At 69.2% G+C, this 113,970-nt stretch carries 100 protein-coding genes (1 of these 100 only partly in view); 47 read left to right on the forward strand and 53 right to left on the reverse strand.

The annotated features are described in order from the left end of the window. Nucleotides 1-117: 117 nt before the first annotated feature. The 4 genes from DFR72_RS07940 (at nucleotide 118) to DFR72_RS07955 (ending at nucleotide 3,913) form a co-directional block, all read left to right on the forward strand. Nucleotides 118-1,041 (forward strand): hypothetical protein, encoded by a 924-nt coding sequence (locus DFR72_RS07940; protein ID WP_090066689.1) that lies wholly within the window; start codon nucleotides 118-120, stop codon nucleotides 1,039-1,041. A gap of 61 nt (nucleotides 1,042-1,102) precedes the next feature. Then, the gene (locus DFR72_RS07945; RefSeq protein ID WP_090066690.1) at nucleotides 1,103-1,618 is read left to right on the forward strand and encodes a TetR/AcrR family transcriptional regulator; all 516 of its coding nucleotides are present in this window, start codon (nucleotides 1,103-1,105) and stop codon (nucleotides 1,616-1,618) included. 51 nt (nucleotides 1,619-1,669) lie between these two features. Next, a complete protein-coding gene (locus tag DFR72_RS07950) occupies nucleotides 1,670-2,746 on the forward strand; it encodes a nucleotide disphospho-sugar-binding domain-containing protein (protein WP_090066691.1) in 1,077 nt (358 codons plus the stop codon). Nucleotides 2,747-2,767: 21 nt separating this feature from the next. Then, a complete protein-coding gene (locus tag DFR72_RS07955) occupies nucleotides 2,768-3,913 on the forward strand; it encodes a glycosyltransferase (protein ID WP_090066692.1) in 1,146 nt (381 codons plus the stop codon). Nucleotides 3,914-3,932: 19 nt separating this feature from the next. Here DFR72_RS07955 and DFR72_RS07960 read toward each other — a convergent pair whose 3' ends face one another. The 6 genes from DFR72_RS07960 to DFR72_RS07985 form a co-directional block, all read right to left on the reverse strand. Then, the gene (locus tag DFR72_RS07960) at nucleotides 3,933-4,316 is read right to left on the reverse strand and encodes an STAS domain-containing protein (protein WP_170176173.1); all 384 of its coding nucleotides are present in this window, start codon (nucleotides 4,314-4,316) and stop codon (nucleotides 3,933-3,935) included. A gap of 102 nt (nucleotides 4,317-4,418) precedes the next feature. Beyond that, on the reverse strand, nucleotides 4,419-4,787 hold the full coding sequence (locus DFR72_RS07965) for a response regulator (protein ID WP_090066694.1): 369 nt from the start codon (nucleotides 4,785-4,787) through the stop codon (nucleotides 4,419-4,421). Then, nucleotides 4,784-5,809 carry a PAS domain-containing sensor histidine kinase gene (locus DFR72_RS07970; RefSeq protein ID WP_090066695.1) on the reverse strand — a complete coding sequence of 342 codons (1,026 nt, stop codon included), beginning with the start codon at nucleotides 5,807-5,809 and terminating at the stop codon, nucleotides 4,784-4,786. Before DFR72_RS07970 ends, DFR72_RS07965 begins: the two co-directional genes overlap by 4 nt. A gap of 16 nt (nucleotides 5,810-5,825) precedes the next feature. Then, nucleotides 5,826-6,194, reverse strand: a complete 369-nt coding sequence (locus DFR72_RS07975; protein ID WP_090066696.1) for an ATP-binding protein — start codon at nucleotides 6,192-6,194, stop codon at nucleotides 5,826-5,828. A 70-nt stretch (nucleotides 6,195-6,264) separates the two neighbouring features. Further along, nucleotides 6,265-6,885, reverse strand: a complete 621-nt coding sequence (locus tag DFR72_RS07980) for a response regulator transcription factor (RefSeq protein ID WP_090066697.1) — start codon at nucleotides 6,883-6,885, stop codon at nucleotides 6,265-6,267. Between the two features lie 5 nt (nucleotides 6,886-6,890). Continuing rightward, complete coding sequence (locus DFR72_RS07985; protein WP_170176174.1) at nucleotides 6,891-7,886, reverse strand: FAD-binding oxidoreductase; 996 nt, start codon at nucleotides 7,884-7,886, stop codon at nucleotides 6,891-6,893. A 70-nt stretch (nucleotides 7,887-7,956) separates the two neighbouring features. Here DFR72_RS07985 and DFR72_RS07990 point away from each other — a divergent pair, with 70 nt between their 5' ends. Beyond that, the gene (locus tag DFR72_RS07990) at nucleotides 7,957-8,826 is read left to right on the forward strand and encodes a LysR family transcriptional regulator (RefSeq protein ID WP_090066699.1); all 870 of its coding nucleotides are present in this window, start codon (nucleotides 7,957-7,959) and stop codon (nucleotides 8,824-8,826) included. 210 nt (nucleotides 8,827-9,036) lie between these two features. After that, nucleotides 9,037-10,218, forward strand: a complete 1,182-nt coding sequence (gene tuf, locus DFR72_RS07995) for an elongation factor Tu (RefSeq protein WP_090066700.1) — start codon at nucleotides 9,037-9,039, stop codon at nucleotides 10,216-10,218. Between the two features lie 288 nt (nucleotides 10,219-10,506). Here tuf and DFR72_RS08000 read toward each other — a convergent pair whose 3' ends face one another. Genes DFR72_RS08000 through DFR72_RS08025 form a run of 6 tightly spaced genes read right to left on the reverse strand, consistent with a single transcriptional unit; the run spans nucleotide 10,507 to nucleotide 15,265 of the window. Beyond that, nucleotides 10,507-11,457 carry a TIGR03557 family F420-dependent LLM class oxidoreductase gene (locus DFR72_RS08000; RefSeq protein WP_090066702.1) on the reverse strand — a complete coding sequence of 317 codons (951 nt, stop codon included), beginning with the start codon at nucleotides 11,455-11,457 and terminating at the stop codon, nucleotides 10,507-10,509. Further along, nucleotides 11,454-13,214: a thiamine pyrophosphate-requiring protein gene (locus DFR72_RS08005; protein WP_090066703.1), complete on the reverse strand. Its 1,761-nt coding sequence runs from the start codon at nucleotides 13,212-13,214 to the stop codon at nucleotides 11,454-11,456. Before DFR72_RS08005 ends, DFR72_RS08000 begins: the two co-directional genes overlap by 4 nt. Continuing rightward, nucleotides 13,211-13,930: a metallophosphoesterase family protein gene (locus tag DFR72_RS08010; RefSeq protein WP_090066704.1), complete on the reverse strand. Its 720-nt coding sequence runs from the start codon at nucleotides 13,928-13,930 to the stop codon at nucleotides 13,211-13,213. Before DFR72_RS08010 ends, DFR72_RS08005 begins: the two co-directional genes overlap by 4 nt. Then, entirely contained in the window at nucleotides 13,927-14,175 is a 249-nt protein-coding gene (locus tag DFR72_RS08015) for a BON domain-containing protein (RefSeq protein WP_090066705.1), read from the reverse strand. Before DFR72_RS08015 ends, DFR72_RS08010 begins: the two co-directional genes overlap by 4 nt. Then, entirely contained in the window at nucleotides 14,138-14,728 is a 591-nt protein-coding gene (locus DFR72_RS08020; protein ID WP_090066706.1) for a nucleotidyltransferase family protein, read from the reverse strand. The genes DFR72_RS08015 and DFR72_RS08020 overlap by 38 nt, the downstream gene beginning before the upstream one ends. Nucleotides 14,729-14,764: 36 nt before the next feature. After that, on the reverse strand, nucleotides 14,765-15,265 hold the full coding sequence (locus tag DFR72_RS08025) for a GNAT family N-acetyltransferase (RefSeq protein WP_211335356.1): 501 nt from the start codon (nucleotides 15,263-15,265) through the stop codon (nucleotides 14,765-14,767). Between the two features lie 85 nt (nucleotides 15,266-15,350). Here DFR72_RS08025 and DFR72_RS08030 point away from each other — a divergent pair, with 85 nt between their 5' ends. After that, entirely contained in the window at nucleotides 15,351-15,575 is a 225-nt protein-coding gene (locus tag DFR72_RS08030; protein WP_090066790.1) for a zinc-ribbon domain-containing protein, read from the forward strand. A 58-nt stretch (nucleotides 15,576-15,633) separates the two neighbouring features. On the opposite strand, the gene DFR72_RS08035 is transcribed toward DFR72_RS08030, so the two are convergent. Beyond that, nucleotides 15,634-16,218, reverse strand: a complete 585-nt coding sequence (locus tag DFR72_RS08035; RefSeq protein WP_090066708.1) for a DUF998 domain-containing protein — start codon at nucleotides 16,216-16,218, stop codon at nucleotides 15,634-15,636. Nucleotides 16,219-16,354: 136 nt separating this feature from the next. Between DFR72_RS08035 and DFR72_RS08040 the strand changes: the two genes are divergently transcribed. Together DFR72_RS08040 and DFR72_RS08045 are read left to right on the forward strand one after the other, a co-directional pair. Beyond that, entirely contained in the window at nucleotides 16,355-17,038 is a 684-nt protein-coding gene (locus DFR72_RS08040) for an SRPBCC family protein (protein ID WP_090066709.1), read from the forward strand. Next, a complete protein-coding gene (locus tag DFR72_RS08045; protein WP_090066710.1) occupies nucleotides 17,035-17,862 on the forward strand; it encodes an alpha/beta fold hydrolase in 828 nt (275 codons plus the stop codon). Before DFR72_RS08040 ends, DFR72_RS08045 begins: the two co-directional genes overlap by 4 nt. On the opposite strand, the gene DFR72_RS08050 is transcribed toward DFR72_RS08045, so the two are convergent. Genes DFR72_RS08050 through DFR72_RS08060 form a run of 3 tightly spaced genes read right to left on the reverse strand, consistent with a single transcriptional unit; the run spans nucleotide 17,772 to nucleotide 20,006 of the window. Next, entirely contained in the window at nucleotides 17,772-18,977 is a 1,206-nt protein-coding gene (locus DFR72_RS08050; protein ID WP_090066711.1) for an MFS transporter, read from the reverse strand. The two genes, DFR72_RS08045 and DFR72_RS08050, sit on opposite strands and share 91 nt — an antisense overlap. 28 nt (nucleotides 18,978-19,005) lie before the next feature. After that, nucleotides 19,006-19,584, reverse strand: coding sequence for a Pr6Pr family membrane protein (locus tag DFR72_RS08055; protein ID WP_090066712.1), 579 nt, complete (start codon nucleotides 19,582-19,584; stop codon nucleotides 19,006-19,008). 23 nt (nucleotides 19,585-19,607) lie between these two features. Beyond that, nucleotides 19,608-20,006: a DUF2000 domain-containing protein gene (locus DFR72_RS08060; RefSeq protein WP_090066713.1), complete on the reverse strand. Its 399-nt coding sequence runs from the start codon at nucleotides 20,004-20,006 to the stop codon at nucleotides 19,608-19,610. A 99-nt stretch (nucleotides 20,007-20,105) separates the two neighbouring features. Here DFR72_RS08060 and DFR72_RS08065 point away from each other — a divergent pair, with 99 nt between their 5' ends. Together DFR72_RS08065 and DFR72_RS08070 are read left to right on the forward strand one after the other, a co-directional pair. After that, nucleotides 20,106-20,876, forward strand: coding sequence for an AraC family transcriptional regulator (locus DFR72_RS08065; protein WP_090066714.1), 771 nt, complete (start codon nucleotides 20,106-20,108; stop codon nucleotides 20,874-20,876). Between the two features lie 4 nt (nucleotides 20,877-20,880). Further along, nucleotides 20,881-23,478 (forward strand): ATP-binding protein, encoded by a 2,598-nt coding sequence (locus tag DFR72_RS08070; protein ID WP_170176175.1) that lies wholly within the window; start codon nucleotides 20,881-20,883, stop codon nucleotides 23,476-23,478. Here the strand turns inward: DFR72_RS08070 and DFR72_RS08075 are convergent. From DFR72_RS08075 to DFR72_RS08085, 3 genes are read right to left on the reverse strand one after another with little or no spacing between them, the layout of a single operon-like run. Continuing rightward, nucleotides 23,447-24,469 carry an FAD-dependent monooxygenase gene (locus DFR72_RS08075; protein WP_090066716.1) on the reverse strand — a complete coding sequence of 341 codons (1,023 nt, stop codon included), beginning with the start codon at nucleotides 24,467-24,469 and terminating at the stop codon, nucleotides 23,447-23,449. The genes DFR72_RS08070 and DFR72_RS08075 overlap by 32 nt on opposite strands. A gap of 50 nt (nucleotides 24,470-24,519) precedes the next feature. Next, nucleotides 24,520-25,116: a DUF305 domain-containing protein gene (locus DFR72_RS08080; protein WP_090066717.1), complete on the reverse strand. Its 597-nt coding sequence runs from the start codon at nucleotides 25,114-25,116 to the stop codon at nucleotides 24,520-24,522. 4 nt (nucleotides 25,117-25,120) lie between these two features. Further along, nucleotides 25,121-25,876, reverse strand: coding sequence for a lytic polysaccharide monooxygenase (locus DFR72_RS08085; RefSeq protein WP_090066718.1), 756 nt, complete (start codon nucleotides 25,874-25,876; stop codon nucleotides 25,121-25,123). Between the two features lie 280 nt (nucleotides 25,877-26,156). Here DFR72_RS08085 and DFR72_RS08090 point away from each other — a divergent pair, with 280 nt between their 5' ends. From DFR72_RS08090 to pip, 3 genes are all read left to right on the forward strand, one after another. Further along, the gene (locus tag DFR72_RS08090; protein WP_090066719.1) at nucleotides 26,157-26,630 is read left to right on the forward strand and encodes a hypothetical protein; all 474 of its coding nucleotides are present in this window, start codon (nucleotides 26,157-26,159) and stop codon (nucleotides 26,628-26,630) included. A gap of 76 nt (nucleotides 26,631-26,706) precedes the next feature. Then, nucleotides 26,707-27,246: a DUF305 domain-containing protein gene (locus DFR72_RS08095; protein WP_090066720.1), complete on the forward strand. Its 540-nt coding sequence runs from the start codon at nucleotides 26,707-26,709 to the stop codon at nucleotides 27,244-27,246. 111 nt (nucleotides 27,247-27,357) lie between these two features. Beyond that, nucleotides 27,358-28,305, forward strand: a complete 948-nt coding sequence (gene pip, locus DFR72_RS08100) for a prolyl aminopeptidase (protein WP_090066721.1) — start codon at nucleotides 27,358-27,360, stop codon at nucleotides 28,303-28,305. On the opposite strand, the gene DFR72_RS08105 is transcribed toward pip, so the two are convergent. Genes DFR72_RS08105 through DFR72_RS08115 form a run of 3 tightly spaced genes read right to left on the reverse strand, consistent with a single transcriptional unit; the run spans nucleotide 28,302 to nucleotide 34,014 of the window. Further along, on the reverse strand, nucleotides 28,302-29,837 hold the full coding sequence (locus DFR72_RS08105; RefSeq protein ID WP_090066722.1) for a tannase/feruloyl esterase family alpha/beta hydrolase: 1,536 nt from the start codon (nucleotides 29,835-29,837) through the stop codon (nucleotides 28,302-28,304). The genes pip and DFR72_RS08105 overlap by 4 nt on opposite strands. Before the next feature lie 46 nt (nucleotides 29,838-29,883). Then, nucleotides 29,884-31,857 (reverse strand): APC family permease, encoded by a 1,974-nt coding sequence (locus DFR72_RS08110; protein WP_090066723.1) that lies wholly within the window; start codon nucleotides 31,855-31,857, stop codon nucleotides 29,884-29,886. A gap of 27 nt (nucleotides 31,858-31,884) precedes the next feature. Beyond that, nucleotides 31,885-34,014 carry a bifunctional diguanylate cyclase/phosphohydrolase gene (locus DFR72_RS08115; protein ID WP_245982641.1) on the reverse strand — a complete coding sequence of 710 codons (2,130 nt, stop codon included), beginning with the start codon at nucleotides 34,012-34,014 and terminating at the stop codon, nucleotides 31,885-31,887. 364 nt (nucleotides 34,015-34,378) lie between these two features. On the opposite strand from DFR72_RS08115, the gene DFR72_RS08120 reads away from it, so the two are divergent. Continuing rightward, entirely contained in the window at nucleotides 34,379-37,051 is a 2,673-nt protein-coding gene (locus tag DFR72_RS08120; RefSeq protein ID WP_090066724.1) for an AfsR/SARP family transcriptional regulator, read from the forward strand. On the opposite strand, the gene DFR72_RS08125 is transcribed toward DFR72_RS08120, so the two are convergent. The 3 genes from DFR72_RS08125 to DFR72_RS08135 form a co-directional block, all read right to left on the reverse strand. Next, nucleotides 37,052-37,906 (reverse strand): M23 family metallopeptidase, encoded by an 855-nt coding sequence (locus tag DFR72_RS08125; RefSeq protein WP_090066725.1) that lies wholly within the window; start codon nucleotides 37,904-37,906, stop codon nucleotides 37,052-37,054. It abuts the gene before it with no gap. A gap of 91 nt (nucleotides 37,907-37,997) precedes the next feature. Continuing rightward, a complete protein-coding gene (locus tag DFR72_RS08130; RefSeq protein WP_090066726.1) occupies nucleotides 37,998-38,426 on the reverse strand; it encodes a hypothetical protein in 429 nt (142 codons plus the stop codon). A 77-nt stretch (nucleotides 38,427-38,503) separates the two neighbouring features. Then, a complete protein-coding gene (locus DFR72_RS08135; RefSeq protein ID WP_090066727.1) occupies nucleotides 38,504-38,923 on the reverse strand; it encodes a DUF2690 domain-containing protein in 420 nt (139 codons plus the stop codon). Nucleotides 38,924-39,053: 130 nt separating this feature from the next. Between DFR72_RS08135 and DFR72_RS08140 the strand changes: the two genes are divergently transcribed. From DFR72_RS08140 to cobF, 7 genes are all read left to right on the forward strand, one after another. Further along, nucleotides 39,054-39,716, forward strand: a complete 663-nt coding sequence (locus DFR72_RS08140; RefSeq protein WP_090066728.1) for a DUF2306 domain-containing protein — start codon at nucleotides 39,054-39,056, stop codon at nucleotides 39,714-39,716. A 33-nt stretch (nucleotides 39,717-39,749) separates the two neighbouring features. Continuing rightward, nucleotides 39,750-40,388, forward strand: a complete 639-nt coding sequence (locus tag DFR72_RS08145) for a peptidylprolyl isomerase (protein WP_090066729.1) — start codon at nucleotides 39,750-39,752, stop codon at nucleotides 40,386-40,388. Between the two features lie 270 nt (nucleotides 40,389-40,658). After that, the gene (locus DFR72_RS08150; RefSeq protein WP_090066730.1) at nucleotides 40,659-41,780 is read left to right on the forward strand and encodes a GNAT family N-acetyltransferase; all 1,122 of its coding nucleotides are present in this window, start codon (nucleotides 40,659-40,661) and stop codon (nucleotides 41,778-41,780) included. Further along, nucleotides 41,777-42,934: a LuxE/PaaK family acyltransferase gene (locus tag DFR72_RS08155; protein WP_090066731.1), complete on the forward strand. Its 1,158-nt coding sequence runs from the start codon at nucleotides 41,777-41,779 to the stop codon at nucleotides 42,932-42,934. The genes DFR72_RS08150 and DFR72_RS08155 overlap by 4 nt, the downstream gene beginning before the upstream one ends. Then, nucleotides 42,931-45,417: an acyl-CoA reductase gene (locus DFR72_RS08160; RefSeq protein WP_090066732.1), complete on the forward strand. Its 2,487-nt coding sequence runs from the start codon at nucleotides 42,931-42,933 to the stop codon at nucleotides 45,415-45,417. Before DFR72_RS08155 ends, DFR72_RS08160 begins: the two co-directional genes overlap by 4 nt. A 3-nt stretch (nucleotides 45,418-45,420) precedes the next feature. After that, nucleotides 45,421-46,641 carry a phenylacetate--CoA ligase family protein gene (locus DFR72_RS08165; RefSeq protein WP_090066733.1) on the forward strand — a complete coding sequence of 407 codons (1,221 nt, stop codon included), beginning with the start codon at nucleotides 45,421-45,423 and terminating at the stop codon, nucleotides 46,639-46,641. A gap of 13 nt (nucleotides 46,642-46,654) precedes the next feature. Beyond that, nucleotides 46,655-47,398 (forward strand): precorrin-6A synthase (deacetylating), encoded by a 744-nt coding sequence (gene cobF, locus DFR72_RS08170; protein WP_090066792.1) that lies wholly within the window; start codon nucleotides 46,655-46,657, stop codon nucleotides 47,396-47,398. Nucleotides 47,399-47,404: 6 nt separating this feature from the next. Here cobF and DFR72_RS08175 read toward each other — a convergent pair whose 3' ends face one another. Then, nucleotides 47,405-47,929 (reverse strand): TetR/AcrR family transcriptional regulator, encoded by a 525-nt coding sequence (locus DFR72_RS08175; RefSeq protein WP_245982644.1) that lies wholly within the window; start codon nucleotides 47,927-47,929, stop codon nucleotides 47,405-47,407. Nucleotides 47,930-48,065: 136 nt separating this feature from the next. On the opposite strand from DFR72_RS08175, the gene DFR72_RS08180 reads away from it, so the two are divergent. From DFR72_RS08180 to DFR72_RS08190, 3 genes are all read left to right on the forward strand, one after another. Beyond that, nucleotides 48,066-48,881 carry an oxidoreductase gene (locus tag DFR72_RS08180; RefSeq protein ID WP_090066735.1) on the forward strand — a complete coding sequence of 272 codons (816 nt, stop codon included), beginning with the start codon at nucleotides 48,066-48,068 and terminating at the stop codon, nucleotides 48,879-48,881. Nucleotides 48,882-48,939: 58 nt separating this feature from the next. Beyond that, complete coding sequence (locus DFR72_RS08185) at nucleotides 48,940-49,830, forward strand: helix-turn-helix transcriptional regulator (protein ID WP_245982647.1); 891 nt, start codon at nucleotides 48,940-48,942, stop codon at nucleotides 49,828-49,830. 176 nt (nucleotides 49,831-50,006) lie between these two features. Continuing rightward, complete coding sequence (locus DFR72_RS08190) at nucleotides 50,007-51,776, forward strand: alpha/beta hydrolase (RefSeq protein WP_245982650.1); 1,770 nt, start codon at nucleotides 50,007-50,009, stop codon at nucleotides 51,774-51,776. Nucleotides 51,777-51,828: 52 nt separating this feature from the next. On the opposite strand, the gene DFR72_RS08195 is transcribed toward DFR72_RS08190, so the two are convergent. Continuing rightward, nucleotides 51,829-52,437: an SMI1/KNR4 family protein gene (locus tag DFR72_RS08195; protein ID WP_090066736.1), complete on the reverse strand. Its 609-nt coding sequence runs from the start codon at nucleotides 52,435-52,437 to the stop codon at nucleotides 51,829-51,831. Nucleotides 52,438-52,459: 22 nt separating this feature from the next. After that, entirely contained in the window at nucleotides 52,460-53,155 is a 696-nt protein-coding gene (locus DFR72_RS08200; protein WP_090066737.1) for a PP2C family protein-serine/threonine phosphatase, read from the reverse strand. Between the two features lie 53 nt (nucleotides 53,156-53,208). On the opposite strand from DFR72_RS08200, the gene DFR72_RS08205 reads away from it, so the two are divergent. Then, nucleotides 53,209-54,591 (forward strand): N-6 DNA methylase, encoded by a 1,383-nt coding sequence (locus DFR72_RS08205; RefSeq protein WP_177224565.1) that lies wholly within the window; start codon nucleotides 53,209-53,211, stop codon nucleotides 54,589-54,591. Between the two features lie 51 nt (nucleotides 54,592-54,642). Next, the gene (locus tag DFR72_RS08210) at nucleotides 54,643-55,590 is read left to right on the forward strand and encodes a serine/threonine-protein kinase (RefSeq protein WP_090066739.1); all 948 of its coding nucleotides are present in this window, start codon (nucleotides 54,643-54,645) and stop codon (nucleotides 55,588-55,590) included. On the opposite strand, the gene DFR72_RS08215 is transcribed toward DFR72_RS08210, so the two are convergent. Next, nucleotides 55,496-56,368 (reverse strand): DNA-3-methyladenine glycosylase family protein, encoded by an 873-nt coding sequence (locus tag DFR72_RS08215; RefSeq protein WP_245982653.1) that lies wholly within the window; start codon nucleotides 56,366-56,368, stop codon nucleotides 55,496-55,498. The two genes, DFR72_RS08210 and DFR72_RS08215, sit on opposite strands and share 95 nt — an antisense overlap. 130 nt (nucleotides 56,369-56,498) lie before the next feature. Next, nucleotides 56,499-57,212, reverse strand: a complete 714-nt coding sequence (locus tag DFR72_RS08220; protein WP_090066795.1) for a response regulator — start codon at nucleotides 57,210-57,212, stop codon at nucleotides 56,499-56,501. A 204-nt stretch (nucleotides 57,213-57,416) separates the two neighbouring features. On the opposite strand from DFR72_RS08220, the gene DFR72_RS08225 reads away from it, so the two are divergent. Further along, nucleotides 57,417-59,825 (forward strand): ATP-binding protein, encoded by a 2,409-nt coding sequence (locus DFR72_RS08225; protein WP_090066741.1) that lies wholly within the window; start codon nucleotides 57,417-57,419, stop codon nucleotides 59,823-59,825. Here the strand turns inward: DFR72_RS08225 and DFR72_RS08230 are convergent. Further along, nucleotides 59,815-60,486 (reverse strand): HAD family hydrolase, encoded by a 672-nt coding sequence (locus DFR72_RS08230; protein WP_090066742.1) that lies wholly within the window; start codon nucleotides 60,484-60,486, stop codon nucleotides 59,815-59,817. The two genes, DFR72_RS08225 and DFR72_RS08230, sit on opposite strands and share 11 nt — an antisense overlap. Before the next feature lie 320 nt (nucleotides 60,487-60,806). Between DFR72_RS08230 and DFR72_RS08235 the strand changes: the two genes are divergently transcribed. Continuing rightward, nucleotides 60,807-62,420, forward strand: coding sequence for a glycosyl hydrolase family 18 protein (locus tag DFR72_RS08235; RefSeq protein WP_090066743.1), 1,614 nt, complete (start codon nucleotides 60,807-60,809; stop codon nucleotides 62,418-62,420). Between the two features lie 62 nt (nucleotides 62,421-62,482). Here DFR72_RS08235 and DFR72_RS08240 read toward each other — a convergent pair whose 3' ends face one another. The 5 genes from DFR72_RS08240 to recD2 all read right to left on the reverse strand — a co-directional run bounded on the left by DFR72_RS08240 (nucleotide 62,483) and on the right by recD2 (nucleotide 69,582). Beyond that, entirely contained in the window at nucleotides 62,483-63,547 is a 1,065-nt protein-coding gene (locus DFR72_RS08240; RefSeq protein WP_245982654.1) for a serine hydrolase domain-containing protein, read from the reverse strand. Between the two features lie 2 nt (nucleotides 63,548-63,549). Next, nucleotides 63,550-64,641 carry a serine hydrolase domain-containing protein gene (locus DFR72_RS08245; RefSeq protein ID WP_090066745.1) on the reverse strand — a complete coding sequence of 364 codons (1,092 nt, stop codon included), beginning with the start codon at nucleotides 64,639-64,641 and terminating at the stop codon, nucleotides 63,550-63,552. A gap of 101 nt (nucleotides 64,642-64,742) precedes the next feature. Beyond that, nucleotides 64,743-65,828, reverse strand: a complete 1,086-nt coding sequence (locus tag DFR72_RS08250; protein WP_090066746.1) for a serine hydrolase domain-containing protein — start codon at nucleotides 65,826-65,828, stop codon at nucleotides 64,743-64,745. Nucleotides 65,829-65,842: 14 nt separating this feature from the next. Then, nucleotides 65,843-67,120, reverse strand: coding sequence for a M14 family zinc carboxypeptidase (locus tag DFR72_RS08255; RefSeq protein ID WP_090066796.1), 1,278 nt, complete (start codon nucleotides 67,118-67,120; stop codon nucleotides 65,843-65,845). A 290-nt stretch (nucleotides 67,121-67,410) separates the two neighbouring features. Further along, on the reverse strand, nucleotides 67,411-69,582 hold the full coding sequence (recD2, locus tag DFR72_RS08260) for an SF1B family DNA helicase RecD2 (protein WP_090066747.1): 2,172 nt from the start codon (nucleotides 69,580-69,582) through the stop codon (nucleotides 67,411-67,413). A gap of 81 nt (nucleotides 69,583-69,663) precedes the next feature. Here recD2 and DFR72_RS08265 point away from each other — a divergent pair, with 81 nt between their 5' ends. From DFR72_RS08265 to DFR72_RS08290, 5 genes are all read left to right on the forward strand, one after another. Next, entirely contained in the window at nucleotides 69,664-70,353 is a 690-nt protein-coding gene (locus DFR72_RS08265; protein WP_177224566.1) for a response regulator transcription factor, read from the forward strand. Then, entirely contained in the window at nucleotides 70,350-71,348 is a 999-nt protein-coding gene (locus tag DFR72_RS08270) for a HAMP domain-containing sensor histidine kinase (protein WP_245982656.1), read from the forward strand. The genes DFR72_RS08265 and DFR72_RS08270 overlap by 4 nt, the downstream gene beginning before the upstream one ends. Nucleotides 71,349-71,992: 644 nt before the next feature. Continuing rightward, nucleotides 71,993-73,441 (forward strand): DUF4153 domain-containing protein, encoded by a 1,449-nt coding sequence (locus DFR72_RS08280; RefSeq protein ID WP_090067446.1) that lies wholly within the window; start codon nucleotides 71,993-71,995, stop codon nucleotides 73,439-73,441. 100 nt (nucleotides 73,442-73,541) lie between these two features. Next, on the forward strand, nucleotides 73,542-77,279 hold the full coding sequence (locus DFR72_RS08285) for a Pls/PosA family non-ribosomal peptide synthetase (protein ID WP_090067445.1): 3,738 nt from the start codon (nucleotides 73,542-73,544) through the stop codon (nucleotides 77,277-77,279). Next, entirely contained in the window at nucleotides 77,276-78,472 is a 1,197-nt protein-coding gene (locus DFR72_RS08290; protein ID WP_090067504.1) for a M1 family metallopeptidase, read from the forward strand. Before DFR72_RS08285 ends, DFR72_RS08290 begins: the two co-directional genes overlap by 4 nt. Here the strand turns inward: DFR72_RS08290 and DFR72_RS08295 are convergent. From DFR72_RS08295 to DFR72_RS08315, 5 genes are all read right to left on the reverse strand, one after another. After that, on the reverse strand, nucleotides 78,450-79,094 hold the full coding sequence (locus DFR72_RS08295) for an NUDIX hydrolase (protein WP_090067444.1): 645 nt from the start codon (nucleotides 79,092-79,094) through the stop codon (nucleotides 78,450-78,452). The two genes, DFR72_RS08290 and DFR72_RS08295, sit on opposite strands and share 23 nt — an antisense overlap. Further along, on the reverse strand, nucleotides 79,045-80,259 hold the full coding sequence (locus DFR72_RS08300) for an adenylosuccinate synthetase (protein ID WP_090067443.1): 1,215 nt from the start codon (nucleotides 80,257-80,259) through the stop codon (nucleotides 79,045-79,047). Before DFR72_RS08300 ends, DFR72_RS08295 begins: the two co-directional genes overlap by 50 nt. Next, nucleotides 80,259-81,239, reverse strand: a complete 981-nt coding sequence (locus DFR72_RS08305; RefSeq protein WP_090067442.1) for a hypothetical protein — start codon at nucleotides 81,237-81,239, stop codon at nucleotides 80,259-80,261. Before DFR72_RS08305 ends, DFR72_RS08300 begins: the two co-directional genes overlap by 1 nt. 2 nt (nucleotides 81,240-81,241) lie before the next feature. Continuing rightward, on the reverse strand, nucleotides 81,242-82,246 hold the full coding sequence (locus DFR72_RS08310) for a protein kinase family protein (RefSeq protein WP_090067441.1): 1,005 nt from the start codon (nucleotides 82,244-82,246) through the stop codon (nucleotides 81,242-81,244). A gap of 63 nt (nucleotides 82,247-82,309) precedes the next feature. Continuing rightward, entirely contained in the window at nucleotides 82,310-82,615 is a 306-nt protein-coding gene (locus tag DFR72_RS08315; RefSeq protein ID WP_143086800.1) for a hypothetical protein, read from the reverse strand. Between the two features lie 105 nt (nucleotides 82,616-82,720). Between DFR72_RS08315 and DFR72_RS08320 the strand changes: the two genes are divergently transcribed. Further along, nucleotides 82,721-83,803 (forward strand): mechanosensitive ion channel family protein, encoded by a 1,083-nt coding sequence (locus DFR72_RS08320; RefSeq protein WP_245982660.1) that lies wholly within the window; start codon nucleotides 82,721-82,723, stop codon nucleotides 83,801-83,803. A 160-nt stretch (nucleotides 83,804-83,963) separates the two neighbouring features. Further along, on the forward strand, nucleotides 83,964-84,239 hold the full coding sequence (locus DFR72_RS08325) for a hypothetical protein (RefSeq protein ID WP_143086799.1): 276 nt from the start codon (nucleotides 83,964-83,966) through the stop codon (nucleotides 84,237-84,239). A gap of 51 nt (nucleotides 84,240-84,290) precedes the next feature. Here the strand turns inward: DFR72_RS08325 and DFR72_RS08330 are convergent, their stop codons facing one another. After that, entirely contained in the window at nucleotides 84,291-87,521 is a 3,231-nt protein-coding gene (locus DFR72_RS08330) for a S8 family serine peptidase (protein WP_090067438.1), read from the reverse strand. 254 nt (nucleotides 87,522-87,775) lie between these two features. Further along, complete coding sequence (locus DFR72_RS08335) at nucleotides 87,776-88,315, reverse strand: hypothetical protein (protein ID WP_090067437.1); 540 nt, start codon at nucleotides 88,313-88,315, stop codon at nucleotides 87,776-87,778. Nucleotides 88,316-88,421: 106 nt separating this feature from the next. Here DFR72_RS08335 and DFR72_RS08340 point away from each other — a divergent pair, with 106 nt between their 5' ends. Further along, nucleotides 88,422-89,108 carry a hypothetical protein gene (locus DFR72_RS08340; protein ID WP_090067436.1) on the forward strand — a complete coding sequence of 229 codons (687 nt, stop codon included), beginning with the start codon at nucleotides 88,422-88,424 and terminating at the stop codon, nucleotides 89,106-89,108. Here the strand turns inward: DFR72_RS08340 and DFR72_RS08345 are convergent. Both DFR72_RS08345 and DFR72_RS08350 read right to left on the reverse strand, forming a co-directional pair. Beyond that, entirely contained in the window at nucleotides 89,092-89,535 is a 444-nt protein-coding gene (locus DFR72_RS08345; RefSeq protein WP_090067435.1) for a DUF6098 family protein, read from the reverse strand. The genes DFR72_RS08340 and DFR72_RS08345 overlap by 17 nt on opposite strands. A 276-nt stretch (nucleotides 89,536-89,811) precedes the next feature. Next, complete coding sequence (locus DFR72_RS08350) at nucleotides 89,812-90,231, reverse strand: cupin domain-containing protein (protein ID WP_090067434.1); 420 nt, start codon at nucleotides 90,229-90,231, stop codon at nucleotides 89,812-89,814. 74 nt (nucleotides 90,232-90,305) lie between these two features. On the opposite strand from DFR72_RS08350, the gene DFR72_RS08355 reads away from it, so the two are divergent. From DFR72_RS08355 to DFR72_RS08365, 3 genes are read left to right on the forward strand one after another with little or no spacing between them, the layout of a single operon-like run. Further along, the gene (locus tag DFR72_RS08355; RefSeq protein WP_090067433.1) at nucleotides 90,306-91,961 is read left to right on the forward strand and encodes an FAD-binding dehydrogenase; all 1,656 of its coding nucleotides are present in this window, start codon (nucleotides 90,306-90,308) and stop codon (nucleotides 91,959-91,961) included. A 57-nt stretch (nucleotides 91,962-92,018) separates the two neighbouring features. Continuing rightward, nucleotides 92,019-92,498: an NADPH-dependent FMN reductase gene (locus tag DFR72_RS08360; RefSeq protein ID WP_143086798.1), complete on the forward strand. Its 480-nt coding sequence runs from the start codon at nucleotides 92,019-92,021 to the stop codon at nucleotides 92,496-92,498. Beyond that, nucleotides 92,495-92,962: a flavin reductase family protein gene (locus DFR72_RS08365; protein WP_090067431.1), complete on the forward strand. Its 468-nt coding sequence runs from the start codon at nucleotides 92,495-92,497 to the stop codon at nucleotides 92,960-92,962. Before DFR72_RS08360 ends, DFR72_RS08365 begins: the two co-directional genes overlap by 4 nt. On the opposite strand, the gene DFR72_RS08370 is transcribed toward DFR72_RS08365, so the two are convergent. Beyond that, nucleotides 92,951-94,645, reverse strand: a complete 1,695-nt coding sequence (locus DFR72_RS08370) for an FAD/NAD(P)-binding protein (protein WP_090067502.1) — start codon at nucleotides 94,643-94,645, stop codon at nucleotides 92,951-92,953. The genes DFR72_RS08365 and DFR72_RS08370 overlap by 12 nt on opposite strands. Before the next feature lie 191 nt (nucleotides 94,646-94,836). Between DFR72_RS08370 and DFR72_RS08375 the strand changes: the two genes are divergently transcribed. The 4 genes from DFR72_RS08375 (at nucleotide 94,837) to DFR72_RS08390 (ending at nucleotide 99,514) form a co-directional block, all read left to right on the forward strand. Further along, nucleotides 94,837-95,937, forward strand: a complete 1,101-nt coding sequence (locus DFR72_RS08375; RefSeq protein ID WP_090067430.1) for an LLM class flavin-dependent oxidoreductase — start codon at nucleotides 94,837-94,839, stop codon at nucleotides 95,935-95,937. Beyond that, nucleotides 95,934-96,401, forward strand: a complete 468-nt coding sequence (locus DFR72_RS08380; protein WP_090067429.1) for a GNAT family N-acetyltransferase — start codon at nucleotides 95,934-95,936, stop codon at nucleotides 96,399-96,401. Before DFR72_RS08375 ends, DFR72_RS08380 begins: the two co-directional genes overlap by 4 nt. Before the next feature lie 182 nt (nucleotides 96,402-96,583). After that, a complete protein-coding gene (locus DFR72_RS08385; RefSeq protein WP_170176176.1) occupies nucleotides 96,584-98,617 on the forward strand; it encodes a putative bifunctional diguanylate cyclase/phosphodiesterase in 2,034 nt (677 codons plus the stop codon). Nucleotides 98,618-98,683: 66 nt separating this feature from the next. Then, nucleotides 98,684-99,514 carry a S1C family serine protease gene (locus tag DFR72_RS08390; protein ID WP_090067427.1) on the forward strand — a complete coding sequence of 277 codons (831 nt, stop codon included), beginning with the start codon at nucleotides 98,684-98,686 and terminating at the stop codon, nucleotides 99,512-99,514. A gap of 49 nt (nucleotides 99,515-99,563) precedes the next feature. On the opposite strand, the gene DFR72_RS08395 is transcribed toward DFR72_RS08390, so the two are convergent. Both DFR72_RS08395 and DFR72_RS08400 read right to left on the reverse strand, forming a co-directional pair. Further along, entirely contained in the window at nucleotides 99,564-100,796 is a 1,233-nt protein-coding gene (locus DFR72_RS08395) for an SAM-dependent methyltransferase (RefSeq protein ID WP_090067426.1), read from the reverse strand. Continuing rightward, on the reverse strand, nucleotides 100,797-102,104 hold the full coding sequence (locus tag DFR72_RS08400) for an FAD-binding oxidoreductase (RefSeq protein ID WP_425459875.1): 1,308 nt from the start codon (nucleotides 102,102-102,104) through the stop codon (nucleotides 100,797-100,799). Nucleotides 102,105-102,216: 112 nt separating this feature from the next. Here DFR72_RS08400 and DFR72_RS08405 point away from each other — a divergent pair, with 112 nt between their 5' ends. Beyond that, the gene (locus DFR72_RS08405) at nucleotides 102,217-103,752 is read left to right on the forward strand and encodes an acyl-CoA dehydrogenase family protein (protein WP_090067424.1); all 1,536 of its coding nucleotides are present in this window, start codon (nucleotides 102,217-102,219) and stop codon (nucleotides 103,750-103,752) included. On the opposite strand, the gene DFR72_RS08410 is transcribed toward DFR72_RS08405, so the two are convergent. The 5 genes from DFR72_RS08410 to DFR72_RS08430 form a co-directional block, all read right to left on the reverse strand. Continuing rightward, nucleotides 103,749-106,265, reverse strand: a complete 2,517-nt coding sequence (locus tag DFR72_RS08410; RefSeq protein ID WP_143086797.1) for a hypothetical protein — start codon at nucleotides 106,263-106,265, stop codon at nucleotides 103,749-103,751. The genes DFR72_RS08405 and DFR72_RS08410 overlap by 4 nt on opposite strands. Nucleotides 106,266-106,601: 336 nt before the next feature. Next, nucleotides 106,602-107,753 (reverse strand): acyl-CoA dehydrogenase family protein, encoded by a 1,152-nt coding sequence (locus DFR72_RS08415; protein WP_090067422.1) that lies wholly within the window; start codon nucleotides 107,751-107,753, stop codon nucleotides 106,602-106,604. A 5-nt stretch (nucleotides 107,754-107,758) separates the two neighbouring features. Beyond that, nucleotides 107,759-109,672: an acetyl/propionyl/methylcrotonyl-CoA carboxylase subunit alpha gene (locus DFR72_RS08420; RefSeq protein ID WP_090067501.1), complete on the reverse strand. Its 1,914-nt coding sequence runs from the start codon at nucleotides 109,670-109,672 to the stop codon at nucleotides 107,759-107,761. 2 nt (nucleotides 109,673-109,674) lie between these two features. Then, on the reverse strand, nucleotides 109,675-111,264 hold the full coding sequence (locus tag DFR72_RS08425; RefSeq protein ID WP_090067421.1) for a carboxyl transferase domain-containing protein: 1,590 nt from the start codon (nucleotides 111,262-111,264) through the stop codon (nucleotides 109,675-109,677). A 138-nt stretch (nucleotides 111,265-111,402) separates the two neighbouring features. After that, a complete protein-coding gene (locus DFR72_RS08430; RefSeq protein WP_090067420.1) occupies nucleotides 111,403-112,188 on the reverse strand; it encodes an SGNH/GDSL hydrolase family protein in 786 nt (261 codons plus the stop codon). A 164-nt stretch (nucleotides 112,189-112,352) separates the two neighbouring features. On the opposite strand from DFR72_RS08430, the gene DFR72_RS08435 reads away from it, so the two are divergent. Together DFR72_RS08435 and DFR72_RS47825 are read left to right on the forward strand one after the other, a co-directional pair. Then, nucleotides 112,353-112,925 (forward strand): SACE_7040 family transcriptional regulator, encoded by a 573-nt coding sequence (locus DFR72_RS08435; protein ID WP_090067419.1) that lies wholly within the window; start codon nucleotides 112,353-112,355, stop codon nucleotides 112,923-112,925. Between the two features lie 126 nt (nucleotides 112,926-113,051). Continuing rightward, nucleotides 113,052-113,970: the start of a phospholipase A2 gene (locus DFR72_RS47825; protein ID WP_090067418.1), read on the forward strand. The gene runs 1,112 nt beyond the window's last position; only the first 919 of its 2,031 coding nucleotides appear in the window; its start codon is at nucleotides 113,052-113,054; its stop codon lies beyond the right edge, outside the window.

A 113,970-nucleotide genomic window follows, 5' to 3' on the forward strand; every position in this document is an offset into this window, starting at 1 on the left:
ATACACCCATCTTTCCGGCTGGAGGGTTGAGGGTTCTCCCCTCATGCCCTTGGGGGTCCGCCTCGGCGAATCTTGTGTCACCGCAGGGGAACACAAGATCTCAAAGGGGAAACCGAAATGATCCGCAACGCTCTGATCGCCGCCGCCGCTCTGACCGCCGTCGTCGCTCCCGCCACCGCGGTGGCCGACCCGATCATCGGCACGCCGCCCCCGTGCGTCGGCGCCTCCGACCTGGCGGGCGCGGACTTCAACGTCAAGAAGTGCGGTGTCAGCGACGTGGATCAGCACCGCGCCGGATTCGAGAACAACGGCGGCGCGTACTGCGGACCCGCGTCCCTCTACAACGTCCTGCACTACTGGGGCCATCAGAAGGACGCCCCGGTCGGCTGGCTGACCACCAAGGTCGGCAACCTCGACCCGAAGGACCCTGCCGACTTCGGCGTCATCACCAACTCCATCGGGCGCATCGGCGTCGACGCGAAGTACACCAGCGACGGCACCAACCTCACCAACCTGCGCAAGGCCTGGGACATCGCCACCAAGCCCGCCCGCGACGCCGGCTGGACCACGTCCACGGGCGTGGTGAGCACCAACGACCACCCGGACTTCGCCGGTGACCTTGCGAAGAAGCTCAACGAGGGCCCGCTGCAGCTCGTGTACGGCCGTTACGGGGCCGGCCCCGCGACGGGTTCGTTGCAGCGCGGCGGTGGCCACATCGTCACCGTCGTGTCCGCGACCGGCTCGTTCGGCGGCAGCACGATGAAGCTGAAGCTGGCCGACCCGGGCCGTGCGGCCGACAGCGGCCAGGGCAACTACCTCTACACCCAGTCCGCCTACGAGTCGCTCGACGTCACTCTGACCAAGCGGACCTTCAAGGAGTACGTCCCGGTCAAGGACGACGAGAACACCCGCGAGGACGAGTCGCTGGAGCCGGGCACCTACCGCTGGGTGACGCGCTGGGAGCTCGACGGCCCGCGCTACGTCAGCGAGACCAACCGTCACATGGTCGAGGGCTTCAACTGGTTCGACATGGCCAAGTAGTCGCCGGTTTCCGGGGCCGCATCCCTTCAGGGGTGCGGCCCCTTCGCCATAGCCTGGTCCCATGCACAGCCGCGATCGGGAACGCACCCGCCGCCGGTTGCTGGACGCCGCGTTCGTCGAGTTCGCCGCCCACGGGATCGCCGGGGCGCGGATGGAACGCATCGCCCGCATCGCCCGGTGCTCCGCGGGCCTCGCCTACAACTACTACGGCGGCAAGGACGAGCTGTTCGACGCCGTGCAGTCGGAGGTGGCGGGCGCGGCCATGGTGGAGTTCGACGCCCGCGACCTGCCGGGGTACGCGGCCCGGTTGTACGACCTGCAGCACCGGCATCCGGAGTTCGCGCGGCTCGCGACCTGGCAGCGGCTGGAACGGCGCGGGTCGGTCAGCCGGGTGGCCGAGGTCGAGGCGATCCGGTCCGCGCAGGAGTCCGGGGTGGTGTCGACGCGGTTCTCGGCGGAGCACGTGTTGCAGCTGGTGCTGGCGGTGGCGTCGATGTGGTCCAACGGCACCGGCTCGGGTCATCTGGAGCGGCGGCGGTCCGTCGAGGAGGCGGTGCGGCGGCTGGTGGAGCCGTAGGCCGGAGTCTGATCTCCGAGGCACCCGCGCGCATGCGGTTAACCTGGACCTATGCGTGTTCTCGTGGTCTCCGCTCCCCTCCTGGGTCACGTCTTCCCGTTGATGCCGCTGGCCCTGGCGTTGCGCGAGACGGGTCACGAGGTCGTGGTCGCGACGGGCGGTGAGGCGCTGCGGGTCCGCGACTCCGGTCTGCGGGTCGAGGACGTCGTGCCGGCCGGTGTCCGGTTCGGACCGATGGCGCTGCGCATCATGCTCAGGCATCCGCTGGTGGCGAAGAGGGAGATGCGGGGCAGTGGCCGGCTCGACTTCGTGTCGCGGTTGTTCGGCAGGGTCGGCGACGCGATGACCGAGCCGTTGCGGGCGTTCGCTCGCGGGTGGCGGCCGGACGTGGTGGTGCACGAACCGCTTGCCGCCGCCGGGTCGGCGCTGGGGGTGCCGTCGGTCGTCCACGACGTGTCGTTGTTCGACGGGCTGGTGCTGACGGACGCGGTCGGTGCGCGGATGAAGGCCGAAGTGCGTTCTCCCGCAACGGTTCTGCGCACCGCGCCGCCTTCGCTCGCGGAGTTCCCCGGTGGGGAGCGGATGCGGTTCGTGCCGTACAGCGGCGACGGTGAGGTGCCGCAGTGGCTCGCTGAGCCGTCCGGCACGCCGCGCATCCTGGTCAGCCGCAGCACCGCGCCCGGTCCTGGTGCCGGGCGGATGATGGCGGCCGTGGTCAGGGTCGCCGGGCAGGTGGACGCCGAGTTCGTGCTGGTCCGGCCCGACCGCACCGACGGCCTGCCGGGCAACGTCCGGACGGTCGGGTGGGTGCCGATGCCGCGGGTGCTGCCGTTCTGCGATGGGATCGTGCACCACGGCGGGGCGGGCACGTTGCTCGGCTCGCTCGCGGCCGGGGTGCCCCAGCTGGTCGAGCCCGGGCCCGGCGACCGGACCGTGCACGCGACGGCCATCACCGGGCGAGGGGCCGGGTTGCGGGCCGAGCCGAGTGAGGTCACGGCGGCGCTGCTCACCCAGTTGATCGAGGACTCGAAGCTGCAGCGGGCCGCCGGCGAGGTGCGCGCGGAGATGGCGGCGATGCCTTCACCCCACGAGGTGGCGCAACGGTGGGAAAGTCTCCCCATTCAATAGAACAACACCTAATCTGGCCGGGTGCGCATTCTCTTCTCGAGCTTAGGCTCGCACGGACACGTTTACCCGATACTTCCGCTCGCGATCGCCGCGCGAGCGCAAGGACATGACGTTCTGTACGCCGTCGACTCAGGATTCCACGCGACCGTGGAAAAGCTCGGGTTCACGGTGGTCGACGCGGGCATCAGCATCTGGGACGCGTTCCGCCAGGCGAACGCGCTGCACGGCACGGCCGAGTTCCGCCGGGACATGCTGCGGCAGACCGCGGTGGACGCCTTCGGGTCCGTGCTGCCCAGGGCCTTCGTGAACGATCTGGAACCCGTGCTCGAGCGGGACAAACCCGACCTGGTCGTCTTCGAGCTCATCAACCCCGGCGCGGGCCTCGCCGCCCTGCGCGCCGGGATTCCGGCCGTCTGCCACGGATTCGGCAAGATGGACGAGAACCTCATTCCGGAGGCGATGAGCAACCTCCTCCTGGAGTACGTCGCCGAGCTCGGTATCACCTTGCCGAATGGGCACCATTACGGACTCGGATCGACTTATCTCGACGTCTTCCCGCCTTCTTTGCAGGATCTTGACCACCTCGCCAGCGTGGATCGAATTCCGATGCGCCCGGTTCCGTTCGCCGAGCCGGGCGATTTGCCCGATTGGGTGGTCGAGCACGAAAGGCCGCTGGTCTACCTGACGTTCGGCACCGCGTTCTCGAACCCGGACGTGCTGCGCACCGCGATCACCGGGCTGTCCGGCGTCGACGCCGAGGTGCTGGTCGCGACCGGTCCGCAGGTCGACCCGTCCGTGCTGACCGACGTGCCGGCCAACGTGCACGTGCTCCCGTGGGTGCCCCAGGCGGATCTGCTCGCGCACGCAGATCTCGTCGTGCACCACGGCGGCGCCGGCACCACGGTCGCCGCGATGACGCGCGGCCTGCCGCAGCTCGTGCTGCCGCAGGGCGCCGACCAGTTCCGCAATGCCGAGATCGTCACGGACACCGGTCTGGGCGCCCAGCTCGTGGGCGAGGACTTCACGGCGGACGCGGTGCAGGAGGTGGCGAAGAAGTTGTTGCAGGACAACGACGTCCGAGCCGCGAACGCCGGTATCGCGGCGGAGATCGCCGCCATGCCGTCCCCGGACGACGTGGTGCCGAAGCTGGTCGAGCTGGCCGGCTGAAGACGTGCGGACCCGGTGCCTACTCGCTGGGCACCGGTTTCAACGCGGAGACCGCCTCCTCGACGGAGTCGTACAGCGAAAGGACGTCGGCGACACCCGTGACCTGGAGCGGCCTGCGGACGGCGCGCTGCGGGGCGACGATGTGGAGCTTCTTGCCGTTCTCCTCGGCCAGCTCGTGGGCCGAGATCAACGTCGAGATGCCGGTGGAGCCGAAGAAGCTGACCAGCGTGAGATCGGCGATCAGAGCGGGACCCGCGGAGACGAACCCGAGGCGCACGGCGTCCAGGACGTCGTCGGCGGTGTCGACGTCGATCTCACCTTCGACCGCGATGACCACCAGCCCGGCCACCTCGGCGGCACGCACTGTCAGCAGCGGTGATTCCTTGAACTGTTCTTCGTTCACCAGCACTCCCCGGTGGCCGAAGCGCATGAGACTCTGACTCCGAGCACGCTGCTGAACCCGGCTACATCCCCGACGTTACGGCCGTTGCTTCCCCACCACAACCTACCCGCCCGCCAACCTCCGGACGGCGGCGACCAGTTCGGTGTTGCGCACCCCCTTGGCCAGGTAGTCGGTGACGCCTGCTCGGCGCATCTCGTCGACGGCGCCCGCGTCGCTGTACGCGGAGAACGCCAGTATCCGCGTTCCGGGCGCACGCTGCAGGATCTCGGCTGCCGCGTGCGAACCACCCCCGAACGGCATCCGCACGTCGAGCACGACCACCGCCGGCGAGTGCCGTCCGGCCAGCTCGACGGCCTCGCGGGCGTCCGCGGCGACCGCCACCACCTCGAGGTCCGGCTCGTCGTCGAGCACGTCGCGCAGGACGTCCCTGATCAGGGGATCGTCGTCGGCGATGAGCACCCGGACGATCATGACCGCACGTCCGGGAGCCAGAACTCGACGACGGTGCCGCCGCTCTCCTGACCGAGCACGGTGCACCAGCCGCCGGCGGACTCCGCCCGTTCCCGCATCTCGATCAGCCCGAAGTGGCCCGCGTCCGGGTCGAGGTCGGGCAGCCCGACGCCGTCGTCCGCCACCCGGACGAGGAAGCCGTGGTCCACCGTGGACAGGTCGAGCAGGACGGATGAGGCACGCGCGTGCTTGCGGACGTTGGTGAGCGCCTCCTGGCAGATGCGGAAGATCGTGATGGCCGCGTCGGCCCCCGGCTCCCGTTCGAGCGAGTAGCGGATCTGAGCCGCCGTGGAGGTGTCAGCGAGGTACGCGGCCAGCGAGTCCCGCAGCCCGTGGCGCTCGATGCCGGGCGGGCGGACGCGGAACACCAGGTTGCGCAGCCTGCTGATGGAGGCGCGGACCGCGGCGTCGAGCTGGTCCACGGTCGCCCGGTGCTCGGCGGGCAGCTTCCCGGCGAGCAGCTGCAGTCGCATGTCGACCGCGACCATGGCCTGGATCGTGTCGTCGTGCACGTCCCACGCGATGCGCTGCCGTTCCCGTTCCTGCGCCTCGACGAGGTGGGCGAGCAGCCGGCGCCGGTCGGTGAGCTGCTGCTCGGCACGCCGCCGTTCGGTCATGTCGCGGGTGACCTTGCCGAACCCGCGCAGCTCACCGCTGTCGTCGTAGAGGGCGGTGATGATCACGTTCGCCCAGAACCGGGTGCCGTCGCTGCGCACCCGCCAGCCCTCGTCCTCGATGGCGCCCTCGGCCCTCGCGGTTCGCAGCTCCCACTCGGGCTTGCCGGACCGGACGTCCTCCGGCGGGTAGAACACCGAGAAGTGCCGCCCGATGATCTCCTCGGCGGCGTAGCCCTTGATGCGCGCGGCTCCGGCGTTCCAGCTCACGATGTGACCGCCGGGGTCGAGCGCGAAGATCGCGTAGTCGCGGACGCCCTGCACGAGCAGCCGGAAGAGGTCGTTGTCGCGCGAGGCGTCCGGGTGCACGGGCTCATCATCGCTGCTACGCCGTCAGCTCACACCAGACGACTTTCCGGCCGGCGCGTTCGGTGACGCCCCAGCTCTCACCGAGGACGGCGACGAGCTGGAGCCCCCTGCTGGGTGCAGGTGGTTCGGCGTGGGCCGCGTCGTCCACCACCTCGACCAGCACCTGCTCCTCGCCGCCGAAGATGTGCACGACGGGGTGGCCGCTGCCGTGGCAGACCGCGTTGGTCGTGAGCTCGTTCACGACCAGGACGACGTCCTCGTGGTGGCCGCGGTAGCCACACCTCTGTGCCGCCCGGCGGGCGAAGTCGCGGGCGAGCGCCACGCCACCGCGCCGGTCGTTCTCCGGCAGGGAGAACACGGCTTGGTTGAGCGAACTCGTGGCCACGGACTCACACTGCACCTGCGGCGGCGTTTCGCGCAGACGCAACCACCCCAGTCCGTCTGGTGCGTCTGCATCAGTCGAGCAGGCCCTCGCGGCGGGCGATGGACACCGCTTCGAGCTTCGAGCTCGCGCCGAGCTTGTCGAGCACGTGCTGCACGTGGTTGCGCGCGGTGTTGCGGGCGACACCGAGCCGCGTCGAGATCTGGTCGGTGCCGGCACCGTCCGCGAGCAGCGCCAACGTCTCCCGCTCGCGCGCGGTGAGCGTGGCGCCGGTGACGCCGACGCGGCCGGTCAGCCGGTCGAGGACACCCGCGAGCAGCTTCGGGTCGAACACGACCTCGCCCGCCGCGACCCTGCGGACGGCCTCGACCAGCTCGTCCAGCCTCGCCGACTTGAGGATCAGACCCGCACCGCCGGCCTCGGCGACGCGTGCGGCGACCGATGCCGTGGCCTCCCCGGTCAACACCAGCACCCTGGCTCCGAGCCCGACGAACTCACCGATCAGCGATGTGCCGTCGCCGTCCGGCAGCCTGCGGTCGAGCAGGACGACGTCGGGCTCGCCGCGGCTCGCCTCAGCGAGTGCGGCCGCGACGGTGGACGCGCGGGCGATGACCTCGATCCCCGCGCGTTCCAGGGCCAGGCCGATCGCCTCGGCGACCATGTCGTGGTCCTCCACGAGAACCACTCGGGTCATGCGGATCAGCCTACGGCGTAACGGAAGTTCCGCGACCTTCCGACCACGAACGGCCGGACCTGGTCGAACACCTCTTCGTGCTGCTCCTCGACGCCCAGCCGCGGGGAGATGAGCTTGATCAGGTGGGTGGCTCCGGCGCCCAGGGCACCGCCGAGCGGCAGCACTCCGAGGAAGATCTCGGCGCTGGAGTCCGCGGCCGTCTCCCGGGCTCGCTGGAGGGCTTCCAGCGGCAGGCCCTTCACCAGGACGTTGTCGCCCTGGTAGGCGTGCGGGGGCAGCGGCCTGCCGGCGGCCTCGGAGAACGGCTTGACGCTGAACTCCTCCTTCACCGCAGGCGCGACGCGGAGATGGCCGACGTCGAACGGCTCGGTGCTCGCGAAGGTGATGCGCACGACGTCGCCGAGGGTGGTGAGCGCCGGCGTGACGTGGTCCGGCAGGTCCCAGCCGTGGAACGCCTCGAAGACCGCTTCCGCGTGCCGGGCCTCGAAGAACATCTCGCCCGCGTGGACCTCGGTGACGGGCAGGAGCTCGAACTCCAGCGCGGTGACGACGTCGCCGACCTTCTCGGTCCTGCGGACGCGGTCGCTCGCGAGACCGAACTCCCGCGCCAGCACGCTGTACCCACCGCCGAGCGTGTAGCCGACGACGCCGACGTCACTGGCGTCGCCGCTGAGCGGGGCCAGGCCGTGTTCGGCCGCCTTCTCGACCACCTGCTGCCACACGGCGCCCGCTTCGGCCCTCGCGGTGCAGGTCACGGGGTCGATCCGGACGTCGTTCATGCGCCTGGTGGAGATCAGGACGCCGGTGGTCGCCGTGGTGAGGCCGTGGCCGGTGGCCTGGACCGCGTACTCGTGGCCGTGGGTCTCGGCGTACCGAAGGGCTTCTTCGACGTCCTGTGCGTTCTCCACGGCGAAGACCACCTGCGGCTCGTGGCGCAGTCCGGTCTGGAAACCACTGCGTTCCTCGTCGTAACCGGTGTCTCCGGGGTAGAAGATCTGCATGTCATCAGGGTGTCTGGCCTGCATCTATATGTCCAAGATCTAGTTGTGCTGCTCTCTATAATCATTGGTTATGGAGCTTCGCCAGCTGGAGTACTTCGTCGCGGTCGCGGAATCGGGCTCGTTCACGCGGGCGGCGGAACGGGTCCACGTCGCCCAGCCGGGGGTCAGCGCGCAGATCCGGCGGCTGGAACGCGAACTCGGGCACGCCCTGCTGGACCGGTCGGGCCGCACGGTCACGCTGACCGACGTGGGTGCGGCGGTGCTGCCGCTCGTCAGGGCCGCGCTGGGGTCGGTGGAGTCGGCGCGGCGGACCGTGGAGGAGATGGCCGGGCTGGTGCGCGGGGCCGTGCGCGCCGGGATGGTCGTGTCGTGCGGGATCATGGACCTCCCCGAGCTGCTGTCGGAGTTCCACTCGTCCTACCCGGCCGTCGAGATCACGTTGTCGGAGGGCAACTCCGACGAGCTGATCTCGTCCCTTGTGGATGGACGACTGGACTTCGCACTGGTCGGGTACGCGGGTGCGGAGCCGGAGGGGCTGTCCGTCCGGGTGCTGGCCGACGAGCCGCTCGTGGCCGCGGTCGCGGCCTCGGATCCCTGGTACGGCAGGGAGTCCGTCCCGCTGGACGAACTGCAGGAGCGCGGGTTGATCAGCCTGCCGCCGGGGACGGGGTTGCGCGGGGCGCTGGACGCCGCCTGCGGTGCGCGCCGGCCGCGGATCGCGTTCGAGGCGTCGGCGCCACCGATGGTGATCACGCTGGCGCAGCGAGGGCTCGGACCGGCGATCCTGGCGGCGTCGATGGTCTCCGGCCTGCACGCCGTGCGGATCACCGATCCTTCACCGCACAGCAGGCTCGCCTTCGCGTGGCGCACGGAGGGGCCGCACAGCCCCGCCGCACGGGCGTTGATCGGACTCGCGGAAAACCACGTGACAACGATCTAGCGGCCCTGTCACGATCACCGCATGTTCCTGACGGCTGAGCACAACACGTTCGCAGGTGTTCCTGCGGACGCGCTCGCCGTTGTCCTGGCACAGCTGGCCGGCGCCCGACTCTGACCCTTCTCCAGTCCATCCTTCAGGACCACTGGAGGAGGGTGGTAGCGGTCCATCGGTTCTGAACCTCCAGCTGTGACTCCTGAGGGACATAGGGCAATGAAGCAAGAGTTCGTGCGTGCCAAGCCGCACCTCAACATCGGCACCATGGGGCACGTCGACCACGGCAAGACCACGCTGACCGCGGCCATCACCAAGGTTCTGTCCGAAATGGACCCTTCGGGCACCACCTTCACGGCGTTCGACCGGATCGACCGGGCGCCCGAGGAGCTGGCCCGCGGCATCACGATCAACATCGCGCACGTCGAGTACGAGACGCCCACGCGTCACTACGCGCACGTCGACATGCCCGGCCACGCCGACTACGTGAAGAACATGATCACGGGGGCGGCGCAGCTGGACGGCGCGATCCTCGTGGTGTCCGCGGAGGACGGCACGATGCCGCAGACGCGCGAACACGTGGTGCTGGCGCACCGCGTGGGCGTGCCGTACGTGGTGGTGGCGCTGAACAAGGCCGACGCGGTGAGCGACCCGGAGCTGCTCGACCTGGTGGAGCTGGAGATCCGCGACCTGCTCTCGCAGTACGGCTTCGACGGCGACGCCACCCCGGTCGTGCGGGTCTCCGGCCTGCGCGCACTGCAGGGCGACCCGGAGTGGGTGCGGTCGGTGGTGTCGCTGCTCGACGCCGTCGACACGCACGTGCCGGTACCGGAGCGGGATCTGAGCGGCGCGTTCCTGATGCCGATCGAGAACGTCCTGACCATCACCGGCCGCGGCACCGTCGTGACCGGCGCGGTCGAGCGCGGCGTGCTCGGCCTCGGCGACGCGGTCGAGGTGCTCGGCCTGGGCGACTCCGTGACGTCCGTGGCCACCGGCATCGAGACGTTCGGCAAGCCCATGCAGCAGGCCCAGGCGGGAGACAACGCCGCGATCCTGCTGCGCGGGGTGAAGCGCGGCGACGTCCGGCGCGGCCAGGTCCTGGCCCTGCCGGGCAGCGTCGCACCGCACACCCGGTTCCGCGCGTCCGTGTACCTGCTCTCGCACGCCGAGGGCGGCAGGCACACGGGGATCGCGTCGAACTACCGCCCGCAGTTCCACTTCCGCACCGGCGACGTCGTCGGCGTGGTGGAGCTCGACAGGACGCTGGCCCTGCCAGGTGACACCGTCGAGGTCACGGTGGAGCTGGGCAAGGCGGTGGCGATGGACACCGGGCTGGGCTTCGCGATTCGCGAGGGCGGCAAGACCGTGGGTGCCGGCACGGTCGGCGAGATCCTCGCCTAGAGGCGGTGGCGACGGCCCGCGAAGGTGGTCGCGCTGCCTTGGAAAGCGCGGTGGGACAGCAGTCCCGCCGCGCTTTCGTCGTCACCCGGACCTGTCGCTCACCGAATGCGGAAGGTAGGAGCCCGGTGTCATCAACGGCTGACCCAGCGCAGCCTGACGCTCGTTGTGGTCGGCGTGGCCCGCGAAGAACTGGCCGACCATCGCCGCGAGGAACAACCGCCGAAGACGAGCGTCAGGCTGTGCTCGCGCAGGAAGCTCCTCATAGGACCGGGTGCCCTGCGCCAAGCATCAGACATCGAGCAAAGGCACGACTTCCTTGGCCCAGAACTCGAAGAACTCCTGCTGCTGCGGCCCGATCTGCTGCACGTACACCTCGTCGAACCCGGCCTCGGCGAACTCCCTGACCTTCTCCGCGTACTTCTCCGGATCCGGGCCGCACGGGATCGCCTTCGCGATCATCTCGGGCGTGACGAGCTCGGACGCCTGCTCGAAGTGCTTGGGCGTCGGGAGCACCTGGGCCAGCTCGCCGGGCAGGCCGTCGTTGGGCCACAACCGGTGCGCGGTCGCCACCGCGTCCTCTTCGGACGCCGCGTAGCAGACCTTCAGCCCGCTCTGCGCCGGACCGCGGCCGCCCTCGGCGCGGTACTTCTCCACCAGGTCACCGGCCGGGCCGACGCTGACGTAACCGTCGCCGCAGCGGGCCGCGAGCCGGACCGCCTTCGGGCCGAACGCCGAGACGTAGATCGGCACCGGGCGTTCGGGCACGGTGTAGATGCGGGCGTTCTCGACGCTGTAGTACTTGCCGTGGTGGGTGACCTCGTCGCCCTGGTGCAGCGTGCGGATGAGGCCGATCGCCTCCTCCAGCATCTCCAGTCGCACGTCGGCGGACGGCCAGCGGTCGCCCAGCACGTGCTCGTTCAGGGCCTCACCGCTGCCGACGCCGAGCACGAACCTGCCCTCGGTCTGGACGGCCGCGGTGGCGGCGGCCTGCGCGATGACGGCCGGGTGGATGCGGACGGTCGGGCAGGTCACGGCCGTGGTGATCGGCAGCGACACGGTCTCGGACAGCGCGCCGATCGTGCCCCAGACGAACGGCGACTGGCCCTGCTCGTCGTTCCACGGGTGGTAGTGGTCCGAGATCCACAGCGACTCGAAGCCGTGCTGCTCGGCCATCTTCGCGTTCCTGACCAGCTCACGCGGTCCGTGTTCTTCTGAAGAGAGGAAATAGCCCAGTTTCACGGCAGCAACTCCTGGATCTTGGTCTTGAGGCCGCGCGTCATGAGCTCCCAGGCGTCCGGGTCGCCACGCAGCACCGCCTCGGTCATGTCCTTGATCTGTTCGAACGTCGCGTGGGGCGGGATCGGCGGCACGTTCGGATCGCAGCGCACGTCGAGGACGGTCGAGCCGTCGAACGCGAGCGCCGTCTCCCACGCCGTGCCGAGCTGCGCGGGGTCGTTGACCTCGATGCCCTGCAGGCCGATCGACCGTGCGAAGGCGGCGTACGAGATGTCCGGAAGCGTTTGCGACTCCTCGAACTTCGGCGCGCCACCCATCGCCCGCAGCTCCCACGTGACCTGGTTGAGGTCGTTGTTGTGGAACACGCACACGACGCAACGGACGCCGTATCGCCGCAGTGTCAGCAACTCCGCCATGCCGTTCATCTGCATCGCGCCGTCGCCGACCAACGCGATCAACGGCCGGTCCGGCTGCGCGAAGGCGGCACCCAGGGCATACGGGACGGCGCAGCCCATGGTGGCCAGCGTGCCGGACAGGGTGGACCGGACGTTGCCGCGGATCTTGAGCAGCCGCGCGTACCAGTTCGTCGCGGAACCGGAGTCCGCCGTGACGATCGCGTTGTGGGGCAGGCGTTTCGAGAGCTCGGAGACGATCCGCATCGGGTTGACGGGGTCGGCCGGCACCTGTGCCTGCCGTTCGAGGACCTCCCACCAGCGCTCGACGTTCGCCTCGATCGTCTCCCGCCAGGAGCGGTCGGCCTTCTCCTCCAGCATCGGGATCAGCGCGCGCAACGCCTCCCGCGCGTCGCCGACGAGGTTGACCTCCGTCGGGTAGCGCATGCCGATCGCGCGGCCGTCGACGTCGATCTGCACTCCGCGCGCTTTGCCGTACTGCGGCAGGAACTGCGAGTACGGGAAGTTCGACCCGACGATCAGCAACCGGTCGCAGTCCCGCATCATCTCGTAGGACGGTCTGGTGCCGAGCAGCCCGATCGACCCGGTGACGTACGGCAGGTCGTCCGGCAGCACGTCCTTGCCCAGCAACGCCTTCGCGACACCGGCGCCGAGCAGGTCAGCGACGGCGCGCACCTCCTCGGCGGCGTCGCGGGCGCCCTGCCCGATGAGGATCGCGACCTTCTCGCCGCTGTTGAGCACCTCGGCGGCGCGCCGGACGTCGTCGAGGGCCGGCACGACGGACGACACCGGACGGGACGGCGGGCTCGACGGGATGTACTTGAACTCGTGCTTGGGTGCGGCGTACTCCTGCTCCTGCACGTCGTTCGGGATGATCAGCACGGCCGGCGCGCGGTCGGCCGCGGCCGTGCGCATCGCCCGGTCCAGCGCGTTCGGCATCTGCTCGGGCACCGTCACGTCGACCAGGAACGAGGCGACGTCGCGGAACAGCGAGTGCAGGTCGACTTCCTGCTGGTAGCTGCCGCCCATCGCGGTGCGGGCGGTCTGGCCGACGATCGCGACGACCGGCACGTGGTCGAGCTTCGCGTCGTACAGGCCGTTGAGCAGGTGGATCGCGCCGGGACCGCTGGTGGCCAGGCACACGCCGACGTCACCGCTGAACTTCGCGAAGCCGACCGCGGCGAACGCGGCCATCTCCTCGTGACGGGTCTGGATGAACTTCGGGTCGTTGTCCGCCTTGCCGAACGCCGCCACGATCCCGTTGATGCCGTCGCCGGGATACGCGAAAACCTGCTTCACACCCCAGTCGCGCAGGCGTTGGACGACGAAGTCGCCGACGGTCGTCACGAGCTTCCCTCCATCACGTAGACCGTGTAGGCGGAACGGATGATCGGCTGCGCGACGTTGCGGACCCGCACCCCGCCCGGTGTCATGCCCTGCTCGGTGCCGAAGTGCGCGTGGCCGTGCACCGCCAGATCCGTGCCGGTCGCGTCGATGGCCTCGCCGAGCAGGTACGACCCGAGGAACGGGTAGATCTCCGGCGGTTCACCTCGCAACGTGTCCGGCACCGGCGCGTAGTGCGTCAACGCGACCTTGATGTCGGTGTCCAGTTCGGACAGAGCGCCTTCGAGGGTCTTGGCGATGTCGCAGGTGTGCTGGATGAACGCCTTCATCTCGCGCTCACCGAAATTGCTCCCGCACTTGCCCGCGAACCCTCCGCCGAACCCCTTCACGCCCGCGATGCCGATCGAGCAGCCGTTGACCCGATGGGTGAACGTCGTGCCCTCAAGCACGTGGATGCCCTTGTCCTGCAAGGTCTTCGTGACTTCGAGCGGCTTGTCGTCCTGGTGGTCGTGGTTGCCCAGCACGGCGACCACGGGCACCGGCAGGTCCGCGAACTCGTCCGCGACGACCTCGGCCTCGACGACCGTGCCGTGCCGGGTCAGGTCACCGGCCAGCAGGAGGATGTCGGCGTGCTCGCCGACCTTCTCGAGCGCCGGCCGCAGATGCCCGCGCATGTCCTCGCCGAGGTGGATGTCCCCGACCGCAGCGACTCGGATCATCGCAGGTCCTCCTCACCCTCCGGTTCGCCCGCAGGTGTCACGCGCACGTCGTTGTAGATCGTCAGCTCGGGGGCGGCCTCGTGCAGGACCTCCTCCAATGCGGCCCGGCGGTCGGCACACGCCACGTCGCCGGAGAGCATCACGTGATCACCGCGCACGGTGACCCGGACGCCCAGTTCGGCGGTGCGCGGATCCTCGGCCACCGCCCTACGCAGATTTGCCGCCAGGTACTGCTCGGAACTCATGGCCTCTCCCGATGATGTCCAGGCGTTCGATGAGAACCAGGAACGCTTCGGCGTACGGAGAGTGCTTGGTCTCCTCGCGCACCTGTTCCCAGTCGATCTGTTCTCGCAGCGCACGGGCGAACGGCAGCAGCTCGCTGAAGTCGCAGCGGTGCCCGTCCAGCACGAGCAGCTTGCTGCTCAGCACGAACGTCGCCGGCATGACCGGCAGCAGCACCGATCCGACCGGCATGTCCTCTGCCATCGCGAGGATCTCGTCGGTCACCGGCCGTTCGTTGGGCCGGAACAACAGGTCTACCAACGAATCGCCGTCGTACACCTTCAGCAGCCAGTCCTCCGGCGGCTCCGCGCCACGAAGTCCCGCCTCCACCAGCACCCGCACGGCCTCGTTGACGTCCTGCTCCTTCACCAGGAGGTCGACGTCGTGCTCGCTCACCGGCCCTCCTCGCGCATAACCGGCACAACCACCGGTCAGGGCGAACGGGATTTCCGCTCCACGTAAGACCTTGGCGACCTTGGTCAACGTCAGCAGCAGTTCGGCCTGCACGTCGCTCATGCACTCGCGGTTACCCGGCTGATCGCAAGGTGAACCTCAGTCCGTGGCAAGACGCGCGTGGGTCTCGGTGTCGAACCGGACGCCGTCGTAGAACAGCCGGGCCCGCTCCACGCCCTCCACGGCGAAACCCGCCCCCGTCGCGACACGGCAGGAAGCCGGGTTGTCCAGGCGGTGCGCGAGTTCCAGCCGGAACAGGCCGAGCTCGGAGAAGGCGAACTCGCTGACGGCCCGGCAGGCCCTGGTCGCCAGCCCCTTGCCCCGTGCCTCCTCGCGCATCCAGTAGGAGACCCACCCGGTCTGATGACGACGTTCGACGCTGGACACGGCGACGTTGCCCACGGGCACGCCGTCGTGCAGCACGGCGAACGAGTAGCCGGTGTCGTCCTCGCGGCGGGCCATGAGCAGGGTGATCCACTCCTGCGCGGCGGTGAGCGAGTCGATCGGCATGGTGAACTGGCGGTCCATCATCTCCTCGGCCGCCGCGGCCAGGATGACCGGTGCGTCGTCGAGGCTCCAGGGCCGCAGCAGGGTGTCCACCCCTCCACCTTGCGAATTCAGGGGTCCGGCCGCAACTCAGGGGGCACCCCACACGTCAGACGTACAAGGGACAAGAGGAGTGCAGATGGTCATTTTCGGCTGGCGGACGACGATCGAGCAGTTGCGGATGCTGACGCTGGTGTGCGGGCACTGCCACCACCAGGCGGCGCACAACCTGTTCCGGCGCTACACGAAGCCGACCGTCTTCTTCATCCCGCTGTTCACGATCAGCAGCAAGTACGGGCTGCAGTGCACCTTCTGCGGCGTCTCGTACGACATCAGCAAGATGCACGCGCATCAGCTCGTCTGACAGGCAGGGCAGCCAGGCGCGTACTCGTCGGTGGTGACGCGCCCGCACTCCGGGCAGATCAGCTCGAGAAGGCAGGCCGGCTCAGCTTCAGGGACACGACCGAGGTCCACACCCAGCCGATCGTCGCGACCACGTAGAGCAGCACCGTGCCCCCGGGGGTGCCCAGGAACGCCATCGGCACCATCAGGAGCACGCCCGTCAGGCCGCTCATCACCGCCAGCCACCCTCCGAGCGTACGCGCGAACACGAAGCACGCCCCGATCCAGCCGATCATCGCGAGCCCGAACGCGACGGCGTGCAGAGCGCCGTGCCAGGACAGCGCCGCGGGTGGGCCGTCCGGTGCTCCGGCGGGGAAGCCCATGGCCGGATCCGCCACGAACACCCCGCCGAGGACCATCCCGGCCCCCATCAGGCCGATCAGCCGTGCTCCCCAGCGCGTGCGCCTGGCCATGCCCGTCGCCGCGACCAGGAACAGCGCGCCGCAGACGATGAAGTTCGCGATCTGGATCCAGCCCAGCGACCCGAGGCTGAGCATGCTGAACGGGTGCCGCGAGAGGTCGAAGCCCTCTCGGGTGAACGCCTGGGCGTACCCGACGACTAGGTAGAGCGGACCGGCGACGACGCCGCAGGCGATGCGGGACATGCGTTCCTCCTGGAGTTCGGTGTGGCGAGAACGGAATCACCGACAAGTTTTTTTGTCAAGACTAGAGTCACTGTCTTGACGAAGAGAATCGTCGGCGGCAGGATGAGACCATCACGCACCAGGACAGGGAGAACCGATGGGCCACGAGTTCAAGAGCACCGACGAGATCGAGGTGCCGGCGTCCGTCGAGGACGTCTGGACGGCCATCGCCACGGGGCCGGGCATCGACTCGTGGTTCATGGGCCGCAACGAGGTCGCGAACGGCCAGGTCAAGATGGCCTTCGGCGGGTACGAGCCGACGAGCGGGATCACCGCGTCGGAACCGGGGCGCCACTTCGCGTACGACAGCGGCAAGGCGCCCGACGGCCGCTTCATCGCCTACGAGTTCCTCGTCGAGGGCCGCGAGCACGGCAGCACGGTGCTGCGGATGGTCACGAGCGGCTTCCTGCCCGGCGACGACTGGGCCGACGAGTTCGAGGCGATGACCCTGGGTGGCGCGCTGTTCCGGCGCACGCTGCTCGAGTACCTGACGTACTTCCCCGGCCGCACGGCCCGTCCGCTCACGGTCTTCGGGCCGGTGGTCAGCGACTGGGACGAGGCCTGGAGGAAGCTCGACGAGGCGATCGCGGCCAAGCTCCCGGACGCCGTCGAGTTCCACCGCAACGCCCACACCCTCGCGCTGCGCACCGACAGGGCCATGTACCGGTTCATGCGCGGCTTCTTCGGGCCGGTCATCGCCGCCCACCACGTTTTCGCGGGCGCCGAGTCCGAGCAGGACTGGCAGGACTTCCTCGACACCACCCTGGGAGAGCAGAAATGACGCGCTTCACGACTTCCGCCGACGGCACCGAGGTCGCCTACTCGATCACCGGTTCCGGCCCCGCGCTGATCATCGTGGACGGCGCGATGTGCCACCGCATGTTCGGCCCGACGACCGAGCTCGCGTCGGTGCTGGACAAGAACTTCACCGTCCACACCTACGACCGCCGCGGCCGCGGCGAGACCGGTGACGGCGCGACGCCGTGGTCGCTGGAGCGCGAGGTCGAGGACATCGACGCCGTGATCAAGGAGGCCGGCGGCAGCGCGTTCGTCTTCGGCGTGTCCTCGGGTGCGGTTCTCGCTCTCGAAGCGGCCTCACGGCTGCCGGGCATCTCACGGCTCGCGATCTACGAGGTGCCGTTCGTCGTGGACGACACCTACAAGCCGCGTCCGGCGGACATCGTGCGGCAGATGAACGACATGCTGGCGCGCGGTGACCGCTCGGGCATGCTCACGACGTTCATGAAGATGGTGGGCGTGCCCGGCTTCGGCCTCGCGATCATGAAGCTGACCCCGATGTGGAAGAAGCTCAAGCCGGTCGCGCACACGCTGCCGTGGGATCTCATGATCCTGGGCGACGACGGCCGCGGCTCGAAGCTCCCGACGGACCGCTGGAACGTCAAGGTGCCGACGCTCGCGATGGACGGCGGCAAGAGCCCCGAGTACCTCCGCAACGCCATGAAGAACGTCTCGGAGGTGCTCGGGGCGGACGCGGAGCACCGAACGCTGCCCGGTCAGACGCACATGTACAAGCCGTCGGTCATGGCGCCGGAGCTGGTGGAGTTCTTCTCGCGGGCCCAGCGCACCGCGGGTCCCATCGCGTAACCGGCCACGACGAAGAGCCCGCCGACCGCGAGCCACCCGAGTGCTCCCCAGCCGAGCACGACGGTGGTGAGCAGGGCGGGGCCCACCATGCGCGCGACGGCCGTTCCGGTCGCGAAGAAGCCCTGGTACTGGCCCTGCCGGTCGGCGGGCGCGAGGGAGAAGCTGATCTCCCACGCCCCGGACGCGAGCATCATCTCGCCGAGCACCTGCACCGCGGCGGCCGCGATCAGCAGCGCCGCCACGGGCCAGGCGCCGAAGCTGAACGCCGTGGCCGCGAAGACCACGCAGGACGCGAACATGATCAGCCCCGAGTGCTTCACCAGCTTCGAGGCCGCGTGGAGACCGGTGGCGCGCTTGGCGATCCGGACCTGGAAGAGCACGACGGCCGCGGTGTTGAGCACCAGCAACGCGGCCGCGAGCCACGTCGGCGCCTCGGTGCGCTGCACGATCCACAGCGGGATGATCAGGCTCAGCAGCGGCATGTAGAGCAGCATCACGGCGTTGATCAGCGTGATCAGCGCGTACGGGCGGTCCTTCAGGACGTCGAACTTGCCCTTCGCCCTGGCCATCACGGTCTCCGGCAACGTGCTCAGCACGGCTGCGGCGACGAGGAACGCGACCACGTCGAGCACGAACACGGCCGTATAGGCGATCTCGGTACCGAGGTGCAGTGCGAACCCGCCCGCCGCCGCGCCGATCGCGATGCCCGCGTTGGCCGTGGACTGAATGCGCGCACGTGCCCGTGTGCGTTCATCTGGCGTGGTGAGGCCTGCGAGGAGTGCCTGCCTGGACGCCTGCAGGCCGCTCTGGAAGCTCGCGTACAGGCACATGACCAGCACGAACGCGGCGAAGTTCCGGCTGAGGAGCAGGATCGCGATGCTCGCGGCGGTGGCGAGGGCCAGCACGACGGCGGTGGTGCGCGGGCCCAGGCGGTCGGCGAGGTGTCCGAGCGCGACGCCGGCGACGGCTCCGACGCCCCACGCGAGGGTCAGCGCGAGGCCGACCCGCGCCGCGCTCAGGCCGACGACCTGCGTGAAGTAGAGGGCGGAGACGACGAGGAACCCGCCGTCCCCGATCGAGTTCGTCAGCTGCGCGTACGCGAGTCGCCTGGTCATGCCCTAGACGGTAGGGCGGCTATTGGCCCTAGTCGTGGGACAAGGACACGCTTCGTTTCTGGGCCAATTTGTTCCCAGTCCAGTGGATCGCGTAGGCCAGCACGCCGAAGACCACCGCGACGAACACACAGGTCAGGAGCACCGTGCCGTAGCCGTTCTGACGCGGATCCATGAACGGGTAGGGGTACCAGCCTGCGACCGGGCCCCTGACCAGCGTGTACACCAGGTAGGCGAGCGGGAACGAGAGCCAGGTCCACCACCGCCTGGTCCTCTCGGGCGCGAGCAGCCACTCCACGACGACGAGGATCGGCACGACGGTGTGCAGCACCCAGTTCGCGTACGCGGGTGTCTGCACGTCGATGCCTCGCAGCAACAGCCAGTACACGATGCCCGTCGTGGCCATGTAGAGCACGGCGGCACCCCTGAGCTGCGCGGACACCGGCTGGAACACACCCAGCAACGCCACCACCGCCGCGAAGACGTTCGAGAGCACGGTGAAGTAGCTGAAGTGGTTGGACGGGCGGAAGCTCTCACCCAGCACCACGACGAGGTAGATCTCTGCCGAAAGAACCAGCAGGAACACGGCCATCCGGAGCAGCTTGATCACTGCCGCATTAGAACCCGGTTTCGTCAGGGGTGCATCCGGGCGCCCTTGAAGATCTTGTCGACCGCGTTCTTCTGGCCGTGGACCGCGATCCCGACCAGGTCGAGGTCCTGGGTGTGCACCTTGCGGACGGCGGCCCTGTTGTCGTCGTCGTTGCCGGTGGCGAACAGGTCCGCGGTGAAGATGCTCATGGGCTGCTTGCGGTTGAGGGCGCGTTCGTGGGCTTTCTTGAGCAGGTCCTGGTCGCCCTGCAGGACCACGACGGGCTGGCCGAACATGGACAGGTAGTGCACGTCGTCGGCGTCGACGTAGGGCGCGCCGCGCAGCGTTTCGGGCAGCCCGCTGACGAGGAAGGCGGTGACGTTCAGCGCCTGCCATCCGGCCAGGTCGTCCCGCAGCAGCACAGCGATCTTGGTGTCGAACATGGACACAACGATCGCGGGCGTCCGCGTGTGCCGTCTTGTACGTTTCTGACATGAGCGTCACGGCCTGGAAACTGCGTTCGGAACGAGTAACCAGTACAGATGGGGCTTGAACAGAGCTCGGCCTGGCGGCCGGCCATCGAGGGCGTGAGAGAGGTCTTCCACGCCTCCTTCACCACGCACGTCTACCCCGCGCACACGCACGACGCGTGGACGTTGATGGTGCTCGACACGGGTGCCGTGCGGTACGAACTGGACCGCCATGAGCACGGCGCGCTCGTGGACGGCGTCACGCTGTTGCCGCCGCACGTGCCGCACGACGGCCGTTCCGCGCATCCGACCGGGTTCCACAAGCGCGTGCTGTACCTGGACGACTCGGTGCTGCCGGCCGATCTCGTCGGCAAGGCCGTCGACACGCCGATGCTGCCCGATCCGCTGCTGCGACAACGGGTCCACCAGCTGCACCTGACGCTGGACGAGCCGTTCGAGGCGGCGAGCAGGCTGGCGTTGATCACCGAACGCCTCACGCACCACTTCGCGGGCACCGCACCCGTCGTGCACGCGGACCCGACGCTCGCCGACCGGTTGCGGCAGCTGCTGGACGCATCCCTCCCGGACGGGATGACCCTGAACGCGGCCGCGCGGGAGTTGCAGACCAGCCCGACGCACCTGGTCCGGGCGTTCAGCCGCCGGTTCGGGTTGCCGCCGCACAAGTACCTGACCGGCCGCCGGGTGGATCTCGCCCGCGGTCACCTGGTCGAGGGGCGGTCGGCTGCGGAGGCGGCGGTGCTGGCCGGGTTCCACGACCAGTCGCACCTGACGCGCCACTTCCGCCGTGTCCTGGGTACGAGTCCCGGGCGCTTCGTACGCTGACACCGTGCACATCGGCATACTCGGGCCAGTTGAAGCGCACTCCCCCGACGGCAAGATCGCGGTAGGTGGCCCACGGCCGCGCACTCTGCTGGCACTGCTGGCGATCCGGGTGGGCGAGATCGTCCCGCTCGACCGCCTGGTCGACGAGCTCTACGGCTCCGAGCCGCCGTCGGACGCCGCGAACGCCCTGCAGGGCCAGGTCTCGCGCCTGCGCCGGGCACTCGGGAACGCGTCGCTGGTCGAGTTCCACCCGGCCGGCTACCGCCTGGCGCTGCCCGTCTCCCAGGTCGACGCGCACCGGTTCGTCTCGCTGGCGGCGGACGGCCGGCAGGCGTTGGAGCAGGGCGATCCGCAGGCGGCGGAACCCCTTTTGGCAGAAGCACTTCAGCTCTGGCGCGGCCCCGCGCTGGCCGACGTCGCCCTGGCCGGGCACGCGACCCGCCTGGAAGAGCAACGTTCCGCGGCAGCGGGTTCACTGGTCGCGGCACGGATCCGGCTCGGCAAGGCCGACGTGGCCGAGGTCCAGGACCTGGTGCGGCAGAACCCGTTGGACGAACGCCTGCGCGGCTACCTGATGCAGGCGCTGAACCAGCAGGGCCGCCAGGCCGAGGCGTTGCAGGCGTTCGAGGACGCGCGCGCCCTGCTGGCCGACGAACTGGGCACCGACCCGTCACCCGAACTGCGTGCCGTACACCTGCAGGTGCTGCGCGGCCAGACCCACCGCGAGCCGCCGGCCCAGCTCACCACTTTCGTCGGCAGGCAGGAAGAACTCTCGCGGATCGCCTCGCTCTCCGCCCGGCTCATCACCCTCACCGGTCCCGGTGGCGCGGGCAAGACCAGGCTCGCGTTGCAGGCCGCCGGTCCCTGCGCGATCTTCGTGGACCTGGCACCGGCCAAGGACGTCGCGGCGGCGACGCTGCAGGCGTTGGGGCTCAAGGAGACCGTGCTGGAGCCGGAGGACCGCCTGACGCTGGCACTGCGTGAACGCGACACGTTGCTGGTCCTGGACAACTGCGAGCACCTGATCGTCCAGGCCGCGCAGCTGGCCCAGCACCTGCTCAGCACGTGCCCGTCCGTGCGCATCCTCGCCACCAGCCGGGAGGCGCTCGGCATCACCGGCGAGACGCTGTGCCCGGTGCCGCCGCTCGACTCCGAGCAGAGCGTGGCCCTGTTCGCCGACCGCGCCCGGCTGGTCAACCCCGCGTTCGTGCGCGACCGGCACACCGTCGACATCTGCCGGGAGCTGGACGGCCTGCCGCTGGCGATCGAGCTGGCCGCGGCGCGCACCCGCACGTTGACGACCGAGGAGATCGCCGCCCGCCTGAACGACCGCTTCCGCCTGCTCACCAAGGGAAACCGCGCCGCCGCGCCCCGCCACCAGACGCTGCGGGCCGTCGTGGAGTGGAGCTGGGACCTGCTGACGGAGGACGAACGCGACCTGGCCGCGTGCCTCGCGACGTTCAGCGGCGGGGCGAGCCTGGAGGCCGTCGAGGAGGTCTGCCGGCACGACGTCGAGACGCTGGAAGCGTTGGTGGACAAGTCCTTGGTGGAAGCCGGCGACGGCCGCTACCGGATGTTGGAGACCATCCGCGAGTTCTGCGCTCAGCACAGGCGCGTCGACGCCGAGCACGCCGCGTACTTCCAGGAGCTGGCCCGCCGCGCGGATCCCGAGCTGCGCCGGCGTGACCAGGTGCGGTGGTTCACCAGGCTGACCGCCGAGCACGCGAACCTATTGCAGGCACTGGAATGGACCACCTCGTTCGCGCCCGAGCAGGCGTTGCGGCTCGTCAGCGACCTGGCCTGGTACTGGTACCTGAAGGGCAGCCGCACGGAGGTCCGGGGCGCGGCCCGCCGGCTGCTGGACCGGGTGCCCGAACAGTCCACAGAGGAATACACGGTCCTGCTCGCCCTGGCCGAACCCGAGCGCGTCCAGGAGAAGCTCCTGGAGTTGCGCGGCCCGATCAAGCAACCGTTCGTGCTCATCGCCTGGGCCATGCTCAGCGGCCCGCCCGACCCGTCCGCGCCGCGCACCGCGTTGCAGGACGAGGTCGAGAACAGCGAGGACCCGTGGATCCAGGGCCTGATCGGCTTCAGCAACGCCTACACCACCTGGGCCGCCAGCGGCGACCGCGTCGTCGCGATCCAGCAGTCCCGCGAAGCCCTGCGGCGGTTCCAGGACCTGGGCGAACGCTGGGGATCGGCGCAGGTCCTGGACGTGCTGGCCACCATGACCGAGGACCCGGCCGAAGCTCTCGCGCTGACCGACCAGGCACTGCGGGCCGTCGCCGAACTGGGCGCCGTGGAGGAGCTGGCAGAGCTGCGGGGCCGGCGCGCGGACCGGTTGCTCGACATCGACCAGGACCAGGCCGAGCGCGACTACCTCGAGGCGCTGGAGATGGCGGCACGGGCGGGGCTGGCCGCCACACGGGCGCTCGCCGGCGCGGGACTGGCCAAGATCGCCCAGCGCCGGGGAGATCCGGCGCGGGCCGAGGAGCTCCTGCTGGCAGCCCAGCAGGAGCTCGGGTTCGGGTGGATGCACACAGCGGCCGAGCAGCAGGTGGACGAGGCGCTCAGCGAACTGTGGCGTACTCGGGGAGCGTGATCGCGGTGGCGGCCCGCAGATCCATCCGCGCGAACATCGGCATCTTGGGCAGCAACCCGAACATCCGGTCCCGCACCCACATCCCGAGCCTGCTGCCGGGTGCGAGGAACGGCCCCGGGTTGCCCTGGCTGCCGCGGGCGTAGGGCCCGATCCGCGCCTCGTACCGGGCGAAGGCGTCGCCTCCCGCCGCCATCTCCCCCGCCAGGACGTAGGCCGAGACGACCGCGAGCCCGGTTCCCATGCCGCCCAGCGTGGAGCCGTACCCGGCGTCGCCGATCAGCGTGACCCGCCCGGAGCTCACCGCGGGCATCCGCACCTGGCTGATCGAGTCGAAGTAGACGCCCCGCGCCACCACCTCGTCCGGCATCAGCTCGGGAGGGACCGGCGACTTGTACAACAGCCACCCCGGCGAGGTCAGCACGCCCGGTGAGCAGGTCAGGTCCCGGTCGTCGCCCTCCGCGTCCCAGATCGCGAAGTAGTAGCCCTGGAACTTCGGCCGGTACTCGGGGAAGACCAGCCGCCGCACGCCGGACCGCATCCCGTCCGCGCCGATCACGAAGTCGAACCGCCGTGACGTCCCGTGCGCGAACGTGACGTCCACGCCGGCGCCGTCGTCGTGCAGCGCCGTGATCCAGTCGCCGAACACGTACTCCACGTCGGAAGCGGTCAGCTCGTACAGCAGGCGGGACAGGTCACCGCGGAGGATCTCCACGTCCCCGGCGGTGAACGACGCGGGCAGCCGTGCCCGCTCGCGTCCGTCGACGCCCCGGAACACCATGTCCCGAGGCGTGGTCTGAGCGGCCAGCACGGCGTCGAGCACACCCATCCGCCTGAGCACGGACAGGTGCGCCTCGCCGCGGAAGTCCACGGCCTGGCCGCCGTCACGCAGCGACGGCGCCCGTTCCACCACCACCGGGGAGAAGCCGAACCGCGTCAGCCAGTGCGCGAGAGCGGGCCCGGCGATTCCCGCTCCCGAGATCAGTACGTCCATGCACGGGATGCAACGCCGGGCCGCTGACCGAACGCTGGCGAAGCGCTGACCTACGCTCCGCCGATGATCTTCAGCATCTGCGAGATCTGGCCCTGCCGGGTGTTGACCACCCGTTCCGCGTAGGCCGTCGTCTCGGGGTTCATGCCGTCTTTCTTCTCCGTGAGCGCCATTTCCACACCGGCGCCCTGGTGCCCGGTCATCAGGTTGAGGAAGAGCTGGTCGAACTCGGTTCCGCTCTTCTCCTTGGTCTCGTCGATGACCTTGTCGTCGAGCAGCGGCTGACCGCCGTGGGCGGTGTGCAGGTTGGCACCGTCACCCTCGGGCTTGCCCCAGAGCTTCAGCCACGACTTGAGCATCGTGAGCTCCTCGCGCTGGGTCACGTCGATCGCGCCCGCGAGGTCCTTCGCCTCCTGCGTGGTCGCCTTCGCCAGGCCGACCTGCGAGAGGCTGATGCCGAGTTGCAGGTGGTCCACCATCATCTGCACGAACATCACGTCCGCGTCGTTGAACCTCGCACTGGCGGCAGGAACGGGTGGTGCGGCGGAGCTCGCGCCGTGCCCGTGGGCTCCTTGGCCCTCCGGAACGACCGCTTCTCCGCCGCACCCCGCCAGCGCCAGGACCGCGACCGCGATCACCAGGCGCTTCATCAGGTCAGACCTTCTCCCACAGTGCCGCCACGTTCGGCGGTTCCCAGCCGTTCAGCGACGTGTGCGCCTGACGGCAGCGGTAGGTCGAACCGCCGTAGGTGACGGTCTGACCGGTCGCGTACGACGTGTTCGCCGCCCACGTGCCACCGGCAGGCGGGGGCGTCGTGGTGCTGGAGGACGTGGTCGTCGTCGGAGGAGGAGTGGTGGTCGTGGTGGTGGGCGGCGGAGTCGTGCCTCCACCACCGTTGATGTTGAGGTCGATGCACGAGTAGAACGCGTTGACCGTGTCAGCGATGTTCCAGATCGCGTACAGCTTCTGGCGGCCGGAGAACCCGCCGAGGTTGATCGTGTGCGTGGTCGGGTTGTTCGGCTGCTGGTTGTTGCCGGCGACGTAACCGACGCGCGTGCCACCGATGAAGTACTCGTAGTCGCGCGTGGAGTGCCGGGCGGTGAAGGTCCAGGTCAGCGACAGGGTCTGACCGGTGTTGGTGACCTTCCAGGGCAGCGAGTCGTTGTCGAGCGGCGCGAACGGACCGTTCGCACCGCTGCAGTTCTTCAGACCCTTGGGGCCCTCGGCACTCTGCGGCTCGTACTTCGCCTGGCCGCACAGGTCGACGGAGACGTCTCCCCTGGCACACTGCGCCGAACGACTGGCCGGCGACGACACGTAGCCGTGCGCGCTCGCCGAACCGACCGGCGTGATCAGGACGATGGCAGGGACAGCGGCCATGACGAGCGCCGCTTTGCGCATGAGTTTCATACTTCCGAACTCCTTGGATCGTTCCCAAACGGGTTGACCCGTAAGCAGGGGGCGGGAACCGGGAGCGCTCTAGATCGCTCGCCGATCCAGTTTCGGTCTGTGGTCTAGACCATAAACCGGGATTTGGAAAACGGTCAAGCGATCACCGGATGCGAACCGAAAACTGGTGCGTGCCAACAAGTTCACGCTGACTGACAACGTTTACTCCACCATTCGGTCCACCGGATCGGGACCAGGCGGCCCATTGGTACGAACCCCGCGCACTGGGTACCCCCGTGCCATGCGCGAATTCGACGAGCCCAGCAGGGCAGCCGGCCCCGGCGTTGTCACCGACGGCCCCGCGGGCGCCCCCACGGTCCTCGTGATCGATCCAGCGGGAGAAGCCGTCCACAACGAGATTCCGGCGACCTGGCGGCCACTGACGGAGCACCTGCGGATCGTGTGGCTGCGAGCTCCCGCCGCACCGACCTGGAAGTCCACAGTGGACACCGTGTTGACCAGGCACCGCGACGACACGCGCACCGTGCTCGACGTCGTCACCAGCGGCCCGCTCGCCGCCGACGTCCTGGACCTCGTGGGTTCTCACCAGGACCTCGTGCGCTCAGTCCTGCTGGTCGACCCCGAGGTCGCCGTGGACGTGCCGTTCGCCCACGTCATCCACCACACCAACGACACCCCGGCGCCGCTCCCGCTGGGCCACCCGGACGTGGTCCAGGGCGTGCTCGCGGCACTCGACCTGCACCGAACCACTTAGGTTCCGAAACTTTCACTGAACCGGACACTTCGGCCACCCGTATCCCTCGTCAGGGAACCGCGAGACGGGAGGCTTCATGCGAGCGCGTCTGCTCATCATCGTGCTAGGGCTGGTTGCGCTGACGGGCTGTTCAACGGTCGGCGGCGGCTCGGGCGAACCGGCGGCCAACGAAGCGGACGCAACGTTCTCGTTGCAGATGATCCCGCACCACCACCAGACGATCGAGATCGCCAAGGTCGCCATGCAGAAGTCCAAGGACGACTTCGTGGTCAACGTGGCGGACAAGATCGCCAACGCCGAGACCGGCGAGATCGAGCAGATGTCCACCTACCTGCGCAGCTGGAACATCCAGGTGCCGGGCAACGACGCCAACGCCACGCACAAGATGGCGGGCATGATGACCGTCAAGGACGTCGAGGCACTCAAGGCCGCCACCGGCAAGCAGTACGACGACCTCTTCCTCGCGACCCTTTCCCGCCACCTCCGCAGTGGCGTGGACATGGCGAAGACCGCACAGGCCAAGGGCGAGCACATCGGCTCGAAGGCGCTGGCCGGGAAGATCATCGTGTCGCAGACCGAGGTGCTGGACCAGATCGCCGCCAAGCAGAAGTCCTGACACCGCACCAGGACCAGCACGCCACACACACGTCCGCAGCCGTGAAGGCAGTGGGCGTGTCGGCGTATCCGCTGCAGCCCGTGGCAAGGGCGCCCCAATAGCCTCCCCGGCATGTACCCACAGGTGGAGCCCTACGCCCAAGGCCTGCTCGACGTAGGAGACGGCCAGCAAATCCACTGGGAGGCCAGCGGCAACCCCAACGGCAAACCGGCGTGCGTCTTCCACGGTGGCCCGGGGTCAGGCTCACACCCGAGATGGCGCGAGGACTTCGACCCAGATCACTGGAACCTCATCCTCTGGGACCAGCGCGGCAGCGGCAGGAGCACCCCGTCGGCCGCGGACCCGGCGACCAGCATGGAACACAACACCACCCAGCACCTGATCGACGACGCCGAGAAGCTCCGCGAGCACCTCGAAATCGACAAGTGGCTGCTGGCCGGCGGTTCCTGGGGCTCCACCCTCATCCTCGCCTACGCCATCCAGCACCCCACCCGTGTCAGCGAGATCATCATCCCCGCGGTCACCACCAGCCGCCCCGAGGAGCACGCGTGGATCACCCGCGGCCTCGGCATGTTCTTCCCGGACCACTTCGACGCCTTCCTCGACGGCGTCCCGGAGGAGGACCGCGACGGCAACCTGGCCCTGGCCTACAACAAGCTCCTCAACTCACCGGACCCGGCGGTCAGGGACAAGGCGGCCTGGGACTGGAGCAAGTGGGACCTGGCCACGATCACGGGTGGCGACAACGACTTCGAAGGCACGAGGTACGCCGACCCCGTCACGCGTTACCGGCTCGCGCGGACCGTCACCCACTACTGGGGCAACGAGGCGTTCCTGGAGCCCGGCCACATCTTCGACAACCTCGACAGGCTCCAGGGCATCCCCGGTGTGCTCATCCACGGCCGCCACGACTTCGGCGGTCCGTTGTACACGGCGTGGGAGGTGGCGAAGCGGTGGCCCGACGCCGAATTGGTCATCCTGAACGACGCCGGGCACGTCATCATGGAGGGCAACAGCATGGACGAGGCCGTCACCGCCGCCATCCACAGGTTCCGCTAGGGCGCGGCGGGTCCGGACCGGTAGAGGTCCTCGCCGGCCCACCGGATCCGGTCCTGGAAACCGAAGCCGGGCGCGGCGACGAAGTTCGCCGCGTCGTCCACCGATCCCGAGCCGTCGTACCTCGCGCGCAACGGGTACGGGAACACCGGGCGGGTGCGCACGACGTTGCCGTCCTGATCACGGCCCTTCGCGATGATCCGGGACGGCGCCTGGCCTCCCTCGACCCACGACACGAGCGCGCGGAACGGGTCGAAGTCGGTCAGGGTGTCGCCGCCGGCGCAGTGCCACATCGACGGCACGACGAAAAGCCTTGCCCAGGACGGGGTCTTGCCACCGGTGAGGCGCTGCCAGTAGTCGAGCGTGCCCTCGGACGGGATGCCCTGGTCGCCCGCGCCGTGCCAGATGATCAGCTTGCCGCCGGCCCGCTGGAACGCGCGCAGGTCCAGCGAGAGCGAGTTCGCCTTCACGGTTTCGGGGACCAGGCGCCGGAACTCGCGAACGGTGAACTCGAAGGACTCCAGTGACGAGTGCGGTGTGCCGATCGGGTGGACGAGGTGCTTGAGGCCGTTGTCGGCGAGTTCGGGGGCGATGCCCCTGCCCAGTCCGGGAGTCGGGTTGAGCCAGAACGTCCACGAGATCTCGGAACCGTAGGGCTGGCCGCCGGGGTAGAGCCGCACGCCGCCGTCGGACGGGCCGGCGTAGAGGCGGCGGACGCGGGCGATCTCGTCGTCGGTGAGCCGGCCCGTCAACGAACTCGGATCGAACTCGCACAGACGCGGATCGTCGATCTGGCCGTCGACGAGGCCGTCCAGGCCGTCGCACGCCTCCATCACCGCGTTGTGCAGCAGGACGATCTTGTCGTTCGGGATGGTGTTGCGCGCGATCCACGCCTGGTAGCCGATCAGCGCGGTGTAGTAGGCGCCCGGCGCGGCCGCGATGATGCCGTCGAAGTCGCGCGGGTAGCGCTGGGCCAGGAGCAGGCCCTCGCGGCCGCCGTTGGAGCAGCCGCTGAAGTACGACTTCGACGGCGCCTTGCCGTAGAAGACCGAGATGATGTGCCTCGACACCTTCGACAACGCGTGGGGCGCGCGGAAGAAGTAGTCGTCGCGGGCCTTCTGGTCGGAAGCGGCCCACGTCGTGTCGAACGGGTTCTCCGGCGGGGCCTGGTGTCCGTCGTCGGTCGCGGCCACCGCGGCGTCACCGAAGGCGGGGCCGCAGCCGGACGGGAAGGCCGGATCGTCGATGACTCCGCAGAATCCGCCACAACCGTACTGGACGTAGCGGCCCTGGTAGCCGCGCATCGGCAGCTTCAGCTGGAAGCCGATACCCGGTTCGATCATGCCGCGCACGTCGCAGAACTCCCTGGCACCGGTGACGACCACGGCCGACGTGACACGCGTGCGGGCGTCCGGCACGTCGAACGAACGCACCAGATCGGCGCACGAACGCGCGGGAGCAGTGGCGGCGACGGGAGCGGCCCCCGCCGCCACCGTTCCCAGGACAGTGAGTGATAACAACGACTTGCGGAACATGAAGCGTCCTTCCCCCTGTGCCGGACGTACGGGGGGAGTGTTCCAGCTAACTGACGTGCACGCGTGGCCTTCGGGTCGGATCCGACTCAGCCGAGCGGATGATTTCGCGTACGACCGGAGGCGTGTCGCCGCGACCCAGGATCAGGTAGCGGAAGAGGTGCGCCAGCGGGTTCCCCTCCGACCACTCGAAGTGCGCGTGCGGGATCACGCCGGTCGAGTCGCGCAACGCCAGCAGGATCGCCGCGATCGCGTTCGGCGAGGCGGGAGCGGAGGCACGCAGGACGCGGTGGCCGTCCACCTCGACGCCGGACACGCACAGGACGTTGCTGAACGCCGACGGGTCCACGATGTCGATCTCCAGGAAGATCACGTCCGCGGATCCCGGCACCGGGTTCATGCCGCGCTGCTCGGCCTCCTTCTCGTCGTACTCCGCCTTGTCGCCGACCTGGCGGCGGTTCGCGATCAACGTGATCAGGCCGTCGTTCGCGATCGTGTCGGTGATGAACCGGCGGGCCTGCTCGTCGAACTTGATCCTGTCGACGCGCAGTTCGGTCGTGCGCGAGATGCGCGACACCAGGGAGATCACCACGATGCCGATGATGAAGCCGATCGAGATCGTGATGCCGTCCGGCTTCTCGATCACGTTCTCCACCAGCGCGTACAGCAGCACCAGCGTCAGCACGGTGAACCCGATCCCCGCGCCGCGCTGCCTCTTGCGCCACGCGGACACCGTCACCGCGAACGACCCGGACACCATCATCGCCAGGATCCCGGTGGCGTAGGCGCCGGCCTGCGCGTTCACGTCGGCGTTGAAGATGATCGTGATGATGATGCAGATGACCGTGTAGACGATCACGACGGGACGGACGGCCCGGCCCCATTCCGGCGCCATGCCATAAGACGGCAGATAGCGCGGCACGATGTTGATGAGGCCGGCCATCGCCGAGGCACCGGCGAACCACAGGATCAGGATGCTGCTGATGTCGTAGACCGTGCCGAACACCTCACCGAGCAGTTCGTGCGCGAGATAGGCCAGCGCACGACCGTTCGCGGGGCCGCCGGGCGCGAACTTGTCCTGCGGCACCAGCACGGTGGTGATGAACGACGTCGCGACCAGGTACACCGACATGATCAGCGCGGCGGTCGTCAGCAGCTTGCGGGTGTTGCGCACCCGGCTGTCGAGGCGCTTCTCCGGCGTCTCACCGGACGCCGCGACCAGCGGCATCATGCTCACACCGGTCTCGAAGCCGGACAAACCGAGCACCAGCAACGGGAACGCCAGGATCGCCGGGCCGATGACACCGAAGAACCCGTCGCCGTGCGAGCCCAGCGCCGACACCCAGCGGTCGAGCGCGTCCGGCGTCGCGAAGACGTCCACGAGCCCCACCACGGCCACGACGGCGTTCAACGCGAGGAACACCACCACCAGCGGGATCGCGACCCCCACGGCCTCGCTGAAGCCCATCAGGAACACGCCGCCGAGGATCACCAGCAGCACGATCGTCAGCAGGAGCTCGGTGCCGTGCAACGACTCCGGCACGTACGGGTTCTCCAGCGCGTGCACCGAGGCGTCGGCGGCGGACAGCGTGATCGTGATGATCCACGACGTCGCCACGAACCCCAGCAAGACCAGCACGAAGATCTTGCCGCGCCAGAACGGCAGCAGGTCCTCCAGCATCGCCACGGAGCCCTGGCCGTTCGGGCTCTCCCGAGCCACCCGCCGGTACATCGGCAGCATGCCGAACAGCGTCAGCGCCACGATGAGCAGCGTCGCCAGCGGGGACAACGCGCCGGCTGCCAGAGCGGCGATGCCGGGCAGGTACGACAGGGTGGAGAAGTAGTCGACGCCGGTGAGCGTCATGACCTTCCACCACGGGTGCGGCTTGGCGTGCGACTCGGGGCTCTCGGGACCCGAGGGCGCCACCCGGTCGGCGAGCAACCACCTGCCCAGCGGTCCGCCGGGAGGAGCCGGCCGTTCCGGACTCGGTACCTCGGCGGGGATGGCGAACTCCGTGCTCATGGCGCAGAGCATGCCACCGTCAGCTGATCACGGCCGGAACTCGGCCGGGAAACCAGCCTCCTGAACGGACAATCCGGACGGACGCAGCGTTCCGATGCTGCCCTGCGTGTGCAGATCGAGAAAAAGGTCCACAACGTCCGGATCGAACTGCTGCCCGCGACCCGACCAGAGTTCGCGCCTTGCACGGCTTTCGTCCAGTGCCGTCTGATGTGGACGATTCGACCTCATCGCGGCCCACGCCACGCACACGGACAGGATCCTGGCTTCCGCACGGATGTCGGCGCCACGCAGGCCGTCCGGATAGCCGGCGCCGTCGTAGCGTTCGTGCTGCTGCCTGATGACGTGCGCCACACCCGCGAACCCCGGCACCATCCGCGCGAGCCGGTAGCCGAAGTCGGGGTGCTGGCGCAGCAGCCGCCATTCCTCTTCGGACAACGCGCCGGGCTTGGTGAGCACGACCTCGGGGATGATGACCTTGCCGATGTCGTGCAGGCGCCCGGCGAGCTGGGTGACCCTGATCGTGGGCGCGTCGAGGCCGAACTCCCCCGCGGCCACACCGGCCCAGCGCGACACCGACCGGCTGTGGTCGTAGCGGTGCAGCCAGCCGTCCACCCGGTCCGCGACCTGGCAGAGGAACTCCGCCATCGCGCCGTCGGTGTCCGGGTCGACCGCGGGCAGCGGCTCCGGACCGACCGCGATCCTGTTGCGCCCGGCCGCTTTCGCCGCGTACAGGGCCCGGTCCGCGATCACCACGATGTCGTCGGGACCGTCGCCGTGCGTCGGGAAGCTCGCCGAACCGACCGACACCGTGACGAACAACGGGATGTCGTCGTTGCCCGCGTTCACCGGGATCGGCTTCTCCGCAACGCGTTCGCGCAACCGGTTCGCGATCACGGACAACCGGCCGGGGCCGGCGTCCGGCACCAGCAGCGCGAACTCCTCGCCACCGTAGCGGGCGAGCACCTCACCGGCCCTGGACGCCGCGCGCAGCCGTGCCGCGACCTCCATCAGCACGTCGTCGCCTGCGGGGTGGCCGTAGTTGTCGTTGATGGACTTGAAGCGGTCGACGTCGATGATGAACACCGCGACCGACCCGTCGCCCCGCCGGGCGCGGGAGATCTCCAGCGGCAGCTGGGCCTCGAAGAACCTGCGGGTGTGCAGCCCGGTGAGGCTGTCGGTGATCGCGAGCTTGCGCTGGTCCGCGACCAGCCCCGCGAGGCGCGCGATGATCAGCAGCGACAGCAGCCCGCTGCCGGCGGCGATCACCAGCACGTCCTGCGACGACTGGCCCACGTCGTGCACCAGCATCAGGACCGGGGCGGCGAGGGCGGCCGAGCACAGCGCGATGAGCCGGCCGCGGCTCAGCCCGACGTCCTTGACGTGCGCGCGGTCCACGAGCCGCGCCATCGTCGGGTGCAGCGCCGCCGCGCCGATGCACAGGTTCGCCGACAGCCAGATGGCGTCGAGGAAGTTGCCCGCGTGGTAGCTGCCGTCGAGGCGCTGCAGCACGTAGATCGTGTCCGCCGTCAGGATGCCCAGCAGGTTGCACGTCAGCAGGACGAACGCGCGCGGCCGGGGGCCCGCACCGAAGATGAGCCGCAGCGCCACCACGAACAGCGCCAGGTCCATCATCGGGTAGCCGAGCGACGCGATCTTCACCAGGACCGGCGAGGTGAGGCGGGCCTGCGGGCCGATCATGTAGAGCCAGGACGCCATGCCCGCGACGACCGCGAGCACCGCGGCGTCGAGCAGGCTCGGCAGGTCGAGGCCCGGCGTTCGGCGGCGGATCAGCAGGATCACACCCGCGACCATCAACGGGTAATGGCCGAGGTAGAAGATGTCCGCGTACGAGGGGTAAACCGTGTACTCGAAGATGTAGTGCGATGCGTAGAACGTCAGGTCGGCGATCGCGTAAACGACCTGGCTGAGTGCGAGGAACACCCATGGCCGCCTCCATTGGGGGCGGTTGCGCTTGACACCCGCGAATGTCGCGATGGCGGCCGAAGCGCTGATCGTGCAGTAGAGCACCACCCGTACCGTTTGACCCGTTGTTCCCGCGGGACTCACCGGGATCAGGTAGTAGACGCCCAGCAGCAGGTGACCCGCCACCAGGTACATCCACCAGGCCCCGGTGTGGCCGGTACGGAAGATGGTCACACGAGACCCCTCGTTCTACGACATCGGTCGAGCCAGGTGATGATGCCCGACTTGGGATGATCGCGGCACCGTCGTTACTCCAATGAGGTGACCCACCATTACGGACGCTACCGCAAATCCCTGTTCTGTTTTCCACCACTGCGACTGCGTTGATCTCGCTGGTCGCCGATCCGTGCCTGTGGGTGGTACCCGACGATTTTCGCACGACTTTTCGCTGCCCGACGGTGATTCGCGCACCTCGTGCCACTGATATTTCCGACCCGTTGGTCGGTAAGCGCGTTCACAAGACCTTCGTCGTTGACCGTTGCTCGTACGGGGGTCGCGGATGAGCTGGCCGTGACGATCAACGGACTATCGTGAGCCGGTGGACGGCGTTCGGTTCGGGGTGCTTGGGCCGCTGCTCGTCACGCACGAGGGGCGGGACGTCCGCATTCCCGCTGGCCAGCCGCAGCAGGTCCTGGTGCTGCTGCTCCTGCACACCGGTCAGACCGTCAGCGTCGACCACCTCATGTCGGTCCTCTGGGACGGCGATCCGCCCGCCAGCGCGCGCAAGGCCGTGCAGGTGCACGTCTCGCAGCTCAGGAGGGCCCTGAGGGGCCTTCCCGGGGTGTCGCTGGAGTGGTCCCGGCAGGGGTACCGGCTCAACGTCCCGCAGCGGTCGCTCGACCTGCGGCTGTTCCGCGACACCAAGGACCCGGACGAGGCGCTGGGGTACTGGCGCGGGCCCGCGCTGGCCGAGCTGACCACGAACACCCAGCTAGCGAACCAGCTGGAGGAGGAACGGCTCGCGGCCGTCGAGCGCCGTGCCGACAAGGCGATCAGGGACGGCCGGCACCACGAGATCATCGGGGAGCTGACCGGGTACGTCGCGCAGCACCCGACCAGGGAACGGCTGCGGGGCGCGTTGATGGTCGCCCTGCACCGCAGCGGACGGCAGGCCGACGCGCTCAGGACGTACGACGAGGGCCGGCGCCGGCTGGCCGAGGAGCTCGGGCTCGATCCCGGCCAGGAGCTTCAAGACCTGCACGCCGCGATCCTGCAGGGCGACGTCCCCGCCGTGCCGCGCGAACTGCCCGCCAGACCCGACCCGTTCGTGGGCCGCCGGGCGGAGGTCGAGCTGATCACGGGCTCGGCCGAGGCGGTGATCGCCGTGCACGGGCCGGGCGGGCAGGGCAAGAGCGCGCTCGCCACCGCCGCCGCGCACGCGATGGCCGAACGTTTCCCGGACGGACAGCTGTACGCCGACCTGCACGGCGCCACGCCGGGCCGGTCACCGCTGTCCCCCGCCGAGGTGATCAGGCGGTTCCTGCGCGCCCTCGGCACGCCACCGCTGGCCGTGCCGACGGACGTCTCCGAGGCCGCCGCGCTCTACCGGTCGACGCTGGCCAGGCGGAAGGTGCTGGTGCTGCTCGACAACGCGGTGGACGCGGCGCAGGTCGGCCCGCTGCTGCCCGGCGAACCGGGTTCCACCGTGCTGATCACCAGCCGCCGGATGCTGGCCACGCTGAGCGCCCGGCACGTCCGGCTCGACCCGTTGCCGGAGGCCGACGCGCTGCGGTTGCTGGGCGACGACAGCGAGGCGGCGAAGCAGGTCGCCCGAGCCTGCGACCACCTGCCGCTGGCGCTCACGATCGCGGCCGCGCGGCTGCGGTCACGGCCGGACTGGACGACCGGGACGCTGGCGAGACGGCTCGCGGACCGGCGTCACCGGCTGGACGAGCTCGACTTCGACGACCTCGGTGTGCGGTCGAGCTTCCAGCTGGGCTTCGAGGGCCTGGACGCCGGCGCGACCAGGGCGTTCGTCCTGTTGTGCTGCCTCAACGTGCCGTCCGTCGGTGAGCCGGTGGTCCGCGCGTTGCTGGGGCAGGACGACGTGGACCGCGCGCTGGACCCGTTGGTGGACGCCAGACTCGTGGAACCGTGCGGGCCGGAGCGCTACCGGGTGCACGACCTGCTGCGGTTGTTCGGCGCCGAGCACGTGAACGAGGAGAAGCAGGAGGCGCTCACCCGCGCGCTCACGCACTACCGTTCCACGCTCGCCGCTGCGCTGAAGAAGCTGCGGCCGCACGCTTACGGCGCGCTCACGTACTCCGCCACCAAGCAGGACATCGACGAGCCGTTGCGGTGGCTGACCGACGAGGCCGAGAACCTGCTGGCGGCAGCGCGTTCCACCGTGGCGTCCGCCGCGCTGGCCGAGCACGGGCTGGCCATCGCGCACATGCTCTACCCGCACCTGTTCAAACAGGACAGGGTGGCGGACCTGGTCGAGCTGGGCCAGATCGCGGACCAGGCGGCTCGCACCGTCGGCACCTCGGCCGCGTTGCAGACGGCGCTCCTGGTGCGGTCGGCCGCGAACCGCAGGACCGGTGCGTTCGAGATCGCCCTCGCCCAGCTGGAAGAGGTGCTGGAGGCGCGCGCCGACGACCCGTTCGGGCAGGGGCGTGCCCTGTCCGGCATCGGCACGATCCAGCGCGAGCTGGGTGAGCTGGAGCGGGCGGAGTCGACCCTGGCGCGGGCGATCGAGCTCACGTCGGAGCACGGTCCGGCCGGCGCGCAACGGGTTCCGTTGTCCGCGCTGGCCCAGGTGCACCAGGTCGCCGGGCGGTACCAACAGGCGCTCGACGCCGCCGTGCTGAGCCTGAAGCTCGCCCGTGAGCACGAGGACGAGGCTGGAACGGCGTATGCGCTGGCCTCGCGGGGACAGGCGCTGTTCAAGCTCGGCAGGCTGACGGAAGCGGAGGCCTCGCTGAGCGAGTGCATCGAGCTGTGCCGGCTCACCGGCGAGCACAACGACGAGTGGCAGGCACTGCTGTGCCGTGCGGAAGTGCTGCTGGCCGCGGGAAAGCCGGGACAGGCCACGGTGGACGCCGAACGCTGTCTGGAGATCACCGCCGCTCGCGGCGACCGGTACGGCGAGGGCGTCGCCCACCTCGTGCTCGCCAGGACGGGCGGGGAAAAGCACGCGGACCGGGCGGCCGAACTGCTCGGCCCACCCGGTCTGCGCAGGGACAACCTCTTGGACAGCCTGATCGGCTGATCAGCCGCAGTGCTCGAAACCGCTGGTGTAGCTGGAGGAACCGACCATGCCGCCCCACTTGACGCACGTGCCGGGCGCCTTCTTCTTCACCGGGCCGGCGTAGTAGCCGTACTCGCCACGGTCAGTCGTGCGTGCGGAGCCCTGCACCTCGAGGAACGCGCCGACGTCGGACGCCGTGCCGATCTTGGTGGTCTTGATCGCGACCACGCAGTTGTAGCCGTTGGAGGCGTTGTACAGCAGGGAGACGCGGGCGCCGGTCACGTTCGCGCCGTCGACGACCTTGTAGCCGTCGCCGCAGGCCTCTTCCGGCGTGTACGGGTTGGTGGTGCCACCGCCGCCACACTTGTTGTTCGACTTGTAGTTCTGGGTGCCGTAGTACAGGATCGTCGACCCGGAGAACTTGATCTTCTGCGGCGTGCCGTTCAGCAGCTGCTCGAAGTGCAGGTGGGCGCCGGTCGAGCCGCCGGTGTTGCCGACGTTGCCGATGGTCTGCCCCTGCGAGACGCTCTGGCCGACCGACACCCGCTGCGCGGAGAGGTGGGCGTAGCGCGTGGTCCAGCCGCTGCCGTGGTCGATCTCGACCCAGCGGCCGTAGCTCGTGCTGCCCTCGTTGCGGACCTTGCTGACCTTGCCCGACGCCGACGCCACGACGGCGTCACCCTCGTCCGCACCGCGGTTCAGGTCGATCGCCAGCTGCGGGCTGTGGTTGGTCCTGGTCTGCCCGGACCACGTCTGTCCACACGGGAACGGCAGCTCGAAGTTGGTGGCGGCGCTGGCCTGCGGGCCACCGAGCACCAGCACGCCCAGCCCGATCGCGAGACCGGCGACCCCTGAGATCATTCTCTTGACGTTCATCGTTTCCCCTCGTTCATCCGAAGACCCGCCGCACGTTGGAGTACGGCGTGCCCTTGCTTTTGAGCTCGCTGATCCAGACGTTCTTCGCGTGTCAGCAGCGGGTGCTCGACTTGCCCTGCCGCTCGTTCGAGCCCCACTGGACCAGGCCGGCGGCGTGCGTGCAGGAGGAGAGCGTGCTGGCACCGGAAGACCAGACCTCGGCCTTGTTGAGCTCGCACTTCGTGTCCATCAACGTGGGACGGCCGCCGTCCTCCTTCGCGATGGACGCGCAGAAGTACCACTGCGAGTGCGAGTTGCGGAAGCCCTCCCACACGTAGGTGTAGGCGTAGTTCTTGTTGCAGCCCTTGAACTGCTTGACCGAGGCGATCTGAACACCCGCGGAGTTGGTGATGTAGCCGGTGGAACCGATCTGGTCCACCCTGGCGCACCCCGGCGCCGCCTGCGCCTGCGCCGTGAACCCGAGCATCGCGGCGGCCACGACTGCCGCGGCGCCGACGGTGCTGGCGATCTTGCTGAACATGCTTCTCCCTCAACGGTTCTGCGATGGCGGTGCGAAAGTCGGTCAGTCGGTGATGTAGCCGGTCACGGCGCGCCCCCTCAGCAAGCGCTCGACGCGAGACGGGCGGTGCGGTGCACGCCGTTCTTGTCGACGTAGAGCACCTCGCCGCGGGCGCAGCCGGGCGCGTGGACCATGTTTCCCCAGTGGTTGCCGGGCGTTCCCGCCGCGACGAAGCCGACGTGGTCGCTGCCCGACCACACGGTGATGCGCAGAGCCGAGTCGCCGCCCGAGTAGTTCGAGACCCGCACCCAGTTCGTCCTGCAACCGGGCGACCACCGCAGCTCCGCCGTACCGCCCGTGTACATGGGCGCGGTGTCCGCGGTCGTCGAACCACTGCTGCACCCGGCGGACACCGGGTCCTTGTCGTTGCACCCGCGTCCGCTGCAGGACGCGGCCTGTGCGTCCGGCGCCATGAGGAGCGTGAACGCGGCCGCGGCGATCAGGGCTGTCGACTTCATGGCGCTGACACTGCCGACCGGCGCTCACAGCGACCTGACAGCTACACCCCGTCAGGTGTCAGCGAGGTGTCAGAAGGCCACGTCAGCGAGCGGTGCGCGATCGGTCAGCGGGAAAAGCCACGGTGTTGCCATGACGTGGTTGCGCAAGCCCTGGGTGGGCCCGTTGGCGTTCGTGGTGGTGGCGTTCGTGGCGTTCTCGCTACCGCCGTACCTGACAGGTGATCGTCTGCAGGCACGCGTGCAGTCGGACTGGGGACCGCACTACCCCCTGCTCGTCATGCACGTCGTCTGCGCGTCGATCGCCATCGTCACGTGCGTGGTGCAGATCTGGCCGTGGTTCCGTGGCCGTTTCCCCGTGTGGCACCGCCGCATCGGCCGTGTCTACGTGTTCGCCGGTGTGCTGCCGGCCGGGCTGTCCGGGCTGGTCATCGGCTGGATGACACCGTTCGGCCCGGTGGCCCAGGTGAGCACGATCCTGTTGTCGGTGCTCTGGCTGACGTTCACGTGGCTGGCTTGGCGCGCGGCCCGGCGGCGCCAGTTCCGCGACCACCGCAAGTGGATGATCCGCAGCTTCGCGCTGACCGTCTCGATCATCACGAACCGGATCTGGGGTGTGGCCGCGTTCCTGTGGTTGTCCGATCGCGTGCCTGAGGCGGAGTTGCCGTTTCTGGTCGCCGGGATCTCCACCTGGGCCGGGTGGACGATTCCGCTGCTGCTGTCGCAGTGGTGGCTGGAGCGCAAGCCTCGGCGGCGGGCTGCGGTGGAGCAGCGGGAGGCGGTCAGCGTGGGCTGACAAGGGGTTATGGGGCGACTACGGTCGGCAGTCATGAGGCTACTGCTCGCTGTCCTGATGATGGTCGTCCTCGCCCCGGTCGCGTCCGCCGCGCCGGCCACGCCCACGGCGCGCTGCGAGTTCATCCCGACGCCGGACAACCCGGCCGCCCGCCCGGTCCAGCCGCCGAGCGCCGTCGTGCCGGCTCGCGGCACCGTGAAGGTCACCATCGTGACGAACTACGGCGTGGTCATCGCGCACCTCGATCGCGCCAACGCCCCGTGCGGCGTGGAGAACTTCGCCCACCTGGCGCGGAGCTGGTTCTACACGATGTCGCAGTGCTGGCGCCTGACCGACACCTCGCGCCTGGGCGTGCTGCAGTGCGGCGACATCTACCGCGCCGAGGAGGGCGGGCCCGGTTACCGGTTCGCCGACGAGGTGACGGGCCAGGAGACCTACCCGCGCGGCACCATCGCGTACGGGAACCAGGGCCCGGGCACGAACGGCAGCGAGTTCTTCATCGTGCACTCGTTCGCCAACATCAAGCCGCTTTACACCGTGATGGGCCACGTCACCTACGGCATGGACACGCTGGACCGGATCGTGAAGGCCGGGATCGTGCCGCAGCCGGACGGCCTGCTCGACGGCGCGCCGAAGAAGCCGGTGCGCATTCTGCACGTGCTCGCCCACTAGTTGCTCATTTTCCAAGTGGTCGCCGTTTAGTTGAAGCGGCGACCACTTTGCGTTTCAATTGGCGGGGCGAAATTCCGGTGAGCGATCTCCGTCACGCGGTCTACCTGCGCACATTGAGCCATTCGCACCATTGAGCATTAAGACGGATTTGATATTCGCTGTGATCCCGCTCGCCCTCAGGAATCAATTCCGCAGCTCCCGCGCTTCCGTCACCTGAATGGCGGCTGTACCAGCCAGTAGCCTCCATTTCGGCCAAAGGAGGCATACAAAGTGGCACCCGAGTTCGAGCCGGCTCGACTCGACGACGTCGACGACCTGCTCAGGCTCTACCGGCGGGCACACGGCGCGAACTACCCCATCGCGATGGGCACCGACCCCGACGTCATGGCCGCCGAGATCGTGGCCGCGCACACCGCGTGGCTGGTGTGGCGCAGGGGCGGCCGGGTCGTCGCCTCGATCACCGGGCACGTCGAGAGCGCGGACCGCCTCGGCAAGATCGCCGGGCTGGTCGTGGACCCGGACGTGCAGGGCGGCGGCATCGCGCACCACGCCGTCGGGCAGATCACCGGCCGCATGCTCGCGAGCGGCGAGGTCGACTCGGTCTACGGCACCGCGCGGACGGTTCACCTCGCACCGCAGCGGGTGTGCCTGCGCAACGGGTTCCGCCCGCTCGGGCTCGTGCCGAACCTGTTCAAGCACGCCAAGCGCGAGACCATGACATTGCTGGCCAAGCACCGCGACGGTGTTCTGGAGCAACGGGCGCAGGTGCACAAGGTCCCCAGGAGCCTCGAAAAGCTCGTCATGGCCACGCACGCGGAGATGCCCGCGCTGCCCGAGTTCGTCGAGGACACCACCTTCACCGCCGCAGAGGTGTCACGCCTGGAGGTCATCGAGGCGCCGCAGTTCGTGCAGCGGCACTTCGAGCACACGATCAACGACCCGGCGCGGCGGTTCTACCCGTTGCACCGGCCGAACGTGCTGCTGGCCGACGAGCGCGGCGAGTACCAGATCTACGGGCACCTCAACCGGCACGACGGCTACTGCACGATCTTCGGTGCCACGCCCAGCCCTCAGGCGCTGCTCCCGCACCTGGGCGGCGTGATCGACACGCTGGCAGGGCTGGGCGCGCCGCACGTCGAGACGCTGGTGCCGTTGCACGAGTTCGACGAGCTGAGTGCGTTGGTGGCCTTCGGTTTCCTGCCGGTGGCGTTGTACCCGGCGATGCGCAAGGACGGCGAGGTCTACCACGACTACGTGGTCATGGTGCACACGCCGCAGCCGCCGGACTTCCGCGGGCTCGCGATCGACGAGGCGTTCCGGCCCTTCACCGAGCAGTACATCGAGCTGTGGACGCAGAAGTTCCTCAACACCAACGGAGTCTACTGGTCATGACCTCCTCCTTGGGCACGAACCCGCATCTGGGGCCGGTAACGGTGCCGGACCCGTCGCTGCGCGCCGTCCAGGCGCTGTGCGACATCGCGGCGCCGTACGACCACAGCGACGAAGACCTTTTCCTGGAAGCGATGAACGAGTCGAACCGCTGGCACGCCCGGCGCAACGAGTTCTTCCGCAGACTGTGGAACGGCAAGCCGCTCCAGGACGTCACCGACCAGCCGTTCGTGCACGCCAACTTCTTCAAGATGCACGAGGTGCTGTCGGTGCCGCGCGCCGAGGTCGTCGTGCACGCCACCTCCTCCGGCACGACCGGGCAGAAGTCGCAGATGTTCTGGGACGCCTGGACGTTGCGGGCCGGGCGGCGGATGGTCGCGCGGATCTACGACCACAACGGGTTCATCTCCCCCGAGCCGGTGCACTACCTGGTCAACCTGAACCAGCCGGCGCCCGGCGTGAAGCTCGGCAGCTCGTTCACCGGCCAGTTCATGACGGACTTCGCACCCGTCGAGTCCGTCGACTACGGCTTGGCGCACACCGGCAGCGGGCACGAGTTCGACGCGTTCGGCAGCATCCGGGCGTTGCAACGGTTCGCGGACAGCGGGCGGCCGGTACGGATCTTCGGGTTCCCGGCGTTCCTGAGCTTCACCATCGACCGCATGCGCGCGATGGGCGTGGAGCCGTTGCGGCTCGACGAACGCTCGATGGTGTGGTTCGGCGGTGGCTGGAAGGGCAACGCGGACAAGCAGATCTCGAAGTCCGAGCTGCGCACGAAGGTCACCGACATGCTCGGCATCCCGGACGTGCGGATCCGCGACAGCTACGGCTCGGTCGAGCACTCGGTGCCATACGTAGAATGCGCGCACCACAACCTGCACGTGCCGACGTGGTCACGTGCGATCGTCCGGGACGTCCGGACGCTGGAACCGTTGCCGTACGGCGAGTCCGGCTACATCCAGTTCGTGTCCCCGTACATCACCTCGGCGCCCGCGCAGAGCGTGCTGATGGGTGACCTGGCCGCACTGCACGCGCCTGAGGAGTGCGGTTGCGGCAACGAGACACCGTGGTTCGAGGTCCTCGGCCGCGCCGGAGTCTCCCGCAACCGTTCCTGCGCCATCGCAGCTGCAGAGTTCCTAGCCCGGAGGACTTCATGAAAAGGCAGGGCATGAGGCATTTCTGGCAGGGCGAGTGGGTCGGCGACGAGGCCGTGGGGCCACGGCTCGACACGCTGGACGACCGCACCCAGCAGGTCATCACCGGACCGCGCCTGAACCCGCTCGTCGTGCTCGCCGCCGCGGAGAAGCTCGACCTGGACCAGCACCGCGCGTCGCTGGTCTCCTGGGGCCTCGACGACGTGGAGGTCGACGAGACGCTGCACGCGCTGCGGCACGCGCTGAGCCGTGATGCGCTGGAACGCAAGCTGAAGCGCGAGCTCGGCAACCTCGACCCGGCACGCATGGTCCGCTTCGACTTCCGCACGCCCGCCTACGAAGCCTGGGTGCCTCTCGGCCTGCTCGCCCACGTGACGGCGGGCAACGCACCCGCCGCCGGCGTCCTGAGCGCCGTCGAGGGCCTGCTCTCGGGCAACCTCAACGTCATCAAGGTGGCCTCCGACGACTCGGGCTTCACCGCCGAGGTGCTCGCCGCGCTGGCCTCGCACGACCAGACCGGTCAGATCGCCGCACGGCTCGTCGTGCTGCACTTCTCCTCCTCGCGCACCGACTGGATGTCGCGCGTGCTCGGCGCCGCCGACGCCGTAGCGGTGTGGGGCGGCGAGGAGGCGATCGCCGGCGTCACCGAGCTGGTCAAGCCCGGCGCGAGGGTGATCGACTGGGGACCGAAGCTGTCGTTCGCCTACCTGACCCGCGACTCCTGGTCCGATGTGGACACATTGCAGGCACTGGCCGCGGACGTGTGCCGGCTGGAGCAGCAGGCCTGTTCCAGCCCACAGGTGATCTACCTCGACACCGAGGACTCGTCCCAGGTCTTCGCCTTCGCCGAGCGCTTCGCCTCCATGCTGGAACGGACGGGGCCGCCGACCCGTGAGCCGTCGCAGGCCGAATGGGCGGAGATCACGAACACCGTCCTCGTCACGCAACTGGAAGAACACCTCGGGTTCACGAAGGTGCACGCCGGCGACAACTGGCGCGTGCTGGCGGACGTGCGGTTCGCACCGCGCACCTCACCGCTGTACCGGACGGTGTGGGTGAAGCCCCTGCCGCGCAAGCAGATCACCTCCGTGCTGCGGCCGATGCGCCGTTACCTGCAGACCGTCGGACTCGCGGCGGACCGGCCCGACACGGCCGCGCTCGCGCGTTCGTTCGTCTCGATCGGCGTGCAGCGGATCACCACGCCGGGTTCGATGCTCGGCGGTTACAGCGGCGAGCCGCACGACGGCGTCTACGCGTTGCAGCGCTACAGCAACCGGGTGTCCGTGCAGCTCGACGACAGGTTCGCGGCGGACGCCTCGCTGGACGACCTGGCCGAGTCGCGCCAGCTCCCGGTCCCCCCGGTCCCGGTGACGCCGAAGTCGGACTTCGAGACACTGCAGGACCGTCCGGCGGACGTGTACTTCCGCAGCGGCGGCAGCTCCGGCGCACCCAAGCTGTCCGCGTACACCTGGGCCGACTGGGACGAGCAGATGTGGGTCGGCGCCGAGGCGTTGCTCGCCACCGGGCTCGACCCGCGCCGCGACCGAGTCATGAACCTGTTCTTCAACGGGCACATGTACGCGAGCTTCGTCAGCTTCTTCTCCGCGCTGGAGCGGATGAACGCCGTGCAGTTCCCGATGGGCGGCGAGTGGGACCAGCTCGGTGCGATCGCTCAGGCCGTTGTGGACAACCGCGTCGACACGCTGCTGACCGCGCCGTCGTTCGTGCAACGGCTCTTCGCCGAGCACGGCCCGATGCTCAAGGAGTACGGCGGCATCCGCAAGATCTTCTACGCGGGCGAGCACTTCGGTGCCCAGGCCATCGCGCGGCTGCGGGACGAGTTCGGCGTCGAGACCATCCGCTCGGCGGCCTACGCGACGGTCGACGCGGGACCCGTCGGCTACCAGTGCCAGGCGTCGTCCGGCAAGGTGCACCACCTGTTCACCAGCCTGCACACGCTGGAGATCCTCGATCGCGAGACGGACCGTCTCGTCTCGCCGGGCGAACCCGGCAGGCTCGTCTTCACCACGCACACGCGGCGAGGCCAGCGGCTGGAGCGCTACGAGATCGGCGACCTGGGCCGCTGGGTCCCCGGCGACTGCCCGTGCGGCCGTCAGACACCCCGGTTCGAGCTGCTGGGACGTACCGGGGACGTGTTCCGGGCCGCCGCGCAGACGCTGAACTACCGGCGGTTCCTCACGATCGTGGAGGACGAGCACAGCTACTCCGGCGCGTTGCAGATCGAGCTGAACGAGGACACCCGCGGCGAAGAGCTGGTCGTGCGGCTGGAGAACGGCCGCGCGCCGGAGCCCGCTACCACCCGCCGCACGCTGCTGTCGCGGTATCCGGAGGTCGCCGAGGCCGTCGAGCAGGACGGGCTGCTGACCCTGCGCGTCGAGAGCGTCCCGCTCGCGGACTTCCAGCGGACGAAGAGCAGCGGCAAGTTGATCGCGGTCGTCGACCGGCGCAGCAGCAGGAGTGTGTGAACGATGTCCGTGCTCGACCTCATCTGCTACGCCCGCACGCACTCCCCGTTCTACCAGGAGCTGTACGACGGCTACGACTCCTCGACGCCGCTTTCCGAGCTGCCGGTGGTCGACCAGGCCGCGTTCTGGGCAGCGAACACCGTCCGCGACAACCAGGTGCTGACCCGCGCGCACACCGACGGCCTGATCTTCAAGACCGGCGGCACCACCAAGGCTCCCCGCGTCTCCTTCTACACCAACGGGGAGTGGGATGCGATGTGCCGCACGTACGCGGAAACGCTGCCCGCGGCGGGACTGCGGCACGGCGACCGCGTCGCGAACCTCTTCGCCGCCGGCGAGCTCTACTCCAGCTTCATCTTCGCCCTGAACGCGTTGCAGCACTCGCCGATCGACCTGGTGCAGCTGCCGGTCACCGGCAGCGCGCCGGTCGAGTTCACGCTGAGCACGATGCAGGACTTCGACGCCACCGTCGTGGCGGGCTTCCCGACGACGCTGTGCCGGCTGGCCGCGCACGTCCGTTCCGAGGCCGGCTCGTTGCCTTCGGTGCGGCTGGTCCTGTTCAGCGGTGAGGCCCTGTACGACGACCAGCGCGCACTCCTGCTGGAAGCGTTTCCCGGCGCCGAGTTCCGGTCGTTCGTCTACGGCAGCGTGGACGGCGGGATCATCGGCACGGCGGTGCTGGGCTCGGACGATCCGAGAGTGTTCCGCTCCTTTGTGGACAGCTCGGTGCTGGAGATCGTCGACGCCGACACCGGTGAGCCGATCACCTCGGCGGGCCGGCCGGGCCGGTTGCTGCAGACCGACCTCACCCGGCGGCTGCAGCCGATGATCCGTTATCCGGTCGGCGACCTGGCCGAGTGGGTCGACGTGGAGGACGGCATCTTCCGCCTGCTCGGCCGCGCCGACGAAGGCGCGCGCATCGGCCCCGTGACGCTGCACCTCGACCACCTGCGGGCCGCCGTCGACCGCGCCGGGATCACGCACAACGGCGTACAGGTCGTGATCCGCCGGGTCGACGCGCGGGACCAGCTGGTGCTGCGGATCGCCGGTGCGGCGCAGGAGGTCTCCGCCGTGCGGGCCGAGGTGTACCGGATCAGCCCGCGGTTCGAGCTGCAGGCCGGCCGCGGCGTGGTGGCACCGCTCGCGGTGGAGTGGGTGCCCGCACTGGAGGTGAGTCCCCGCACAGGCAAGACCGTGCGGCTCCTCGACGAGCGTCCCGTGTAGTTAGTGTGTGCCGGTGCGAAAGATCCTGGTCATCGGTATCGGCGCGGGCAACCCCGACCACCTGACGGTGCAGGCCGTCAAGGCGTTGCAGACGGTCGACGTGTACTTCGTGCTGGACAAGGGTTCCGTGAAGCAGGAGCTCGTCGACCTGCGCGCGTCGATCCTGGCGGAGCACGTGACGCGCCCGTACCGCTGGGTCGAGGGCCGGGACCCGGACCGCGACCGCAACCCGGCCGACTACAAGGCGACGATCGACGCCTGGCGCCGCGACCGCGCGGACGTCGTCCTGGGACTGCTGTCGGAACTGGGCGAGGACGAGGTCGGGGCGTTCCTGGTGTGGGGCGACCCGTCCCTGTACGACTCGACGCTCGCGATCCTCGACGACCTGCTGACCCGCGGCGAGTCGTTCGAGGTCGAGGTCATCCCCGGCGTGACGTCGGTGGCCGCCCTGACCGCCGGCCACCGGGTGTCGCTGAACCAGGTCGGCAAGCCGGTGCAGATCACGACCGGCCGCAGGCTGGCCGCCGGGTGGCCGTCCGATGTGGACGACGTGGCCGTGATGCTGGACGCGTCGTACTCGTTCGAGGGCGTCGACCCGGACACGTGGATCTACTGGGGCGCCTACCTCGGGATGCCGGACGAGGTCCTCGTGTCGGGCCGCGTCGGGGACGTGGCGGCGCGGATCCGCGAGGTGCGGGACGAGGCCCGTGCGCGCAAGGGCTGGATCATGGACACCTACCTGCTGCGCAGGTCCTGATCGGGGCTACTCCGCGATCAGGCGGCTGACCGAGCGTTCGACGAGTGCACGGGTCGCGTTCGGGGTGGTGAACGCCAGGATCGACATGTGCACGACCATGTCCAGGAGGTCGTTGGCGTTGAACTCGGCCGAGATCCTGCCTTCCATCTGCGCCTGCCCGATGGCCTCGACCTTGTGCCGGTACGCCTCGGCCTCCGCCGCGGGAATGGCCTCGAAGCCGTTCTCGAGCCGGTGGTACGCCGCCAGCCTGAGCAGCTGCGGCTGGTCGCGGTAGGAGTCGAACAACCGGCCCGCGTAGCCGGGCAGGTCTTCGGGCGTGATCGGGACCTGCTGGATCATGCGGTCGATCTGGATCTTCAGCAGCTCGTCGAACAGCCCTTCCTTGCTGTCGAAGTAGGCGTAGATCATCGCCTTGTTGCACCCGGCCTTGGCCGCGATGCGATCGACCCGCGCGCCGGCGATGCCGTACTGCGCGAACTCGTCCATCGCCGCGTCGAGCAGCTTGGCCTTGGTCGCTTCTTTGTCCCTCACCACACCCCGCATCCTAACCAACCGGTTGGTTCTGACAACCAACCGGTTGGTTGACAAGTCTGCGCCGATCTGGTTGCCTAGCTCTAACAACCAAACAGTTAGTTAGTTCAACCAACCGGTCAGTCGGGAGAGCGTCATGAAGGTCGCACTGGTCACGGGTGCCTCGTCGGGGATCGGCGAGGCCACGGCGGTCGAGCTGCACAAAGCGGGCTACACGGTGTACGCGGCGGCACGGCGGGTGCAGCGGATGGAAGGGCTGGCCGCGCAGGGCATCCGTGTGCTCGAAATGGACGTGACGCGGGACGAGTCGATGGTCGAAGGCGTCAAGCAGGTCATCGCCGAGGCCGGGCGGATCGACGTGCTCGTCAACAACGCCGGGTACGGGTCGTACGGCGCCGTCGAGGACGTGCCGCTCGACGAGGCGCGCTACCAGTTCGAGGTGAACGTGTTCGGGCTGGCGCGGCTGGTCCAGCTGGTGTCGCCGCACATGCGCGAGGCCGGGCGCGGCCGGATCGTCAACGTCTCGTCGATCGGTGGGCGGATCTACGAGCCGCTCGGGGCCTGGTACCACTCGACGAAGTTCGCGGTCGAAGGATTCAGCGACTCGCTGCGGCTCGAACTGAAGCCGTTCGGGATCGACGTCGTGGTGATCCAGCCCGGCGGGATCAAGACCGAGTGGGGCGGGATCGCGGTCGAGAACCTGAAGAAGACCTCCGGTGGCGGCGCCTATGCGGGGCAGGTCGAGCAGTTGTCCGGGGTCTTCTCGCAGATGGACCGCGCGAGTGAGCCGAAGGTGATCGCGGACGTCATCGTGAAGGCGGCCCGTGCGCGGCGGCCGCGCACCAGGTACGCGGCGGGGTTCGGGGCGCGGCCGATCCTGTTCGCGCGCAGGGTGTTGTCCGACCGGGCGTTCGACGCCCTGTTCCTCGGGGCGATGCGCCGGTTCGCCTAAGGCGTGTTGCAACCATCTGGCCAGGTACCTTCGGTTCAGAACCACTGAGGGGAGTCGTGTGCACGAGGGGCTGTCGCCGGAGGCCGAGAAGCTCTACCTGGCGATGCTGCGCGGAGACGCCGTCGAGCCCGGCCCGGCACACGAGGAGCTCGAACGGCTCGGGCTGATCAGGAACAACGATGTGCGCCCGCCGCGTTCCGCGCTGGCCGCGATCGCGTCGGGGCACGAGGTCGCCGCCGTGCGAGCCAGGGAGACAGCCGAACTCCTGGCCGCCGCCTATGCCGAGCACGGCGCGAAAGAGGTCGACTTCGTCGAGGTCCTCAAGGAGGCCGACGAGGTGATCAGCGCGTTCGAGGAGATGCAGAGCCAGGCCGAGTCGGAGATCCGGGCGCTCGATCCCGGTTCGTACCTGAGCCCGCAGCCGGAGGCGAGTCCCGCGCAGCCGCCGGCGCTGGCCCGCGGTGTCGCCTACCGGGTCGTGTACGAGTCGGCGTTGCTGCAGACCGAACGCGGGTTCGCGTCCGTGCAGGAGAGCATCGCGGTGGGCGAGCAGGCGCGGACGTTCCCCGGCGTGCCGCTGAAGCTCGTGATCGCCGACTCGGACCGGGCGTTGATCGCGGTGCCGACCGTCACGGGCGGGAACGTGGTCGCACTTCTCATTCACCCGTCCGTGCTACTGAGCGCGTTGATCGAGTTGTTCGAAGCATTCTGGCGGATGGCGGTGTCGATCACCCCCGGCGGCCAGGAAGACACCCAGCAGGAGCCGACCACGGCCACCCGCAGACTGATGGCACTGCTCAGCGCCGGTCTGACGGACGAGTCGATCGCGCGCGAGCTCGGCGTCAGCGAACGCACGGTGCACCGCAGGGTGAGCCGGCTGCAGCAGTTGCTGGGGGCGCAGACCCGGTTCCAGCTCGGCGTCCAGGCATCACGGCGAGGTTGGCTTTAGTCACCCAAAGTCACAGAGCCGACGATCTTCATCACTCTGTGAGCACGATCGGTGACGATTTCCAGACATGGCGACTTTCTGCCATCACCCAGGAGTGTTAAACGCCGTTTTTTCCTTTCTCCTCTGTTGCAAGCGCGGTCTTACCCAGGCCGTGCGGGGGCAGGAAGGGATCTACCGTGAGGAAGTACTTCAGAGGCGGCATCGCCGCGGTCACAGGGGCGCTGATCGCGACGAGCATCGTGCTCACGCCGACGGCGAGCGCGGCCGCCAAGCAGGACCCGGACACCCAGGCACTCGCGGGTGCCCTCGCCACGCAGGAGGTGACCTGGGAGGAGTGCACCTTCCCCGGCGTGGCAGAGGAGACCGTCAAGAAGTTCAAGACCGTCAAGGGTCTCGCCTGCGCGACCATCCAGGTCCCGCGCGACTGGCACAACCCGGCCGACGGCAACACGATCGGCATCCGCGTCTCCAAGACCGAGACCGCGTACAAGGGCACCAGCCGCCAGGGCATCGCGCTGGTCAACCCCGGTGGCCCCGGCGGCTCCGGCCTGCCGTGGGGCGCGGCCATGGCCCTGCGCACCCCGGTCCTCGCCGGCCAGTACGACTTCATCGGCTTCGACCCGCGCGGTGTCGGCCTCTCCTCGCCTCTCACCTGCAGCTACACCGTCCCGAACAGCACGGACATCAACGTGCTGAACAAGGCGAAGGTCGACGGCTGCCTCGAGAACCCGCTGACCAAGTTCATCACCACCGAGCAGACCGCATACGACATGGACTTCATCCGCGTCGTGCTCGGCGAGAAGAAGATGAGCTACATCGGCTACTCCTACGGCACGTGGCTCGGCACCTGGTACGCCGCCACGTTCCCGAGCAAGGCGCACCGCTTCCTGCTCGACTCGGCCGTCGACGCCTCGCAGACGACGCTCGAGAACACCTGGGACCTGCAGCCGCGCACCCGCGACCGCCAGTTCCAGGAGGCGCTGCTGCCGTACATGGCGCGCAACGACGCCGAGTACGGCCAGGGCACCGACCCGATGGAGATCCGCCGCAACTGGGAGAAGGTCGGCGGCACCCGTGAGTTCGTGGGTCAGCTGTTCGTCGCGTGGTTCGTGATCCCGGCCATGTACGACACGAGCCAGTACCCGACCGCCGCCGCCGCGGTGTCCGCGGTGATCGGCACCCCGGCCACCGGCACGGACGCCGAGAAGGTCGAGCAGCTCGTCTCGAAGATGCTGGCCACCAAGGGCCTCACCGACGAGAACAAGGCGTTCATCGCGAAGGCCAAGGCCAACGCGCTCGCCGCGATCGCCAAGAAGGAGCGCGTCGCGGTGAAGACCACGACCGCCGCCGCCGAGGTCGAGACCTGGGACGCGACGTTCGAGGCGATCCGCTGCCAGGACGGTCAGTGGAACCAGAACCTGCACTACTGGAACTACTGGCTCGCGGACCTGACCGTGAACGCGCCGTTCATCGCGCCGTTCATGAGCACCCCGCTGTGCGCGTACTGGCCGACGAAGAACGCCATGCCGAAGCCGGACAAGAAGACGTTCCCGCGTCTGCTGGTCGCGCAGTCCGAGCTCGACGCCGCCACCGCGTACGAGGGCGGCCTCGCCACGGCGAAGGCGCTGCCGAACGCCAAGCTGATCAGCGTCGACAACGAGGGCTCGCACGGCCTGTTCCCGTACAACACGGACTGCGTCGACGACCCGATCGTCTTCTTCTTCCAGACCGGCGCCACCCCGCGCAAGCAGTTCACGGGCTGCCAGGCGCTTCCGCTGCCCGGTGAGGACAAGACGTTCGACGTCGGCGGCAAGCTCACCAACGGCAAGGTGAAGATCAAGATGATCACGCCCGCGGTGAAGGAAGCCAACAAGATCGTCAAGGACCTGCTGAGCGGTTCCTCGACGGCGAGCGCCGACGAGTCGGGCATGCCGGCCAACCTGTAACACCCTTGTAGAGCTGCGGCCCTCGGCGCGATGCGCCGGGGGCCGTTTCCATTCACGAGTACTCGCGCCAGAACGGCACGGTGGCCCGCGGTGCCCAGTCGTCCGGGAACTCGGGCGTGGGGTTGCGGAACTCCCGGTCGACGTAGTCGGCCAGATCGGTGCCGTAGCACATGATGTCCGTTCCCCACACGGACAGAACCGGGTGCCCGGACGTGCCGCGCCCCGCGGGCAGGAACCGGTGCCCGTAGACCGGCACCAGCCTGGGCGCCTCCGCGAGCGCCTGCCGCGCCACTTCCACCGCTGCCTCGGGTGCGTCCGGCCGCTCACCCCAGGCCCGGTTCCAGTGGCCGCCGGTCTCGACCTTTTCCAACACCCTCCGGACCGGCCAGTCGAGCTGCTCGCGAAGTCCGGTCTGGTCGCCTCCACGCCACTCGGGCCACGGCTGCTCCCAGGTGTGGAAGACACCCGGTTCCGGCTCGAAGGGGCTGTTCACCGGCAGCCCGGCCGCGAGGAACGCCCGGTGGTCGTCGGCGAACTCGACACCGTGCTCGGCCTCGATGCGGGCGAACTCCGCGTCGGTCAGCCCTGGTGCGATCTCACAGCACTCCAGCTCGGCCAGGCGGCGCGCGGCCGTGCTCCCCAGGTCAACGCCTCTCGTCACGCCGTGACCGCAACGGGATCCGCTAGCGCTGCCACCACTTTTTGCGGACGACGTCGATGATCACGCAGGTGATGTTGTCCGGGCCGCCGTTGCCGTTCGCCAGCGCGATCAGCTGCCAGGCCGCGTCGGTGCCGTCCTCAGTGGACAGGAGGACGTCGTGGACGTCGCCGAGGTCGGTGTAGTCGGTCAGGCCGTCGCTGCAGAGCAGGTAACGGTCCTCGATCTTGGCCTGGTGCCACGAGAGGTCCGGGTCGTGCGAGTTGCCGGACTGCAGGGCGCGCAGCACGTAGGCGCGGCGCGGGTGCACCAGGGCTTCCTCCGGCGTCATGCGACCGGCGTCCACCAGCGCCTGGACCATGGTGTGGTCGTGGGAGATCTGGCGGAGCTCGCCTTCCCTGAGCACGTACGCGCGGGAGTCGCCGATGTGCGCCAGCTGGAAGGCGAGGCCCTCCCACCGGACGGCCGTCAGCGTGGTGCCGGCGCCCTGGGGCGTCTCGGCGTCGAGCCTGCGCGCGATCTCGGCCACGGCCGGGCCCAGGTCGCCCTCCCAGCCCGCGAGGACGTCGACCGCGAGCGCGCTGGCCACTTCACCGTGCTCGTGGCCGCCCATGCCGTCCGCCACGGCCTGCAGGTCCGCGCGGACGTAGACCGAATCCTCGTTGTGCTCGCGGACGAGCCCAGGATCGGTCGCCACGGCGATGCGCAGCTCGTGTGTCATGTCTCCCAGTAGATCAGTTGTGAAGTGAGTTCACAAGCAATACGGTTGTGAACATGGATGAGACGGTCAACGCCGGTGACATAGCGCGCCTCGCCGATGTGGGGCGGGCGGCCGTGTCGAACTGGCGGCGCCGGTTCGAGGACTTCCCATCGCCGGTCGGTGGGACGGCCTCCAGTCCGTTGTACCTGTTGCGCGACGTGGAGTCATGGCTTCGGCGCAACGGGAAGCCGTTCCGGGTCTCGCCGGCCGAGCGGTTGTGGACGCAACTGCGGACCGCGGACGACCTGAAGCTCGGTGAGGCACTGGCCGCGGTCGACGCCGACGCGGAGACGTTCGAGTTCCTGCACGAGCGGTACCTGGAGGCCCACTCCCGGCTGCTGAACCCCACTCCGCCCGAGGTCGTCGAGGTCGTCCTGGCCACGACGGACGGCGACACGGTGATCGATCCGGCGTGCGGCACGGGGAGCCTGCTGAAGGCGTCGAGGGCGCGGAACAAGATCGGGCAGGAGCTCGATCCCGTGTCGGCGGTCATCGCGCGGCGCCGGATGCCGGCCGCGCAGATCTTCACCGGCGACTCGTTGCGGCACAACGGGGTGCAGGTGAAGGCCGACGCGGTGGTGTGCGATCCGCCGTGGCACGACCGGGCGTGGGGGCACGAGGAACTGGTCGGCGACGCCCGGTGGACCTACGGCCTGCCGCCCCGCGGCGAACCGGAGCTGGCCTGGTTGCAGCACGCCCTGTCGCTGGCGAAACCCGGCGGGCTGGTGGCGGTGCTGCTGCCGTCGGCGGCGGCGTCGCGCAGGCCCGGCAAGCGGATCCGCGGCAACCTGCTGCGCGCCGGGGCGGTGCGCGCGGTGATGACCGTGCAGCCGGGACGCGACCTGTGGCTGCTGCGCAATCCGATCGGCCGCGCGCCCGAACAGATCGCGCTCCTGCAGGCACCGGGCCCGCTCGACCCGAACACGCGGGTCATCGACCTGCTGGACGACGACGTCGACCTCAGTCCGTCACGCCGCAGCGGCACCGACGCGTCCGCCTACCTCGCGGCGCAGCCGACGTTCGGCCTGCCCCCGCTGCCCGAGTTGCGGCACCAGGACGCTCCCCCGATGACGACGATCGGCGAGCTGGTCCGCGCGGCCCCCGGCCCGCACGTCGTCACGTCCCCCACCGGCGCGACGTACGAGATCGATCCGCGCAAGGTCGACCCCGACTTCCTCGAGGGCGTGCTGCGCGCCGCGTTCGCCAGGACACCGACCGGCTCGACCCGGCTGGACGTGCGCCGGACGCAGGTGCCGTCGCTGCCGCTGGCGGAACAACAACGGTACGGACGGGCGTTCGCGCAGCTCAAGGCGCTGGAAGCGGGTCTGGACGAGGCCGCCACCCTGGTCCGCCTGGGCTACAGCGGACTCCTGAGCGGACAGGTCGGGCCTGCGTGATGCCGGGAAGCGCGGGGTCGGCGACCAGGTGACGGCGGTTAGGCTCCCGGGGTGCTGATCGCCGACCGCTACGAGATCGACGACCTGCCGCTGGGGCGGGGTGGCATGGGTGCCGTGCACAAGGGCCGGGACCTGCGCCTGGATCGGCGCGTCGCGGTCAAGCTGCTGCGGCTGCCCGGCAGCGACGACGAGGTGGCGCAGCGCTTCGCGCGTGAGGCGCGGATCGTCGCCAGGCTGGAACACCCCGGAGTGCCCGTCCTGTACGACTTCGGGACGTTCGAGCAGCGCCTCTTCCAGGTCATGCAGTTCGTCGACGGCGTCACGGTCGACGAACTGGTCGGCGAGTTCGGCCCGCTGCCCGAGGCCTGGGCCGCGAACATCGCCGCGCAGACGGCCGCGGTGCTGGCGGCGGCGCACGACCAGGGCATCTGCCACCGGGATCTCAAGCCCACCAACCTGATGCTCTGCCCGGACGGGGCGGTGAAGGTGCTGGACTTCGGCCTCGCGCTGCTGCGGGAGAGCGACGTCGCGCCGTTCAGCCGGGCCGGTCAGATCCTCGGCACGCCCTCGTACATGGCGCCGGAGCAGATCCAGCGCGGCACCGCCGAGCCCCGAAGCGACCTGTACGCGCTGGGGTGCGTTCTGCACGAGATGCTGACGGGCGAACAACTCTTCACCGGCCCGACGGCCTACGCGGTGTTCGACAAGCACGTCAAGGAGGCACCGCGGCCGGTCGAGGGCGCGCTCGACCCGTTGGTGCAACGGTTGCTGGCCAAGGAACCCGACGGGCGGCCGGCGACGGCGCTGGAGGTTTTCGAAGACCTGCAGGGGTTCGCGCAGGACCCGCCGGCGTTGCCCGGGTTCGTGCGGGACGGCTCGACGGCGATGTACTCGAGCGTGCAGGTCAGGCCGGGATTCGGTTCACCTCGTGATCACCGGTCGCCCACAGGTGCTGCACCGCGTACGCACGCCACGGCCGCCACGCCTCCGAGCGCCTGACCAGCGCCGCGGGCGTCGACGGCAGTCCCAGGGCCTCGGCGGCCAGCCGGACGCCCAGGTCGGTCGGCAGGAACGCGTCGGGGTCGCCCAAAGAGCGCATCAGGATCGACTCGACGGTCCACGGACCGAAGCCCGGCAGCGACGAAAGCCACTCGCGCGCAACGGCCCGGTCCGCCCCGGGAGACAGGTCCAAACCGGACTCGAGGGCGCCCAGCAACGCGGCCATCGTGCGGCGGCGGGACTCGGGCATCGCCAGCGCCGCGGGATCGAACGACAGCGGGAACAGGAACAGGTCCCCGACTGGCTTGCCGAAGGCCGCTACGAGGCGTGCGGCGTGCGTGCGCGCGGCCTTCGTCGACACCTGTTGACCCAGCACGGCCCGGATAGCGAACTCCGCGCCGTCGACCGTGCGGGGCACACGACGCCCAGGAGCAGCCGAAATCAACGGCGCCAAAAGGGGATCCGCGGACAACGCCGCATCGACCGCTAATGGATCGGCGTCGAGGTCCAGCAGAAACCGGCAAAGGTCTAGAGCACTAGCCGAATCGCGAGAGTCCGAGAGTTCCAGCGTGCACGCGACGTGATCCGGGAACGGCCGCAAAGACGCGATGCCGAAACCGCAAGGAAGTCGCAAGGTTCGCCGGTAGACACCGTTGCGCCACTCCTCCACTCCGGGCACGGCGGTGGCGATGAGGTGGCCGAACAGGCTGTCGGGCCACAGTGGTGCTTGAAAGTGCAACTGTTCCGAGAACGTGGCCGGCGGCATGTCCACCAGCATGACGCCATTCCTGCCGAGACGCTGGCGGGAAAGCGACATCATTCCGGACGGGGCCAACCGGGTGACCTGCTTCGCGGCGAGAAAATCCGTGGCTAGGCTGACCGTCGCGCCGTGGCAGCAGTTGTCGGTTTCAGCATGGAAGGGCGGCGTCGCGTGCGATGAGAGCGGCCTGGACGCGGTTGTCGCACCGAAGTTTCGTCAGCAGTCGGCTGACGTGGGCCTTGATAGCCCCTTCTGAGAGGTACATGAGCCGTGCGATCCGTGCATTCGCCATGCCCTGCGCCAGGTACACCAACACTTCCTGCTCGCGCCGGGTGAGCAGGCCGATGCGGCTGCGCGCGGCGTCACGGCGTTCCGAGTCGGCGCCGGTGAAGTGGTCGATCAACGCACGCGTCGCGGACGGCGAGAGGATCGCCTCTCCGGCGGCGACGGCGCGCACGGCGTTCACCAGCGCGTCGGGTTCGCCGCTCTTGAACAGGAAGCCCGCCGCGCCGGCGCGCAACGCGGGGAAGAGCATCTCCTCGGTCGGCGGCGTGCACAGCATGATCACCTGCGTGCCCGGCACGTGCCTGCGCACCATCCGGACCGCCGCGAGGCCTTCCATGCCGGGCATGGAGGCGTCCATCAGCAACACCTGCGGACGCTGGCGCCGCGCGAGTTCGAGCGCTCCGCCACCGTCACCGGCCTCGCCGACCACCACGACGTTGCCGGCGCGTTCCAGCACACCGCGGACTCCGGTGCGGATCAGAACCTCGTCGTCGGCGACGCCGACGGTGATCGTGCGCGGTTTGTCCACCAGTTGCAGACCTGCGCTCGCCCACGAGGTGCTCGTCGTCAACGTCATGCGCACTCCCTGTCAGACCGGACCAGTCACCAGTTTGTTCCCGAACGAGGACCACGGGAAGGCAGGCATAACGAACAGGTTGCGAACCGTCTCACGCACACGCAGGCGTAACGGGTTGCATGTGCCGGTTCACCGCCCGCGAACTGCGAAAACGCCGGACCGAGACAGGAACAGCCTGCCGTTACGGCTTGAGGAGAGGGACTCATGACCAGCAACGGGCGTTGCGCGCTGTGCGACGGCACGATGCCTCCCGCCACCTCCGAACAACGCAGGTCCTACTGCTCCAACGCATGCCGGCAGCGCGCGTATCGGCGCCGCGTCACCGTGTCCACGGCAACGCCCGTCACCAGGCAGAACGTGCGGGTGCTCTCGAACCTGCCCGCCGCGCGCGACACGTTCATCGGCCGCCAGCAGGAGCTCTCGAAGCTCGACCAGCTGTTGCGCAGGCATCGTCTCGTTACGCTCGTCGGCAGTGCGGGTGCGGGCAAGACGAGGCTCGCGCTGGAGGCTGCTGGAAGGCTGCGACGCGGGCGAACCGACCGGGTCCTCCTCGTCGCGCTGGGCGAGATCACCGCTTCCCGAGACGTCATGCCTGCCCTCGCTGACGCGCTCGGGGTCACCGTCCAGTCCGACGAACCGTTGCGCGACACCGTGGTCGAGACGCTCGTGAACATGAAAGTGCTCGTGGTCCTCGACAACTGCGAGCACCTCCTCGACACGTGCGCCGAACTCACCGACGTGCTGCTCAACCGCTGCCCCGGCGTCCGGGTGCTCGCGACGTCGCGCGAGGCCCTGTGGATCACCGGCGAGGTCAGCTTCCACGTAGAGGGTCTGCCCGTTCCCTCCACGGATCGGGACATGGTCACGATGGCGGCGCCGCGCTCGGAGGCCGTGAAGCTGTTCGTGGCCAGGGCCCGTGAGCGCAAGCCCGACTTCCGGCTGACCCTCGACGACACCGCCGCGGTCGCCCTGTTGTGCGCGCGGCTGGAAGGCATGCCGCTCGCGATCGAACTGGCGGCACGTTGGGTGCAGTTGTTGCCGGTCACGGCCATCTGCGACCGCATGGACGAGCCGCTGGAACTGCTGACGCTGGGCTGCCGGAAGTCGCCGTCGCGCCAGAGTTCGCTGCGCGAGGCCATCGACTGGAGCTACCAGCTGCTGCAGCCGGACGAGCAGTTCGCGCTGCGGCGGCTTTCCGTCTTCGACGGCGGGTTCGACCTGGCCGCGGCCAACGAGGTCTGCTCGTCGGAACGCTCCGCGGAACCCGTGCTGGACGTGCTGTCGCGGCTGCAGGCGAAGTCGTTGCTGGCGGCCATCCCCGGCACCACGAGGTTTCGCCAGCTGGAGACGATCCGGTTGCACGCCAGGGAGAAGCTGCTGGCGGCCGGCGAGCTGGACGTCGCCTACGAGGCGCTCGCCCGCTGGTTCACGGACCTGTCGGACGTGCTGATCACCGCACCGTTGTCGATGCCCGCGGACGTGCAGCACAAGCTCGACAACCACGTCGACAGCCTGCTCGGCACCGTCGAGTGGGCAGCCGATCGCGCCGACGAACGGTTGCTGCTGCTCACCGCGGCCCTTGCGGACTGCACCGCGCGACGCGGACTGCTCGGCCAGGCACGGGTGATGCTGCGGGACGCGCTGCGGCGACCGTCCACCCGGGACGACTACCGCTGCGTCGCGCTGAACCACGCCGCCCGGTTCGCGGCAGGACAGGGTGATCACGCCGAGGCCGCCGAACTGTCCGCCGAGGCGTCGCGGCTGGTCAGGGACATCGGGCAGCCCGCGCTGGTGATGAGCAGCCGCAGCACGCTGGCGGCGGTCCAGCAGTCGTCGGGTGAGTGGGAGGCGTCGGTCGAGAACAACACCGAGTGCCTGCGCGTCGCGGAGTTGCTGGGCGAACCGCTCGCGCGTGCGACGGCGTTGGTCGATCTGGCGCGCACGGCGTTGTCACTGGGCAAGCACGAACGCGCCGAGAAGAACGTCATGTCGGCGCTGCCCATCTCGCGCGCGTCGGGCGTTCCCGCGCGCATCGCCTCCGCTCTCAACACACGCGGCGCCGTCGCGTTGGTGCAGGGCGACCTGGACGAGGCCACCCACGCCTTCCAGGAGGCGTTGCGGATGGACGGCCTCAACCCGCTGACCGCTCCCGACGCCTTGGAAGGCCTCGCCGTGGTCGCGTTGACGCGCGGTCAGGCCGAGCGCGCGCTACGGCTAGAAGCAACTGGACGGGCCATGCGCCGGTCTGTCGGTGTGGTGCCGAACCCGTTCTGGGCGGAGAAGGTCGCCGGGGCCATGCGAACCGCACGGCTGATGCTGCCCGTCGCGCGCGCAGAGGCCGCGGCCATCCCGTTGACCGCCGCCGACACCGAGGCGTTCATCCAGGACGAGGTGTGGCTGGACCGCACCGAGGCGGCGTTCGACTCGCTCGACGACCACGAGCGGCGGGTGGTCGCGTTGCTGGCGAGCGGGCTCACGAACCAGCAGATCGCGAACCGGCTCAACGTGTCCGTGCGTACCGTGGCCTCCCGGCTGCAGCGGCTGCGGGACAAGCTGGGGCTGCAGAGCCGGGAGGACATCGCGGCCTGGGGTGCGGAGCGCGCTATCGGCTGAGCGCGTAGACCTCCACCCACAGCCGGCAGATCTCCTTGGCCGCGACACGGGCGTCGGACACCGTGCACGCCGCCAGCTCCAGCACCTCGGAGTCGCGGGCCGTGGCGGCGTTGGGAATCGCGAGCACCGTCATCCCGGCCGCATGCGCCGACCGGATGCCCGATGCCGAATCCTCGACCGCGAGGACGTTCACGGGATCAAGGCCGAGCTTGCGCGCGGCGAGCAGGTACGGGTCGGACGCTGGCTTGCCGTTCACGACGTCGTCACCCGTCACGATCGCCTCGACGTGCCTGCGCAGCCCGGACGCCGACGCGGCGGCCCGCACGTACCTGCGCGGTGACGCCGACACCAGCCCGACCGGCCCGAGTTCCGCCGCCAGGGCAACGAGTTCGGCCGCGCCGGGCAGCAGCCCGAACGTGCCACGCGCGATCGCGTCGACCATGCCGTCCACGCACTCGGACGACGCGCGCTCCGGCGTGAGGCCGCGGCACCGTTCGGCGAGGTAAGCGCTCCAGGTCGACGTACCCTGGATCGCCGTCCAGTCGGCACCGGTCCAGCGGTGGCCGTGGCGGGCAGCGACGGTGCCGATCACCTGGTTCCACGTCGCGGCGCTGTCGACGAGGGTCTCGTCGAGGTCGAAGACGGTCGCGAGCAGCGTCATCGTGCGACACCGCCGTCCTCGTCGTGGCCTGGTATGCGTTTTGCCTGTTCAGGAACGGTGAGGTTCACGTCCTCATCGTTGGGAACGGATGGTGGTGACGCTCGGCGGACCAGTCGGTTTGACCCGAAGGTGCGAACGTGCGGAGGGCTGTCGTCTCGGAAGTCCCCAAATGGTCAACCAACTAGACGGAGACCGGCCCGGCCGGGGCAGCTAAACCGTTTTCGAACTGCTCCATTCGAGTGACGGCAGAGGTCTAGACCTTGACCTTCGAGTGGTCTAAACCACATCGTTCCCGGTACCCCCTGCGACTGAGGAGACCGATGTCCAAGTCCCGATGGCATCTAGCTGCTCTCTTCGCGGCTGTCGCCGCGATGGTCCTCGGAATCGTCGTCGTGCCCGCTGCTAGCGGTGCCGGTGGCGTTTCCGCCACGTTCTCCAAGGGTTCTGACTGGGGAACGGGCTTCGAGGGCAAGTACACGATCAAGAACAACAGCGCGGCGGCCCTGACCGCGTGGACCGTCGAGTTCACGCTCCCCGCCAACCACAAGGTCACCTCGCTGTGGGACGGCTCGTACACGACGAGCGGTCAGACCGTCACGGTCAAGAACACCTGGAACGGCAGCATCGGTGTCGGCGGGTCGGTGAGCTTCGGCTTCAACGGCTCCTACTCCGGCACGTTCGGTGCGCCGACCAACTGCAAGCTCAACGGTGGCTCGTGCGAGGCCGGCGGGACCAACCCGACGACCACCACGACGACGTCCACGACTACGACGACCACCACCACCACGACGACCACGACTGGTCCGCCGCCTCCTCCCGGGAAGATCAACCTGGGCTACTTCGCGGAGTGGGGTGTGTACCCGGCGCGCAACTACCAGGTGAAGAACATCGACACCTCGGGTTCGGCGTCGAAGCTCACGCACATCAACTACTCGTTCGGCAACGTGGTCGGCGGCAAGTGCACCATCGGCGAGACCTTCCCCGCCATCGAGAAGTCGATGACGGCGGCGGAGAGCGTCGACGGCGTCGCTGACGTGTGGGACGCGCCGGTGCGCGGCAACTTCAACCAGCTGCTCAAGCTGAAGAAGAAGTACCCGCACCTCAAGGTGCTGTACTCCTTCGGTGGCTGGACCTGGTCCGGTGGCTTCGGCGAGGCTTCGCGCAACCTGCCGGCCTTCGTCGACTCCTGCTACTCGCTGCTCAAGGACCCGCGCTGGGCGGGCCTGTTCGACGGCATCGACATCGACTGGGAGTACCCGAACGCCTGTGGCCTCTCCTGCGACACGAGTGGTCCGGCCGCGTTCAAGAACATGGCGCAGGCGCTGCGCAACAAGTTCGGCCAGAACTTCCTCGTCACCGCGGCGATCACGGCCGACGGTTCCGCCGGCGGCAAGATCGACGCCGCCGACTACGGTCCCGCGTCCGCGTACCTCGACTGGTACAACGTCATGACGTACGACTACTTCGGTGCGTGGGCGGCTCAGGGCCCGACGGCTCCGCACTCCCCGCTGACGTCCTACAGCGGCATCCCGACCGCCGGCTTCAACTCCGAGGCCGCGATCTCGAAGCTGCGTTCCAAGGGCGTTCCGGCCAGCAAGCTCCTGCTCGGCATCGGCTTCTACGGCCGCGGCTGGACCGGTGTGACGCAGGCTGCCCCCGGTGGCACGGCGACGGGTCCGGCTCCGGGCACCTTCGAGGCGGGCATCGAGGACTACAAGGTCCTGAAGACCAAGTGCCCCGCCACCGGCACCATCGCCGGCACGGCCTACGCGTTCTGCAACGGCCAGTGGTGGAGCTACGACACCCCGCAGACGATCACCAGCAAGATCCAGTGGGCACGCAGCCAGGGCCTGGGCGGCGCGTTCTTCTGGGAGCTCACGGGTGACACCGCGAACGGTGAGTTGATCACAGCGATGAAGAACGCCCTCGGGTAGTCCTTCTCAACGCCGGGAGGGGAGCTGGGTCAACCCAGCTCCCCTTTTGTTTTGCCCCTAGATCAGCAGAACACCTGGTCCAGCAGCCTGCTGTAGCCGTCGCCGGGGGTACCGCCGTCGGCGGCCTCGGTGAGGGACAGCTCGAGGCGCTTGCCGTCCGGCGTGCCGACCATCATCGTCCCGTAGCCGTGGATCTGGCCGTCGTGGCCGTAGACCTTCGTGCCGCAGGGCAACGACGCGACCGCGATGCCCAGGCCGTAGCCGGGACTCACCGTCGTCGTCTTCGTGAGTTCCCTCTGCTGCACAGGTTTGAGCAGCTTTCCGGCCAGCAGGGCCGTCAGGAACGTGTCCAGGTCGCGGGTCGTCGAGATCATCTCCCCCGCCGCCCCGCCCCACGACGGGTTGAGCCGCGTGACGTCCACGGGTTTGCCGGAAGCATCGGGGAAGTAACCGTGGGCGTGCGGGCCGGGCACCTCCACCGAGTTCCTGGGCAGCACGGTGTCCTTGAGCCGCAACGGCTTGATGATCCGCTGCTCGACCGCCTGCTGGAACGGTCTGCCGGTGACCTCCTCGACCAGCAGACCCGCCACGACGTAGTTCGTGTTGGAGTAGTTCCAACTCGTACCGGGCTCGAAGTCGAGCGGCTTGCTCGTGGCGATCGCGAGCAGCTCCTGAGGCTTCCACGTCCTGAAGCGGATCGACGGGAACCCGGCCGGGTCGAGCGGCATCGAGTCCGTGTAGTTGTGGAGGCCGCTGGTGTGCTGCAGCAGCTGACGGACGGTGATGCGGTCGTCGACCAGGCCGGGCAGGTAGCGGACGACCGGCGCGTCCAGGCCGAGCTTCCCCTCCCCCGCGAGCTGCAGGACCACGGTCGACACGAACGGCTTGGTGACACTTCCGATGCGGAAGGTTCCGTTGTGCGGTACGGGTTTCCGGGAACCCAGCTCGGCGACGCCGGAGCGGACGGTGTCACGTCCGTTGATCCGCGCCTGGATGCCCAGTGCGCCACCGGACGCCGTGAGCTGGTCGATGATCTCCTGCACGGCACCCTGCCGGGCCGGTGCCGCCGAAGCGACACCGGCCGTGGCGAGCAGGGTGGCCGCGGTGAGTGCGGCTACCAGTTTCATGATCAGCAGAAGACCTCGGTGAGGAGCTTGGTGAAGGCGTCACCGGGGTCGCCCTGGGTGGGGCCGCTGGTGGCGTTGAGCTCGAACCGCTTCTTGCTGTCGGGCGTGGTCATCATCTCCGACGAGTAGCCGGGGATGCCGCCGCCGTGACCCCACACCTTGGTGCCGCACGGCAGCGTCTGCACCTGCAGGCCGAGCCCGTACTCGGGACTCACGGCCGTGGTCTTGCTGATCTCCTGCTGCTGCGCGGGCTTGAGCAGCTTGCCGCTCGACAGGGCGGTGACGAACGTGTCGAGGTCACGGGTCGTGGAGATCATCTCGCCGGCGGCCCAGGCGACCGACGGGTTCAGGCGGGTGATCTCGGACGGCTTGCCCGCGACGGTCCAGTAGGCGCGCGCGTGCGGGCCGCTGATGCCGGCCTTGTCGCCCGGCACCTCGGTGTCCTTGAGGCGCAACGGCTTCAGGATCCGCTGCTCGACGGCCTTCTCGTACGGCTTGCCGGTGATCTTCTCGACCAGCAGGCCGGCGACGACGTAGTTCGTGTTGGAGTAGTTCCACTGCGTGCCGGGCTCGAAGTCGAGCGGCTTGCTCGTGGAGAGCGCGAGCAGCTCCTGCGGTGACCAGTTCTTGTAGCGGATCTGCTCGAACTCGTCCGGGCTGAGCGGCAACGCGTTGGTGTAGTTGAAGAGCCCGCTCGTGTGCTGCAGCACCTGGCGGACGGTGATGCGGCTGTCGATCAGGCCAGGCAGGTAACGCACGACCGGTGCGTCCAGGTCGACCTTCCCCTCCCCCGCGAGCTGCAACGTCACCGTCGACACGAACGTCTTGGTGATGCTGCCGACGCGGTACCTGCCGTTCTGCGGCACCGGCCTGGTGCTGTTCAGCTCGGCCTTGCCGGAACCGGCGGTGAATTGCTGCCGCCCGTCCGTGACCCTGGCCTGCACGCCCAGAGCCGCCCCGCTCTGCGTGATCTGGTCGAGAGCCTGCTGGACGACCTTGCGATCGACGCTCGACGTGTCCGCCGACGCGACGCCCACCGTGGTCAGAGCCAGCAGGCTCGTCGCGGTGACTGTGGCTACCAATCGAATCCCCATGCTCACACCCTGTCGAGGCGGGGCGTCAGCGCGCATCCACCTTCAGTCGTACGAAGGCCCTAGGGGTTTTGCTGAGAACGTCGGCGAAACCCTTGCTCCGTTCAGCAGAAGATCTCGTTGATCAGCTTCGCGAAGGCGGGATTCGGGTCACCCGTGCCGACGCCGGTGGAGATGGAGAACTCCGCGCGGCGCTTCAGGTCCGGCGTCGAGTAGGCGTAGCTCGCGAAGCCCGGCACGCCGCCGGGGTGGCCGATGATCGTGGTGCCGCACGGGGCCTTCTCCACGAACACGCCGAGGCCGTAGTCGGTGCTCACCGCGGTCGTCTTCGTGAGTTCGGCCCGCTGGGCGGGCTCGAGGAGCTTGCCGGTGAGCAGCGCGGTGTAGAAGGTGTCGAGGTCCCTGGTGGTCGTGATGACGTCACCGACGGCCCAGAACACGGACGGGTTCCAGCGCGTCGTGTCGACCGGCTGCCCGTTCACGATCCCGTACGAATGGGCGTGCGGGCCGCGGATCTCCGGGTCGTTGCCCGGGAACGTGGTCTCGTCGAGGTGCAACGGCTTCAGGACTCGTTGTGCGACGACCTGCTCGTACTTCCGGCCGGTGACCTTCTCGATCAGCATGCCGAGGATGACGTAGTTGGTGTTGTTGTACTCCCACCGCGTGCCGGGCTCGAAGTTGAGCGGCTTGCTCGTGGCGATCGCGACGAGCTCCTCCGGCTGCCACCGCTTGAAGCGGATCGCCTCGAAGCCCTGCGGGTCGAACGGGAGCTCGTTGGTGTAGTTGAAGAGCCCTCCGGTCATCTGGAGCAGCTGGCGGACGGTGATCCGCTGGTCGATCAGGCCCGGCAGGTACCGGTCGACGGGAGCGTCCAGCGAGATCCTGCCCTCGCCGGCGAGCTGCAGCGTGACGGCCGAGGTGAAGGACTTGGTGATGCTGCCCGCGCGGAACCGGCCGTTGAGCGGGACCGGGCGCGGGTTGTTCATCTCGGCGGTGCCGGAACGCGCGGTGAAGCGGTTCCGGCCGTCCGTGACGCGCAGCTGGGTGCCCTGCGCGGTGCCCGTCGCGGCGAGCTCGTCCAGTCCCTCCTGGACGATCCTGCGGTCGACTCGGGCGTCGTTGTCTGCGACCGCCGTACCGGTGAAGAGCAGGCTGAACGCGGCAAGAGTTGCTAGTAGGCGTGTCCCCATGCCTCCACAACGCCTCAGTACGGGCGCTTTGCTGCGTTCATGGCCGAAACGAGCATGGGACGCACTTTCGGCCAATGCACGTCCTGCTGGCAGGAGAACGGCGGCAGGAAGCCACCGCACCTGCCGGAGCCGGCACCGATCTCCCAGACGAAGCTCGGCACGCCCAGGTCGTCGTACACCCAGTCGTCGGTGGCGCCGGACGCGTTGTAGAGCAGCTCGCCCGGCTGGCCCGCGGTGAAACCGGACAGTGCGGCCTGGTCGTTCGCCATCTTGCGCAGGGCTGCGTCGTTGCCCGTCTTCTGCGTGCTCCAGCCCCACGGGAAGAGCACGTAGTCGCCGTAGCTGTGCATGGAGATCACGGCGCCGGTCGTGTCGGCGGAGGCCGCCGCGGTGTCGCCGGGCGGGCGGGTGTCGCGGTAGAGCTTGCGCCACAACGACTCCAGCGCCTGCACCTCCACCTCGGAGTCGGCGCGGGTGCCCCGGTAGGTCTCGCTGCACTTGTTCGGGGACGAGCCGACCTCGCCCCAGTGCGAGCCCGCGTTGCGGTTGAGGTCGACGCCGCGTGAACCCGAGGTGCAGGTGCCGTTCGCGTTCTTGCGGTGCAGCACGGGCGTGTCGCCGCCCGACTCGACGATCTCGACGCCGTCCGGGTTGGCGATCGGGACGACCCAGACCTCCAGGTCACCGAGCTTCGCGGTGAGGTCGGAGCCGACCAGGTCGTCGATGAACCGCCACGCCATGTCACCGGTGGTGATCTCGCGGGCGTGCAGCTGGCCCATGACGAACAGGCGCGGTTTTGGCGCGGTGGGCGTCAACGCGCAGTCACCTGGGCTCTTGCGGGTGATGCAGATGGCCTTCAGGTCGTGGCCGCCGCTGCCCTGGGTCTTGCGCCAGGAGTCGCCGTAGTCGACGACGGTCGCGAGGTCGGGGTGTGCCCGGGCTACCTCGTTCAGGTGGGCGAACTGCGCGGTCACGGTCCGGTAGCCGCCGTAGTAGGTCGCGTCGCCGAGCGAGCGCGGTGCCCGTTGGGACGGGGGCATCGCCGTCTCGACAGTGGACGGGAAACCGTCGCCGCGGAGCTTCTGCGGGGTCTGCGGATCGCCGACGACGAACAGGTCGGCGCCGTCGCGCTGCTCCAGCACGTCGTAACCGAGGCCCAGCAACCGTTGCGCGGAGTCACCCATCGGTGCGGGCACGCGCAGCACGTATGTCGCTTGTGGACCCTCCGCCGGAGCCGGGGCAGGACTGGACAGGAGGGCGAGGCAGGCGAGCAGGGCGACGGCGGTCCGCATGATCACCGATCATCGACCGTTCCGCCGGGCGCCGCCAGTCGGTTCGACCGACCGGATGATTACCGTCCGGTTCTTGGGACTTCGGGAGCGGCCGTTTGGCGCGCTGTGACGAAAATCAATACCATTCCGCCTGGCATCGGTGCAGTTGTCGTGCAGAAGCGGGAGCGCAAGCCATGGATCACCTTTACAACGACGGTGTCGCCGAGTTCTCGTTTCCGTGGCGCGGTTCTCCCGCGGACGACGACGAGGGCCTGGAGCCGATCATCGTGCGCAGCATGGACTGACGAAACTCAGAACGCCTGCCCGGTCCTCAGCCGGTGGGCCAGCGCCGTGTGGCGACGGCCCGCGCCGACGGTGCGCACGGCCTGGCCGATGGCCCTCTTGCTGCCCACGAGCACCACGAGCTTCTTGGCGCGCGTGACGGCGGTGTAGAGCAGGTTCCGTTGCAGCATCATCCACGCGCTGGTCGTGATCGGGATGACCACGCACGGGTACTCGCTGCCCTGTGAGCGGTGGATGGTCATGGCGTAGGCGTGGCTGAGCTCGTCCAGCTCGGAGAACTCGTAGTCGACTTCCTCGTCCTCGTCGGTGCGGATCGTCAGCTTCTGCTCGACGGGGTCGAGCGCGATGACGACGCCCAAGGTGCCGTTGAAGACGCCGTTCTTGCCCTTGTCGTAGTTGTTGCGGATCTGGGTGACCTTGTCGCCGAGCTTGAACACCCTGCCGCCGAACCGCTTCTCCGGCAGGTTGTCGCGCGAGGGCGTGAGGGCCTCCTGGAGCACCGCGTTGAGCGCGCCCGCGCCGGCCGGGCCGCGGTGCATCGGGGCGAGGACCTGGATGTCCTTGCGCGGGTCGAGGCGGAACTTGCGCGGGATGCGGTTCGCGACGACGTCGACGGTCAGCGTGGCCGCGTCCTCGGCCTCGTCGGCGCTGAAGAGGAAGAAGTCCGGGAGTCCCTGCACGATCGGGTAGTCGCCGCTGTTGATCCGGTGGGCGTTCGTGACCACTCCGGACTCCTGCGCCTGGCGGAAGATGTGCGTCAGGCGGACGTTCGGGATCGGACTCCCCTGCGCCAGCACGTCCCTGAGCACCTCCCCCGCGCCGACGGACGGCAGCTGGTCGACGTCGCCCACCAGGAGGAGGTGCGCGCCGGGCGGGACGGCCTTCACGAGCTTGTTGGCCAGCAACAGGTCCAGCATCGAGGCCTCGTCGACGACCACCAGGTCGGCGTCGAGCGGGTGGTCGCGGTCGTACGCCGCGTCGCCACCAGGCTTGAGCTCGAGCAGGCGGTGGACGGTGCGGGCCTCGTGACCGGTCAGCTCGGTGAGGCGTTTCGCGGCGCGTCCGGTGGGAGCGGCCAGGACGATCTTGGCGCGTTTCGCCTGGGCCAGGCGCACGATCGAGCGGACCGTGAAGCTCTTGCCGCAACCGGGGCCGCCGGTCAGCACGGCGACCTTCTCCGTGAGCGCGAGTTTCACCGCCGCCGCCTGGTGTTCTTCCAGGTCGGTGCCGAGCCAGGCGAAGGCCTTGTCCCAGTTGACGCCCGCGAAGCTCGGCATGCGGTCGGTGTCGGCGTGCAGCAGGCGTTTGAGCTGCGCCGCCATCGAGATCTCCGCGCGGTGGAACGGGACCAGGTAGACGGCGATCTCGTCGTCCGGCAGCTCCTCGCGGACGACGCCCTCCTCCTCGACGAGCTCCGCCAGGCAGTCGATGACCAGGCCGGTGTCGACCTGGAGGATCTTGATGGCCTCCGCGATGAGGGCCTGTTCGGGCAGGTAGCAGTTGCCGTCGGTGGTGGCCTCGGAAAGCGTGAACTGCAGGCCTGCCTTGACGCGCTGCGGGCTGTCGTGCGGGATGCCGACGGCCTTCGCGATCACGTCGGCGGTCTTGAAACCGATGCCCCAGACGTCGCTCGCGAGCCGGTACGGCTCCTCCCGGACGACCTCGATGGCCTTGTCCCCGTACTGCTTGTAGACGCGGACGGCGAGGCTCGTGGAGACGCCGACGCCCTGCAGGAAGACCATGACCTCCTTGATGGCCTTCTGCTCCTCCCAGGCGTCCGCGATGAGCTTGGTGCGCTTGGGGCCGAGCTTCGGGACCTCGATGAGGCGTTCCGGGGAGTGCTCGATGACGTCCAGGGCGTCCACGCCGAAGTGGGTGACGATCTTGTCCGCGAGCACCGGGCCGATGCCCTTGATCAGGCCGGAGCCGAGGTAGCGGCGGATGCCCTGGATCGTCGCGGGCAGGATCGTCGTGTAGTCGTCGACGTGGAACTGCTTGCCGTACTGCGGGTGCGAGCCCCAGGTGCCGCGCATGCGGATCGACTCGCCGGGTTGCGCGCCGAGCAGCGCGCCGACGACGGTGACCAGGTCACCGCGGCCGGTGTCGACCTTGGCGACGGTGTAGCCGTTGTCCTCGTTGGCGTACGTGATCCTCTCCAGGACCGCTTCGAGGACGTTCATGCCGAGAACCTACAAGCTTCTGCACACGATCTTCACAACTTGTCCCGGCGTCCTCCACGACATACCCATAAAGTCGCCGTCATGACAGGTCAGCGCAGGGTGCTCGTCGTGGAGGACGACATCACGATCGCCGAGTCCGTGGCCGTGCGGCTGCGGGCCGAGGGGTTCGGGGTGGCGGTGGCCCACGACGGGCCCTCCGGGGTCGCCCAGGCGGCCGCGTTCCTCCCTGACCTGGTCGTTCTCGACGTGATGCTGCCGGGGTTCGACGGGCTCGAGGTCTGCCGGCGGATCCAGGCGTCGCGTTCGGTGCCGGTGCTGATGCTGACCGCGCGGGGGGACGAGACCGATCTGCTGGTCGGACTCGCCGTGGGGGCGGACGACTACCTGACGAAGCCGTTCTCGATGCGCGAACTGGCGGCACGGGTGCACGTGCTGCTGCGGCGGGTGTCACGGGCGGCGTCGACGCAGTCGATGGAGCTGGGCGATCTGCTGATCGACCTGGCGTCGCGGCGGGTGTCGCGTTCCGGGGTCGAGGCGCACCTGACGCCCACCGAGTACGACCTGCTGGTGTTCCTGGCCGAGCGGCCGTCCGCCGTGCAGGCCAGGGAACGGTTGCTGGCGGAGGCGTGCGGGTGGCACGAGGGAGCGTCGTCGCGGACGGTCGACAGCCACGTGAAGGCGCTGCGGCGCAAGCTCGGGGCCGACCTGATCAGGACCGTGCACGGAGTGGGGTACGCGCTGGAAGTACCCGCCAAGAAGGTGTCTTCGTGAGGCGGTTGCTGGACCTGCTGGACCTGCTGCCTCGTCCGCTGGACTCGGTGCGGTCGATCAAGCTCAAGCTCGGCATCGTGATCGTGGTGTCCGGGTGCGTCTCGTTCGCCTACTTCCGTTACGTGACGGGGTGGTTGCCGCCTCGCACGACGCTCATCGCGCTCGTGCTGGGACTGCTGACCTCGCAGTTGCTGGCGCACGGCATGACCTCGCCGTTGCGGGAGATGACCTCCGCCGCCCGGTCGATGGCGTCCGGGGACTACTCGCGGTCGATCCGCGCCACGTCGTCCGATGAGGTCGGGCAGCTGGCCGAGGCGTTCACGGTGATGGCCGCCGACCTCGCCGCCGCGGACCAGCAGCGGCGGGAACTGATCGCGAACGTGTCGCACGAGCTGCGGACCCCTATCTCGGCGTTGCAGGCCGTGCTGGAGAACGTGGTCGACGGGGTGGCGGTGGCCGACGCGGCGACCATGCGGACCGCGCTGGCGCAGACCGAACGACTGGGACGGCTGGTCACCGAACTGCTGGACCTGTCGAAGATCGACGCCGGAGTGCTGTCCCTGAACCGCGAGACGCTGTCCGTTTCGTCCCTGGTCGCCGACGTGGTGGCGGAGGCAGCGGTGGCCGCCCCTTCGGCGTCGTTCTCGATCGACGTCGCCGGGGACCTGACCGTCCTCGCCGACGGGGAGCGGTTGCACCAGGTGCTGGTGAACCTGGTGGACAACGCCGCCCGGCACGGACCCACCGGGGGGTTGGTGTCCGTGGCCGGGTACTCCACGGCGTCGTGCGTGGTGCTGGAGGTCCGGGACGAGGGGCCCGGCATCGCGCCGGCCGACCGGTCGCGGATCTTCGAGAGGTTCACCCGAGGGGAGAGGGCGGGCGGTGGCGGGACCGGGCTCGGGCTCGCCATCGCCCGGTGGGTGGTGGACCTGCACGGCGGGACGATCGCCGTGGTGGACCCCGGCTCGTGCATCCGGGTGACCTTGCCCCGCTGACTTCCTGACTGACCTGTTCTGTCCGCACCGCGATTGCCGGTGTGGCGGTGAAGCGCGCCCTTTTCGGGCTTGGGAGAGACATGACTGACGACAAGGCCGCTGGGCGGCCGAAGTACCGGAACTTCCGCAAGACCGGGTATCGGCCGGTGTCCGGGAGCGGGAAGCCGGCGGGCGCTGGGGGCTCGCCGGACCCCGTTGAGGGCGGGGAGGTCGACGAACGCGCTGGTCAGGGTGCTGGTGAGGCCGCTGGGTCGGCTGGGTCGGCTGGGTCGGCTGGGTCGGCTGGGTCGGCTGGGTCGGCTGGGTCGGCTGGGTCGGCTGGGTCGGCTGGGTCGGCTGGATCCGCTGGATCCGCTGGATCCGCTGGATCCGCTGGATCCGCTGGCGAGGCTGTTGGTGAGGCCAGCGCCGGAGCCGCTGGCGAAACTGCTGGTGAGGCCGTTGCCGGGGCCGCGGTCGCGGGCGAGCCCAAGCCCGCGGAAACGCCTCAACCCGCCGAGCCATCGAAGGCGAAACCGGTCACGGACAAGCCCAAGCCCGCGGAGACGCCGCAGCCCGCTCAACCGGCCGCAGTGGTCACCGCCACCCTCCCCCCGCCGTCCCCGTGGCAGGGCCCGCCCCGCTACCCGACGGCAGGCGCCGCCATGACGGCACCCGGCGTGCCGTTCATGCCCTGGTGGCGGCCACCCACGACCGGTGCGCCGAGCAAAGCCCTGGTCGCGGGCTTGGTGGCAGGTCTGGGCGGCGCGTTCCTAGCCGTGCCGAACAACGGCGTCGGCTGGTTCCTGGCTGGACTCGTGGGCGTCGGCGGAGTGCTGTTCTACGCGGGCAGGCCGACGGTCGAGCGGGCGTTGTGGCTGGCGGGCGCGCTGGCGTTCCTCGCGATGGGCTTCCTGCGCGCCGCGGAGTGGGTGTTCCCGCTGTCGCTGATGGCGTCGATGTTGTGCGGGTCGATCGCCATGGCCGGCGGCAAGACCGTGCGGGGGCTCGTGTTCGGCGCCCTGGGGGTCGGGCTGGGCGGGCTTCGGTCGATTCCGTGGGTGGCCAAGGGGGTCCGCAGGCGGGGGCCGATAGGGATCCGGCCGTTCATCTCCGTCGGTGTGGCACTGGTGTTGCTGGTGGTCTTCGGGTCGCTGCTGGCCGGGGCGGACAAGGGGTTCGCCGACTTCCTCGAGAGCCTGGTGCCGGACCTCGAACTCGGCACGTACGTGCAGAAGACGTTCTTCGGGGTCGTCGCGGCGCTGGGCGCTTTGGGCGCCTGCTACCTGGTGGCGGCGCCGCCGGAGATCGACGAGGACGCCGAGGTGAAGCCGGGGTCGTTGCGGCTCAAGGACTACGGGCTGCCCGTCGGTGTGCTCGTGTTGCTGTTCACCGGGTTCGTGGGGACGCAGCTCGCGGTGCTGTTCGGTGGCGAGGCCTACGTGATGAGGACGGCGGGCGTGACGTTCGCCGAGTACGCGCGGTCCGGGTTCTGGCAGCTGCTGTGGGTCGCCGTTCTCACGCTCGGCGTGATCGCCGGTGTCGCGCGGTTCGCCGTGAAGAAGACGAAGCAGGAACAGTTGTGGCTGCGGGTGTTGCTCGGTTCACTGGCTGTTCTCACGCTGGTCATCGTGGCGAGTGCCTTGAGCCGCATGTGGTTCTACCAGCAGGCGTACGGGTGGACGGTGCTGCGGCTGCTCGTCGCGTCGTGCGAGGTGTGGCTGGCGGTCGTGTACCTGATGGTGATCGCGAGCGGGATCTCGTTGCGCGCCAACTGGTTGCCCAAGGCGATCGTCGCCACCGGTGCCGCGTTCTTCCTCGCGGTGGTGGCGATGAACCCCGAACGGGTGGTCGCCGACTACAACGTGTCGCGGTTCGAGGCGACGCAGAAGATCGACACGTACTACCTGTCGCAGTTGTCGGAGGACGCGGTGCCCGCGTTGGTCAGGCTGCCTGCCTACGAACGCTCGTGTGCCTTGCGGTGGATGAGGAATCGCACCGTCGAGCAGGACTGGCGGGAGTGGAACCTCGCGCGCCACAACGCAAAGAAATCACTCGAAAGTGTTGCGGTGACTGAGGTCACCTGTGAGGGTCGGTACTCGGGAGAGAGGTAGTCCGTTACGTGGCTGTAAAGTTGTACAGCTACCGGTTGCCGAGAGGGTGAGAAGTGACGCTGACGTGACGATCGCGGCTGAACCCGTTGTCCTTCGATCGATGTTCACCGCAGGCGAGGCGCCCACACCGCGCACCCTCCTGGACATCCTGCGCGCGAGTGCCGACAGGCACCCCGACGCGCTGGCCGTCGACGACGGCACCACCGCGCTGACGTACCGCGCACTGATCACGGAAGTACTGGAACTCAAGGAGAAGCTCGCCGCCGAGGGCGTCGGGGTCGGCGACCGGGTCGGCATTCGCGTGCCGTCCGGCACGGTCGACCTCTACGTCTCGATCCTGGCCGCCCTCGCGGCCGGCGCGGCCTACGTGCCCGTCGACTTCGAGGACCCGGACGAGCGGGCAGAGCTCGTTTTCGGTGAGGCGCAGGTGAGTGCCGTGCTCGGCGAGGGCCGTTCCCTCGTGCGGCACGGCACCACGCTCGGCGTGCCCGGCGAACCGGGTCTGGACAACGACGCGTGGATCATCTTCACGTCCGGTTCGACCGGAAAGCCCAAGGGCGTCGCGGTGACGCACCGCAGCGCCGCCGCGTTCGTGGACGCCGAGGCTCGCCTGTTCCTGCGGGACGAGCCGATCGGGCCGGACGACCGCGTGCTGGCCGGTCTCTCCGTCGCGTTCGACGCCTCCTGCGAGGAGATGTGGCTCGCGTGGCGCTACGGCGCCTGCCTGGTGCCCGCGCCGCGCTCGTTGGTGCGCACGGGCATGGACCTGGGCCCGTGGCTGGTCGAGCAGGAGATCACCGTCGTCTCCACGGTGCCGACGCTGGCCGCGCTGTGGCCGGTCGAGGCGCTGGACGACGTCCGGTTGCTGATCTTCGGCGGCGAGGCCTGCCCGCCAGAACTGGCCGAGCGGCTCGCCGTCGAGGGCCGCGAGGTCTGGAACACCTACGGGCCGACGGAGGCGACGGTCGTGGCCTGCGCCGCGCAGATGACCGGCACCGGTCCCGTGCGCATCGGCCTGCCGCTGGACGGCTGGGAGCTCGTCGTCGTGGACGCCCAGGGCGAGGTGGTGCCCATGGGTGAGTCCGGCGAACTGGTGATCGGCGGCGTCGGCCTCGCGCGCTACCTCGACGCCGAGAAGGACGCGCAGAAGTACGCGCCGCTGCCCTCGATGGGCTGGGACCGCGCGTACCGCAGCGGTGACGTGGTCCGCGCCGAGCCGGAGGGCCTCGTCTTCCTCGGCCGCGGCGACGAGCAGATCAAGCTCGGCGGCCGCCGCATCGAGCTCGGCGAGGTCGACGCGGCGCTGGCGGCGCTGCCCGGTGTCGCCGGAGCCGCCGCCGCCGTGCGCACGACGCGGGGCGGCAACCAGATCCTCGTCGGCTACGTGGTGGCCGACGGCGAGTTCGACCAGGACGCGGCCGTCGAGCAGCTGCGCGCGGAACTGCCCGCGGCTCTCGTCCCGCTGATCGCCGTGGTCGAGACGCTGCCGACCCGCACGTCCGGCAAGGTCGACCGCGCCGCGCTGCCGTGGCCGCTGGCGTCGATGGACACCGCCGGAGTGGTGTTCTCCGGGCTCGAAGGCTGGCTCGCGGAGCAGTGGGCCGCGGTGCTCGGTTCCGGGCCCGCTTCCGAGGGCGCGAACTTCTTCTCGTCCGGCGGCAGCTCGCTGGGTGCCGCACAGCTGGTCTCGATGGTCCGCACGCGGTACCCGAGCACGTCGGTGTCGGACATCTACCAGAACCCGACGCTGTACAAGCTGGCACGGCGGCTGGAGTCGTACGGCGAGACGGCCGAGGTGCACGAGGTCACGCCGACGCCCCGCTGGACCGGCGTCGTCCAGACGCTGCTGATGATCCCGCTGCTCACGGTCTCCGGCGCCCGCTGGGTCGTCGCGCTGACGGCCCTGTCGAACGTGCTGGGCTGGACGTCCGTGTCGTGGTGGTGGGTGGCCGCGGGGTTCGTGGTCTTCCTCAGCCCCGCCGGACGCCTCGCGATCTCCGCGGGTGGCGCCCGGTTGCTGCTGCGCGGCGTGAAACCCGGCGAGTACCCGCGTGGCGGGTCCGTTCACCTGCGACTGTGGACCGCCGAGATGCTGGCGCAGATGTCCCGCGCCACCGAGCTCTCCGGCTCCTGGGTCACGCACTACGCGCGGGCGTTGGGCGCGAAGATCGGCCCCGGTGTCGACCTGCACTCGCTGCCGCCGGTCACGGGCATGCTGAAGGTCGGGCGCGGCGCCGCCGTCGAGCCCGAGGTAGACCTGTCCGGCTGGTGGCTGGACGGCGACCGGCTGCGCATCGGCCGCATCAGGATCGGCGCGGGCGCGACCGTCGGTGCGCGCAGCACGCTGTTCCCCGGCGCCCGGATCGGCAAGAAGGCCGAGGTGGCGCCCGGTTCGGGTGTCGTCAGGTCCGTGCCGACCGGTCAGCGCTGGTCCGGCGTGCCCGCCACCCGCGAGGGCAAGGCGGCGCGCTCGTTCCCGTCGCGCCGGCCGGAGCGGTCGCGCTTCTGGAACCTCATGTACGGCGTCTCGTCCGGCCTGCTGGCCGCGCTGCCTCTGCTGGCGGCGGCTCCGGCCCTGCTCTACGTGCTGCGCCGGCCGGTCACCCTGACGTCGGCGCTGTGGGACGTTCCGGTCGCTTCAGCGATCTGGTTCGGCACCTACGCGCTGCTGATCCTGGTCTCGGTGCGGCTGCTGGGCATCGGCATGCGCGAGGGCCACTACCCCGTGCACAGCCGCGTCGCGTGGGCGGCGTGGACGACCGAGCGGTTGATGAACAACGCGCGCTCGGCCCTGTTCCCGCTGTACGCGTCGCTGTTCACGCCGGTGTGGCTGCGGCTGCTCGGCATGAAGGTCGGCCGCAACGTCGAGGCGTCGACCGTGGTCGCGCTGCCGAAGATGACCCGAGTGGGCGACGGGGCGTTCCTGGCCGACGACACGATGGTCGCGACGTACGAGCTCGGCGGTGGATGGCTTCGCATCGCCACGGCCCGCGTGGGCAAGCGGGCGTTCCTGGGCAACTCGGGCATGACCGCGCCGGGCCGCAACGTCCCCAAGGGCGGGCTCGTCGGCGTGCTGTCGGCGGCGCCGAAGCGGGCCAAGGCCGGCTCGTCGTACCTGGGCATGCCGCCGATGAAGCTGCCGCGCGCCGCCGAGGTGTCGGACCAGTCGCGCACGTTCGACCCGCCCAAGCACCTCATGTGGGCGCGGGCGCTGGTCGAGCTGTGCCGGTTCGTCCCGGTGATGCTGAACGTCGCTCTCGTCGTGCTGGTGCTGTTCGCCCTGAAGGAGTTCGGGGTGTGGTGGTCCGGCGTCGTGCTGCTGGGTGCCGGCGTGGCCGCGTGCCTCGTGGCCGTCGTCGCCAAGTGGACGCTCGTGGGCCGCTTCAAGGTGCGTGAGTACCCGCTGTGGTCGGCGTTCGTGTGGCGCAACGAGCTGGCGGACACGTTCGTCGAGGTGCTCGCGGTGCCGTGGCTCATCGGGTTCTCCGGCGGCACGCCGCTGATGAACCTGTGGCTGCGCTCGCTGGGCGCGTCCGTCGGCCGTGGCGTGTGGTGCGAGTCGTACTGGTTGCCCGAGGCGGACCTGGTGAAGCTGGGCGCCGGCGCGTCGGTGAACCGCGGTTGCGTCGTGCAGACGCACCTGTTCCACGACCGGATCCTGCGGATGGACCGCGTCGAGCTGGGCGCCGGCTCTACTTTGGGCCCGCACGGCATCGTGCTGCCCGGGGTGTCCGTGGGCGCCCACACCACGATCGGACCCGCCTCTCTCGTCATGCGCGGAGAGGATGTACCGTCGGGAACCCGTTGGCTGGGCAACCCGATCTCCGCGTGGACATGAGCTTCTCCGTACACCATTACGCGCTAGAGCTTGACTACAAGCCGTACTCCGCGCGCCTCACCGGGCGCGCGGTGTTGCAGGCTTCCTGCACCTCGCTGTCGTCCTTCTCGTTGTCCTTCGGTCCACTGCGGATCTCGAAGGTGCTGGTGAACGGCAAACCCGCGCGTTACGGGCACGCCGGTGGCGTTCTGAACGTCCGTGCCGCCGTGCGAGGGGCTTTCTCGGTCGAGGTGCGCTATTCGGGTACGCCGGTGCCGGTCTCGACGCCCGAGTGGGGCGACCTCGGCTGGGACCAGCTCACCGACGGTTCGATCGTGGCGTCCCAGCCGATCGGCGCACCGTCGTGGTTCCCGTGCCTGGACGAGCCGTCCTCGAAGGCGTCCTATCACCTGGAGGTGACGGCACCCTCGCCGTACACGGTGGTGTGCAACGGGGTGCTGGTAGACGGCAAGGTGTCCGGCAGCACGACGCGGTGGACGTACTCGATGGCCGCGCCCATGGCGACCTACCTGGCGACCGTCCAGATCGGACAGTACGTCGAGGCCCTGCCGGACGTGTGGGCTCCCGCCCGGCTACGCCGGCTCGTGGCGCACGACTTCGGCCGTCAGGACGCGATGATCGAGCTGTTCTCGTCGTTGTTCGGGCCCTACCCGTTCGCGAAGTACTCGGTCGTGGTCACCGACGACGCGCTCGACGTTCCCGTTGAGGCACAGGGGTTGTCGACGTTCGGAGCCAACCACGTGGACGGCCGCCGCGGTTCGGAACGGCTGGTGGCGCACGAGCTGGCGCACCAGTGGTTCGGCAACTCCGTCGGGATCGCCGCGTGGGAGCACATCTGGCTCAACGAGGGCTTCGCCTGCTACTCGGAGTGGATCTGGTCCGAGGCTTCCGGCGGCCGGTCCGCGGACGCCTGCGCTGCCGCGGCACGAGATCTGCTGCGCCGGTTGCCGCAGAACCTGGTGATCGGACGGCCGCCGCGCGCGGACTGGTTCGACGACCGGGTCTACAAGCGCGGGGCGCTGACGTTGCACGCGCTGCGCCGCGAGATGGGCGACGACTCGTTCTTCGCGCTGCTGCGGGAGTGGTGCGCCCGCAACCGTCATGGCGTGGTGACGACCGAGGACTTCCTCTCGCTCGCCGGGCACCGCGACCTGCTCAACCGATGGCTGTTCAAGCCTGAACTACCTCGCTAGACCACTTCCACACCAGTGGCGGCCGTCCGCCCTTGGGCAACGCCGCCGCGTGCTCGCTGGTGCGGCCGAGACCCGGTACGCGGTCCATCGTGCGGCCCAGGTTGGCCGGGTAGGGCCGGTCGCCGGTCAGCGACTCGGTCACGTCGAGCGCCTGCGCCGTCGTGAACTCGGGTCCGAGCAGGCCCGCGGTGAACGGCACGTCGCGCCAGAGCTTGTCCGCGAACAACGGCCGGCAGTCGGCGACGATCCGGTCGTGGTCGAAGGCGAGCGCGGGCATGGCGTCGAGCGGGCTCCAGACGGCCAGGTCGCCGGTCGCCCTGGTCACCGTGGCCCACAGCGCGATCGACAGCGTCGGACCGCGCGGGTCACGCGACGGCTCGTCGAACGTGGCGAGCTGGCCGGTCGCGGTCACCGACTGCTCGCTGAGCCCCAGCTTCCCGGTGACGGCCCTGGCGGTCGCGTCCCGCAGCCGCTCACCCCTGCCCAGCAGCACGCCGGGCAGCGCCAGCTCACCCGCGAACGGCTCCTGTGCGCGCGGTACGACCCCCACGAGCACCGTGCGTGCCTCCGGATCAAACCGGAGCACGATCACGTCTACCGAGACCAACGTCGACTCGATCATGTCGTGGATTGTCCCGCACCGCGTAGTCCGACCTGGCCGGCCCCGCGCCGGTGACGAGCACGTCGACATCGAGCAGGTCCTCCAGGTACGCGACGGGGTCGGGCATGTCCTCCAGGCTCGACCCGGTGGCGACCTTCAGGCCCTGAGCGTCCAGGTGCGTCACGGCCAGCCCGTCGACACCCCCACAGCAGTCGACGGAATAGCGCAGCAACGCGGCGTCCAGGTGCCCGGCCCGCCATGCGCCCTGGAACTCCCCTGTGCCGTTGTGCAGCTCCGGGAAGCGTTCCAGGACGGCCTGGTCCTCGGTCGGCAGCGGCCCGGCTCCGTGGCGCGTCTGGTAGGTCCTGGTCACGCCGATCACGCGGGCTGGACGCCCTTGCAGCAGTTCCCGGGCGTTGCGCGGCACGACGGTGGACCAGGTGGTGTGCGGGTGGAAGCCGTAGGTCTCGTCGAGCAGGACGCCCTGCGCGCCCTCGAAGACGACTCGGCCCGCGTCGAGCAGCCCTTCGTGGCCCTCGGTGATCCGGACGGCGCCCGCGAACGCGCCGTAGAGCCCGACCAGTTCGTCGACGTCCAGGCCGTCACCGATCAGCGGCTCGTAGAACCTGGCGAGCGCGTCCAGCTTGCGCCGCAACGCTGCCGGGCTGTGACAGTCGCCGACGGTCGGGGCGGGGCCCGGCTCGCCGAGCACCCGTTGCCCCTCGACCACGTCCCCCTCGCTCGCCCCCGCGAGCAGTCCGTACCAGGCCGTCTCGCCGATCCCCTTCCCGCACGACCCGTGCCGGTCGCCGCCCCTGGCCCTCTCCCTGGCCCGGTTCGCGGCGACGTGGAACGGCGTGGTGAGCAGCGCGTCGGCGTCGATCGACATCAGCGACAGCGGGTTCGTGACACCGAGCGCCTCCAGCTCACGTGACTCGGTCGCCAGCGCGATCGGCTCGACGAGCACGTACCGCGACAGCCAGGTCGGCACGCCCGCGAGCGTGCCCGACCCGAACTGGCTGAAGGTGTGGTGCCTGCCGCCGGCGACCACGTTGTGCGCGGCCTGCGCTCCCCCGTTGAACCGCACGACGGCGGACACCGGTCCGGCGGCGCACAACGCATCGACGACGGCCCCCTTGCCCTCGTCACCGAACCCCAGCCCGACGACGATCACGTGGTCGTTCATCAGCTCAGCGCCACGTCGTCGGGACCGTCGATGCCGAGCGGCGCGGCGACGACCGGCCGTGCGGCGTTGCCGACGGCGACCAGCGCCTTGCCGACGGCCTTGCTCTCGGCGACCGACCCGATCTCGGCGAGGTCCACCAGGGCCTGGTCGAGGTCGACCACGCGTTCCTCCATGCCGATCGTCGCCGCGATGAGCTCGCACACCGCGCCGGGGTCGTCCAGCTTGAGGAAGTTCTGCCCGAGGATCGTCCGCCAGTGGTCGCCGATGCTGTCGTCGTTGTAGTACGACGACTGGTTGGGCAGGATGAAGTAGACGTTCCACTTGAGAGCGAGCTCGCGGTAGACCGACACCGGGTCGATGTCCTGCCTGACGTCGTCGCCGATGACCCTGCGGATGTGCCTGGCCTCCAGCCGCGGCTTGTTCAGCTCGTCGCCGATGATGAACAGGTAGCCCTTGCGGCCCCGCTTCTGCCACGCGTCGGTGACCACGTGCCGCGCGACGAAGTACGCGGCGAGCTCGTACGACTCGCTCTTCTGCCCGCCGCCGTTGCCTTCGAGGAAGATGTCCCGCAGCTGCTCGTCCATGCGGTTGTCCGACTCGAACTGGCCGACCTGCAGCGGCACGCGGTCGCTGTCGGCGTCACCGATCCCGCCGAACATCAGCTGCGGGTCGGCGAGATATCCCTTGCGCTGCAACAGTCCGTGCAGCTTGCCGAGCTTGCCCTGCATGATCCGCGGCACCGCGCCCATCGACCCGGTCACGTCGAACAGCACCGCGATGGGTGTCGAGTCGGCGTGGTCGGGCGAGTCGCGGCACTCGCGGTACTCGACGTTCAGGGGGTCGAGCGCCGGCGCCGCCTTCCAGCTGGACGAGGGCGCCGACTTGATCGAGGCGGTGTAGCCGAAGTCCGCGATCCCCTTGGCCGCGCGGAAGGTCTTCGCAGCGGCGTACGCGTTGTCGTCCCACTTGCCGTGTCCCATGGTCATTCTCCTTCTGGCAGAGCGAACGGGCGGAAAACCCTTGGTCCGTACAGTTCTTCGAGCAGGTCGTCGTACTCGCCCAGCAGATCCGCGGCATCAGGCCGGCGCGACGGGCGTTCCTGCAGACATCCCCGGGCGAACGCGATCTGCCGATGTTCGTCGTGCCGCAGCAGATCGATCATCAGCGTGTGTGCCATGTGGACGTCCGTCGTGGCCGTGACCGGTTGTCCTGCCTGGACTTCCGGCGGGTAGGCGATGGTGCGGCTGGTGGCGAGGAGCCGCTGGCCTTCCTCGACGGCGAACGACCAGCCGGCCAGCACGATCCCGTGCTGTTCCGGGTGCACCATGACGTTCTCGGCCGTGACGGCCCCGTGCACCAGACCGATCTGGTGCGCCCCGGCCAGCGCCTTGAGCAGCCTGCGGTGCATCCACGCGTAGTCGCGGCCGTCCAGGCCTCGCGGGAAGGCCTTCTTGACGTCCGCGAGCGTCACGAACCCGTCCACCAGCGGGTCGAGCACCGTGAAAGCCCTGGAACCCTTGGCGACATCACCGGACGTGTCGAGCAGCCGAGGGTAGAAGGGCCTCAACCAGTGGTGCACGTCGGTGTAGCGCTCCAGCTTGCGCAGCGCCTGCCACTCACCGTGCAGCAGCGGGTTCAGCGCCGGATTGCGCACCACCTTCACGACGTACGGTCCGTCCGCCTCGTACAGGTTGGCGACGCTGCCGACCGCGAACGGCTCCCCGATGCGGTAGGCGCCGGTTCTCGTTTTCAGTTCGACGCTCGTGCTGTGGGTCCACTCGTGGTGCAGCCGCGTCAGGTTCGCCGAGGCCTCGTGCGCCCGGATGTTCGCTGGTCCGACCACGTCGGGGTGCAGCACCGAGGCCAGCGCGTGGTAGCGGCGCCGGGCCGCCTTGCGCTTGCCGGGATCGGCGCTGCGGGGCCCGAAGAGGGCCTCGGCCGATGCGGCGCGCTCGAGGAGTTCCAGCGCCTCCGATGTGGTGAACATGGGTTTGAGTCTAAGTGACTCAAACCAGGAACGCAACGGGTGTGACCCAGGCGACCACGCCGGCTAGAGGAAGTACGGGTGCAGCCGGATCTCACTGATCCGGAACGAGATCAGGTCTCCTTCCGAGAGGTCCGGTCTCCCGGCTGGGACGTCGACCAGCAGGACGCCGGACCCGAGTCCGACCTCGACCACCGTGTCGTCTCCGTCGCCGACCCCCTCGACCTCGCCCACGACGCACACCGCGGCACCCACCTCGGGCCTCCCCGAGATGCCCGCGGCCGTCGCGGCCGACGTCCACTCCGTGATGTCGTCCGGAACTTCGAACTCGATGTCGAACCGTCCAGTGCGGCTCAGCACCTCTATCCGCACCGCACCCCCAAGTGGTTCCTCAGGACAGTGTGCCGCCGTGAGCCGGCTCATGGTGTTCCCGTCACCGAACGACGGGTACCCGCCCTTGACACGGGAGGAGGCACAGTGCTTTTCGTCGTCATGGGCTGCTCGGTGGCCTTCGCGCTGCTCGCGGTGGAGGTGATACACCGGTTGGTCCGCCGTTTCACCCTCAGCGGCAAGATGTACCGGCCGGGACAGGTGTTCGGGGCGTTGCTGGCCGCCCAGATAAGCCTGAGCGTCTACCCGGTGGACGCGCCGGTCGTGCTGCACGTGCTGGGCATCGCGTTGATCCTGGCGGGAGCGTGGTTGCTGGCGGCGCTGATCAGCACCCTTGTGGACGTTTCGCTGTCGCGGATTCGCACCGATGTCACGGACAACCGGCATGCGCGGCGGGTGCACACGCAGGTCGTGCTGGTGCGGCGGCTGGTGCTGGTGGTCATCGGGGTGCTGGCGATCGGCGCGATCCTGATGACGTTCCCCGGCGCGCGGGCGGTCGGGTCCACCGTGCTGGCCTCCGCCGCGGTCATCGGTGCGGTGGCGGCGTTCTCCGCGCAGTCGTTGCTGGGCAACCTGATCTCGGGGCTGCAGATCGCGTTCAGCGACGCGGTGCGGCTCGACGACGTCGTGGTGGTCGAGGGCGAGTGGGGGCGGGTCGAGGACATCACGCTGACGTACGTGGTGCTGCACCTGTGGGACGACCGGCGGATGGTGTTGCCCACCTCGTACTTCCTCAAGACGCCGTTCGAGAACTGGACGCGCACGCAGTCGGCGTTGCTCGGGACCGTGGAGCTCGATCTGGACTGGACGGTGCCGGTCGAGGCGATGCGGCAGGAGATGCGGTCCATGCTCGAGGGCAGCGACCTGTGGGACGGGCGGGTGTCGGTTCTGCAGGTCACGCAGGCCACGCAGGGGTTCGTGCGGTTGCGTGCGCTGGTGAGCGCCGCTGACGCCGGCAAGCTGTGGGACCTGCGGTGCCTGACGCGCGAGCACCTGGTGGACTGGGTGCAGCGACAGCACGGTGGCGCGTTGCCGCAGGTCAGGACGAAGGCAGTCATCGGGGTCAAGAAGGCCCAGCCCGCCGGTGACCAGCACACGGACGCTCGGGTGTTCGGTGAGAGCGCCGACGGCGAGCTGCGGGAGCAAGCGTTTGCGGGACCCAAGCCGTAGGGCGGTCCCCGATTTTCGGGCTCAGGCGTGCAACCGCCCGCGGAGGCCGTTCCGTCCTGGACACATGAGAAGACCGCTCGCCGTCGCGTTCTGCGCGCTGGCTCTCGGCAGTTGTGGTACGAACGGGTCTCCAGCCGTGCCCTTGGCGGAGGTACCGATCGTGTCCTCAGCAAAACCGGACAAGCTCCGGGTCGAGCAGGCGAAACGCGACGGCCACCTCACAGTGCCACTGATGATCTCCGTGCAGCCGGGACGCGACGAGGAGGTCGAGCAGGCACTGCAGAGGCTGGGCGCGACCGTCGAGTCGCGGGATCCCAGAATCGGCTACCTGCGCGCCGAGATGCCGGTCGACAAGGTGGAAGACGCGTATCTGATCACCGGTGTGTCCAAGGTGGACTTGGACGAGCCGCTCGGCAACAAGCTGCCAGAACCGTAGAAAGCCCCAGGATCTCGTGGACCCTGGGGCTTTCTGCGTACTACCTGGCTGCTAGCTGACTGCCTGGACGATCACGGCACCGCCACCGACGACGGTGTTGTCCGCCGTGCGCACCTCGAGCTCACCGCGCAGCACGCGGCCCGCACCGGGCTGGCCCAGCGGCGTGATGACGCCCGTCGCGTTCCACGTCGCACCGGCGGCGCGGTCGGCGTTGCTGTCCGTGACGGACAGCGTGCCGAGACCGGCCGAGGTGAAGACGTCGAAGTAGTCGAACTCCGTGGTGCCCGCGGGCACCGCGTAACCGTCCACCAGCGCGACCCAGTTGCCGGCGGCGGGGTTGTTGATCGTCACCGACTCCTCGGAGTCCGCGTCCGCCGACTGACCGGCGAGCACGCAGCTGCCCGACGTGCAGTTGTAGACGGACAGGTCGAGGTCAGCGCCCTGGTCGGCGGTGTTGCCGATCGTGACGGTGAGCTTCGACGAGCCGGCCGAGACCACGATCGCGTACTGCTGGGACTCCAGGTTCGCGATCGTCGGACGGGCCGTCTTGGCACTGCCGACAGCGCCCGCCGCGAGCCGGCCGTTGAAGCTGGCCAGCGCGTTCGTGACGGTGTAGGAGCGCTCGATCGGGGTGCCCAGCGTGCCGGACGCGATGGTGTCCGGGTTCGGGCTGATCGCCGCGCCGAGCACGGACGCGGTCACCGAGTACGGCGCCACGTCGGCGTCGGAGGTGCGACGCGCCTCGATCACGATCTCCCACACGCCGGCCATCGGGCTGGCCACCGTGCGGCTCGTCGGCGTGCCACCGGCACAACCGGCGCCCGCGTCCGGGTTGTAGCAGTTGGTCGACGTGTTGCTGTCGAAGCCGATGCCCTGCGGGGTGTAGCGCAGGAAGCGGACCTGGCCCTTGCCGGCCTCGGCACCGCCCGCGTTCATGTCGACCTTCAGCGCGGTCGTGCCCTTGGGCACGTTCACGAAGAGGCTCGTCGACTGGTTGCGCGCGATCGTGCCGGACTTGGTGATCGAGAACTTGTTGGCGGCGTTGAAGTTCTCCGCCGCGAACACGGTGTTCAGGGTCTGCGAGTCGACGCCGGGGGTCTCCGGGTTGTCGAGCTGCAGGACGGCGCTGTGCACGCCCGCGGTCTTGGCCTTGACCTTGACGGCGAACTGGACCGGCGTGTTCAGCGGCAGTTCGACCTTCTTCGGCGCCGTGAACGTGCCGTCGTTGCCCTTCCAGGAAACGTTGTACGTCTCGTCGTCGTGGCCCGTGGTGCGGGTCAGCGTGTAGGTGCGGGTGTACTCCTGGCCCGCGGTCACGCCTTCACGGTCGTGGATGCCGACACCGACGTTCGGGGTGGCCAGCAGGCCACCGAGGACGGTGTTGACCGCGACGGACGTGGTGACCTGGTCCGGCACGGAGTGCTTGTCCAGCAGCGTCCACGCGGCGTTGGTGTTGAAGAGGCCCGCGCCCTGCTCGTAGGCACCGAGGGTGCTCACGTAGTTCGCGCTGCGCTGGATCGCGTAGCGCAGCTCGGCGCTGGTGGGCTTCTGGCCGTTGTGCGTGGCCTTGAACGCGCTCACGAGCAGCGCGGCGGCACCGGTCGCCTGCGGGGCGGCCATCGACGTGCCGTTGAACTGCGAGTAGCCGGGCGGGAGGGCGTAGGTGCCCGCCACCGGGCCGCCGGCCTGCCAGCGCGGCGTGGTGGAGATCGCCGAGCCGGGCGCGACGATGTTCGGCTTGAAGCCGCCGTCCTCACGCGGGCCGCGCGACGAGAAGCCGTGCAGGTTCTGCTTCTGCGCGGTCTTCGAGCCGTAGTTGGAGAGCCAGGTCTCCTTGGTGATGTACGAGCCGACGCTCACCGCGTCCGTGGCGACCGACGGGTCACCGACGGTGTTGGCGCCCGCGCCCGAGTTGCCCGCCGAGATGAAGATCTGGACGTTGTACTCGTTGATCGTGCGGTTGTAGAGCTCCGCACGGGCGTTGTTGCCGTCGTTGAGGGCCGGGAGGCCACCGATGGAGATGTTCACGACGTCGGCGCCGTTGCGCGCGGCGTAGAGGACACCGTCGATGAGACCGGAGCTCGTGCAGGAGGGCGTGGTGAGGCAGGCCTTGATGGCCATCAGCTTCGCACCGGGCGCCGCACCGGCCATCTTGCCGTCGAACATCTTGTGCGCCGCGGTGATGCCGGCGACGTGCGTGCCGTGCGCGGCCGAAATGCCCAGGTTGACGTACGGCGTGCCCGCGTTGTCGTAGATCGAGCGGTCGGTCTGCACGACGAACGCGATGCGGTCCATCACCGGGGTCGCGGGGTTGTCGGTTCCGAAGAAACCGCTGTCCTGCTTGACCTTGTAGTCGATCATGCGCTTGTTGTTGGTGAAGTTGCCGTCACCATCGGTGTCGACGAAGACCTCCTTCGTCGTGATGTCCTGGAGGACACCGAACGAGTCCGTGCGGTCGCCGTCGCGGTTGATGTCGCCGCCGGTCTCGCTGTTGGAGAGGTTCAGGTCGCCCGCGGTCTCGCTGAAGAGGCCGAACGAGTAGGGGCCACCGGTCGCCGGCGCGGTCCACTCGCGACCGCTCTCGGTGAACTTGCCGACGCGGCCGGTCTTGGTCATCGTGACCCAGGTGCCGTCGCCGGAGTTCGTGGCGTTCGCGTTGTACCAGTCGATGATCTTGCGCTCACCGGTGCTGGTCGTCTGCAGGGCAGGCGTGTCCAGGTCGATACCGGAGTCGATCACGGCGATCGTGGTGCCGCGGCCGTCCCACTTCGGGTGCGCGACGGCGAACTGGGCCGCCTGCGTGTCCTGCGTCGGCATGTACGGGTTGACGCGCGGCGTCTTCGAGTCCGGCGCCTTCTGCGGAGCGGGCTGCTCCATGCCTTCGGGACGCGGGTTGTCGAGGGCGACGAGGCCGTCGACGTCCACCGTGCTGACCGAGGCCAGCTTGGCGGCCTTCGCCGCGTTCTCACGCGGGATGGTCACCTTGACGTAGTCGACGTCCTTCTCGGTCTTCTGGACCGTGGCGCCGAGCGCCTTGAGGTCGGCGACCGCGGCGTCGGTCTTGCCGTCCTCGGCGGCGACCAGCAGGTCGACGGTCGGCCTGCCCTCGCGGGCCGCCTGGTCGACGAGCGCCCGGTCCTGCTTGTCCAGCTGCTTGTCAGCGGCCGGCTGCTGCTGGGGTGCGTTCTGCGCGATGGCAGGGGTGGCGGCGAAGCCGAACCCTGTAGTGCCCAACACCGCGGTCAGCAAGACCGTTCCGGTGCGGCGTCTCCAGTTCTTCACGGCGCATGTGCCCTTCGTGGGGTAAAGAGTGCTCCGAAGCACATCTCTTCGCCTCGCGGAGGGCAATCGTCGGACCGGACTAATTCTCAGATCCACATTGGACTGTTCAGCGGCTTGAACGGGCACGCTTTTAATGCTGCGCGTTTCTTTTCCAACGTGGAACGAGCAACCGTCCTCCAGTCAAGAGCTGATGGAGGGGAATGTCAAGGCTGTGTCAACGGTGAACGGCCTTGGCGTGTAACAGGATCCCGGCATCAGGCGATGGACTGATCGCCATTTCCGCCCATTAGCCCACGTAATCTCGCACGCAGGCGCCCGACGATCCCCTGCGGGATGGCGAGCACTTTAGGCTGCGCTCCGCACGCGGGGCAGTGGGCGCGATGTGCGACGAGGGCCTGCTGGAGTTCCGTCACTTGCTTCGCGGTCCGTTCGGGCACCGAGTCCTTTTTGATCGAGAGCAGGCTCAGCTCGGTCAGCGAGTGCCGGCCACGGCGCAGCCGTGCCGTGGGCGCGATGGTGTGGAAGAAGACCAGGTTCCGCTTGCGCGCGGGTTCGACCACCTCGACGTCGCACCACTCGACGGTGACCTGCCGGTCGAGCCCGTTCGACGTGATGCCTTCGCTCGTGACCTTGGTGCCCATCTTGAAGGTCCGCCAAGCCACCGTGCCGCCCATGAGGAACCACAGGCCACCGAAGACGTAGCCGTACCAGGGACCGTTCACGGCCGCGAGCGGACCGACGGCGGCCACGGCGACGCCGAGGCCGAACAGGACCCATCTCCACCTGGTGTGCATGTCTCCATCCTGTTTACCCGATCCTGTCCCTTGAACGCCGCCGGAGCCAGTTTTGTTGAACGCCGTTCGGCAGGACTGACGGCCGGTCAGGCGCTACCTTGCGCCCATGGACCTGAAGCCGGTCGCCGACGAGCTCTACGGCCTGCCTCCGAAGGACTTCACCGCGGCCCGCAACGCCGCGGCGAAACAGGCCGACGACAAGGACCTGGCCAGGGCCATCCAGGAGCTCCGCAAGCCCACCGTCGGCGCCTGGGCGGTCAACAGGCTCGTGCGGGACGCTCCTGAGGGCCTGGAGGAGGCGCTGGGCCTCTCCACGGCGCAACTGACCATGCGCGAGCTGGGCCGCAAGCGCAAAGAGCTCATGGAGGCCCTGGTCTACCGCACGCTGGAGCTGACCGGGCCGCTCGCGGACGACGCCGTCACCCAGGTGCGCAACACGCTGACGGCCGCGATGGCCGACCCCGAGTCCGCCGAGCAGGTGCGCGCCGGGCACCTGACCAAGGCGCTGGAGTACTCGGGCTTCGGGTTCGCGCTCCCCACGCCCGAGCCGGCCCAGGCAGGCGAGGACGCGCTGGCCCGCAAGCGTCGGGAGCGGCAGGAACGCAAGCGGGCCGAGGCCCAGCAGGCGCTGGACGAGGCCGAGCAGGCCCTCGGCGAGGCCCAGGCGGACCAGCTGGCGGCGCAGCGGGCGTTCGACCGGGCCGCGGAACGGCTGGAGGACGCCAAGCGGGTCACGAGCGCGGCGGAGAAGGCGCGGAAGGCCGCCGAACGCAAGCTCAACGACCTGAGTTAGACCGGTCGAGCGGTCCCCACTCCTCGGAGTGCTGGGCGCCGACCAGCGACGAGCACTCCCGCAGCGCGCTGTCGGCCACCCAGGCGAGCGGCTCCAGGCAGTGCACCAGAGGCTCGTTGTCCGGGCCACGCCCGACCTCGGTGCCTCGCAGCACCCACGCGCGGACGCCGGGCCCGCGCAGGTCGCGCAGGTGGCGGTAGTCGAAGAGGCGGCGGGCCACCCACAGCTCGCGGGAACGGTCGTCCCACCACGGTTCGACGCGCAGCGGGCTCGCGGACAGACCGGGGAGCTCCACGCCGGTCAGCGAGTCGCGTGACGTGGAGGCGGCGTCGGCCTCAGGACCCCTGGACCAGCGCACGTAGACGTCCTCGCCGATGAAGCCCGTGAGTTCGGCGAGGCTCGTGATCGTCGGCAGCCGTGCTGTCACGCCACGTGACGTACCCGGCCGAAACTGCCGGAAACCTGAAGGCCGGCTGAAGGAATTGAGCCTGGTCACAGTGAAAGCCGACCGGAACACAGCGATCCGGTTGTACGTTCAACGAAGTGGTTGGCCGCTGGCGCTCGAGCTGCTCGCCAGGGCGATCCGGCACCCCCAGGCCGGAGAAGCCCTTCCGCAGGCGTCGCGTGCTCGCGCCGCGGTCAACCCGCCGTCGACCGGCACTCCGGTAACCCCCCTCACCGGCAGTGACGGTCGACGGCTCTTTCAGAGGTTGTACTGGTCGTGCCGCTCGTAGAACGCGACGAGCTCGGCCGGCGAGAGCCCCTTCGCGTCCCGGACCTCCAGGAAGAAGTCCTCGCGGGCGATCCCGGGCGAGAACAGGATCAGCATCCGCACCGGAGCGTCGCTGTCGTTGCGGAACGCGTGCGGACGATGAGAAGGCACGTAGAGGAAGTCGCCCTCGCCCGCCGTCACCCACTCCTCGCCGTCGAGCAGCGTGATCTCGCCCTCGAGCACGTAGAACGACTCCGAGAAGGTCTTGTGGAAGTGCGGCCGGGCGCCGGGCTGGCGGGCCTCCATCCGCCACTCGAACAGGCCGAACTCGCCGTTCGTGACGGACCCCGGCGCCACAAAACGCGTGGTCGCCGTCGTGAAGCCCACCTCGGAAGCCGGTCGGAAGCTCATCGGAACCCCATCCCCCAAAAAGTGAAATTGACTCAGGTCTCGTGTGTGACCAGCGGTAGATCTAGACTCGCCCGATGGCACATGACGCGGATGTCATCGTCGTCGGCGCGGGCCTCGCAGGTCTCGTCGCGACCGCAGAACTCGCGGACGCGGGTCGCAAGGTCATTCTCCTCGACCAGGAGCCTGAGGCGTCGCTCGGCGGCCAGGCCTGGTGGTCGTTCGGCGGGTTGTTCATGGTGGACACCCCCGAGCAGCGCAGGCTCCGGGTCAAGGACTCGCACGACCTGGCGTTGCAGGACTGGATGGGCTCGGCCGCGTTCGACCGGGAGGAGGACCACTGGCCACGGCTGTGGGCACAGGCCTATGTGGACTTCGCCTCCGGTGAGAAGCGCTCCTGGCTGCACAACATGGGAATGCGCTGGTTCCCGCTCGTGCAGTGGGCCGAGCGCGGCGGCTACCTGGCCGACGGGCACGGCAACACGGTGCCGCGCTTCCACGTCACGTGGGGCACCGGGCCGGGCGTCGTCGAGCCGTTCGAGCGCCGGGTGCGGGAGGCCGTCGCGAAGGGACTCGTGACGCTCAAGTTCCGCCACAAGGTCACGAACGTCAACGTCACCAACGGTGTGTGCGACGGCGTGTCCGGCGACGTGCTGGAGGCCTCGTCGACCGGCAGGGCCGAACCGAGCTCGCGAACGGTCGCGGGCGACTTCTCGTTCTCGGCGCAGGCCGTGATCGTCACGTCCGGCGGCATCGGCGGCAACCACGACCTCGTGCGCAAGAACTGGCCGGAGCGGATGGGCACGCCGCCGAAGTTCATGCTGGCCGGTGTGCCGGACTTCGTGGACGGCTCGATGATGGAGATCACCCAGAAGGCCGGCGGCGCGATCATCAACGCCGACCGCATGTGGCACTACCCCGAGGGCATCGCCAACTACGACCCGGTGTGGTCGCGGCACGGCATCCGCATCCTGCCCGGCCCGTCGCCGCTGTGGCTCGACGCCGAGGGCAGGAGGCTGCCGATCCCGCTCTTCCCCGGCTTCGACTCGCTGGGGTCGTTGCAGCACATCACCTCGCTCGGCCACGAGCACTCGTGGTTCGTGCTGAACAAGAGGATCATCGGCAAGGAGTTCGCGCTGTCGGGCTCCGAGCAGAACCCGGACCTCACGGGCAAGGACACGAAGGCCGTCCTCAAGCGCGCACTGCCGGGCGCCGTGGCACCCGTCGAGGCGTTCGCGCAGAAGTCCAAGGAGTTCATCCAGGCGGGCACGGTCGCGGACCTGGCCCGCGGCATGAACGCGCTGACCGGCGACTCGCGGATCGACGCGGCCCAGTTGGAGAAGACGATCGTCGAGCGCGACCGCCAGGTCACCGCAGGACTCAGCAAGGACATGCAGGTCAACGCGATCCGCGCTGCACGGCACTTCCTGACCGACAAGCTGATCCGCGTCGTCGAGCCGCACCGGCTGCTCGACCCCAAGGCCGGTCCGCTGATCGCGGTCAGGCTCTCGGTCGTCACGCGCAAGACGCTGGGCGGCCTGCACACCGACCTGTCGTCGCGGGTGCTCGACAACTCCGGCGAGGTGCTGCCGGGCCTGTACGCCGCCGGTGAGGCCGCCGGGTTCGGTGGCGGTGGCGTGCACGGCTACCGCGCGCTGGAGGGCACGTTCCTCGGCGGCTGCCTGTTCTCCGGCCGGGTGGCCGGGCGCGCGGCGGCGGAGGCCGTCAAGTAGGTCCCGCGTGGTGGACGCGGGTTGACGGTCCCCGGGCTTGCGGCTGTGCTGGAAGGCATGACGCAGATCGGTGTTCTGGTCGGCAACCCGCGGCCCGCCTCGCGCACGCTGCAGGCGGCCCTGGCCCTGCGCGAGGCCGTCGCCGCGGCGCTGGGCGTGCCCGTCGAGGGGCCGGTCGTCGAGGCGGCCGCTCTGGCACCCGCCGTGTTCACGGAACCGGACACGATCAAGGCCGCGCTGGCGGCGCTCGGGCAGGCCGAGGTGCTGGTCGTGGCGACGCCGACGTACAAGGCCGCGTACACCGGTCTGCTGAAGGCCGTGCTGGACCAGGCACCGCCGGGCTGGCTGAAGGGCAAGCTCGTCGTCCCGCTGCAGATCGCCGCGTCCGACAGGCACGCCCTCGCCGTCGAGGTGCACCTGCGACCGGTGCTCGCCGAACTGGGTGCGGTGGTGCCACAGGCTTTCTTCCTCAACGAGGCCGCGCTTCCCGCCGACGCCGCGGACTTCGACCTGGACGCGCTGAAGGTGCTGCGATGAAGGACCAGCTGCGCGACGCGCTGAGGCACCACGCCCAGGCCGTCACGATCGTCACGGCCACCGGGCCCGAAGGTCCGGTCGGCACAACGGTTTCCTCGTTCACCTCCGTCTCGTTCGAACCACCGCTCGTGGTCGTGTGGATCGGCGAGGGCGCGTCGGTGTGGCCGGTGCTGCGCACCGCGCCGCTGTTCGCCGTGCACCTCCTGGACGCCGCGCAGACCGGGCTCGCGGACCTGTTCGCCACCAAGGGCGTCGACAGGTTCGGCCCGGGAACTCGGTGGCAGGAGGACGACGACGGCGTGCCGTGGCTGCTGGACGCACCGGTCCGGCTGCGGTGCCGGACCGCGCGCCGGATCGCGGTCGGCGACCACGTGGCGCTGGTCGGCGAACCGCTGGACATCACGCACTCCGACCTCGCCGCGCCCCTGGTGCGGCACCAGGGGCGCTACACCTCAGTCGCTTAGCTGGCGCAGGACCTCCCGCGCCAGCCCGTCGTTCTGCCGGAACGCCGGGGCGTTCGTGTTCGGCCGCGCGAACGCCGCGAACGCCTTCCCCGTCGTGCAGGGCCCCACAGCGAACCGGACCGGGTCCTCGTCGCCGTTCTCGTTGATCAGGCGCCCCACCGGCGACACCCGCACCAGCCCGGCGGCGTCCTCGGAGACGTCGCCGGCCGCGCGCAACGACCGCAGCACCGGGTCCGCCGTGCGCGACAGCGAGTGCGTCGGCAGGCGGGCCTCGATCAGTCCGTTGGCGCGCACCACGTCCGGCGTCGTCGCGCTGCCCGCCACGAAGGCGCCTTCGACCGCCTCCACCCACATGTCGGCGCCGAGGAACCGCACGATTCCCGCACGCGACAACGCCAGCAGCTCCTCCAGCCGGTCCGGCGGCGGGCCCGAGGCCAGGTAGCTGAAGTAGCCGTGCCACCAGCCGTCGAACGGCATGAGCCCCGCGAGCTGGCCGTAGACCGACAGCAGTGCCAGGAACGCCCCGAGGTCGGCGCTGTGCCGTGGATCGGAACGCCGGGCCACATCGGCCTCGACGTAGGAACGCAGGTGCTCTTGGAACTCCTCCCCGGACCCGAACGTCACGCCGGTCAGCGGCCGGTCGAGCCGTTCGAAGTCGATGCGGTCGGCCGGATCGGGCACGGCGAGCTCCTCCAGCGCTCGCATCTCGTTGCTGTACCAGGGGAACGCGGTGAACGAGGCGGCGAACTCCACGAACGGCATCCGCACCAGGCCGGGGTGTCCGGTGAAGAGCTCGTGGTAGTGACCCCAGGCGATCTCCTTGGCCATCAACGGCCACACGTCGTCCCGGAAGTCCAGCTCGCGGCCCTGCAAGGCGTCCGCGACGAAGAAGTGCGGCATCGACGGACGGGTTCCCTGCAGCCGGTAGCCGGTCTTCGAGTGGTACGGCACGCCTCGCCGCGAACCCACGTACAGCGTCGGTTCCGCCCCGGACGGCACGTAGGAAAGCTGCCCGTCGGAACGCACGTACCGGCCGCCGCGGCCCTCGGTCAACAACACCATGAGGTCGACGAACGCGAGCCCGAACCCGCGCAGCACCACATCACCGGACACGGCCGACAGGTCCGCGTCGGCCGAGTACAGCGGCGGCACGTAGATCAGGCCGTGCTCCGACGCGTGCTCGGCGAGCTTGCGGTGTTCGGGTTCCGGTTCGGCGTCCAGGTGTCCCAGGGCGAGCACCAGGACGTCCGCGGTCAGCGAGGAGCCGTTGTCGAGCCACACCCGGTTGCCGTCGACCTTCGTCGCCAATGCCTGATGCACGGTCACAGAGATGTTCGGAGGCAGAGATTTCCTCACGTGGTCGAAGAACCATGCCAGGTATCTGCTCTGCACCTGACGCGAAGGGAACGCCGTCGGGTCGATGCCGGTCCACTCCGCCAGCGACGGGCCGGGGCGGATCGGACCGAGACCGTCGAACGAGTCGTCCGTGAAGACGGTGACGTCCTCGGCCATGGAGTTCATGCGCAGCAACGGGGATTGGGCGTGCCGCCACACCCGGCCCGCACCCGGCGGGAACGGGTCGACGACGTGCACGGCCAGGGTCTGGGTGGGTGACTGGGCGGCGATGCGTTCCAGCAGGCCGGCGGCACGGGGGCCGCCGCCGATCACGACGAGTGAGCGCATGCGCGTCTTTCCGTTGGAGGGCAACGAGAAACGAGCCACGTCCCTCAACGCGAACACCACCACGGTACCCCGCGCGTGCAAGCAAATCCCGCTCTGTGGACGTCGTTGCGACGAGCCTGGTCCGGGTGTGCACTCGAAGGGCGCCTCCCTCAACGCGCCCTGCTCCCTCTACCAGTTCTGGGGAATCGGTCATGCCAGTTGAGTTTCTCGGGATCGCCGCCACCAACGACGGGTCGGAAACGACGCCGCGGTCGTCCAGCGGCGCGTTCGACAAGGACTACACGCTCAGGCTCGCGAGGGCGCACGAGGAGCACGGCTGGGACCGCGTGCTGTTCGCCTACGGATCGGGTGCGCCGGAACCCTCGGCAGCGGCCGCCTACCTGGCCAGCAAGCTCGACAAGCTGCAGATCCTGCTGGCACACCGGCCGAACGTCAGCTACCCGACGTTCGCGGCGAAGACGTTCGCGACGCTCGACCAGATCAGCGACGGCCGGCTGACCGTGCACTTCATCACCGGTGGCACCGACCACGAGCAGCAGCGCGAGGGCGACTACCTGACCAAGGACCAGCGCTACGGCCGCACCCGCGAGTACATCCAGATCGTCAAGAAGGCCTGGACCAGCAGGTCCGCGTTCGACCACGACGGCGAGCACTACCACTTCGCGGACTTCGTGAGCGACGTGTTCCCCGTCCGGCAACCACGCCCGGACGTGTCGTTCGGCGGCTCCTCCCCCGCGGCCTACGCGGCGGGCGGTGCGGAGGCCGACATCTTCTGCCTGTGGGGCGAGCCGCTGGCCGAGACCGCGCAGCAGATCGAGTCGGTGAAGCACGCCGCGAAGGACGCCGGGCGCACGGACGTGCCGCGGATCCAGGTCGCGTTCCGGCCGATCATCGCGCCGACCGAGGAACTGGCCTGGGAGAAGGCCCACCGCACGGTCGACCGGATCGAGGCGCGGAAGGCGAACGGGCCGCTGAGCCGGCGGCACTCGCTGACCAGCCCGGAGAACACCGGCTCGCAACGACTTCTGGCGGTCGCGGACCGCGGCGAGCGGTTCGACCGTGCACTGTGGACACCGACGGCGAAGGCGACCGGCGGGGCCGGCAACTCCAACGCGCTGGTCGGCACGCCGGAGACCGTCGCGCAGGCGCTGCTGGACTACTACGACCTCGGCGTCGACATCCTGTCCGCCCGCGGCTACGACCTACTCGGCGACGCGATCGACTTCGGCCGGTACGTGATCCCGATCGTGCGCGAGGAGGTCGCGAAGCGAGACCGGGCCAAGGCCGCATGACGACTCTCGAAGTGCGCCGCGTCCGGCAGTCGGATCCGGCCGCGGCGCCATTGGTCGCTGAACTCACGTACGAATACACCTCTCGCTACGGACCAATGGGCGCAGAGGAGATGCGACGACCGGCGGACGTGTTCGAGCCGCCGAACGGACAGTTCCTACTGCTGATGGAAGCAGGAGAAGCCGTCGCGGGCGGTGCGTTCAAGCGGTTCGACGCGGAAACCGCCGAGATGAAACGGATCTGGACGCATTCACAACACCGCCGGCGCGGATTGGCGCGACGGGTGCTCGTGGAACTGGAGAACGAGGCCAGAACGTTTGGGTACAGCAGGATCTACCTCACCACGGGACCGCGCCAGCCCGAGGCGAAAGGGCTGTACCTGGCGACCGGCTACACACCGTTGTTCGACGTTGACACAGACCCCCTGACAATTGGCCCACTGGCCTTCAGCAAGGTGATTCATTAGTTCAAACGAGTGAAATCGTGGTCGATTCGTCGATTCTCGACCGGGATTCGGGGTTCGGTTGGACAGGTACTGACTGATCAGTAAGCTTTCCCGTCGGACCCACTCCTGGTGGTGGTACCGCGTCAGCCGATCGAGCAGATCACCCCCGGTCCCCCACGAACGGCCACCTGAGCTGAATGAACATGGTCTACAGCCGAGAGCTCGCCGTTCACTGGGCGGCGGCGATCTCCAACACCCTCGTCGCGAACTTCACTCGCGCGAAGCTCGAGCAACTGCTGGGCGGCTACGTCGAGCAGTTGCTCAGCGGTGGGGTGGACCAGGCGCGGCAGGTCGGCCGGTCCATGGTCGAGCACGACTTCATCGCCTCGGCGACGCTGGAGAAGTCGCTCACGTCCCTGGGTGAGCACACAGCGGTCACGCCGGCCCAGCTGGCCGCGCTCGCCGCCGGGTACGCGGACGGGCTGCGCGACCGCACGCTCGACCAGCAGGAGCTCAGCCGCACGGCCGCGATCACCACGATGCGCCGGGCCGAGGCCGCCGTCCGGGCGAGCGAGGCCAAGTTCCGCGCGGTCTTCGAGAGCTCGGCGTTCGGCATCGTCGTGAGCGGCCCCAAGGGCGAGATCATCGACGTCAACGAGGCGTTGCTCGCGATGCTCGACTACAAGCACGAGGACCTGAGCAAGATGAGCGGCCGCGACATCGTGCACCCGGACGACCGGGCCGGGCTGCGGGAGCTGACGAAGCAGCTGATCGCGTCCGAGCACGACAACGTCCGGGTCGAGAAGCGGATGGTCCGCAGCGACGGCGAGACGATCCAGACGCACATGGCGATCTCGGTGGTGCGCGAGGAGGACGGCACGCCGCCGTACCTCGTCACCATGATCGAGAACATGAGCGAGATGCGCGCGCTGCAGACGCAGCTGGTGCGGCAGAGCCTCAACGACGTGCAGACCGGGCTGCCGAACCGCGCGCAGTTCCTCGGCTGGCTCGAGGGCGTGGCCGGTTCGAAGGGGCCGGGAACGCTCGCGCTCGTGCAGGTCGACATCGACGGGTTCCGCGGTGTGAACGACGCGTTCGGGCACGAGGCCGGCAACCGGGTGCTGATGCACGTCGCGACGCACCTGCGGGCGGTGTTCTCCGAGGAGGTCGCCAAGGTCGCGCGCATCGGCGAGGACGAGTTCGGCGTGCTGGTCAGGGACCCGCAGGACGTGCGGAGCGTGGTCGCCCTGGTCGAGGACTTCACCGCACGCCTGGAGGAGCCGATCTGGATCGGCTCGCACGGCGTCGGCGTGACGACGAGCGTCGGCATCGTGGCGCGGGCGGCGCGCGGCGGTGACTCGGCGGACCTGTTGCGCGCGGCGGACGTCACGGTCGGCTGGGCCAAGCGCGACGGCAAGGCGCAGTGGGCGCTGTACGACCACGAACGGGACGCGCACGACAAGCAGAGGTACGCGCTCGCGGCTTCGATCCCTGGTGCCCTCGAAGAGGGGCAGTTCCGCGTCGACTACCTGCCCGTCCACTCGCTGACCGACGGCTCGGTGCTCGCGCTGGAGGCCAAGATCGTCTGGGACCACCCCGAACGCGGGGTGCTGTGCCCGGACGCGTTCCTCGGCCAGTCGTCGAACAACGGCATGATCGTCCGCCTGGTGCACTGGGCGCTGGAGGCCGCGTGCCGGCACGCGGCCGACTGGCACCTGGCGCTGGGCTCGCGGATGCCCGCGCTGTCGATCGACCTGCCGCCGCGGCTGTGCCAGGAGCCCGAGCTCGTCGCCGAGGTCGCCCGCGTGCTGGAGCGCACCGGCCTGCCCGCGTCGTTGCTGCGCTTCGAACTGCACGAGCACCTGCCGGCGTTGCTGAACGACGAACAGCTCGACGAGCTGACGATCCTCGCCGAGCGCGGCATCGGGCTGGTGCTGGACCAGATGAACGGCGGCAACGTCGGTGTCGACCGGCTGCGCCAGTTGCCGTTGAGCGGCGTGAAGTTCACCGGTGCCGTCGTGCACGGTCTCGACGAGGGCGCGAACCGCGTGGAGGCGAGCGCCTCGGTCGCCCTGCTGCGGTGGGCAACGTTACTCAAGCTGCCGCTCTACGCCGAGGACGTGCGGACCGCCGCCGAGGCCGCGAGGCTGGCGGAGCTGGGCGTGACGGGCGGGCAGGGCACGCACTTCGGGCCGCCGCTGTCGGCCGCCGAGGTCTCCGCGCTCTTTCTCAGCTAGTTCTTATCAGGGTTTTCGAGGGTTTCGGCACAGCTGGCTCACATGATGGGGGTCCATCGTGAAGTCATGACCGAGCAGAGCTTCCCCGCGATGAGCGGGACACTGGTGGAACCGCAGCCCGCCGTCGTCGCGCCGAAGTTCTGGCGCCGATCGGCCCCGATGCTCACGGCCGCGGCACTCGTCGCCGGCCTGTTCGGAGGCGTCACCGGAGCGGTGATCGCCTCGCCGGACGCCACCCCTGCGTCCACCACCGTCTCCGCGCAGACGATCTCGAACACGTCCACACTGGACTGGAGCGCCGTCGCGTCCGACGTGCTGCCCTCGGTGGTCCAGGTGAACGTCGGCAACGGCCTCGGCTCCGGCGTGGTCCTCTCCGCGGACGGCAAGGTCCTCACCAACAACCACGTCGTCGCCTCGGCCGGTGGCCAGATCACGGTGAAGTTCAACGACGGCCGCGAACTGCCGGCCACCGTCGTCAACACCGACCCCACCTCGGACCTCGCCGTGCTGCAGGTCTCCGGGGCGTCCGACCTGACGCCGATCAAGTGGGCGGACTCCGGCTCGGTGAAGGTCGGCGACGCGGTGATGGCCATCGGCTCGCCGTCCGGGCTGCAGGGCACCGTGACGACCGGCATCGTGTCCGCGCTGGACCGCAAGGTGACCGTGCCGGGCGAGACCCGCCGCGCGTCTTCCGTGTCTTACCAGGCGATCCAGACCGACGCGTCGATCAACCCCGGCAACTCCGGTGGCGCGCTGGTGAACGCGGCCGGCGAGCTGATCGGCATCAACTCGGCGATCTACTCGCCGGCGTCCAGCAGCGGTGAGGCCGGGAGCGTGGGCATCGGGTTCGCGATCCCGTCCAACACGGCCAAGCAGATCGTGGACCAGCTGAGCTAGCGTCCCCAGGATCAGGGCCGCGGCACGGAGCCGCGGCCCTTCGTCCGTCTCAGGACAGCCAGTCCGGGCGCAACGGCATGTGCGACGTCGTCCCGTCCAGCCTCACCCCGAGCACCTGGTGCAGCTGGATGTTGTTGCGCTCGAACCCGAGTCGTGACGCCGCGAGGTACAGCCGCCACACCCGCGCCCGCGCCTCGCCGACCTCCTCGACCGCCTCTTCCCAGTGCGTGTCGAGGTTCTTGCTCCAGGCGGCGAGCGTGAGGGCGTAGTGCTCGCGGATGTTCTCCTCGTGCCGCACCTCGAACCCGGTGTCGTGCATCAGCGACACGAGGTGGCCGGGCCCGACCAGCTCGCCGTCCGGGAACACGTACCGGTCGATGAACGGCCCCGACAACGCCCGCTGCTTGTTGTCCGGCCGGGTGATGCAGTGGTTCAGCAGCCGGCCGCCGGGCTTCAGCTTCCGGTACAGCGAATCGAAGTACGCGGGCAGCTTGGCCTTGCCGATGTGCTCGGTCAGGCCGATGGACGACACCGCGTCGAACCCGGTCTCCCGCACGTCGCGGTAGTCGAGGTGCCGCACCTCGGCGAGGTCCGACAACCCTGCCTCGACGATCGCCTTCTGCGCCCACTCCGCCTGGTTGCGCGACAACGTCACGCCGATCGCCCGCACCCCGTACTCGCGGGCCGCGTGCATGACCATGCCGCCCCAGCCGCAGCCCACGTCCAGCAGTCTCATGCCGGGCTTGAGCCCCAGCTTGCGCGCCACCAGGTCGTGCTTGGCGAACTGGGCTTCCTCCAAAGTGGAGTGCGCGGTCGGGTACACCGCGCAGGTGTAGGCCATCGACGGGCCGAGGACCCACGCGTAGAACTGGTTCGAGACGTCGTAGTGGTGCGCGATGGCCTGCGAGTCGCGGGCCTTGGAGTGCCGCAGGCCGCGCAGGCGCGTCTCCTGCGGCGGTGGAGACACCTTGTGCGACAACCGGATCCGGCCGAGGAACCGCAGCAGCTCGACCCGTTGCAGCCACGGGAGCTCTCGCAGCGAGAACTCCGACAGCCGGGAGAGGCCGGCGTGCACGTCGCCGAGTATCTCCAGGTGACCCGTCACGTAGGCACGGGCCAGCCCCAGTTCACCGGGTGCGGAAGCCAGGTAGGACAGGGCTTCCGGTGTTTTGATGTCGATGGACACCGAGGCCGCGGAAGGCCCGGCGGTACTGCCGTCGTAGGCCTGGAAGCGAACGTCGCTGCCACCTGTGATGCTCTGGAAAATGGAGGCCAACCGCATTCATCGTCCCCTGACACACTTGGCGTACAGATCAGGCAGGCGGTTCGTCTGGTCGTACCGGGCCTTCACGGACCGGTAGTGCGAACCGTTGTAGTGCCGCCAGAACTCGTCCTCCGTGTAGTAGGAGTCCGAGTACAGCGACTTGTGGCCGCCCAGCCGCGCCACCTCGCGCTCGATCAGCCGGTTGCGGTCACCCATCTTCTCCCCCGGTCGTACCGGGACCTCCGACCAGAACCCGACGTTGACGTACAACGTGTCCCTGTCCATCGGGTACAGCGGCCAGCCGGTGTTGTCGCGCAGGCGAACGGGACACAGCCACACCGGCGAGATGCCGATCTCGCGGTCGAAGAAGTCGAGGAAGTCGGCCAGTCCGGCGACCGGGATCTCCACGTCCTGGATCACCGGCTCGACGTCCGTGCGCGGCCTCAGCTGCCGATGCTTCGCGACGAGCTTGCGGTACACGTCCGAACGCAGGTAGCGCTTCGGCCACATGCGACGGACGACGGGGTTCTGCGCGCCGAACGCCCGCGAGCACCAGAACCAGTCGGTGTCCCAGCGCCACAGGTAGTCGTGGATCGTCAGGTGGTCCGTGCGGCGTTTCTGGATGGAACGGTAGTAGATCTGGTTGCCGGTGTAGTCCGACGTGTAGGGCGCGATGTCGGCGTAGTGGCCCAACGTCAGGTACATCTCACCCCGTGAGAACACGGTGCCGTCGACGAAGTCCGCCGAGCCGTCCTCGCAGACCTCCTCGATGACGGCGGCGCACTCCGCGAACGAACCGAACGGCACGTGCCGCAACCGGACGTACTGGCGCACCGGCTCCAGTTCGATCTCCAGCCGCAGCGCGTAGCCCAGCGTCCCGTAGGAGTTGGGGAACGCGCGGAACAGGTCGTCGTCCGGCTTGGCGACGACCACCTCGCCGTCGCCGGTGAGGATCTCCAGCTCCCGCACGGACTCGTGCGGCAGCCCGTTGCGGAAGGACGTGGACTCGATGCCGAGCCCGGCGACCGCACCGCCGATGGTGATGGTTTTGAGCTGCGGCACCACCAACGGCATCAAGCCGTGGGGAAGTGTCGCGGCGACGAGGTTCTCGTAGGTGGTCATGCCCTGCACCTGTGCGGTGCGTCCGGCCGGGTCCACGGACAGGACCTGGTCGAACCTGCCGACGTCGAGCCCGCCGGCCTGGTCGGCGCGGAACCGGAAGAGGTTCGACGTCTTCTTCGCGAGCCGCACTGGCGCACCTTCGCGCATCGCGGCGTACTGCGCGCTCAGCGCAGCCACGGCCGAGCTGTGCCCATGGTCACTCACAGGAACGACGTTATTCCTCGTCAGCGCCGTTGTCGCGCCCAAAAGCCCGAATGGGCCAGCGATCTTCACCCGCACCCTGCCCAAAGTTACTTGCGAGTAGTAACGTGCGGGCATGGCTACGCACGAGGTGACCAACCAGGTCCCGCTGCTGAGCGGCCACGACGTCGCGGACGACCCGGCCCTGCTCAGCTGGGTCGACGACGCCGAACTGCACTCGCTGGGCAGGCTCGCGGGCAGCTCCGAGTGGCAGGAGCACGGCAGGCTCGCAAACGCTCACCCGCCGGTGCTGCACACACACGACCGGTTCGGGAACAGGATCGACGAGGTCGAGTTCCACCCCGCCTGGCACCAACTGATGGACGTCGCTGTTACGCACGGGTTGCACGCCTATGTCGACGGTGGACACCTGGAGCGGGCAGCCAAGTTCTACGTGTGGTCCCAGGTCGAGGCCGGCCACGGATGTCCGATTTCGATGACTTACGCCTCTGTGCCCGCTTTGCGAGTCGCGCCGGATCTGGCCGGGAGCTACGAACCCCTTCTCACTGCACGGAACTACGACTTCGGCCTGCGCGCACCGCTGTCCAAGCAGGGCCTGATCGCCGGCATGTCCATGACCGAGAAGCAGGGCGGATCAGACGTCCGCGCGAACACCACCGTCGCGAAGCCGGTCGCCGACGGCTACCTGCTGACCGGCCACAAGTGGTTCACCTCGGCGCCCATGTCGGACGTGTTCCTGACCCTCGCGCAGGCGCCCGGCGGACTGACGTGCTTCCTCGTGCCGCGAGTGCTCCCGGACGGCACGCGCAACCGGTTCTTCCTGCAGCGCCTGAAGGACAAGCTGGGCAACAAGTCCAACGCCTCCGCCGAGATCGAGTACGACGAGGCGTTCGCGCACCGCGTCGGCGACGAGGGCCGCGGCGTGCGGACCATCATCGAGATGGTCAACATGACCCGGCTCGACTGCGTTCTCGGCAGCGCCGCGGGCATGCGCGCGGGCCTCAGGCAGGCCGCGCACCACGCCGCGCACCGCAAGGCGTTCGGCAGCTACCTGGTCGACCAGCCCGCCATGCGCAACGTGCTGGCGGACCTCGCGATCGAGTCCGAGGCGGCGACCACGGCCGCGATGTGGCTCGCGCAGAACCGGCCGCGGCTCGGCCTCGCGGTCACCAAGTACTGGGTGTGCAAGCGCGGTCCCGTGCACGCGGCCGAGGCGCTGGAGTGCCTGGGCGGCAACGGGTACATCGAGGACAGCGGGATGCCGCGGCTGTTCCGCGAGTCGCCGCTGATGTCGATCTGGGAGGGCTCCGGCAACGTCGCCGCGCTCGACGTCCTGCGCGCGATGAAGAGGGAACCCGACTCGGTGCAGGAGTTCCTCGCCGCCGTCACCGGGGTCGACCGGCGCATCGACAGGGCTTTGAACGAGCTCGGCACCGCCCTGTCCGATGTGGACGAGTCGCAGGCGCGCCGGGTCGTGGAGAAGATGGCGCTGATCCTGCAGGGTGCTCTGCTGGTGAAGCACGGGCACCCCGCCGTCGCGGACGCGTTCCTCGGTTCACGGCTGGGCGGGGACTGGGGAGTCGCGTTCGGCACGCTCCCCAAGTCCACCGACTTCGCCTCGATCATCGACCGGGCTGCCCCTAAAACCTAGGCAGGGCAACCGTTCTCCCGGCGCGGTGAATCCGGGCCGTACAGGTCACCGGTCAGGTAGACGCACGCGGGCTGCTGCTCGAAGTCGTAGATGTCGGCGATCTCGAGGATCGTGAAGTTCCTCGTCTCGCCGACCCTGGACACCTTGAAGTCCGTACGCCCCGTGGCGCCGAAGAACTCCAGTTCGCGCAGTTCCCCGCCGATCGCGCCGCGGTGCGGGGTGTACCCGGCCAGGCGGGCCTGGGCGTTGCGCACGGCGTCGAGGAAGAGCCCTGCCGCGTCGTAGGCGACCGCCATGTGCTCGCCGGGCCACGGCTTGGCCGGCTTGTCCTCCCGCGGCAGTGCGGAGTCCTGGACCTCCTTGGCCAGCTTGCTGTAGCCGGCGCAGAAGGCGTCCAGAGGCAGTCCGCCGCGGACCCCGGCGTCCGGCTTGCCGTCGACGCAGGACTTGCCCGCGAGCACGACGAGTCCGGCCATGCTCACGTAGGACACGCGCATGCCGGCCAGCGAGTCGCGCTTGCGGCTCGCCTCCTGTGCGATGAACCGGATGATCGCGTCGTCCGCGAGGATGCGCGGCAGGCGGTCCTTGTCGTAGCAGTTCCTGCCGACCGCCTGCAGGAACTCGCCGAAGTGCTCCTCGCGGCCTGCGAAGAACACGAGTTCGCTGGAGTGGTCCTCGACGCACTGCGACGGCACCTCCTGCGGCCCGCCGGCCCACTCGCGCGCCTCGAACGTCACGCCCGACCTGGCCAGCTCCTGGCCCAGGACCGCGACCAGGTTGTCGAGGTAGACGTCGTCCTGCTTCAGCTTCGGGTGGTGGATCGTCACCTTGGTCGCGCGGACGTGCTGCGCGTACCTCCGGACGAGGTCGGCCTGCCTGACGTTGCCGGGGATCAGCTGGAAGTACATCGTCGAGAGCTTCGGCAGCGACGCCTCGGTGAGGGTGGTGCCGATGGTCGGCACACCGAGCGACCCGAGCGAGGTGATGACCTTCCTGGTCTGCTCGACGCTGCGGTCGAGGCCGATCACGCCGATGATGCTCGGATCCCTTTCCAGCAACGGGGTCAGCATCTCCGCCAGCACGTCGTACGCGCGGTCCATCTTCGCGCCGCCGTTCGCGACCACGATGCGCAGCAACGGCCCCGAACTGGACCTGTCGTTCTGCTGCCGCTGCTTGAGCAGCATCCCCTCCAGTTCCTCCGCCCTGGAGTGGTCGGCGTCGGGGTTGCTGTCCTTGTGGGTGAGGCTCGAGAAGTAGAGCAACGAGACGAGCGGGCGTTCGCCGTTCGACTCGTGCAGCCGCTCGGCCTCCTCGTTCTGCGCGAACACCGCCTTCTGCGTCCACCTCAGCCGCTCGTTCGACCCGAACACCTGGTTGTCGTTGTCGCTGTAGCCGACGCATTCGGCGTGCCCGTCGACGTCCATCAGACGCGTCGACACCCCCGGCGAGACGGCGGAACCGACGAGCGCGCAGTTCGCCTGGAGGTGGTTCTGCACGGTCACGAACCCCGGCAGCAGCAACACCACGGCGATCGCCGCGATGATCGTCTCCAGCCGCCTCGGGCGCGCGAGCCACTTCACCGGGGCCGCGGTGAACGCGGGCGCTCCCTTCCACTTCTTCTTGTCCTGGTGAGCGAACGGCAGCCTGATCATCAGGTAGCGGGCGTCCGGCGCGAGCATCTGCCGTTTGCGCGGCAGCTCCTCCCGCCACGTCGCCAGCGCGTCCGCGGTCTCGTCCGGCGCGACCGGCGTGGTCCCGAGCCGCTGCGACAACGCCGGTTGCACCGAACTGGCGGCGATCACCAGCAGGGGGTCGGCCTCGCCGGTCTCGTTGCGGACGTCGTTGATCAGCTCCAGCAGCTCCCAGCCGCCGTTGTCCTTCGTCACGCCGTCGAGCAGCACGGGGATGTAGGCCGTGCGCCGGAAGCCGGCCCTGCGCGGCAGGAACCGCCGGCGGCGCCGGTAGGAGATCCGCAGGTCCTCCAGGAACGCGTGCACGAGCAGCAGCTTGATCTGCTCCTCGTTCTCGGACTCGCGCCTGCCCAGCGTGAGCCGCTCGGCGAACCCGAGGAACTCGATGGAGTGGTGGGGCAGCGCGAAGTTCTGCCCGCGCATGAACCACTTCGACTCACGCGCGAGCCCCGGCACCCGCTTGCCGAGCCACCGGAAGCCGGCCTTGCTGCCGACCCAGGCGACCAGCCCGAGGCCCAGCCTCGTCACGAGGTTCGGGATGAACGCGTCGACGGCCCGGTTCAGCGCCTCGCCGTCCTCGCCGGTCCTGCCGGTCCACTGCCGCAGCAGCTCGATGACGCTCGCCCGGTCGTCCCGCCCCGGTTTGCGCGGCAGCCGCTTGCTCGTGAGCCAGTCGACGAGCCGGTAGTGGTCGAAGCGCGTCAGCCGCTCGGAGCCGACGTGGACCTCCGACAACCGATGGCTCAACACGTCCAGCAACGGCAGCAGCGGCGGCGTCTCGCGCGCTTCCGGTGGCCATCTCTTGTCCACTTCCCCACGCACCGAGGACACGTCGACATAAGCGTGCGGTATTGCCGGGCGACCCTCGTCGAGCTTGTGTTCGAGAGCACGCAGAAATGGCGTCGGACTGGCTTCACTCTCCAGGTAGAGCAACGGAAGCGGCTGGTCACCGACCACTTCCTCGGTCTTGCTCCGGTAGAAGAAGCCGGGCCGGTCACACAGGCCGTGAATGACTTCGAGAAGAACGTTCAAACCCGGGAAAACCGGTTCTGGCCGACTACCTGTCATCTGCACCCTCACACTCGTGCGGAAGGCAGATGACGGTAGCCGGACAGGAGGATTCGAACCTGCGGTTTGAGGTTATTCAGCCGGAACGGACTAAAGGCCCAGCTCGCGGGCGATCAGCATCTTCTGCACCTCGGAGGTGCCCTCGCCGATCTCCAGGATCTTGGCGTCGCGGTAGAACCGCCCGACCGGGTACTCGTTCATGAAGCCGTAGCCGCCGAAGATCTGCGTGGCGTCGCGGGCGTTGTCCATCGCCGCCTCGGACGACACGAGCTTCGCGATGGCCGCCTGCTTCTTGAACGGCTCGCCGCGCAGCATCCGGGACGCGGCCTCGTAGTAGGCCAGGCGCGCGGTGTGCACGCGGGCCTCCATCTCGGCGATCTTGAACTGGATGGCCTGGTACGTGCCGATCTTCGCGCCGAACGTCTCGCGCTCGTGGGCGTAGCGGACCGACTCGTCCACGCAGCCCTGGGCGAGGCCGACCGACAGCGCGGCGATGGCGACGCGGCCCTCGTCCAGCGTGCGCAGGAACTGGGCGAAGCCGCGGCCTCGTGTGCCGAGCAGGTTCGCCGCGGGCACGCGGCAGTCCTGGAAGGACAGTTCGCGGGTGTCGGAGGCGCTCCAGCCGACCTTGGAGTACTTCTTCGACACCGTGAAGCCCGGGGTGCCGGACGGGACGATGATCGAGGAGATCTCCTTGCGGCCGTCGGGCCGGGTGCCCGTGACCGCGGCGACCGTCACCAGGCCGGTGATGTCCGTGCCGGAGTTCGTGATGAACGCCTTGGTGCCGTTGATGACCCACTCGTCGCCTTCGAGGCGCGCGGTGGTGGCGAGGGCGCCCGCGTCCGAGCCGGAGCCCGGTTCGGTGAGGCCGAACGCGCCGAGCTTCTGGCCGGACGTCAGGGAAGGCAGCCACTCGGCCTTCTGCTCGTCGGTGCCGAAGCGGTAGATGGGCATGGCGCCCAGCGACGTGGCCGCCTCCACCGTGATCGCGACCGACGAGTCGACGCGAGCGAGCTCCTCGAGCGTGATGCACAGGGCGAAGTAGTCGCCGCCCATGCCGCCGTGCTCCTCGGGGAACGGCAGGCCGAGCAGGCCCATCTGCCCCATCTTCGCGACGAGCGGGTACGGGAACTCGCAGCGCTCGTAGTAGTCGCCGATGACCGGGGCGACCTCGTCGCGCGCGAACTCCTCGACGGTCTTGCGCAGGTCCTCGTACTCGCTCGGGAGCCTGAAGTCCAACATTGCTGTCACTCCTCGTGAGAGACGACGAGGGCCAGTACCTGGTCGAGTGCGACCTGCTGGCCTGCTTGCACGTTCACTTCGGCGAGCACGCCGTCGACGGGTGCCGTGACGGTGTGCTCCATCTTCATGGCCTCGACCACGAACAACGCTTGACCGGCGGTCACTTCCTCGCCCTGCTGGGCTCGGACGACCAGCACGGTGCCGGGCATCGGCGACTTCACCGGGCCACCGGAGGCGGCGGCACCGTCGGCGGCTCCGACCAGGAACTCGGCCTCGACCAGCGCCCAGGAGGCACCGTCGTGGCCCAGCCACAGCACGTCGCCGTCGCGGGCCATCGAGTAGCGGCGCGAACCGACGAGCAGGTCGGCGTCTTCGCGGCGCGCCCGAGCGCGGACCGGTTCTCCGGCGCCCACCACGACTTCCTCGCCGCGCACGCGGACGTCGACGTCGTTGATCCGCCAGGTCGTCCAGGCGTGCTCACCGATGCGCCAGCCGCCCAGCTGGTCCCACGGGTCGTCGCCGTGCGGCTGGAGCGACCGCTCCAGGCCGGCCGCCACGTACACGTCGTCCGGGATCTCGGCGGAGGTCAGCGAATCCAGCTTCCGCTCGACCAGTCCGGTGTCGAGGGCGCCCGAACGCACGTCCTCGTCGCGCAGGAGTGCGCGCAGGAACGGGATGTTCGTCGTGACGCCGAGCAGCACCATCCGGCCGAGCGCGTGCTCGAGACGCCTGAGAGCTTCCTCGCGGGTGCGGCCGTGCGCGATGACCTTGGCGAGCATCGGGTCGTAGTCCGAGCCGACGACAAGTCCCTCGTACAGACCGGAATCCACGCGCACGTCGGCCGGTTCGCTCAACGCGAGCACGCGGCCACCGGTCGGCAGGAAGCCGCGCGCCGGGTCCTCGGCGTAGACGCGGGCCTCGACCGAGTGGCCGTTCAGCTCAACGGTCAGATCGAGCTCTTCGCCGGAGGCCACGCGGAGCTGCCACTCGACGAGGTCGACGCCCGTGACCATCTCGGTCACCGGGTGCTCGACCTGCAGCCGGGTGTTCATCTCCATGAAGAAGTAGTCGCCCGAGGTACCGTCCACGATGAACTCGACGGTGCCCGCACCGACGTACCCGACGGACTTCGCGGCCTCGACCGCGGCGGAGCCCATGGCCTCGCGCATCTCCGGCGTGAGGAAGGGCGACGGGGCCTCCTCGATGATCTTCTGGTGCCTGCGCTGCAGGCTGCACTCGCGTTCGCCGAGGTGGATCACGTTGCCGTGCGCGTCACCGAGGACCTGGATCTCGATGTGGCGCGGGTTCGTGATGAAGCGCTCGATCAGCAGCGTGTCGTCACCGAACGAGCCGCGCGCCTCGCGCCGTGCGGACTCGATGGCCTCGCGCAGCGCCGATTCCTCGTGCACCAGCCGCATGCCCTTGCCACCGCCACCCGCGGAAGGCTTGAGCAGCACCGGGAAGCCGATCTCCAAGGCCGCTTCGACGATCTCGTCGTCGGACATGCCCGCGCGAGTGCGGCCCGGCACGACGGGAACGCCCGCCGCCGACACCGTCAGCTTCGCGCGGATCTTGTCGCCCATCGCGTCGATCGCCGACGCGGGCGGCCCGACGAACACGATTCCCGCGGCGTCACACGCTGCCGCGAAGGCGGTGTTCTCGGCGAGGAAGCCGTAACCGGGGTGGATCGCCTGTGCGCCAGTGGAAACGGCGGCCTGAACGATCTTCTCGATGGACAGGTAGCTCTCCCTGGCCGCGGCGGGCCCGATCCGCACGGCCTCGTCGGCCAGCCTGACGTGCAACGCCTCGGCGTCCGCGTCGGAGTACACGGCGACGGAACGGATCCCGAGCGACCGCAACGCGCGGATCACCCTGACCGCGATCTCTCCGCGGTTCGCCACCAGAACGCTGTCGAACATGATCACATCCGGAAGACGCCGTAGGAAACATCGTCGATGGGGGCGTTCGCCGCACTGGACAAGGCAAGTCCCAGCACCGTGCGGGTGTCACGCGGGTCGATCACGCCGTCGTCCCAGAGCCGCGCGGTCGAGTAGTACGGGTTGCCCTGGTCCTCGTACTGCTGGCGGATCGGCGCCTTGAACTCCTCCTCGTCCTCCGCGGACCACTCGTCACCGAGCTGGTCGCGGCGGACCGTCGCCAGGACAGAAGCCGCCTGCTCGCCGCCCATCACCGAAATGCGGGCGTTGGGCCACATCCACAGGAACCGCGGCGAGTAGGCCCTGCCGCACATCGAGTAGTTGCCGGCGCCGAAGCTGCCACCGATGATCACGGTGAACTTCGGGACGCGCGCGCAGGCCACCGCCGTCACCATCTTGGCGCCGTGCTTGGCGATGCCGCCCGCCTCGTACTCGCGGCCGACCATGAACCCGGTGATGTTCTGCAGGAAGACCAGCGGGATGGACCTCTTGTCGCACAGCTGGATGAAGTGCGCGCCCTTCACGGCGGACTCGCCGAACAGGATGCCGTTGTTGGCGATGATCCCGACCGGGTGGCCGTGGATGCGCGCGAAGCCGGTGACGAGCGTCTGCCCGTACTCCTTCTTGAACTCCTGGAACTTCGAGCCGTCGACGACCCGCGCGATCACCTCGCGCACGTCGTAGGGCGTCCGGGAGTCCGTCGGCACGACACCGTAGAGGTCGTCCTCGACCACAGGCGCCTCGACGGGCGCGACGTCCCACGGCCGCTGCGCACGAGGGCCGAGCGTCGAGATGATCGAGCGGACCATCCGCAGCGCGTGCGCGTCGTTCTCCGCGAGGTGGTCGGTGACGCCGGACGTGCGCGAGTGCAGGTCACCGCCGCCGAGGTCTTCCGCACTGACCACTTCACCGGTCGCGGCCTTCACCAGCGGCGGACCGCCGAGGAAGATCGTGCCCTGGTTGCGGACGATGATCGCTTCGTCGCTCATCGCCGGCACGTACGCGCCACCGGCGGTGCAGGAGCCCAGCACGGCGGCGATCTGCGGGATCCCGCGCGCCGACATCGTGGCCTGGTTGTAGAAGATCCGGCCGAAGTGCTCGCGGTCCGGGAACACGTCGTCCTGCCTGGGCAGGAACGCGCCGCCGGAGTCGACGAGGTAGATGCACGGAAGGTTGTTCTGCAGCGCCACTTCCTGCGCGCGCAGGTGCTTCTTGACCGTGATCGGGTAGTAGGTGCCGCCCTTGACCGTGGCGTCGTTCGCGACGATCACGCACTCACGGCCGGAGACGCGCCCGACGCCCGTGATGATGCCCGCGGCCGGTGCCTCGTCGCCGTACATGCCGTTGGCGGCCAGCGGCGACAGCTCCAGGAACGGCGAACCGGGGTCGACCAGCGTGTCGACGCGCTCGCGCGGCAGCAGCTTGCCGCGGTCGACGTGCCGCTGACGTGCCTTCTCGGGACCGCCGAGAGCGGCGGTGGCGAGCTTGCCGCGCAGCTCGTCGACGAGCGCGGTGTGCTCCTTGGCGTAGCGGTCCGACGGCTCGGCGGCGCTGCGCAGGACAGGTGCGTCCATGCTCCCCAGACCTCAGGTTAGCGGGCGTTAACAAGGCCATGTTAACGCCCGCTCACCTAGCGGTCCACAGGAACGGCTCGAGAGTGACCCGAACGCAGGTCAAGCGGCCTTTCGGGCACTCTCACGTTCCGGAAAGAGCTAGCCGATGACTGCCCGCAGTGCGGGCAGGTAGCCGCTCTGGTGCCCTGCCCTGTTCGGGTGGTACGACTCCTCGACCGGCCAGCTCAGGCTGTTGAGCCACCAGCTCGACGAGCAGATCTCGTGCCCGCTGAACGCCCCGCGCACGTCGACGTAACCGAACCCGGCCGCCCCCGCGCGAGCGGCGATGGTGTTGTGCAGCGCGTCGGAACCGGAGTTGATCGCGGCGCGCTTGGTGTCGCTCAGGCCGACGTTGCACGAGCCCGGCACCTTGTAGATGCGCGGGTAGCCGAGCACGACAACGCGTGCGGACGGGGCCTTCGACTTGATGGTGCTGTAGACGTTGGTGAGCAGGCCGGGAAGCGTGTTCGCGGCGTAGGTCTTGGCCTGGTTCACCCGGTTGGTGCAGTCCTGGTCCGAGCCGAAGGTGCACGTGGTGATGACGTCGGTGAAGCCGGCGTCGTTGCCGCCGACCTGCACGGTGACCAGGTTCGTCGCCGCCGTGAGGTTGTTTGCCTGGGTGAGGACGTCACCTGTTCGCGCACCGGAACAGGCCACGGACTTGAACGTCGCGGGCGCCGTCGCCGCCGCGTACAGGGCCGGGTACGCGAGCGGGCCGCGCTTGCAGCTACCGGTGCCGGCGTCGTAGCTGCCGGTCCCGAGCCCGGAGGCGTAGGAGTCGCCGAGCGCGACGTAGTTGATCGGAGCAGCGCTGGCGGGGTTGGCGAGCGCGATGACTGCCGCGGCGGCGGTGACCACCGAGGCGATGAAGTGAGCAGGACGCATCGAAGACTCCCGAAGGGGCCGCAGGGGGGTGATGCATTGCGGGTCAATGGTTACCCACGGGTAAGGCCTGTGTGAAGTATTGGTCAATAGTCAACAATCAGGGCTTGCACCTGCGTGAATTCCACCCATCGGGCGACTAAGTGAACGGCTGCTAACCTCCTTCCGTGGTCGACAAACCCTCACGTCGGGACCAGATCCTCAACGCCGCGGCCGAACTCTTCGCGCGCCACGGCTTCCACGGCGTGGGCATCGACGACATCGGCGCGGCCGTGGGCATCTCCGGCCCAGCGCTCTACCGGCACTTCCGCAGCAAGGACGCGATGCTCGGCGAGATGCTGACGTCGATCTCCGAACGGCTGCTCGACGGCGGCCAGGCCAGGGTGGACGCCGCGTCGGACGCCGAGGAGGCGTTGCGGGACTTGATCGGCTGGCACGTCGACTTCGCGCTGGACGACCCCGCGCTCATCACCGTGCAGATGCGCAACCTGGCGAACCTCACCGATCCGGACCGCCGGCGCGTGCGCGCCTTGCAGCGCCGGTACGTCGAGGTGTGGGTGGAGACGATCCGGCGCACGGTGCCGGGCTTCGACGAACCGACCGCGCGCGCCGCCGCGCACGCCGTGTTCGGGCTCATCAACTCGACGCCGCACAGCGCCCACCTCGACCGCGACCAGATGGCGGCGCTGCTCTCCCGCATGGCGCTCGCCTCGCTCACGCCCGCCGTGGTGGCGTCCTAGATCAACCCGCGCTGGTGGGCGGCGGCTCCGCCGGGGATGGGCGGGAATCCACCGATCGACGGATGGCGCGCGTCTGACCTGGCGAACTGGCGGTCAGCCGAGACCCTTCCGTAACCTTGCCCGACAATGGGCGCGCGCAAACTCCTCCTCCGACTCCCGGCCTGGTTCCGGTTCACGGTGATCACGCTCGCGGTGTTCGTCTGCGGGGTGGTCGCCTCCCGACCGGCGACCGGTGACAACGGGGTCCCGCCCAGCGCCGACGTGATCGCCGCGGCCAACGCCGTCGACGCGTTCGTGGCGCCGTCCGCGACGCACGACCCGTACCTCAACCTGCCGTCGGACTTCGCGCGCGAGATGGGGCGCGATCCCCAGACCATCACGGCACCGGACGGGACGCTCCGGGTCGTCGACGCGGGGGGCGGGTGTTCCGGCCCGGCCGGTGACACGGAGTGGGACTTCAGCGCCGCGTGCCGCGCACACGACCTGGGCTACGACCTGTTGCGCTACGCCGACCACAAGGGCGATCCGCTCGGGCCGCAGGCGCGCAAGGCGCTGGACGACAGGCTCACGACGGACCTGCACGCGCAGTGCCGGCTGAACCCGCGCGGTGCCGGGCAGAGCTGTCACGCGGTGGCCGAGACCTACGCGCTGGGCCTGAAGTTCAACTCCTGGCGGCAGCGGTGGGGAGCGCCCGGCCACGAACCCGTGGTGGCGTGGGCGTTCGGCAGCGCGGTCGTGGTGTTCCTCCTGCTGGCACGGCTGCACGGCCGGCGTCGCGAGAGCACGACCGCGAACTCGCTGCCCCTGGTGCTTGCCCACGCGGAGCAGGACCGGTACGCGACGTTCCTGCGGCTCTTCAGCCTCGCGCTGCTCGTGCTCGGCGAGACGGTGGCGACGCTCGCGCACCTCAGGGGGTTCGGCACGTCGTGGTTGTGGGCGTTGCAGGCGGTACCGCTGTTCTTCTTCGCCGGCGGGCACGCGAACCTGCGCAGCTGGCAGGCGCACCAGGGCGGCTTCGGCTGCTGGGTGTCGAGCCGGACGTCGT

It is taken from the genome of Lentzea flaviverrucosa, from assembly GCF_003350445.1.
GTDB classification, from domain to species: Bacteria; Actinomycetota; Actinomycetes; order Mycobacteriales; family Pseudonocardiaceae; genus Lentzea; species Lentzea californiensis.

Bases quoted from the DNA above. Each gene is read 5' to 3' on its own strand.
- DFR72_RS07940 (WP_090066689.1), top strand. From the start codon at position 118: ATGATCCGCAACGCTCTGATCGCCGCCGCCGCTCTGACCGCCGTCGTC.
- DFR72_RS07945 (WP_090066690.1), top strand. From the start codon at position 1,103: ATGCACAGCCGCGATCGGGAACGCACCCGCCGCCGGTTGCTGGACGCC.
- DFR72_RS07950 (WP_090066691.1), top strand. From the start codon at position 1,670: ATGCGTGTTCTCGTGGTCTCCGCTCCCCTCCTGGGTCACGTCTTCCCG.
- DFR72_RS07965 (WP_090066694.1), bottom strand. From the start codon at position 4,787: ATGATCGTCCGGGTGCTCATCGCCGACGACGATCCCCTGATCAGGGAC.
- DFR72_RS07980 (WP_090066697.1), bottom strand. From the start codon at position 6,885: ATGACCCGAGTGGTTCTCGTGGAGGACCACGACATGGTCGCCGAGGCG.
- DFR72_RS07985 (WP_170176174.1), bottom strand. From the start codon at position 7,886: ATGCAGATCTTCTACCCCGGAGACACCGGTTACGACGAGGAACGCAGT.
- DFR72_RS07990 (WP_090066699.1), top strand. From the start codon at position 7,957: ATGGAGCTTCGCCAGCTGGAGTACTTCGTCGCGGTCGCGGAATCGGGC.
- tuf (WP_090066700.1), top strand. From the start codon at position 9,037: ATGAAGCAAGAGTTCGTGCGTGCCAAGCCGCACCTCAACATCGGCACC.
- DFR72_RS08010 (WP_090066704.1), bottom strand. From the start codon at position 13,930: ATGATCCGAGTCGCTGCGGTCGGGGACATCCACCTCGGCGAGGACATG.
- DFR72_RS08015 (WP_090066705.1), bottom strand. From the start codon at position 14,175: ATGAGTTCCGAGCAGTACCTGGCGGCAAATCTGCGTAGGGCGGTGGCC.
- DFR72_RS08020 (WP_090066706.1), bottom strand. From the start codon at position 14,728: ATGAGCGACGTGCAGGCCGAACTGCTGCTGACGTTGACCAAGGTCGCC.
- DFR72_RS08030 (WP_090066790.1), top strand. From the start codon at position 15,351: ATGGTCATTTTCGGCTGGCGGACGACGATCGAGCAGTTGCGGATGCTG.
- DFR72_RS08035 (WP_090066708.1), bottom strand. From the start codon at position 16,218: ATGTCCCGCATCGCCTGCGGCGTCGTCGCCGGTCCGCTCTACCTAGTC.
- DFR72_RS08040 (WP_090066709.1), top strand. From the start codon at position 16,355: ATGGGCCACGAGTTCAAGAGCACCGACGAGATCGAGGTGCCGGCGTCC.
- DFR72_RS08045 (WP_090066710.1), top strand. From the start codon at position 17,035: ATGACGCGCTTCACGACTTCCGCCGACGGCACCGAGGTCGCCTACTCG.
- DFR72_RS08050 (WP_090066711.1), bottom strand. From the start codon at position 18,977: ATGACCAGGCGACTCGCGTACGCGCAGCTGACGAACTCGATCGGGGAC.
- DFR72_RS08060 (WP_090066713.1), bottom strand. From the start codon at position 20,006: ATGTTCGACACCAAGATCGCTGTGCTGCTGCGGGACGACCTGGCCGGA.
- DFR72_RS08065 (WP_090066714.1), top strand. From the start codon at position 20,106: ATGGGGCTTGAACAGAGCTCGGCCTGGCGGCCGGCCATCGAGGGCGTG.
- DFR72_RS08075 (WP_090066716.1), bottom strand. From the start codon at position 24,469: ATGGACGTACTGATCTCGGGAGCGGGAATCGCCGGGCCCGCTCTCGCG.
- DFR72_RS08080 (WP_090066717.1), bottom strand. From the start codon at position 25,116: ATGAAGCGCCTGGTGATCGCGGTCGCGGTCCTGGCGCTGGCGGGGTGC.
- DFR72_RS08085 (WP_090066718.1), bottom strand. From the start codon at position 25,876: ATGAAACTCATGCGCAAAGCGGCGCTCGTCATGGCCGCTGTCCCTGCC.
- DFR72_RS08090 (WP_090066719.1), top strand. From the start codon at position 26,157: ATGCGCGAATTCGACGAGCCCAGCAGGGCAGCCGGCCCCGGCGTTGTC.
- DFR72_RS08095 (WP_090066720.1), top strand. From the start codon at position 26,707: ATGCGAGCGCGTCTGCTCATCATCGTGCTAGGGCTGGTTGCGCTGACG.
- pip (WP_090066721.1), top strand. From the start codon at position 27,358: ATGTACCCACAGGTGGAGCCCTACGCCCAAGGCCTGCTCGACGTAGGA.
- DFR72_RS08105 (WP_090066722.1), bottom strand. From the start codon at position 29,837: ATGTTCCGCAAGTCGTTGTTATCACTCACTGTCCTGGGAACGGTGGCG.
- DFR72_RS08110 (WP_090066723.1), bottom strand. From the start codon at position 31,857: ATGAGCACGGAGTTCGCCATCCCCGCCGAGGTACCGAGTCCGGAACGG.
- DFR72_RS08125 (WP_090066725.1), bottom strand. From the start codon at position 37,906: ATGAACGTCAAGAGAATGATCTCAGGGGTCGCCGGTCTCGCGATCGGG.
- DFR72_RS08130 (WP_090066726.1), bottom strand. From the start codon at position 38,426: ATGTTCAGCAAGATCGCCAGCACCGTCGGCGCCGCGGCAGTCGTGGCC.
- DFR72_RS08135 (WP_090066727.1), bottom strand. From the start codon at position 38,923: ATGAAGTCGACAGCCCTGATCGCCGCGGCCGCGTTCACGCTCCTCATG.
- DFR72_RS08140 (WP_090066728.1), top strand. From the start codon at position 39,054: ATGACGTGGTTGCGCAAGCCCTGGGTGGGCCCGTTGGCGTTCGTGGTG.
- DFR72_RS08145 (WP_090066729.1), top strand. From the start codon at position 39,750: ATGAGGCTACTGCTCGCTGTCCTGATGATGGTCGTCCTCGCCCCGGTC.
- DFR72_RS08155 (WP_090066731.1), top strand. From the start codon at position 41,777: ATGACCTCCTCCTTGGGCACGAACCCGCATCTGGGGCCGGTAACGGTG.
- DFR72_RS08160 (WP_090066732.1), top strand. From the start codon at position 42,931: ATGAAAAGGCAGGGCATGAGGCATTTCTGGCAGGGCGAGTGGGTCGGC.
- DFR72_RS08165 (WP_090066733.1), top strand. From the start codon at position 45,421: ATGTCCGTGCTCGACCTCATCTGCTACGCCCGCACGCACTCCCCGTTC.
- DFR72_RS08180 (WP_090066735.1), top strand. From the start codon at position 48,066: ATGAAGGTCGCACTGGTCACGGGTGCCTCGTCGGGGATCGGCGAGGCC.
- DFR72_RS08200 (WP_090066737.1), bottom strand. From the start codon at position 53,155: ATGACACACGAGCTGCGCATCGCCGTGGCGACCGATCCTGGGCTCGTC.
- DFR72_RS08205 (WP_177224565.1), top strand. From the start codon at position 53,209: ATGGATGAGACGGTCAACGCCGGTGACATAGCGCGCCTCGCCGATGTG.
- DFR72_RS08215 (WP_245982653.1), bottom strand. From the start codon at position 56,368: ATGCTGGTGGACATGCCGCCGGCCACGTTCTCGGAACAGTTGCACTTT.
- DFR72_RS08220 (WP_090066795.1), bottom strand. From the start codon at position 57,212: ATGACGTTGACGACGAGCACCTCGTGGGCGAGCGCAGGTCTGCAACTG.
- DFR72_RS08225 (WP_090066741.1), top strand. From the start codon at position 57,417: ATGACCAGCAACGGGCGTTGCGCGCTGTGCGACGGCACGATGCCTCCC.
- DFR72_RS08230 (WP_090066742.1), bottom strand. From the start codon at position 60,486: ATGACGCTGCTCGCGACCGTCTTCGACCTCGACGAGACCCTCGTCGAC.
- DFR72_RS08235 (WP_090066743.1), top strand. From the start codon at position 60,807: ATGTCCAAGTCCCGATGGCATCTAGCTGCTCTCTTCGCGGCTGTCGCC.
- DFR72_RS08240 (WP_245982654.1), bottom strand. From the start codon at position 63,547: ATGAAACTGGTAGCCGCACTCACCGCGGCCACCCTGCTCGCCACGGCC.
- DFR72_RS08245 (WP_090066745.1), bottom strand. From the start codon at position 64,641: ATGGGGATTCGATTGGTAGCCACAGTCACCGCGACGAGCCTGCTGGCT.
- DFR72_RS08250 (WP_090066746.1), bottom strand. From the start codon at position 65,828: ATGGGGACACGCCTACTAGCAACTCTTGCCGCGTTCAGCCTGCTCTTC.
- DFR72_RS08255 (WP_090066796.1), bottom strand. From the start codon at position 67,120: ATGCGGACCGCCGTCGCCCTGCTCGCCTGCCTCGCCCTCCTGTCCAGT.
- recD2 (WP_090066747.1), bottom strand. From the start codon at position 69,582: ATGAACGTCCTCGAAGCGGTCCTGGAGAGGATCACGTACGCCAACGAG.
- DFR72_RS08265 (WP_177224566.1), top strand. From the start codon at position 69,664: ATGACAGGTCAGCGCAGGGTGCTCGTCGTGGAGGACGACATCACGATC.
- DFR72_RS08280 (WP_090067446.1), top strand. From the start codon at position 71,993: ATGACGGCACCCGGCGTGCCGTTCATGCCCTGGTGGCGGCCACCCACG.
- DFR72_RS08285 (WP_090067445.1), top strand. From the start codon at position 73,542: ATGTTCACCGCAGGCGAGGCGCCCACACCGCGCACCCTCCTGGACATC.
- DFR72_RS08290 (WP_090067504.1), top strand. From the start codon at position 77,276: ATGAGCTTCTCCGTACACCATTACGCGCTAGAGCTTGACTACAAGCCG.
- DFR72_RS08295 (WP_090067444.1), bottom strand. From the start codon at position 79,094: ATGATCGAGTCGACGTTGGTCTCGGTAGACGTGATCGTGCTCCGGTTT.
- DFR72_RS08300 (WP_090067443.1), bottom strand. From the start codon at position 80,259: ATGAACGACCACGTGATCGTCGTCGGGCTGGGGTTCGGTGACGAGGGC.
- DFR72_RS08305 (WP_090067442.1), bottom strand. From the start codon at position 81,239: ATGGGACACGGCAAGTGGGACGACAACGCGTACGCCGCTGCGAAGACC.
- DFR72_RS08310 (WP_090067441.1), bottom strand. From the start codon at position 82,246: ATGTTCACCACATCGGAGGCGCTGGAACTCCTCGAGCGCGCCGCATCG.
- DFR72_RS08335 (WP_090067437.1), bottom strand. From the start codon at position 88,315: ATGCACACCAGGTGGAGATGGGTCCTGTTCGGCCTCGGCGTCGCCGTG.
- DFR72_RS08340 (WP_090067436.1), top strand. From the start codon at position 88,422: ATGGACCTGAAGCCGGTCGCCGACGAGCTCTACGGCCTGCCTCCGAAG.
- DFR72_RS08350 (WP_090067434.1), bottom strand. From the start codon at position 90,231: ATGAGCTTCCGACCGGCTTCCGAGGTGGGCTTCACGACGGCGACCACG.
- DFR72_RS08355 (WP_090067433.1), top strand. From the start codon at position 90,306: ATGGCACATGACGCGGATGTCATCGTCGTCGGCGCGGGCCTCGCAGGT.
- DFR72_RS08360 (WP_143086798.1), top strand. From the start codon at position 92,019: ATGACGCAGATCGGTGTTCTGGTCGGCAACCCGCGGCCCGCCTCGCGC.
- DFR72_RS08365 (WP_090067431.1), top strand. From the start codon at position 92,495: ATGAAGGACCAGCTGCGCGACGCGCTGAGGCACCACGCCCAGGCCGTC.
- DFR72_RS08370 (WP_090067502.1), bottom strand. From the start codon at position 94,645: ATGCGCTCACTCGTCGTGATCGGCGGCGGCCCCCGTGCCGCCGGCCTG.
- DFR72_RS08375 (WP_090067430.1), top strand. From the start codon at position 94,837: ATGCCAGTTGAGTTTCTCGGGATCGCCGCCACCAACGACGGGTCGGAA.
- DFR72_RS08380 (WP_090067429.1), top strand. From the start codon at position 95,934: ATGACGACTCTCGAAGTGCGCCGCGTCCGGCAGTCGGATCCGGCCGCG.
- DFR72_RS08385 (WP_170176176.1), top strand. From the start codon at position 96,584: ATGGTCTACAGCCGAGAGCTCGCCGTTCACTGGGCGGCGGCGATCTCC.
- DFR72_RS08390 (WP_090067427.1), top strand. From the start codon at position 98,684: ATGACCGAGCAGAGCTTCCCCGCGATGAGCGGGACACTGGTGGAACCG.
- DFR72_RS08395 (WP_090067426.1), bottom strand. From the start codon at position 100,796: ATGCGGTTGGCCTCCATTTTCCAGAGCATCACAGGTGGCAGCGACGTT.
- DFR72_RS08405 (WP_090067424.1), top strand. From the start codon at position 102,217: ATGGCTACGCACGAGGTGACCAACCAGGTCCCGCTGCTGAGCGGCCAC.
- DFR72_RS08415 (WP_090067422.1), bottom strand. From the start codon at position 107,753: ATGTTGGACTTCAGGCTCCCGAGCGAGTACGAGGACCTGCGCAAGACC.
- DFR72_RS08420 (WP_090067501.1), bottom strand. From the start codon at position 109,672: ATGTTCGACAGCGTTCTGGTGGCGAACCGCGGAGAGATCGCGGTCAGG.
- DFR72_RS08425 (WP_090067421.1), bottom strand. From the start codon at position 111,264: ATGGACGCACCTGTCCTGCGCAGCGCCGCCGAGCCGTCGGACCGCTAC.
- DFR72_RS08430 (WP_090067420.1), bottom strand. From the start codon at position 112,188: ATGCGTCCTGCTCACTTCATCGCCTCGGTGGTCACCGCCGCCGCGGCA.